Origin of the sequence: Tabrizicola oligotrophica (assembly GCF_011008935.1) — a bacterium.
Classification (GTDB): Bacteria; Pseudomonadota; Alphaproteobacteria; order Rhodobacterales; family Rhodobacteraceae; genus Tabrizicola_A; species Tabrizicola_A oligotrophica.
On sequence record NZ_JAAIVJ010000002.1, the window covers coordinates 279,608 to 389,045 of the forward strand.

115 protein-coding genes and 1 pseudogene (2 of these 116 cut by a window edge) are annotated in these 109,438 nt (G+C 64.7%); 56 read left to right on the forward strand and 60 right to left on the reverse strand.

Annotated features, from left to right (window positions below):
- The 11 genes from G4Z14_RS05400 to G4Z14_RS05450 form a co-directional block, all read right to left on the reverse strand.
- Positions 1–458: the 5' end (the start) of a 3-hydroxyacyl-CoA dehydrogenase NAD-binding domain-containing protein gene (locus G4Z14_RS05400; protein WP_164623764.1), read on the reverse strand. Its footprint begins 1,726 nt before the window's first position; 458 of the gene's 2,184 nt are visible here — the first part of the coding sequence; it begins with the start codon at positions 456–458; the stop codon falls past the left edge of the window.
- Positions 455–925, reverse strand: a complete 471-nt coding sequence (locus G4Z14_RS05405) for a cupin domain-containing protein (protein ID WP_164623765.1) — start codon at positions 923–925, stop codon at positions 455–457. The genes G4Z14_RS05400 and G4Z14_RS05405 overlap by 4 nt, the downstream gene beginning before the upstream one ends.
- Positions 925–1,395: a cupin domain-containing protein gene (locus tag G4Z14_RS05410; RefSeq protein WP_164623766.1), complete on the reverse strand. Its 471-nt coding sequence runs from the start codon at positions 1,393–1,395 to the stop codon at positions 925–927. The genes G4Z14_RS05405 and G4Z14_RS05410 overlap by 1 nt, the downstream gene beginning before the upstream one ends.
- Before the next feature lie 9 nt (positions 1,396–1,404).
- The gene (locus tag G4Z14_RS05415) at positions 1,405–1,842 is read right to left on the reverse strand and encodes a hypothetical protein (RefSeq protein ID WP_164623767.1); all 438 of its coding nucleotides are present in this window, start codon (positions 1,840–1,842) and stop codon (positions 1,405–1,407) included.
- A gap of 3 nt (positions 1,843–1,845) precedes the next feature.
- Positions 1,846–3,057 carry an acetyl-CoA C-acetyltransferase gene (locus tag G4Z14_RS05420; RefSeq protein ID WP_164623768.1) on the reverse strand — a complete coding sequence of 404 codons (1,212 nt, stop codon included), beginning with the start codon at positions 3,055–3,057 and terminating at the stop codon, positions 1,846–1,848.
- 61 nt (positions 3,058–3,118) lie between these two features.
- Positions 3,119–3,346, reverse strand: coding sequence for a thioredoxin domain-containing protein (locus G4Z14_RS05425; RefSeq protein WP_164623769.1), 228 nt, complete (start codon positions 3,344–3,346; stop codon positions 3,119–3,121).
- A gap of 163 nt (positions 3,347–3,509) precedes the next feature.
- On the reverse strand, positions 3,510–3,722 hold the full coding sequence (locus tag G4Z14_RS05430; RefSeq protein WP_164623770.1) for a hypothetical protein: 213 nt from the start codon (positions 3,720–3,722) through the stop codon (positions 3,510–3,512).
- A gap of 59 nt (positions 3,723–3,781) precedes the next feature.
- A complete protein-coding gene (locus tag G4Z14_RS05435) occupies positions 3,782–5,557 on the reverse strand; it encodes an acyl-CoA dehydrogenase C-terminal domain-containing protein (RefSeq protein ID WP_164623771.1) in 1,776 nt (591 codons plus the stop codon).
- Entirely contained in the window at positions 5,557–5,970 is a 414-nt protein-coding gene (locus tag G4Z14_RS05440; protein WP_164623772.1) for a MerR family transcriptional regulator, read from the reverse strand. Before G4Z14_RS05440 ends, G4Z14_RS05435 begins: the two co-directional genes overlap by 1 nt.
- A gap of 191 nt (positions 5,971–6,161) precedes the next feature.
- Entirely contained in the window at positions 6,162–7,343 is a 1,182-nt protein-coding gene (locus G4Z14_RS05445) for a ZIP family metal transporter (RefSeq protein WP_164623773.1), read from the reverse strand.
- On the reverse strand, positions 7,340–8,482 hold the full coding sequence (locus G4Z14_RS05450) for a multicopper oxidase domain-containing protein (RefSeq protein ID WP_164623774.1): 1,143 nt from the start codon (positions 8,480–8,482) through the stop codon (positions 7,340–7,342). The genes G4Z14_RS05445 and G4Z14_RS05450 overlap by 4 nt, the downstream gene beginning before the upstream one ends.
- 109 nt (positions 8,483–8,591) lie before the next feature.
- On the opposite strand from G4Z14_RS05450, the gene mntR reads away from it, so the two are divergent.
- Positions 8,592–9,038 carry a manganese-binding transcriptional regulator MntR gene (gene mntR / locus G4Z14_RS05455; RefSeq protein WP_164623775.1) on the forward strand — a complete coding sequence of 149 codons (447 nt, stop codon included), beginning with the start codon at positions 8,592–8,594 and terminating at the stop codon, positions 9,036–9,038.
- Positions 9,039–9,149: 111 nt separating this feature from the next.
- Entirely contained in the window at positions 9,150–10,226 is a 1,077-nt protein-coding gene (locus tag G4Z14_RS05460) for an NAD(P)H-dependent flavin oxidoreductase (RefSeq protein WP_164623776.1), read from the forward strand.
- Here G4Z14_RS05460 and G4Z14_RS05465 read toward each other — a convergent pair.
- On the reverse strand, positions 10,223–11,023 hold the full coding sequence (locus tag G4Z14_RS05465) for a LuxR C-terminal-related transcriptional regulator (protein ID WP_164623777.1): 801 nt from the start codon (positions 11,021–11,023) through the stop codon (positions 10,223–10,225). The two genes, G4Z14_RS05460 and G4Z14_RS05465, sit on opposite strands and share 4 nt — an antisense overlap.
- Positions 11,024–11,108: 85 nt before the next feature.
- Here G4Z14_RS05465 and G4Z14_RS05470 point away from each other — a divergent pair, with 85 nt between their 5' ends.
- Genes G4Z14_RS05470 through G4Z14_RS05495 form a run of 6 tightly spaced genes read left to right on the forward strand, consistent with a single transcriptional unit; the run spans position 11,109 to position 17,844 of the window.
- Positions 11,109–12,167, forward strand: coding sequence for an ABC transporter ATP-binding protein (locus G4Z14_RS05470; protein ID WP_164623778.1), 1,059 nt, complete (start codon positions 11,109–11,111; stop codon positions 12,165–12,167).
- Entirely contained in the window at positions 12,167–13,093 is a 927-nt protein-coding gene (locus tag G4Z14_RS05475; protein WP_164623779.1) for an ABC transporter permease, read from the forward strand. The genes G4Z14_RS05470 and G4Z14_RS05475 overlap by 1 nt, the downstream gene beginning before the upstream one ends.
- Positions 13,090–13,890: an ABC transporter permease gene (locus G4Z14_RS05480; protein ID WP_164623780.1), complete on the forward strand. Its 801-nt coding sequence runs from the start codon at positions 13,090–13,092 to the stop codon at positions 13,888–13,890. The genes G4Z14_RS05475 and G4Z14_RS05480 overlap by 4 nt, the downstream gene beginning before the upstream one ends.
- Before the next feature lie 19 nt (positions 13,891–13,909).
- Positions 13,910–14,932, forward strand: coding sequence for an extracellular solute-binding protein (locus G4Z14_RS05485; protein WP_164623781.1), 1,023 nt, complete (start codon positions 13,910–13,912; stop codon positions 14,930–14,932).
- A 53-nt stretch (positions 14,933–14,985) separates the two neighbouring features.
- Positions 14,986–15,741, forward strand: a complete 756-nt coding sequence (locus G4Z14_RS05490) for a nitrilase-related carbon-nitrogen hydrolase (RefSeq protein WP_164623782.1) — start codon at positions 14,986–14,988, stop codon at positions 15,739–15,741.
- Positions 15,742–15,744: 3 nt separating this feature from the next.
- A complete protein-coding gene (locus G4Z14_RS05495) occupies positions 15,745–17,844 on the forward strand; it encodes an oxidoreductase (protein ID WP_164623783.1) in 2,100 nt (699 codons plus the stop codon).
- Between the two features lie 88 nt (positions 17,845–17,932).
- On the opposite strand, the gene G4Z14_RS05500 is transcribed toward G4Z14_RS05495, so the two are convergent.
- Positions 17,933–18,307: a MerR family transcriptional regulator gene (locus G4Z14_RS05500; RefSeq protein WP_164623784.1), complete on the reverse strand. Its 375-nt coding sequence runs from the start codon at positions 18,305–18,307 to the stop codon at positions 17,933–17,935.
- 148 nt (positions 18,308–18,455) lie between these two features.
- On the opposite strand from G4Z14_RS05500, the gene G4Z14_RS05505 reads away from it, so the two are divergent.
- The 3 genes from G4Z14_RS05505 to G4Z14_RS05515 are packed head-to-tail and all read left to right on the forward strand — an operon-like array spanning position 18,456 to position 20,688.
- Positions 18,456–18,917 carry a PaaI family thioesterase gene (locus G4Z14_RS05505; protein WP_164623785.1) on the forward strand — a complete coding sequence of 154 codons (462 nt, stop codon included), beginning with the start codon at positions 18,456–18,458 and terminating at the stop codon, positions 18,915–18,917.
- Positions 18,914–19,393 (forward strand): PaaI family thioesterase, encoded by a 480-nt coding sequence (locus G4Z14_RS05510; protein WP_164623786.1) that lies wholly within the window; start codon positions 18,914–18,916, stop codon positions 19,391–19,393. The genes G4Z14_RS05505 and G4Z14_RS05510 overlap by 4 nt, the downstream gene beginning before the upstream one ends.
- Positions 19,390–20,688, forward strand: coding sequence for an MATE family efflux transporter (locus G4Z14_RS05515; RefSeq protein ID WP_164623787.1), 1,299 nt, complete (start codon positions 19,390–19,392; stop codon positions 20,686–20,688). Before G4Z14_RS05510 ends, G4Z14_RS05515 begins: the two co-directional genes overlap by 4 nt.
- Before the next feature lie 33 nt (positions 20,689–20,721).
- Here G4Z14_RS05515 and G4Z14_RS05520 read toward each other — a convergent pair whose 3' ends face one another.
- The 3 genes from G4Z14_RS05520 to G4Z14_RS05530 form a co-directional block, all read right to left on the reverse strand.
- On the reverse strand, positions 20,722–21,483 hold the full coding sequence (locus G4Z14_RS05520) for a TIGR02186 family protein (protein WP_164623788.1): 762 nt from the start codon (positions 21,481–21,483) through the stop codon (positions 20,722–20,724).
- Complete coding sequence (locus G4Z14_RS05525; RefSeq protein WP_164623789.1) at positions 21,480–22,409, reverse strand: sulfite exporter TauE/SafE family protein; 930 nt, start codon at positions 22,407–22,409, stop codon at positions 21,480–21,482. Before G4Z14_RS05525 ends, G4Z14_RS05520 begins: the two co-directional genes overlap by 4 nt.
- Before the next feature lie 114 nt (positions 22,410–22,523).
- Positions 22,524–23,447: a DMT family transporter gene (locus tag G4Z14_RS05530; RefSeq protein ID WP_164623790.1), complete on the reverse strand. Its 924-nt coding sequence runs from the start codon at positions 23,445–23,447 to the stop codon at positions 22,524–22,526.
- 282 nt (positions 23,448–23,729) lie between these two features.
- Between G4Z14_RS05530 and G4Z14_RS05535 the strand changes: the two genes are divergently transcribed.
- The 3 genes and pseudogenes from G4Z14_RS05535 to G4Z14_RS19210 all read left to right on the forward strand — a co-directional run.
- Positions 23,730–23,888, forward strand: coding sequence for a hypothetical protein (locus G4Z14_RS05535; protein WP_164623791.1), 159 nt, complete (start codon positions 23,730–23,732; stop codon positions 23,886–23,888).
- Entirely contained in the window at positions 23,885–24,043 is a 159-nt protein-coding gene (locus G4Z14_RS05540) for a hypothetical protein (protein WP_164623792.1), read from the forward strand. The genes G4Z14_RS05535 and G4Z14_RS05540 overlap by 4 nt, the downstream gene beginning before the upstream one ends.
- A 139-nt stretch (positions 24,044–24,182) precedes the next feature.
- Positions 24,183–24,359 (forward strand): annotated as a pseudogene (locus tag G4Z14_RS19210) (aldehyde dehydrogenase family protein); the annotation flags it as partial.
- Positions 24,360–24,378: 19 nt separating this feature from the next.
- Here the strand turns inward: G4Z14_RS19210 and G4Z14_RS05550 are convergent.
- Positions 24,379–25,167 (reverse strand): class I SAM-dependent methyltransferase, encoded by a 789-nt coding sequence (locus G4Z14_RS05550; protein WP_164623793.1) that lies wholly within the window; start codon positions 25,165–25,167, stop codon positions 24,379–24,381.
- A gap of 141 nt (positions 25,168–25,308) precedes the next feature.
- Between G4Z14_RS05550 and G4Z14_RS05555 the strand changes: the two genes are divergently transcribed.
- The 4 genes from G4Z14_RS05555 (at position 25,309) to ade (ending at position 30,172) form a co-directional block, all read left to right on the forward strand.
- Positions 25,309–26,433 (forward strand): ABC transporter substrate-binding protein, encoded by a 1,125-nt coding sequence (locus G4Z14_RS05555; protein ID WP_164623794.1) that lies wholly within the window; start codon positions 25,309–25,311, stop codon positions 26,431–26,433.
- A gap of 52 nt (positions 26,434–26,485) precedes the next feature.
- The gene (locus tag G4Z14_RS05560; RefSeq protein WP_164623795.1) at positions 26,486–27,556 is read left to right on the forward strand and encodes a FecCD family ABC transporter permease; all 1,071 of its coding nucleotides are present in this window, start codon (positions 26,486–26,488) and stop codon (positions 27,554–27,556) included.
- Positions 27,550–28,305 carry an ABC transporter ATP-binding protein gene (locus G4Z14_RS05565; RefSeq protein WP_164623796.1) on the forward strand — a complete coding sequence of 252 codons (756 nt, stop codon included), beginning with the start codon at positions 27,550–27,552 and terminating at the stop codon, positions 28,303–28,305. The genes G4Z14_RS05560 and G4Z14_RS05565 overlap by 7 nt, the downstream gene beginning before the upstream one ends.
- 166 nt (positions 28,306–28,471) lie before the next feature.
- Positions 28,472–30,172 (forward strand): adenine deaminase, encoded by a 1,701-nt coding sequence (gene ade / locus G4Z14_RS05570; RefSeq protein WP_164623797.1) that lies wholly within the window; start codon positions 28,472–28,474, stop codon positions 30,170–30,172.
- A 98-nt stretch (positions 30,173–30,270) separates the two neighbouring features.
- Here the strand turns inward: ade and G4Z14_RS05575 are convergent, their stop codons facing one another.
- Positions 30,271–30,846: a GNAT family N-acetyltransferase gene (locus tag G4Z14_RS05575; protein WP_164623798.1), complete on the reverse strand. Its 576-nt coding sequence runs from the start codon at positions 30,844–30,846 to the stop codon at positions 30,271–30,273.
- Positions 30,847–30,956: 110 nt separating this feature from the next.
- On the opposite strand from G4Z14_RS05575, the gene G4Z14_RS05580 reads away from it, so the two are divergent.
- From G4Z14_RS05580 to G4Z14_RS05605, 6 genes are all read left to right on the forward strand, one after another.
- A complete protein-coding gene (locus tag G4Z14_RS05580) occupies positions 30,957–31,310 on the forward strand; it encodes a cupin domain-containing protein (protein WP_164623799.1) in 354 nt (117 codons plus the stop codon).
- 178 nt (positions 31,311–31,488) lie between these two features.
- A complete protein-coding gene (locus tag G4Z14_RS05585; protein ID WP_164623800.1) occupies positions 31,489–31,884 on the forward strand; it encodes a nuclear transport factor 2 family protein in 396 nt (131 codons plus the stop codon).
- A 202-nt stretch (positions 31,885–32,086) separates the two neighbouring features.
- The gene (locus G4Z14_RS05590; protein WP_164623801.1) at positions 32,087–33,337 is read left to right on the forward strand and encodes a sarcosine oxidase subunit beta family protein; all 1,251 of its coding nucleotides are present in this window, start codon (positions 32,087–32,089) and stop codon (positions 33,335–33,337) included.
- A 9-nt stretch (positions 33,338–33,346) separates the two neighbouring features.
- Positions 33,347–33,631 carry a sarcosine oxidase subunit delta gene (locus tag G4Z14_RS05595; protein WP_164623802.1) on the forward strand — a complete coding sequence of 95 codons (285 nt, stop codon included), beginning with the start codon at positions 33,347–33,349 and terminating at the stop codon, positions 33,629–33,631.
- Entirely contained in the window at positions 33,628–36,576 is a 2,949-nt protein-coding gene (locus tag G4Z14_RS05600; RefSeq protein ID WP_164623803.1) for a sarcosine oxidase subunit alpha family protein, read from the forward strand. The genes G4Z14_RS05595 and G4Z14_RS05600 overlap by 4 nt, the downstream gene beginning before the upstream one ends.
- Complete coding sequence (locus G4Z14_RS05605; RefSeq protein WP_164623804.1) at positions 36,569–37,132, forward strand: sarcosine oxidase subunit gamma; 564 nt, start codon at positions 36,569–36,571, stop codon at positions 37,130–37,132. The genes G4Z14_RS05600 and G4Z14_RS05605 overlap by 8 nt, the downstream gene beginning before the upstream one ends.
- Before the next feature lie 67 nt (positions 37,133–37,199).
- Here the strand turns inward: G4Z14_RS05605 and G4Z14_RS05610 are convergent, their stop codons facing one another.
- The 4 genes from G4Z14_RS05610 to G4Z14_RS05625 form a co-directional block, all read right to left on the reverse strand.
- Complete coding sequence (locus G4Z14_RS05610) at positions 37,200–37,808, reverse strand: nucleoside triphosphate hydrolase (RefSeq protein ID WP_164623805.1); 609 nt, start codon at positions 37,806–37,808, stop codon at positions 37,200–37,202.
- The gene (locus G4Z14_RS05615; protein ID WP_164623806.1) at positions 37,805–38,587 is read right to left on the reverse strand and encodes an ATP-binding cassette domain-containing protein; all 783 of its coding nucleotides are present in this window, start codon (positions 38,585–38,587) and stop codon (positions 37,805–37,807) included. The genes G4Z14_RS05610 and G4Z14_RS05615 overlap by 4 nt, the downstream gene beginning before the upstream one ends.
- Positions 38,584–39,663 (reverse strand): ABC transporter permease, encoded by a 1,080-nt coding sequence (locus G4Z14_RS05620; protein ID WP_164623807.1) that lies wholly within the window; start codon positions 39,661–39,663, stop codon positions 38,584–38,586. The genes G4Z14_RS05615 and G4Z14_RS05620 overlap by 4 nt, the downstream gene beginning before the upstream one ends.
- 112 nt (positions 39,664–39,775) lie before the next feature.
- On the reverse strand, positions 39,776–40,789 hold the full coding sequence (locus G4Z14_RS05625; protein WP_164623808.1) for a substrate-binding domain-containing protein: 1,014 nt from the start codon (positions 40,787–40,789) through the stop codon (positions 39,776–39,778).
- A gap of 240 nt (positions 40,790–41,029) precedes the next feature.
- On the opposite strand from G4Z14_RS05625, the gene G4Z14_RS05630 reads away from it, so the two are divergent.
- From G4Z14_RS05630 to mscL, 5 genes are all read left to right on the forward strand, one after another.
- Positions 41,030–41,446, forward strand: coding sequence for an RbsD/FucU family protein (locus G4Z14_RS05630; RefSeq protein WP_164623809.1), 417 nt, complete (start codon positions 41,030–41,032; stop codon positions 41,444–41,446).
- Positions 41,447–41,452: 6 nt separating this feature from the next.
- Positions 41,453–42,679, forward strand: coding sequence for an ROK family transcriptional regulator (locus tag G4Z14_RS05635; protein WP_227751547.1), 1,227 nt, complete (start codon positions 41,453–41,455; stop codon positions 42,677–42,679).
- A gap of 161 nt (positions 42,680–42,840) precedes the next feature.
- Positions 42,841–43,833 carry a deoxyribose-phosphate aldolase gene (gene deoC / locus G4Z14_RS05640; protein ID WP_164623810.1) on the forward strand — a complete coding sequence of 331 codons (993 nt, stop codon included), beginning with the start codon at positions 42,841–42,843 and terminating at the stop codon, positions 43,831–43,833.
- A gap of 179 nt (positions 43,834–44,012) precedes the next feature.
- Positions 44,013–46,355 carry an aldehyde dehydrogenase family protein gene (locus G4Z14_RS05645; protein ID WP_164623811.1) on the forward strand — a complete coding sequence of 781 codons (2,343 nt, stop codon included), beginning with the start codon at positions 44,013–44,015 and terminating at the stop codon, positions 46,353–46,355.
- Between the two features lie 140 nt (positions 46,356–46,495).
- Positions 46,496–46,906, forward strand: coding sequence for a large conductance mechanosensitive channel protein MscL (mscL, locus tag G4Z14_RS05650; protein WP_164623812.1), 411 nt, complete (start codon positions 46,496–46,498; stop codon positions 46,904–46,906).
- 118 nt (positions 46,907–47,024) lie between these two features.
- Here mscL and ald read toward each other — a convergent pair whose 3' ends face one another.
- The gene (ald, locus tag G4Z14_RS05655) at positions 47,025–48,143 is read right to left on the reverse strand and encodes an alanine dehydrogenase (RefSeq protein ID WP_164623813.1); all 1,119 of its coding nucleotides are present in this window, start codon (positions 48,141–48,143) and stop codon (positions 47,025–47,027) included.
- Between the two features lie 152 nt (positions 48,144–48,295).
- On the opposite strand from ald, the gene G4Z14_RS05660 reads away from it, so the two are divergent.
- Together G4Z14_RS05660 and G4Z14_RS05665 are read left to right on the forward strand one after the other, a co-directional pair.
- On the forward strand, positions 48,296–48,760 hold the full coding sequence (locus G4Z14_RS05660) for an Lrp/AsnC family transcriptional regulator (RefSeq protein WP_164623814.1): 465 nt from the start codon (positions 48,296–48,298) through the stop codon (positions 48,758–48,760).
- 97 nt (positions 48,761–48,857) lie between these two features.
- Positions 48,858–49,529 (forward strand): aquaporin, encoded by a 672-nt coding sequence (locus tag G4Z14_RS05665; protein WP_227751548.1) that lies wholly within the window; start codon positions 48,858–48,860, stop codon positions 49,527–49,529.
- A 54-nt stretch (positions 49,530–49,583) separates the two neighbouring features.
- Here the strand turns inward: G4Z14_RS05665 and rpsU are convergent, their stop codons facing one another.
- Positions 49,584–49,790, reverse strand: coding sequence for a 30S ribosomal protein S21 (rpsU, locus tag G4Z14_RS05670; protein ID WP_164623815.1), 207 nt, complete (start codon positions 49,788–49,790; stop codon positions 49,584–49,586).
- A 107-nt stretch (positions 49,791–49,897) separates the two neighbouring features.
- Between rpsU and G4Z14_RS05675 the strand changes: the two genes are divergently transcribed.
- Together G4Z14_RS05675 and G4Z14_RS05680 are read left to right on the forward strand one after the other, a co-directional pair.
- Complete coding sequence (locus G4Z14_RS05675; RefSeq protein ID WP_164623816.1) at positions 49,898–50,584, forward strand: COQ9 family protein; 687 nt, start codon at positions 49,898–49,900, stop codon at positions 50,582–50,584.
- Positions 50,585–50,591: 7 nt separating this feature from the next.
- Positions 50,592–51,587, forward strand: a complete 996-nt coding sequence (locus G4Z14_RS05680; RefSeq protein ID WP_227751549.1) for an NAD(P)H-quinone oxidoreductase — start codon at positions 50,592–50,594, stop codon at positions 51,585–51,587.
- Between the two features lie 209 nt (positions 51,588–51,796).
- On the opposite strand, the gene G4Z14_RS05685 is transcribed toward G4Z14_RS05680, so the two are convergent.
- Positions 51,797–52,615, reverse strand: a complete 819-nt coding sequence (locus G4Z14_RS05685; protein WP_164623817.1) for a sulfotransferase family protein — start codon at positions 52,613–52,615, stop codon at positions 51,797–51,799.
- 139 nt (positions 52,616–52,754) lie between these two features.
- On the opposite strand from G4Z14_RS05685, the gene G4Z14_RS05690 reads away from it, so the two are divergent.
- The 3 genes from G4Z14_RS05690 to G4Z14_RS05700 all read left to right on the forward strand — a co-directional run bounded on the left by G4Z14_RS05690 (position 52,755) and on the right by G4Z14_RS05700 (position 55,245).
- Complete coding sequence (locus tag G4Z14_RS05690; protein WP_164623818.1) at positions 52,755–54,332, forward strand: DUF5928 domain-containing protein; 1,578 nt, start codon at positions 52,755–52,757, stop codon at positions 54,330–54,332.
- 4 nt (positions 54,333–54,336) lie between these two features.
- Entirely contained in the window at positions 54,337–54,705 is a 369-nt protein-coding gene (locus G4Z14_RS05695) for an HIT domain-containing protein (protein ID WP_164623819.1), read from the forward strand.
- Between the two features lie 78 nt (positions 54,706–54,783).
- Positions 54,784–55,245 (forward strand): DUF1203 domain-containing protein, encoded by a 462-nt coding sequence (locus G4Z14_RS05700; RefSeq protein WP_164623820.1) that lies wholly within the window; start codon positions 54,784–54,786, stop codon positions 55,243–55,245.
- A gap of 60 nt (positions 55,246–55,305) precedes the next feature.
- On the opposite strand, the gene polA is transcribed toward G4Z14_RS05700, so the two are convergent.
- The 4 genes from polA to G4Z14_RS05720 all read right to left on the reverse strand — a co-directional run bounded on the left by polA (position 55,306) and on the right by G4Z14_RS05720 (position 60,018).
- On the reverse strand, positions 55,306–58,131 hold the full coding sequence (polA, locus tag G4Z14_RS05705; RefSeq protein WP_164623821.1) for a DNA polymerase I: 2,826 nt from the start codon (positions 58,129–58,131) through the stop codon (positions 55,306–55,308).
- A 191-nt stretch (positions 58,132–58,322) separates the two neighbouring features.
- On the reverse strand, positions 58,323–58,508 hold the full coding sequence (locus G4Z14_RS05710; protein WP_164623822.1) for a zinc-finger domain-containing protein: 186 nt from the start codon (positions 58,506–58,508) through the stop codon (positions 58,323–58,325).
- A gap of 133 nt (positions 58,509–58,641) precedes the next feature.
- Complete coding sequence (locus tag G4Z14_RS05715) at positions 58,642–59,418, reverse strand: hydroxypyruvate isomerase family protein (protein WP_164623823.1); 777 nt, start codon at positions 59,416–59,418, stop codon at positions 58,642–58,644.
- Positions 59,419–60,018, reverse strand: coding sequence for a DUF1285 domain-containing protein (locus tag G4Z14_RS05720; RefSeq protein ID WP_164623824.1), 600 nt, complete (start codon positions 60,016–60,018; stop codon positions 59,419–59,421).
- Positions 60,019–60,076: 58 nt separating this feature from the next.
- Here G4Z14_RS05720 and G4Z14_RS05725 point away from each other — a divergent pair, with 58 nt between their 5' ends.
- Genes G4Z14_RS05725 through G4Z14_RS05740 form a run of 4 tightly spaced genes read left to right on the forward strand, consistent with a single transcriptional unit; the run spans position 60,077 to position 66,799 of the window.
- Entirely contained in the window at positions 60,077–61,081 is a 1,005-nt protein-coding gene (locus G4Z14_RS05725; protein ID WP_164623825.1) for an AAA family ATPase, read from the forward strand.
- On the forward strand, positions 61,078–61,953 hold the full coding sequence (locus G4Z14_RS05730; protein ID WP_227751550.1) for a DUF58 domain-containing protein: 876 nt from the start codon (positions 61,078–61,080) through the stop codon (positions 61,951–61,953). Before G4Z14_RS05725 ends, G4Z14_RS05730 begins: the two co-directional genes overlap by 4 nt.
- The gene (locus tag G4Z14_RS05735) at positions 61,950–64,718 is read left to right on the forward strand and encodes a DUF4159 domain-containing protein (RefSeq protein ID WP_164623826.1); all 2,769 of its coding nucleotides are present in this window, start codon (positions 61,950–61,952) and stop codon (positions 64,716–64,718) included. Before G4Z14_RS05730 ends, G4Z14_RS05735 begins: the two co-directional genes overlap by 4 nt.
- Positions 64,715–66,799 carry a hypothetical protein gene (locus G4Z14_RS05740; RefSeq protein ID WP_164623827.1) on the forward strand — a complete coding sequence of 695 codons (2,085 nt, stop codon included), beginning with the start codon at positions 64,715–64,717 and terminating at the stop codon, positions 66,797–66,799. Before G4Z14_RS05735 ends, G4Z14_RS05740 begins: the two co-directional genes overlap by 4 nt.
- A gap of 24 nt (positions 66,800–66,823) precedes the next feature.
- Here the strand turns inward: G4Z14_RS05740 and G4Z14_RS05745 are convergent, their stop codons facing one another.
- The 8 genes from G4Z14_RS05745 to G4Z14_RS05780 form a co-directional block, all read right to left on the reverse strand.
- Positions 66,824–67,453, reverse strand: coding sequence for a hypothetical protein (locus G4Z14_RS05745; RefSeq protein WP_164623828.1), 630 nt, complete (start codon positions 67,451–67,453; stop codon positions 66,824–66,826).
- Positions 67,454–67,645: 192 nt separating this feature from the next.
- A complete protein-coding gene (locus tag G4Z14_RS05750; protein ID WP_164623829.1) occupies positions 67,646–68,314 on the reverse strand; it encodes a sulfotransferase family 2 domain-containing protein in 669 nt (222 codons plus the stop codon).
- An 84-nt stretch (positions 68,315–68,398) separates the two neighbouring features.
- Positions 68,399–69,343, reverse strand: a complete 945-nt coding sequence (locus G4Z14_RS05755) for a 2-hydroxyacid dehydrogenase (RefSeq protein ID WP_164623830.1) — start codon at positions 69,341–69,343, stop codon at positions 68,399–68,401.
- The gene (locus G4Z14_RS05760) at positions 69,343–69,708 is read right to left on the reverse strand and encodes a tRNA-binding protein (protein ID WP_164623831.1); all 366 of its coding nucleotides are present in this window, start codon (positions 69,706–69,708) and stop codon (positions 69,343–69,345) included. Before G4Z14_RS05760 ends, G4Z14_RS05755 begins: the two co-directional genes overlap by 1 nt.
- Positions 69,705–70,517, reverse strand: a complete 813-nt coding sequence (proC, locus tag G4Z14_RS05765; RefSeq protein WP_164623832.1) for a pyrroline-5-carboxylate reductase — start codon at positions 70,515–70,517, stop codon at positions 69,705–69,707. Before proC ends, G4Z14_RS05760 begins: the two co-directional genes overlap by 4 nt.
- A gap of 27 nt (positions 70,518–70,544) precedes the next feature.
- The gene (locus G4Z14_RS05770; protein ID WP_164623833.1) at positions 70,545–71,048 is read right to left on the reverse strand and encodes a type III secretion system chaperone family protein; all 504 of its coding nucleotides are present in this window, start codon (positions 71,046–71,048) and stop codon (positions 70,545–70,547) included.
- A gap of 203 nt (positions 71,049–71,251) precedes the next feature.
- Positions 71,252–72,016: a pyrroline-5-carboxylate reductase dimerization domain-containing protein gene (locus G4Z14_RS19150; protein ID WP_164623834.1), complete on the reverse strand. Its 765-nt coding sequence runs from the start codon at positions 72,014–72,016 to the stop codon at positions 71,252–71,254.
- A complete protein-coding gene (locus G4Z14_RS05780) occupies positions 72,013–73,332 on the reverse strand; it encodes an aspartate aminotransferase family protein (RefSeq protein WP_164623835.1) in 1,320 nt (439 codons plus the stop codon). Before G4Z14_RS05780 ends, G4Z14_RS19150 begins: the two co-directional genes overlap by 4 nt.
- Before the next feature lie 76 nt (positions 73,333–73,408).
- Between G4Z14_RS05780 and G4Z14_RS05785 the strand changes: the two genes are divergently transcribed.
- The gene (locus G4Z14_RS05785; RefSeq protein WP_164623836.1) at positions 73,409–73,999 is read left to right on the forward strand and encodes a helix-turn-helix domain-containing protein; all 591 of its coding nucleotides are present in this window, start codon (positions 73,409–73,411) and stop codon (positions 73,997–73,999) included.
- Positions 74,000–74,024: 25 nt separating this feature from the next.
- On the opposite strand, the gene G4Z14_RS05790 is transcribed toward G4Z14_RS05785, so the two are convergent.
- Together G4Z14_RS05790 and G4Z14_RS05795 are read right to left on the reverse strand one after the other, a co-directional pair.
- Positions 74,025–74,399, reverse strand: a complete 375-nt coding sequence (locus tag G4Z14_RS05790) for a group II truncated hemoglobin (protein WP_227751551.1) — start codon at positions 74,397–74,399, stop codon at positions 74,025–74,027.
- An 18-nt stretch (positions 74,400–74,417) separates the two neighbouring features.
- Complete coding sequence (locus tag G4Z14_RS05795) at positions 74,418–76,796, reverse strand: DUF1989 domain-containing protein (RefSeq protein ID WP_164623838.1); 2,379 nt, start codon at positions 76,794–76,796, stop codon at positions 74,418–74,420.
- Between the two features lie 105 nt (positions 76,797–76,901).
- Between G4Z14_RS05795 and G4Z14_RS05800 the strand changes: the two genes are divergently transcribed.
- Entirely contained in the window at positions 76,902–77,753 is an 852-nt protein-coding gene (locus G4Z14_RS05800) for a DMT family transporter (RefSeq protein ID WP_164623839.1), read from the forward strand.
- A gap of 162 nt (positions 77,754–77,915) precedes the next feature.
- The gene (locus G4Z14_RS05805; RefSeq protein WP_164623840.1) at positions 77,916–78,575 is read left to right on the forward strand and encodes a helix-turn-helix domain-containing protein; all 660 of its coding nucleotides are present in this window, start codon (positions 77,916–77,918) and stop codon (positions 78,573–78,575) included.
- A gap of 137 nt (positions 78,576–78,712) precedes the next feature.
- Here the strand turns inward: G4Z14_RS05805 and G4Z14_RS05810 are convergent, their stop codons facing one another.
- From G4Z14_RS05810 to G4Z14_RS05835, 6 genes are all read right to left on the reverse strand, one after another.
- Complete coding sequence (locus G4Z14_RS05810) at positions 78,713–78,985, reverse strand: hypothetical protein (protein WP_164623841.1); 273 nt, start codon at positions 78,983–78,985, stop codon at positions 78,713–78,715.
- Positions 78,982–79,647, reverse strand: coding sequence for a hypothetical protein (locus G4Z14_RS05815; RefSeq protein ID WP_164623842.1), 666 nt, complete (start codon positions 79,645–79,647; stop codon positions 78,982–78,984). Before G4Z14_RS05815 ends, G4Z14_RS05810 begins: the two co-directional genes overlap by 4 nt.
- A 66-nt stretch (positions 79,648–79,713) precedes the next feature.
- The gene (locus G4Z14_RS05820; RefSeq protein ID WP_227751552.1) at positions 79,714–81,150 is read right to left on the reverse strand and encodes an APC family permease; all 1,437 of its coding nucleotides are present in this window, start codon (positions 81,148–81,150) and stop codon (positions 79,714–79,716) included.
- 9 nt (positions 81,151–81,159) lie between these two features.
- A complete protein-coding gene (locus G4Z14_RS05825; RefSeq protein ID WP_164623843.1) occupies positions 81,160–81,330 on the reverse strand; it encodes a hypothetical protein in 171 nt (56 codons plus the stop codon).
- A 9-nt stretch (positions 81,331–81,339) separates the two neighbouring features.
- The gene (locus G4Z14_RS05830) at positions 81,340–81,720 is read right to left on the reverse strand and encodes a hypothetical protein (protein WP_164623844.1); all 381 of its coding nucleotides are present in this window, start codon (positions 81,718–81,720) and stop codon (positions 81,340–81,342) included.
- Positions 81,720–81,974, reverse strand: coding sequence for a hypothetical protein (locus G4Z14_RS05835; RefSeq protein WP_227751553.1), 255 nt, complete (start codon positions 81,972–81,974; stop codon positions 81,720–81,722). The genes G4Z14_RS05830 and G4Z14_RS05835 overlap by 1 nt, the downstream gene beginning before the upstream one ends.
- A gap of 269 nt (positions 81,975–82,243) precedes the next feature.
- Between G4Z14_RS05835 and G4Z14_RS05840 the strand changes: the two genes are divergently transcribed.
- Genes G4Z14_RS05840 through glnT form a run of 4 tightly spaced genes read left to right on the forward strand, consistent with a single transcriptional unit; the run spans position 82,244 to position 86,523 of the window.
- On the forward strand, positions 82,244–83,140 hold the full coding sequence (locus tag G4Z14_RS05840) for a class II glutamine amidotransferase (RefSeq protein ID WP_164623846.1): 897 nt from the start codon (positions 82,244–82,246) through the stop codon (positions 83,138–83,140).
- Between the two features lie 3 nt (positions 83,141–83,143).
- The gene (locus tag G4Z14_RS05845; protein ID WP_164623847.1) at positions 83,144–83,833 is read left to right on the forward strand and encodes a GltB/FmdC/FwdC-like GXGXG domain-containing protein; all 690 of its coding nucleotides are present in this window, start codon (positions 83,144–83,146) and stop codon (positions 83,831–83,833) included.
- Between the two features lie 8 nt (positions 83,834–83,841).
- A complete protein-coding gene (locus tag G4Z14_RS05850) occupies positions 83,842–85,170 on the forward strand; it encodes an FMN-binding glutamate synthase family protein (RefSeq protein ID WP_164623848.1) in 1,329 nt (442 codons plus the stop codon).
- Between the two features lie 45 nt (positions 85,171–85,215).
- A complete protein-coding gene (gene glnT / locus G4Z14_RS05855) occupies positions 85,216–86,523 on the forward strand; it encodes a type III glutamate--ammonia ligase (RefSeq protein WP_164623849.1) in 1,308 nt (435 codons plus the stop codon).
- 54 nt (positions 86,524–86,577) lie between these two features.
- On the opposite strand, the gene G4Z14_RS05860 is transcribed toward glnT, so the two are convergent.
- On the reverse strand, positions 86,578–86,859 hold the full coding sequence (locus G4Z14_RS05860) for a hypothetical protein (RefSeq protein ID WP_164623850.1): 282 nt from the start codon (positions 86,857–86,859) through the stop codon (positions 86,578–86,580).
- Positions 86,860–86,922: 63 nt separating this feature from the next.
- Here G4Z14_RS05860 and G4Z14_RS05865 point away from each other — a divergent pair, with 63 nt between their 5' ends.
- From G4Z14_RS05865 to G4Z14_RS05900, 8 genes are all read left to right on the forward strand, one after another.
- Positions 86,923–87,336, forward strand: a complete 414-nt coding sequence (locus tag G4Z14_RS05865; protein WP_164623851.1) for a universal stress protein — start codon at positions 86,923–86,925, stop codon at positions 87,334–87,336.
- Positions 87,337–87,529: 193 nt separating this feature from the next.
- Positions 87,530–88,873 carry an NAD(P)-binding domain-containing protein gene (locus G4Z14_RS05870; RefSeq protein ID WP_164623852.1) on the forward strand — a complete coding sequence of 448 codons (1,344 nt, stop codon included), beginning with the start codon at positions 87,530–87,532 and terminating at the stop codon, positions 88,871–88,873.
- 317 nt (positions 88,874–89,190) lie between these two features.
- Positions 89,191–90,954, forward strand: a complete 1,764-nt coding sequence (locus G4Z14_RS05875) for an APC family permease (protein WP_164623853.1) — start codon at positions 89,191–89,193, stop codon at positions 90,952–90,954.
- A gap of 159 nt (positions 90,955–91,113) precedes the next feature.
- Complete coding sequence (locus G4Z14_RS05880) at positions 91,114–92,253, forward strand: aminomethyltransferase family protein (protein WP_164623854.1); 1,140 nt, start codon at positions 91,114–91,116, stop codon at positions 92,251–92,253.
- Between the two features lie 84 nt (positions 92,254–92,337).
- On the forward strand, positions 92,338–92,955 hold the full coding sequence (locus tag G4Z14_RS05885; protein ID WP_164623855.1) for a dimethylamine monooxygenase subunit DmmA family protein: 618 nt from the start codon (positions 92,338–92,340) through the stop codon (positions 92,953–92,955).
- The gene (locus G4Z14_RS05890; RefSeq protein ID WP_164623856.1) at positions 92,952–93,914 is read left to right on the forward strand and encodes a PDR/VanB family oxidoreductase; all 963 of its coding nucleotides are present in this window, start codon (positions 92,952–92,954) and stop codon (positions 93,912–93,914) included. Before G4Z14_RS05885 ends, G4Z14_RS05890 begins: the two co-directional genes overlap by 4 nt.
- A 9-nt stretch (positions 93,915–93,923) precedes the next feature.
- The gene (locus G4Z14_RS05895; protein ID WP_164623857.1) at positions 93,924–94,991 is read left to right on the forward strand and encodes a heme-dependent oxidative N-demethylase subunit alpha family protein; all 1,068 of its coding nucleotides are present in this window, start codon (positions 93,924–93,926) and stop codon (positions 94,989–94,991) included.
- Positions 94,992–95,059: 68 nt separating this feature from the next.
- Positions 95,060–96,001, forward strand: coding sequence for a GlxA family transcriptional regulator (locus G4Z14_RS05900; RefSeq protein WP_227751554.1), 942 nt, complete (start codon positions 95,060–95,062; stop codon positions 95,999–96,001).
- A 3-nt stretch (positions 96,002–96,004) separates the two neighbouring features.
- Here G4Z14_RS05900 and G4Z14_RS05905 read toward each other — a convergent pair whose 3' ends face one another.
- The 12 genes from G4Z14_RS05905 to trpS form a co-directional block, all read right to left on the reverse strand.
- A complete protein-coding gene (locus G4Z14_RS05905; protein ID WP_164623859.1) occupies positions 96,005–96,799 on the reverse strand; it encodes a purine-nucleoside phosphorylase in 795 nt (264 codons plus the stop codon).
- 120 nt (positions 96,800–96,919) lie between these two features.
- Entirely contained in the window at positions 96,920–97,888 is a 969-nt protein-coding gene (locus G4Z14_RS05910; protein ID WP_164623860.1) for an ABC transporter permease, read from the reverse strand.
- A 1-nt stretch (position 97,889) separates the two neighbouring features.
- The gene (locus G4Z14_RS05915) at positions 97,890–99,044 is read right to left on the reverse strand and encodes an ABC transporter permease (RefSeq protein ID WP_164623861.1); all 1,155 of its coding nucleotides are present in this window, start codon (positions 99,042–99,044) and stop codon (positions 97,890–97,892) included.
- Between the two features lies 1 nt (position 99,045).
- On the reverse strand, positions 99,046–100,584 hold the full coding sequence (locus G4Z14_RS05920) for an ABC transporter ATP-binding protein (RefSeq protein WP_164623862.1): 1,539 nt from the start codon (positions 100,582–100,584) through the stop codon (positions 99,046–99,048).
- Between the two features lie 131 nt (positions 100,585–100,715).
- Positions 100,716–101,711 carry a BMP family lipoprotein gene (locus tag G4Z14_RS05925; protein ID WP_164623863.1) on the reverse strand — a complete coding sequence of 332 codons (996 nt, stop codon included), beginning with the start codon at positions 101,709–101,711 and terminating at the stop codon, positions 100,716–100,718.
- A gap of 178 nt (positions 101,712–101,889) precedes the next feature.
- Positions 101,890–102,297: a ribosomal protein S18-alanine N-acetyltransferase gene (gene rimI / locus G4Z14_RS05930; RefSeq protein ID WP_265331848.1), complete on the reverse strand. Its 408-nt coding sequence runs from the start codon at positions 102,295–102,297 to the stop codon at positions 101,890–101,892.
- A gap of 23 nt (positions 102,298–102,320) precedes the next feature.
- Positions 102,321–102,944 (reverse strand): tRNA (adenosine(37)-N6)-threonylcarbamoyltransferase complex dimerization subunit type 1 TsaB, encoded by a 624-nt coding sequence (gene tsaB / locus G4Z14_RS05935; protein ID WP_164623865.1) that lies wholly within the window; start codon positions 102,942–102,944, stop codon positions 102,321–102,323.
- A complete protein-coding gene (locus tag G4Z14_RS05940; protein WP_164623866.1) occupies positions 102,934–103,491 on the reverse strand; it encodes a NifU family protein in 558 nt (185 codons plus the stop codon). The genes tsaB and G4Z14_RS05940 overlap by 11 nt, the downstream gene beginning before the upstream one ends.
- A gap of 78 nt (positions 103,492–103,569) precedes the next feature.
- On the reverse strand, positions 103,570–103,758 hold the full coding sequence (locus tag G4Z14_RS05945) for a hypothetical protein (RefSeq protein WP_164623867.1): 189 nt from the start codon (positions 103,756–103,758) through the stop codon (positions 103,570–103,572).
- A gap of 141 nt (positions 103,759–103,899) precedes the next feature.
- The gene (locus tag G4Z14_RS05950) at positions 103,900–104,355 is read right to left on the reverse strand and encodes a universal stress protein (RefSeq protein ID WP_164623868.1); all 456 of its coding nucleotides are present in this window, start codon (positions 104,353–104,355) and stop codon (positions 103,900–103,902) included.
- Between the two features lie 151 nt (positions 104,356–104,506).
- Complete coding sequence (locus tag G4Z14_RS05955) at positions 104,507–105,370, reverse strand: branched-chain amino acid aminotransferase (protein WP_164623869.1); 864 nt, start codon at positions 105,368–105,370, stop codon at positions 104,507–104,509.
- A 488-nt stretch (positions 105,371–105,858) separates the two neighbouring features.
- Positions 105,859–106,902, reverse strand: a complete 1,044-nt coding sequence (gene trpS / locus G4Z14_RS05960; protein WP_164623870.1) for a tryptophan--tRNA ligase — start codon at positions 106,900–106,902, stop codon at positions 105,859–105,861.
- A gap of 82 nt (positions 106,903–106,984) precedes the next feature.
- Here trpS and G4Z14_RS05965 point away from each other — a divergent pair, with 82 nt between their 5' ends.
- Positions 106,985–107,662 (forward strand): rhomboid family intramembrane serine protease, encoded by a 678-nt coding sequence (locus tag G4Z14_RS05965; protein WP_164623871.1) that lies wholly within the window; start codon positions 106,985–106,987, stop codon positions 107,660–107,662.
- On the opposite strand, the gene murJ is transcribed toward G4Z14_RS05965, so the two are convergent.
- Positions 107,653–109,197 (reverse strand): murein biosynthesis integral membrane protein MurJ, encoded by a 1,545-nt coding sequence (gene murJ / locus G4Z14_RS05970; RefSeq protein ID WP_164623872.1) that lies wholly within the window; start codon positions 109,195–109,197, stop codon positions 107,653–107,655. The genes G4Z14_RS05965 and murJ overlap by 10 nt on opposite strands.
- Positions 109,194–109,438: the final stretch of a [protein-PII] uridylyltransferase gene (locus G4Z14_RS05975; RefSeq protein ID WP_164623873.1), read on the reverse strand. It continues 2,524 nt past the right edge of the window; only the last 245 of its 2,769 coding nucleotides appear in the window; the start codon falls outside the window, past its right edge — the gene reads right to left on this strand; the stop codon is at positions 109,194–109,196. The genes murJ and G4Z14_RS05975 overlap by 4 nt, the downstream gene beginning before the upstream one ends.

Below are 109,438 nucleotides of genomic sequence, written 5' to 3' on the forward strand. Positions count from 1 at the left end.
AAGATGCCGACGAGAATCTCCGGCAGGCCGATCTTGGCGCGGGCATTGTCGGCGGCGATGATGCGATGGCAGGCCAAGGGCAGCTCCAGCCCGATGCCCAGCGCCGTGCCGGGCAGGGCGGCGACAATCGGCTTGCCGCCCTTCTTGGTCTTGGGGTCCATGCCCGCCAGTTCGATCTTGCGCAGGACGTGGTGCATGCCCATCACCCCGTCAAAGATCGCCTGCGCCCCGCCCGCCCGCATCGCGGCGATGACGTTCAGGTCCATCCCGCCGGCAAAATCCTTCTTGCCGGAGGTGAGGATGATGCCCTTCGCCGCGGGATCGGCCAGCGCACGGTCCACCATGCCGGACAGAAGCTGGAACGCTTCGGTCGACATGACGTTCATCGACTTGGTCTTCACGTCCCAGGTCAGAGTGACGACACCATCGGCGTCCATGGCATAGGTGAAATCGGTCATCGGGCGTCTTCCTTGGGTCGGGGGCGGCCGTCGGCATGGGTATAGCGCCGGTTCGGGCCGTCTTTGTGGGTGATCAGGTCATGATCGGGATAGTGGATGGTGTCCGTCTGCCGGCGCGTGCCGACGACAAGGTAAAGCGCAGGCGCATCGCCGCGGTTTTCAAGGCAATGTCCGACCGGCTGGCCCGCTGGCCAGACGGCGCATTCCCCCGGTGCAAGGGGCGTCTCCTGATCCTCGATCAGCACCAGCTGGCCCGAAAGCAGATAGACGAATTCATCCTCGGCTTCATGCCAGTGCCGGAAGGACGACCGCGCGCCGGGCGGCAGCTCTTCCAGATGCACGCCGAATTGCGTCAAGCCGCCGGGCTCTCCCAGGATGCGATAGCGGTAGTCGCCCAAGCCACCGCCCAGCACGGGGTGGGTGTAGCCGGCTGCGGTCATCATCGGGGTTTCGGCGAGCTTGGGCATCAGCGCGACCCGGCCCAATCGGTGTCGTCGCGGTAGGTGAAGCGCGGCTTGCCGCGGTTCATGTGGATCTTCATGTCCACGTCGGAATAGCTTGCCACCTCCTCAGGGTCTTTCGAGCCGACCACCAGAAACCGCGCCGGGTGGTCCGAGCGGTTGACGAAGCGGTGGCCATTGGCGACCCCGGCCTTCCAGGCGGCACAATCGCCCGGCCGCATTGGCGTTTCCCCCTCGTCCTCCACAAGGATCAGATCGCCTTCCAGCACGATGGCAAACTCGTCCTCCTTCAGATGCCAGTGCCGCAGGCTCGCCACTGCACCCGGCTCCAGCGTGACCAGATTGACGCCAAACTGCGTCAACCCGCCCGCGTCGCCCAGGCGCAAGGAAGATCGCCCGACCATCATCTCGGCATAGGGCGCAGGATAGATCGAGCCGGTCTTGACCGGCACCGTGGCAAGATTGATCTTCGGCATGGCTCCCCCCTAGCGTTTCAGAAAATCCTGACCCGAGCCGTTTCCGCCCAGCGTCCAGTCGATATGCGCGGCAAGGCTGCGAATCTCGAGAATGCGCCACTGGCCGTCCCGTGACCGGATCCGCATTTCCGACAGGAAGGGATCGGCGATCCGGTTGGCCCGGGCCATGATATGTACCCGGCAGAGAATGCGGTGAACGCCGCCGCCCTCGTCGGACACGCCCCGCACCTCGCGGAAGATGTCGGTGACGCCATGCAGCTTCAGCACGTTGTGGTAGAGGTCGAAGTCACGACGCAGACTGGCCTCGTCGCTCAGGACATAGGGTGCTTCGCCCACAGGAATGATGGTCAGGGGCAACTCCATCACCTGCTGATAAAGCTCGAAATCGCCCGAGACCAAGGCCTCGGTCAGCCGGTCGCCGATGCTTGAAAACCCTGAAACGGGCATGGCTCAGACCCTTTCGATGATGGTGGCCGCCCCCATGCCGCTGGCGATGCACAGCGTGGCGAGCCCGGTGGATTTGCCCGTGCGTTCCAGCTCGTCAAGGAGCGTGCCGATGATGATCGCCCCTGTCGCCCCCAAGGGATGCCCCATGGCGATCGAGCCGCCGTTGACGTTGACGCGGGCGGGGTCAATGTCAAAGGCCTGTTGAAAGCGCAGCACGACCGAGGCGAAGGCCTCGTTCACCTCGAACAGGTCGATGTCTTTGATGCCCATGCCGCTGTCGCGCAGGATCTTTTCCGTCACCGGCACCGGGCCGGTCAGCATGATCGTCGGATCGGTGCCGATCTTCGCCGTCGCCCGGATGCGCGCGCGCGGCTTCAGCCCATGGGCGCGGCCGAACTCGGCACTGCCGATCAGCACCGCCGCCGCCCCATCGACGATGCCGCTGGAGTTGCCGGCATGGTGGATATGCTCGATCCGCTCCAGATGCGGATATTTCATCAGCGCGATCTTGTCGAAACCGGGCATGGCCTCGCCGATGTCCTTGAAGGCAGGCTTCAGTGCCGCCAGCGTGGCCATGTCGGTGCCGGGCCGCATGTATTCGTCCTTGGCCAGAATGGTCAGGCCGTTTCGGTCGGTCACCGGCACGATGGATCTCTCAAACCGGTTTTCGGCCCAGGCCGCCGCGGCGCGACGCTGGCTTTCCACCGCCAGGGCATCAGCCATCTCGCGGGTGAAACCGTATTCGGTGGCGATGATATCGGCCGAAATCCCCTGCGGCACGAAATAGGTCTTCATCGCCAAAGACGGGTCCACCGCAATCGCCGCCCCGTCGCTGCCCATGGCAACGCGCCCCATCATCTCGACCCCGCCGGCAATATAGGCCTGCCCCGCGCCGCCCTTCACCTGATTGGCGGCAAGGTTCACTGCCTCCATGCCAGAGGCGCAGAACCGGTTGATCGCCAGACCGGGGATCGACTGGTCAAGATCGGACAGCAGGACCGCCGAGCGCGCAAGACAACCGCCCTGCTCGCCCACCTGCGTGACATTGCCCCAGATCACATCCTCGACGGCGTGGCCGGCAAGCCCGTTGCGATCCTTCACCGCGTTCAGGATACCCGCCGACAGGGCGACGGAAGACACCTCATGCAAGGCCCCGTCCGGGCGACCCTTGCCGCGCGGGGTGCGGACGGCGTCGTAGATGAAAGCGTCAGACATGGGGTCAACTCCTTGGTCGGGTCAGGGGCGGCAGCCGGGTGTCGTCACGATCGGGGACCGATCACAGCCACCATGTTCCGCTTTGCGTCGCCCGCGCGCAATTCTTTCGCTGCGTCACGACAGGGGCAGCGCCTTGAGGGGCCACCCCGCGGGCGGGCAAGCGCCACTCATCCGCCCCCCGGAAGAAATCGACGAAGCGCAATTGCAAGGGCATGCCCGTCGCCTGCAGCATCAAGGCAGCCTTGCAGGCATTGCCGCTTGCGCCAAAACCGTGAAGCGTGACCGTCATCGCGTGTCTCCCTGCCGCTCCGCCCGTTGCTACCCCCGGGGGGGTTCCACCCCCGGACCCCGGGAGGATATTTTCTCCAGTATGAAAGACCTTTCCCCGGGCTTTCATACTGGTCCAAATATCCCCGCCGGAGGCTCCGACCGGGACCGCGGGGCGGGGCGCGTCAGGATTTCCGCGCCTCCAGCTCCGCGTTGAACAGCCTGAGCCGATGGGTCAGGTTTTCCTTGTCGGTCACCGAGTCGAAATGCTCGAACAGGAACGACAGGGCCTCGCCCTCGTCCAGTCCCGCCTCGGTCGAGAACCGTTTCAGGCGGCGGTAACCGTCCTCGGTCATGGCAACCGGAAAGCGGCGGGTCAGGCGGAAGCGTTTGGGCATCTGGAACCTCGGGTTGGGCTGGGCCCGGAATTCGGGCGGAATTCCGGTTTCCCGTCAGATTAGAACGCCTCTGCCGCCAAGGCCATAACCGGATCGGCGCCGCTTTCGATCCGCGCCAGATGCAGGGCACAGGCCGGGAGCTGGCGGGTCATGTAATAGCGGCCGGTGGTGATCTTGGCGGTGAGGAAGGCCGCGTCGCCGCCACCGGCGTCAAGCGCGGTGAGGGCGGCTTTGGCCATGCGCGTCCACATCAGGCCAAGGCAGACATGGCCCATCAGCAGCATGAAATCATAGCTGCCCGCCAGCGCTGCATTGGGGTTTTTCATGCCGTTCTGCATGAAGAACATCCCCGCCGCCTGCATCGCCTTGGACGCCTGTTTCAACGGATCGGTGAAGGCGGTCATGCGGGGCTCAGGGTCATGCGCCTTGCATTCGGCCTTCACCATTTCAAAGAAGGCCATCACGTGCTTGCCGCCATCGGCGGTCAGCTTTCGGCCGACCAGATCCAGCGCCTGCACGCCGTTCGCGCCTTCGTAGATCTGCGCGATGCGGGCGTCGCGGACGAACTGGCTCATGCCATTGTCCTCGATATAGCCATGCCCGCCCCAGATCTGCTGGGCCTGCACCGCCATTTCGAAGCCGCGGTCGGTCTGGAAGCCCTTGATGACCGGGATCAACAGCGATGCCAGCCCGTCGGCGGCCGCATCCGCTTTGCGGTGGGTTTGGTCGATCAGGCTGGCGGCCCAGAAGGTCAGCGCCCGCGCGCCTTCGACAAAGCTTTTCTGGTCCATCAGGTTGCGGCGGATGTCGGGATGCACGATCAGCGGGTCCGCCGGGCCGGAGGGGTTTTCCGTGCCGGTGATGGCGCGGCCCTGCAGGCGGTCTTTGGCATAGGCCAACGCGTTCTGATAGGCGGCTTCGGCCACGGCATAGCCCTGCAGCCCGACGCCCAGCCGCGCCTCGTTCATCATGGTGAACATTGCCTTCATGCCCTTGTGCAGATCGCCCAAGAGCCAGCCCGTTGCCTCGTCATAGTTCATCACGCAGGTCGCGTTGCCATGGATGCCCATCTTGTGTTCCACCTTGCCGACCGCAAGGCTGTTGCGCGCGCCAAGGCTGCCGTCGGCATTCACCAGAAACTTCGGCACGATGAAAAGCGAGATGCCCTTGGTGCCCTCGCCGCCGCCGGGCGCCTTGGCCAGCACGAGGTGAATGATGTTCTCGGCCATGTCATGCTCGCCGGCCGAGATGAAGATCTTGGTCCCGGTGATCTTGTAGCTGCCATCGGCCTGCGGCTCGGCCCGGGTGCGCATCAGGCCCAGATCGGTGCCGCAATGCGGCTCGGTCAGGTTCATGGTGCCAGTCCACTGGCAGGACACCATCTTCGGCAGATACGTCGCCCTCTGTTCGGCGCTGCCATGGGCATGGATCGCCGAATAGGCTCCATGGGTCAGGCCCTGATACATGTTGAAGGCCATGTTGGCCGAGACCATCACCTCGCCCACTGCGGTGCCCATCAGATAGGGCAGGCCCTGACCGCCATATTCCGGATCGCAGTCGAGCGCCGTCCAGCCGCCTGCGCGCAGCGCGTCAAACGCCGCCTTGAACCCTTTGGGCGTGCGCACCACGCCGTTTTCCAGCACGCATCCTTCGTGGTCGCCCGTCGCGTTCAGCGGCGCCAGCACTTCTGAGGCGAGTCTTCCGGCCTCTTCCAGCACAGCCCCGGTGAAGCTGCGGTCAAGATCGCCGTAGCCCGGAATGTCCCGTTCCGAAACCTTCAGGACATCATGCAGCAGGAACTCCATGTCCTTCAGGGGGGCGGTGTAGGTGGTCATCAGGGTCTCCCTTGTTCGACGGCAGGGGCGCGGAAGGCGGCGATCATCTTCTCGCCCTCGGCCAACTGGGTTTTCAATTCGGCAATCGCCACATCAAGCTCGGCGCGCTGGGCTTCCATCTGCGCCAGCCGGTCCCGGGCGATCTCAAAGGTGCGCTGCATCTGCGTCAGATTGGAGCCATCGGGCTCATACATGGCGAGAAGCTGGCGGATGTCTTCCAGCGAGAAGCCAAACCGCTTGCCGCGCAGGATCAGGGTCAGGCGGGCGCGGTCGGCCCTGGTGAACAGCCGCCGCGTGCCGAGGCGGATCGGGAACAGCAGTTCCTTCGCCTCATAGAAGCGCAAGGTGCGGGGGGTGACGTCAAAGGCGTCACACATCTCGCGGATGGTCAGGGTGTCGGTGGTATCGGTCATGGTCACGCGTTGGCCGGGTTGCTGCCGGATTGGGGCTTCGGACCATGATAATAGCGTGCTTGACGTTAACGTAAATGTAACGTCACGTCAGATCGCGGCGTGACGTGGGGTAGGAGGGCCTGAGCGACAAATCACGATGTCCCACAGGCCCGCAGATCTGTCCGGAACAGCCGCGAGGGCCGATCCAGATCTCAGATCTTGATGATCGCCGCCGTCGCATACATGAACGCGATCCCGCCGAGGAAGCCCGCCAGAACAGCCGGCGAGAAAAGGGCGGCCTGTCGATCCTCGTTCTGGCGCATCAGGTAGGCGGATACCTCAACGATCACCTGCAGGATCGCCCCGGCCCCGATGGCAAGCGCAAGGGCGGTCCATTGCGGGGCATAGGCCAGGCTGCCCATCCACATGCCAAGGATCGCAGGGCCGCCGGCCAGAAGGGTCAGGGCCGGGAACGTCCAGAGCGGTGGCCTTGCCCGCAGCATCGGCGCCGCGATGCCGATGCCTTCGGTGACATTGTGCAAGGCGAAGCCAAGGACAAGGAAGGTGCCCAGGCCCGCCGATCCGGCGGCGAAGGCCGCGCCGATCGCCAGCCCTTCGCCGAAATTGTGCAATCCGATGCCAAGGGCAATGTAGAAGGCGAGCGCAATGCCAGAGGGTGTGCCACGCCAGCGGCCAATGGCCATCAGCAGCAGGAAGCTTGCGAGGGCGGCCAGCCAGACCAGTGCCGAGCCCTGAAACAGCGCGGCGGACTCGGCCGCCAGGTCCAGGGCCTCGTCGGTCATGTCGATCAGCAGGAAGGCCAGAAGCCCAACTGTCAGCGCCAGAAGGAAATTCATCCCCCCCCGACCGACCCCGCGCATCGCCGGAAAGAACATCAGGCCAAGCGCAACCGGCAACAGCCCGACGATGGCGCCGACCACGGCCTGCTGCCGCAATTGGCCAGCGGTTGCCTTGGGAGTCGGCAAGGCAACGGCGATTTCGTGTTCAAAGGCCGTGCCGGTGTTCGACAGCATGTTGACGAGATGTGCCTCACCCGCGACCCATGGGTAGGGGATATGGACCCAGGCCGTGTCGCCGCGGGCAATCGGGCCGGCGGGCGTCTGCGAGAAGGTCCAATAGGCATCGTCGACCATGACCTGCGCAATCTGCATCGGTGCAGACCCGCCGGCGCGGACCAGCAGGCCAATGCCGGTTTCGTCCAGAATGCTGCGCTCCACGGTCAGCACCTCGACTGGCGGGGCGGATTTGCCGAAGTCGCGCAGCGGATCGAGGGATGCGATCCAGACGAAGGCCCCCAGCATCAGGACCAGCGGGGCGAGGACAAAGACGAGCCGGGACAGCGGCGTGCGGGAGGGGCGGGACTGTTCGCTCATGCGCCCGGCCCCCGCACGTCAAAATGGCCGACCCAGCCAAGCTCGGTAAACTCGGACTGGTGGGCGTGGAACATGTACATGCCGTCCTCATGCTCTGCGAAGCTGAATTCCAGAATCCCGCGCTGCGCCTGGCATTGCATGATCAGGTCAACGGTCTGCAGGGTTGGTGTCAGGGTGGTGCCGGTGTCGAAGTAGTTGAAGAAATTGGCGTGCAGGTGGAACGAGTTGATCGGGTCGAATTCGGTCACGTTCACCAGATAGATCCGCACCGGGCGCGTCTTGTCGATGCGGATCGGGGCGTTCATGTAGGCGTGGGCAATGCTGTTGACCGCATAGACCTCGTTCCCGCCGTCGAAATTGGTGTCAAACGCGTTCATCACCATCGCCAGTTCCTGCCATTCGGCATTCTCCGGGGTTCCCAGCAGGCGCGATCGTGCCACGGCTTCCTGCGCTGGGTGGCGGGCCGGATCGGGGTCGATCACGAAAAGCCCGTACATGCCCTTGTGCATGTGCCGCTTCAGCGGCAGCGCGTGGCAGTGATAGAGGTGGCAGCCGAAGGGCCTGGCATCGAACTCATAGGTGAATTCCTCGCCGGGACCGATCAGCCCGGCCCCCGGCACGCCGTCCATGCGTGCGGAATGCAGGCCGTGGAAGTGCATCGAATGCGGGTGCGACCCGTTGTTGCGGAAGGTGATGCGCAACCGCTCGCCTTCCTTGGCGCGCAGGGCCGGGCCGGGAACGCGGCCGTTGAAAGTCCAGGCGGGAAAGAAGATGCCGGGGGCGATCTCGATTTCCTGATCGATGGCCGTGACTTCGAATCTGCGCAGGGTGCGGCCGTCCGCCATGAGTTCGGTGGTGCCGGTTTCCCAGTCGGTCAGCAACAGGGTGGGATCAAAGCCGTTGCGGGCATGATCCACCCGGCCCACCGTCATCATGTTGCCATGCGCCATGCCCGGCATCGGCGCGGCATAGGGGTCGGCCTGCATATGCGCCACGTCATGCCCGGCCGTTGACCCTGCGGAAGGTGCCGTCTGCGCGGGCGTGCCTTTGGCCAGCGCAACCGCACCACCTGCCGCGACCAGCCCGCCAACCAGCAGCGCGCGCCGTCCAGGGTTCCCCAGATCATTGTGGTCGGTCATTCAGGCAGTCTCCGATGCGCAAAAGGAAGCTAAGGCACATTAAGTTAGACACAGCTAACTTGTAATGTCGATAGATTTCGTGTCAAGACTGGCTGAGCGGAGACAACCGATGACTGAAATACGAACCAATGACGAAAACGGCCCCCGCCCCGCAGAAGCGCGGGCCGAACGCTTTCAGGCCGTGCGGGAGGCGCATCGCAACGAACTGGCCGAAGACTATGTCGAGCTGATCGCCGAGTTGATCGCGCAATTCGGCGAAGCCCGCCCCGTCGACCTTGCCGCGCGCATGGGCGTGACGGCGCCGACTGTTGCGAAAACGCTGGATCGTCTGGCGCGCGAAGGTCTGGTCGCGCGGGCGCCCTATCGGTCGGTCTTCCTGACTCCGGACGGGGCGAGGCTGGCCGAATCCTGCCTGCGGCGCCACGAAATCGTGGTGCGCTTTCTGATCCGGCTCGGTCTCGATCCCGAGACCGCAGAAAAGGATGCCGAAGGGATCGAGCATCACGTCAGCGACCGGACGCTGGAACTGTTTCGCAGCTTCGCGGAGTGCAGCTGAACCGCCGGCTGCCGACGCACTCTTGGCAGAACCTGTGGCGGATGCCATCATTCGCGAACCTGATTTCTGATCATTGGCGCTGCAATCTTCGGTCCCTGTCGAGGGAGTCCCATGCCAAATTGGCCCGACACACGCCTTGTCGACCTTCTCGGGCTCAGACACCCGATCATTCAGGCGCCCATGGCCGGAGCTTCAAACCCGTCGCTGGCTGCGGCGGTCAGCAATGCCGGCGGTCTCGGCTCCGAGGGTCTGGGAGAGGCGACGCCGCAGCGGGTCGCAGAGGCGATCGAGGCAATCCGGGCGCGCACCAACGCCGCGTTCAACATCAATCTGTTCGTGAACCCCGGGGCCCCTCCGCTGGTTGGCCACAAGCTGCGGGCCTGGCGCGATGCCCTGATGCCGCATTATCGGGCGGCTGGATTGGGCGATGTTCCCGCCGCGGATCGTGGAGCCCCGGTAACTCCGTCCGCCGAGATGATCGAGGTCCTGCTGCAGCTGCGCCCGCCTGTGGTGAGCTTTCATTTCGGCTTGCCAGAAGCGGCCATCGTCGCGCGGCTGAAGGCTGCCGGGACGATCATCATCAGCACAGCGACGACGGTGGCAGAGGCGATCGCGCTCGAGGCTGGAGGCGTTGATGGGATCATCGCCCAAGGCTGGGAGGCAGGCGGACACCGCGGGTCGCACCGGCCGACAAAACCGGGCGATGGGGTTGGAGCCCTCGCGTTGGTGCCGCAGGTTGTCGATGCCGTCCGCGTGCCGGTGATTGCCGCGGGAGGCATCTGTGACGGTCGCGGCATTGCCGCGGCCATGGCCCTGGGAGCCGCCGGGGTGCAACTCGGGACCGCATTCCTGCGCTGTCCGGAAGCCTCCACCGAGCCTGCCCACCGCGCGCTGCTTGAAACGGCGACCGAGATCGACACGATGGTGACCGATGCCATATCGGGCCGCGCCGCCCGAGCGGTGCGCAGCGCCTTTACCGAGGCCATGACAGGGCGAGACGTGGCAAAGCCCGCGTTTCCGGCCCTTTACGATTTCACCTGGCCCCTTGTCGAAACGGGTGAGGCGTCGTTCCATCTCTACGGCCAGGCGGCCCCGCTGGCGCGTACGCTGCCGGCGGCCGAACTTGTCGAAACTCTTGCGCAAGAGGCGCTCGAGCGGATGGGGGCGCTGTCTGGCCGGCGGGGCTAGGGGCTGGCCTGATCTTGCAGAAGCGGCAACATCAGGGCGAAAAGCTCGGCCTGCGAGCTGATGGTGCAGCGGTTGTACAACTGCTTGCGGAACACCTTCACCGTCTGCGGCGACAGGCCAAGGCGCAGGCCGATCGACATGGTGGAATGGCCGCGCAGGATCAGCAGCGCCACCTCGGCCTGCCGCGCGGAAAGCTGGATGCCGTGCTGGCGCCGTGTCGCCCTGGCCAGCAGAACGGCGGTGTCCTCGGCCGGTCCCGGCGCGCGTGACAGATCGGCCCAGTGCGATTCTGCCAGCGCGGCCACCACCGGCGCAAGACGCTGGCAGGCTTCGACCTCGCGCTGGGAGAACACCCGGTTTGAGGAAACATCCCGGCCAAGGCAGAGGTTCAGCGTCACGCCCGGAGCGGGATAGGCGACGAAGGTGATCTCGTCCACAAGGGTGGTCTGCTCGTAATATTCGCTGAAGTAGCGGCTGCGGTGAAAGGCGTCCGGGGCGATGTCGGTCAGCCGGTAGGCCCCGGCGGCGACGCGGTTCAGGTGCAGGTCGAAGAACGGGTCAAGCCGATAGGCGCCGGGCAGATAAGTGCTTTCCAGCTCGGCAAAAACCGTGGGGTCAAGGGTCTGGCGATACAGAACCTGCGGCGCCCCCGCGTCGCGGTAGGCCAAGTAGATCAGGTTGTCCGGCGCAGCAACGGCGTGGAACAGACCGGCCAGAGCGGCCTCGAATCCGGGCTGGCGAAGGGTGCGGATCGCCTCGGCAATCCGGGCCTCGGACAGGTTCGGCAGGGGCGGCATGGCGATACCTCTCTGGGGGTATATACCCCCTCTTTTCCGGTAACCTATGCTGATCTGACAGAAACCGGGGGTATGATCCAGCCAAATGAGCGACGCCATCGACATTCGCCGCGTGGTCAAGCGCTACGGCACCTTCACCGCCTTGCATGGCGTGTCCCTGACTATCCGGGACAACGAGTTCTTCACCCTGCTTGGGCCGTCGGGCTGCGGCAAGACCACTTTGTTGCGGATGATCGCGGGGTTCGAAGACGTGACCCAGGGCGAGATCCTGCTCTTTGGCCAGAACATTGCCGGGCTGGAACCGGACCACCGCCCGGTCAACACGGTGTTTCAGAACTACGCGCTGTTTCCCCATATGTCGGTTCTCGACAATGTGGCCTTCGGGCTGAAGATGAAGGGCATGGCTGCCGGGCCAAGACGGGCGCGGGCGGGCAAGATGCTGGAGATGGTGCATCTGTCGGCCTTTGCCGACCGGCTGCCGGCGCAGCTGTCGGGCGGCCAGCAACAGCGGGTGGCCCTGGCCCGCGCCCTGGCGCCGGAACCGCGCGTCCTGCTTCTGGATGAACCCTTGTCGGCGCTGGATCTGAAGCTGCGGCAGGCGATGCGGGTCGAGTTGAAGCAATTGCAGGAAGACACCGGCATCACCTTCATCTTCGTGACCCACGACCAGGAAGAGGCGCTGACCATGTCCGACCGCATCGCGGTGATGAGCGCGGGCCACGTCCAGCAGATCGGCAGCGCCCGCGACATCTACGAGGCGCCGGTCAACCGGTTCGTTGCCGATTTCATCGGTGAGACCAACCTTCTGGAGGTGGAGGTCGCCTCGGTGCAGGCGGGCATGGCGCGCGTGGTGCTGCCGGGTGGACAACAGGTGACCTGCCCCTCCGCCACTGACACGCTGGGCAGGCACGCCCTGTCGATCCGGCCCGAGCGGCTGTCGCTGATCGCGGCAGAGGGCGACATGACGGCCACAGTGGAACGGGTGGTCTATCTGGGCACCGACCTGCAATTGCTGATGCGTCTGGACGGCGGGGCCGACATGCAGGTGCGCATCCAGAACTCGGCCCGGACCGACGTGCCGCAGATCGGCGCCCGGCTGGGTCTGCGGATCGAGGAAGGCGCAGCACGCCTTTTGGCAGACTGATGGCGGGGATGGTGCCAGACCAGACCCCGGCCACCAGCGGCGACGGCTATCGCCGCGTCGTCGGACCGCTGCTTTTGCCGACATGGGCGATGATCGGCATCTTCCTTGTGGTGCCGGTCGCACTGATGGCGGTCTATTCTTTCTTGACCAAGGAATTCCGCGGCGGAGTCGACTGGCAGTTCTCGCTCGCGGCCTATGACCAGTTCTTCCTGAACCGGGGCCTGTTTGGCGACGAGCCGCCGGTCATGGAATGGACCTATATCACGATCTTCTGGCGGTCGATCTGGCAGGCGGCGGTGGCCACCGCGCTGTGCCTTGCCATCGGATTTCCGACCGCCTGGTTCATCGCCACACGGCCCGCCAACACGCGCGGTATCTGGCTGTTCCTCATCACCATTCCCTATTGGGTCAATCTGTTGATCCGCACCGTCAGCCTGAAATTCCTGATCCGCGACAACGGCCCCCTGAACGAGGCGCTGATGGGCGCGGGCCTGATCGACGGCCCCTTGCCCTTGGTCAACACCAACCTTGCCGTGCAACTGGGGCTTTTCTACAGCTACCTGCCCTTCATGGTGCTGCCGGTCTATGCCGCGGTCGAGCGCTACAACTTCGCCTATTCCGAGGCGGCGGCGGATCTTTACGCCTCGCGCTGGGTCACGCTGCGCGAAATCGTGCTGCCCATCGTCAAGCCCGGCATCGTTGCGGGCTGCCTTCTGGTCTTCATCCCCTCGCTGGGCGCCTTCCTTGCGCCCGACCTGCTGGGCGGGGCCAAGACCTTCATGATCGGCTCGCTGATTGATGAGCAGTTCAAGGGCAGCCTTGGCAACTGGCCCTTTGGCGCGGCGGTGTCGATGATCCTGATGACACTGGTGATGATTGCGCTGCTGGTCTATGCGCGCTCTACCGCCAAGGGAGGTGCCGCATGAAAGGTGTGCGGCATTATCCCGGCTTTCTGGCCATCACCGTGCTGTGCCTTGTGGTGCTTTACGCGCCGCTTCTGGTCATCATGGCCTATTCCTTCAACGGATCGACCTCGATCACCACATGGGGTGGCCTTTCGCTGCATTGGTATGTTGATGTCTTTACCGGGGCCGAGGCGGCACGGTTCGGGCAAGCGGCATGGAATTCGCTGACCATCGCCGTCATTGCCGCCACGGCATCGACCGCCATCGCCACGGCGGCGGCGGTGGCGATGATCCGGGGCGGGACATTCCGCGGCAAGCGGGCGACGTTTGCGCTGATCAACATGCCGCTGATGGTGCCGGAAATCGTGACCGCCGTGGCGACGCTGATCTTCTTTGCCATGATCGGGCTGACCACCGGTTATCTGACGATCCTGATCGCCCATGTCACCTTCTGCATCCCCTTTGCCTACCTGCCCATCGCGGCGCGGTTGCAGGGGATCGAGGGGCATTACGAACAGGCCGCGCGCGATCTCTATGCCAGCCGCTGGCAGGCCTTCCGGCTGATCCTCTTGCCCTTGATGGCGCCGGGGGTGGTGTCGGGCTATCTCCTGGCCTTCATCATCTCGCTGGATGATTTCATCATCACCAACTTCGTCAAAGGCGCGGGCATGGAAACCCTGCCGACCGCGATTTTCGGATCGGTCAAGCAGGGCATCAAGCCGAACATCATGGCGATTTCCACCCTGATGCTGGTGGTGTCGATCCTGTTCGTGGCGCTGTCCTACCTCATCAACCGCAAGGGCCGCAGAAGCCCGTAACCCCGACAAGGAGATCCGCATGAAGTTCCGTCTGTCCGCCTTGGCCCTTCTCATGGCCAGCCCAGCCTTCGCCGAGGGCGAGCTGAAGGTCTACCACTGGTTCGAATACATCCCGCAGGAGCTGGTGGACAAGTTCACCGCCGAGACCGGCATTACGGTGACGATTGATACCTATGACAGCAACGAATCCATGCTCGCCTCGCTGAAGGCCGGCAAGCTCGGCCAATATGACGTCGCCGTGCCGGGCGATTACATGGTGCAGATCATGGGCGCCGAGGGGCTTTTGGACAGCTTCACCCCGGAGGAGCTGCCGAACTTCGGCAACATTGATCCGAAATGGATCGATGTTCCGTTTGATCCGGGCCGCAAATCCTCGATCCCCTATCAGTGGGGCTCCACCGCGTTCAGCGTGAACCGCGATGTCTACACCGGCGACATCAACACCCTTGCGATGATCTTCAACCCGCCGGAGGAGCTGAAGGGCAAGATCAACGTACTGGACAGCCAGGGCGAGGTTCTGGCGCTGGGGTCGATCTACATGGGCATCCCGCAATGTTCGACCGACAAGGAGCAGCTGAAGGCGCTGTCGGACATGCTGGTGGCCGCCAAGGCGAACTGGGCCAGCTTTGGCTCGGATACCGCCAAGGATGTGCTGGTGTCGGGCGATGCTGCGGCGGGGATGATCTATAACGGCTTTTCCGCCAAGGCGCGTGCCGAAGGGGCGAATGTCGAGTATGCCTATCCCAAGGAAGGCTATGTTGTCTGGATGGACAACATGGTGCTGCTGAAAGACGCGCCGAACCGCGACAACGCGCTGAAGTTCATGAACTTCCTGTTGCAGCCGGAAAACGCCGCCGCCGTCACCAACTATGCCGCCTATACCTCGGGCGTGATGGGGGTGGAACCGTTCCTGGACGAGGCGATCAAGTCCAGCCCGGAAAACAACCCCCCGGCGACGGCGCCGGCCGGCAGCTTCATTCAGGTCTGCGATGAAGAGGCGCAGAAGCTTTATGATGCGATCTGGATCAATCTGAAGAAGTAAGCAATTCGGCCCCGTGCCTGTCTTGGCGCGGGGCCATGAACCCCGGTGGTCCCATGCGCCTTTCTGTTCTGCAATCTCCCTCGCCCGCGGGCGATATCGATGCCGCCTGTGCCGCGCTTGAAGCGGCCCTGCGCGCAGCAGCGGCGGCCGGGGCCGATGTGCTGGTCGCGCCGGAGGTCTTTTTGCCCGGCTACAATCAATCCCGCATCGCCGATCTGGCGCTTGCGCGCGACGGGGCCGTGCTGGCCCGATTGTCCGCGGCGGCAAAGGCCGGGCAAACCGCGCTGGTCTTTGGTTATGCCGAAGCCTTGGAGGGGCGGGTCTACAATTCGGCACTTTGCTTTGGTCCCGATGGCCAGACGCTGGCGCAGTACCGCAAGATCCAGCTTTATGGCCCGCGCGAAAAGGCGATCTATTTTCCCGGTGACGCCTTCGTGACCTTCGATCTGGCCGGGCGCAAACTGGCGCTGCTGATCTGTTATGACATCGAGTTCGCCCCGCATGTCGCCGCTCTGGCTGCGCGGGGTGTCGAGGCGATTCTGGTGCCGACCGCCAACATGATGCCTTTCACCCATGTCGTGCGTCACACCGTCCCAGCGATGGCCGCCAATCACGGTCTGGCCATTGCATACGCCAATTACTGCGGCAGCGAGGGCGATCTGACCTATGTCGGCGGCAGCCTGATTGCCGGCCCCCATGGCGAGGTTCTGGCGCAGGCGGGCGAACACCCGGCGCTGCTGATTGCCGATGTGCCCGCGGTCGATACCGCCCGCGTCTCTACCCAACGCCTTGATTTCCGGAAGATCTGAGCCATGCCAAAAGACAGCCGCGACAGCCGCTACGACATTCTGTTTGAACCCCTGCAAATCGGGCCGAAGCTGGCGAAGAACCGCTTCTATCAGGTGCCGCATTGCAATGGTGGCGGCTACCGTGACCCATCCGCCGCCGCCGAGATGCGCCGCACCAAGGCCGAGGGCGGCTGGGGCGTGATCTTTACCGAACAGACCGAGATTCACCCCTCCTCCGAAATCACGCCTTTCATCGAACAGCACCTGTGGGAGGACAAGGATATACCCGCGCTGGCCGCCATGGCCGAGGCGATGAAAAGCCACGGTGCGCTGGCGGGCATCCAGCTGGCCTATTCCGGCATCAATGGGCCGAACCTTTATTCGCGCGATGTACCCTTGGCGGTGACCGGCGGGCCGATCCTGACCTTCACCTCCGATCCGGTGCAGGCCCGCACCATGGACCGCGAGGATATCCGCGACCTGCGCCGCTGGTTCAGGAATGCCTTCCGGCGCAGCCAGCAGGCGGGGTTTGACCTGATCTGCCTTTATGGCGCCCATGGCTTTGGCATCTTCCAGCACTTCCTTTCGCGCGCCACCAATCACCGCGCCGACGAATACGGCGGCAGCCTTGAAAACCGCGGCCGGTTCCTGCGCGAGGTGATCGAGGATGCGCGCGAGGTCACGAAGGGCGAGCTTGGTATCACCTATCGCATGTCGCTGCATGAGGCCGGGACCTACGGTTTTTCCAACGCCGAGGTGCGCGACTTCATCGAAATGCACGGTGATCTGCCCGACCTGTGGGATCTGGCGCAAGGCACTTGGGAGGCCTGCTCTGGCACCTCGCGGTTCAAGCCGGAAGGCGCGCAGGAAGATCTGGTGCGCGGCATCAAGGCGCTGACCTCAAAACCCGTCGTCGGCGTGGGCCGCTTTACCAGCGCGGACGCCATGGTGCGGCAGATCCGGTCGGGGATACTGGATTTCATCGGTGCGGCGCGGCCGTCGATCGCCGATCCCTTCCTGCCAAAGAAGATCGAAGAAGCCCGGTTCGACGACATCCGCGAATGTATCGGCTGCAATATTTGCGTTTCGGGTGACATGACCGGCGGCATCAGCCGCTGCACCCAGAACACCGCCTTCATGGAAGAATGGCGCAAGGGCTGGCACCCGGAGCGGGCGCGGCCCAAGGGGCCGTCGTCCAGCGTGCTGGTGGTGGGCGCCGGGCCAACGGGGCTGGAGGCCGCGCTGCAATCGGCACGGCGCGGCTATCAGGTGACGCTGGCCGAGGCGACCACCGTGCTTGGCGGTCGCGTCGCGCGCGAACGCACCCTGCCGGGCCTGTCGGCCTGGGGTCGGGTGGCCGATTATCGCACCGGCCAGCTTCAGCCTTTGACCAATGCGGAAGTCTACCGCGACAGCCGCCTGACCGCTGACGACGTGCTGGCGATGGGGGCCGAACATGTGGCGATTGCCACGGGCGCCAGCTGGCGCCGCGATGCGGTGGCCCGCCTGCATCTGCTGCCGATCCCGACCGACCCGGCCATGCCGGTCTTTTCGCCCGATGACCTGATGGCGGGGCAGGGGCCGACGGGCGGCCGCGTCACGGTCTATGACGACGACCATTTCTACATGGGCTCGCTCATGGCCGAGGTTCTGGTGGCGCGCGGCTGCACGGTGGATTTCGTGACACCCGCCACCAAGGTTGCCGAATGGGCGGAAAACACGCTGGAGCAGGCGATCATCATGCGCCGGTTGCTAGAGCTTGGCGTGCAGGTGCATCTGTCGAAGGCGCCCGAGACCATTGGCCCGAGCGAGGTCAACCTTGGCTGCACCTGGAGCGGGGCGATCACCACGCTGCCCGCCGATGCCGTGGTCATGGTGACATCGCGCATTCCGCACGACGGCCTCTACCACGACCTTGCGGCGCGGCAGGGCGAATGGGAGGCCGCGGGCCTGCGTTCGGTCAAGCTGATCGGCGATGCGGCAGCTCCCGGACCAATCGCCTGGGCCACCTACGCCGGACGCCGCTATGCCGAGGAGTTGGATATGCCCGACGACCGCGGCGACACTCCGCGCTTCCGTCGCGAAGTCGCAAGACTGGAACCGGGGCCGTCGCGGCTGCCGTGATGCTTGGGCGCTCAGACTGCCGATGACATGGCACACAGCCATGCCGTCGGCGCCCCCCCGCTGCGCCAAGAATGGGCGCGCAGGCCCCTCATCCTTTGCCGATCTCCTCGACGGCGGTGGCGCGCAGCGCCTTGAGGTCGGCGATGGTGATCTCCAGTTCGGTCCGCTGCTTTTCCAGCTCCACCAGCTGCCGGTCGGCAAGCCCCAGCCAATGTTGCAGCTGGTCCTTTTCGCCCTTCTTGCCGTAGATCAGCAGCCATTGGCGGATTTCCTCCAGAGAAAAACCGAAACGGCGGCCGCGCAGGATCAGCTTCATCCGCGCCACCTCGCGCGGGCCGTAGAACCGCGCGCGGCCCTCTTTCTCCGGGGCGAGAAGCTCGATGTATTCGTAATAGCGCAGCGTCCGGGGCGTGACCTCGAACTTGGCGCACATCTCCTTGAAGCTCAGGCGGGTGTCGGTCATGGGCTCTCCTCCGGTGGACAGGTTAGGAGAAAGTCCGCCCTCGGTGCAAGAATTGCGCTGCGGCATTTGCGCGGGCAGGGGTTGCACCGGCGGCACGGGCAGGGGAAGGTTGGCGCAACGTCGAAGCCCGCCCCGGAAAGGTCTGCCCATGCCAGACGCCAATCCCGATACCCTTGCGGTTGCCCGCCAATTCATGGCGGCGCTGCCCCATGCCCGCGAACTGGGACTGACGATCATCCGGTTGGGGAACGGCCATGCGACGATCACCATGCCCTATGATCCCCGCCTTGTCGGCGATCCGGCGACGGGGGTGCTGCATGGCGGAGCAATCTCGGCCTTGATGGACACCGCCTCGGGCGCGGCGGTCCTGAGCCATCCGGCCGCGCCGGTTTCCACCGCCACGCTTGATCTGCGGATCGACTATTTCCGCCCGGCGACCCCCGGTCAGGCCATCACCGCACGGGCCGACTGCCACCACGTCACCCGCTCGGTCGCCTTCATCCGGGTCATCGCCACCGATCAGGACGAAACCCGCCCCGTTGCCATGGGCACCGGGGCCTTCACGCTGGACCGGCCGCGACCGGCCGCAACCGGGAAGGCGCCGGCATGACCGCCTATCAGAACCGCGACGAGGCTTTGGCCTGGCTGGTGGGGGCCGTGCCCTATATCCGGTTTCTCGGCATCCGTTTTGACCGGCAGGGCGACGAGATCACCGCCCATCTGCCGTTTCAGCCGATGCTGATCGGCAATCCGGTGATCCCGGCGCTGCATGGCGGGGTGACGGCGGCATTCCTTGAGGTGGCGGCGATCATCGAACTCAGCTGGACGACGCTTTGGGAAGACCTGTCGGCAGGCCGGCTTGGCCCCGATGCCGTAACGCCCGGGCATCTTCCGCCCTTGCCCAAGACCATCGACTTTACCGTGGATTACCTGCGCTCAGGTCAGGCCAGGGATTGCTTCGCCAAGGCGCGGATCAACCGGTCGGGGCGGCGCTATGCCTCGGTGCATGTCGACGCCTGGCAGGATGCGCGCGACAAACCCTTTGCCAGCGCGGTCGTGCATTTCCTGATGCCCGAGGCGCCATGAGCGCCATCACCCACGCCCGGGTTGCCCGCATCGCGGTGCCGGTGGTGCTGTCGAATGCCACGGTGCCGCTGCTGGGCGCGGTGGATACCGCCGTGATCGGGCAACTCGGGCAGGCGGCGCCCTTGGGGGCAGTGGGCATGGGGGCGGTGGTGCTGGCCACGCTCTACTGGGCCTTCGGGTTTCTGCGCATGTCCACCTCGGGCCTTGCCGCGCAGGCGGCAGGGGCGGGGGATCGGCCCGAGCGCACGGCCGTTCTGCTGCGGGCGCTGATGGTGGCCGCGCTGGCGGGGGCGGCATTGATCGTCCTGCAAGTGCCGCTTTTCGCTGCCGCCTTCGCCATCGCGCCTGCCAGTGCCGAGGTCGAAGGCCTTGCCCGGACCTATCTTGCCATCCGGATCTGGGGCGCTCCGGCCACCATCGCGCTTTACGCGCTGACCGGCTGGCTGGTGGGGGTGGAGCGGACAAGGGGCGTCCTCCTGCTCCAGCTCTGGCAGAACGGGTTGAACATCCTGCTCGACCTCTGGTTCGTGCTGGGGTTGGGCTGGGGGATCGAAGGCGTTGCCGCCGCCACCCTGATCGCCGAGGTGACCGGCCTGATGCTGGCACTCTGGCTTGCGCGCGATGCGCTTGGCCGCCTGATGCTGCGGGCGGCCCTGACCCGGCTTTCCGACCGTGCCGCGCTGTCGCGCATGTTCACCGCCAGCCGCGACATCATGGGCCGTACGATCCTGCTGCAATTGTCCTTCACCAGTTTTGTCTTTCTGGGCGCGCGCTTTGGCGATGTGACGCTGGCGGCCAATCAGGTGCTGATGCAGTTTCTCGAGATCACCGCCTATGCGCTGGACGGCTTTGCCATCGCGGCCGAAACCCTGGTGGGACAGGCGATCGGCGCCCGCGCCATGGGAGATGTGCGCCGGGCGGGTCGCATTGCGATGCAATGGGGGTTTGGCGGTGCGGCGCTGCTGGCTCTGGTCTTTGCCGCGCTTGGCGGGCCGATCATCGACGTGATGACCACGGCGCCGGAGGTTCGAGCCGCGGCGCGGGATTACCTCGCGTGGCTGGCCCTTGCACCGTTGATCGGCGTGGCAAGCTGGATCTATGACGGTATCTTCATCGGGGCGCTGCAAACCCGCGCCATGCTGGTCGCCATGACCCTGTCGGTCGCGGTCTATGGGGCAGCGCTCGTGGCGCTGATCCCGCTCTTGGGCAACCACGGCCTCTGGGCCGCGCTGATGGTACTGAACGCCACAAGAGGTGTGACGATGTGGCGGGCCTATCCGAAGGTACTTGCGTAGCGCGGGTTTGCCCCGCGCGCAGTGCCGGCGGTCCTACCGCCGGAGCAACCGGAACCCCGCCGAGGCCGCCCAGCCGGCCACCGCTGCCAGCGCAAGCGAGATCAGGCCGTAAAGGAAGGGCTGCTCGTGCGCCATGACGTAAAGTGTCCGCTCCAGCCCTGCCTTCCGCACCCCGATCACCCGCTCCATATGGTCGATCACCCGGCCGCCGCGGGTGATGAACATGCGCACCTTGTAATCGCCTTCGGTCAGGTTGGCAGGAAGTACGACATCGGTGCGGAACAGCGTTTCCTCCACCAGTTGCACCTGATTTTCCAGCAACCGATAGCTTTCGTCCGTGCTGCGGATACGCTCCAGCGCGGTGATGAACTCCTCCGAGCCCTCGGCCTCCGATGCGCTCCCGACGGCGCGGATGGCATGGGGCAGGGTGATCTTGTAGCGCAGGTCGTCGGTGCCGGACAGGATCTTTTCCACCGGCCCGGTGGTGGCCACGGCGTAGAACGAAGGTGCCGCATCGACGGTAATGGCCGAGGTGTTCACCCAGATGCCCGCCCGGCGTTCCTTGCGGCGGATCACCAGCGGGGTCGAGGGGCCTTCGACGGTGATGACGACTTCCAGCGGGGCGCCGGCCGGCGCCGGGGCCTCGCGCTTGACCGCGCCATAGATCAGGATTTCCGAGCCGTCGAAATTCGCCGTGATCGCCACCCGGTTCTGCGACAGGCCCGAGACGATCTCCTCGCCTTCGGCCAGCACGGCGGTCGGCAGCCAGAGTGCCAGAAGCGCCGCGCGGATCATGGCAGCACCAGGCGCGTGACCGAGAACAATTCGGCCGGGCGCAGCAGCAGGTCAAAGGCAATCTTGATCGCCACCGCCAGCACCAGCGCGGCCAGCAGGATGCGCAGCTGCTCTGCTTTCAGCTTCACCCCGACGATGGTGCCGAACTGCGCGCCCACCACCCCACCAAGGATCAGCAGCAACGCCAGCAGCATGTCGACGGTCTGACTGTTGACCGCATGGACGACTGTGGTGAAGCCGGTGACGAAGATGATCTGGAACAGCGAGGTGCCGATCACCACCTTGGTCGGCATGCCAAGGATATAGATCATTGCAGGTACAAGGATGAACCCGCCGCCGACCCCCATGATGCCGGCCAGAAAGCCCACCAGCGCGCCGACGCCCAAGGGCGGCAGCACCGAGATATAAAGGCCCGAGGCGCGGAACTTCATCTTGAAGGGCAGGCCATGCACCCATGTATGGATATGGGCGCGGCGCACCGGAGCGGCCCCGCCATGCCGCCGGGCGCGCAACAGCGCACGGGCGCTTTCGACAAACATCATGGCGCCGATCAGACCCAGAAACAGCACATAGGAAAGCTGCACGAACAGATCGACCTGCCCCAGCGAGGACATGTAGGAAAACACCCGCACCCCCGACCATGACCCTAGGAGACCGCCCGCCAGCAGCACCGCCCCCATGCGGAAGTCCACCGCCTTGCGCTTCAGCTGCGCCAGAACGCCGGAAATCGACGAGGCCACCACCTGATTGGCACCCGTCGCCACCGCCACGCCGGGCGGCACGCCAATGAACAAGAGGAACGGAGTTATCAGAAACCCGCCGCCCACCCCGAACATGCCCGACAGAAAGCCGACGATCCCGCCGATCCCCAGAAGAAGGATGGCGTTGACCGAGACCTCGGCGATGGGGAGGTACAGTTGGAACATCGGGTTGTGGGGTTGGGAAGGGCCTGTTTCCCCAAGACTTGCGCCTGTTTCCGGGCCTTGTCAAATCCAGTTTGCACCGATGGCTCAGGCCAGATTCCAGGTCCGCCCTGTCGCTCAGCCTTGCGGCGTCATCGCCTTGCGCCCCTTCGCGCGTTCCAGCCCCAGCCGCCGCTCGCGCCAGATGATGAGAATGCCCGCCGCAATCACCAGCGCCGCACCGCCCAGCATGGTCCAGGTCGGCACCTCGGCAAAGACGAAATAGCCGATCAGCAGCGCGAACAGCATCGAGGCATAGTCGAAGGGCGCCACCAGCGAGGCATCGGCCTCGCGGTAGCTCGAGGTCAGCAGGATCTGCCCGACGCCGCCAAGAAGCCCCGCGCCGATCAGGATCATCGCCTCGCGCGCCGTGGGGATCACCCAGCCGAACGGCACGGTCACCAGCGACAACAGCGTTGCGGTCAGGGAAAACCAGAACACGATGGCCGAGGTATTTTCGGTGTTCACCAGCTTGCGCACGAAGACCTGCGCCAAGGCGGCAAAGAGCGCCCCACCCAGCACCAGCATTGCCCCGAACGCCTCGCGGTGGCCTGCGGCTGCGCCGGTCAGCACCGTCAGGCGCGGCGACAGCACGATCAGCACCCCGGTCAGCCCCAGCGCGACCGAGGCCAGACGGAAAAGCCGGACCTCCTCGCCAAGAAACATCGCGGCGAAGACCACCACCAGCAGCGGCGCGGCATAACCGATGGCGGTGACTTCGGGCAACGGCAGATAGCCAAGGCCGGCAAAACCCAGGCCCATGGCCAGCGTTCCCATCAACCCGCGCCAGACATGGCCGATGGGGTTCTTCGCCTTGAACCCGGTCGCCAGCTCGCGCCGCATGGCCAGCCAGACCACGATCACCGGAATGGCAAAGGCCGAGCGGAAGAACACCGTCTGCCCGGCGGGCACATGCGCCGCCGTCGTCTTGATCATCGCCGCCATGACGATGAACACCAGAACCGAAGCCAGTTTCAGGCCAATGCCGCGCAAGGGTCGCATGGGGGTCTCCTTGGGTCATGTGAAGCACTGAATGGCATGGGGCGCAAGGCCGGGTCGGGCAAGAGTTCGGGCAGGAGTTGACCCGTTGCCTTTGCCCTGCGCTCCTGACCCGAGCGCAAGGCGGAAAACGGCCTCGGATGCGCCCTGACGGAGACGGGCGGCGCACCGGCCACGGTCTCTGAAGGCCCTTGGGCTAACCCGCCAAGGCCCGGTCCTGATCGCGGGCGCGTCTCGCGGCAGCTTCTGCGCGGCATCAAACAGACCATTGTGGCCGCAATATCCATGCTGGTCATTGCGGCCCTGGTGGGAACGCGGGATCTCGGCCAGCAGGTCTTTGTCGCGCTTGGCAGGGCCGATCTTGGGCTGGTCGCCGGCTTCTCCATTGCCCTTCTGGCGCTCATCGCCGACCGCCTGCTTCGAGACGGAACGAGGAAGACATGAGCCAGCTTCAGGAGGTCTACCTTGATGGCGCGTGGATTTCTCTCGCGCCCGGGTGTCAGGGGATGTCGGTTGAAAACCCGACAAGCGAAGAGGTGATCGGGCATTTCGCCTTGGTCAGGCGTCGGATGCGGATCAGGATGCCAGAGCGGCGCTGACATCCCTTGACCGGGTGGTGTTTGATCGGGCGGCCTTTCCCGTGGTCGAACGGAGCGCCCGAATGGAGGAGATCCCTGCCGAATGTGACCGCCGAGCCTATGCCGCCGCCAGCACCTTCGCCTCGGACAAGCGGCCGCCAGCAGCCTTTTGCTCCGCAAAGGCATCGGGGTCTGCGCGCTGATGACGGCGTGGACCTGGCCGACCAACCAGATTGCCTGCAAGATCGGCCCAGCTTTGGTTTCGGATTGCACTATGGTGGTGAAACAGTCCGGTCTTGCCGTCGTCTCGGCGATCCTCATGGCCCAGATCTGCCAAGGGGGCGGCGTCGCGCGGGTCAGGACGGCTTTGTTGCCGAAATGGCGTAGCGATGTTCGCTGCGCCTCAGCAGCGTCTTGCGGAAGCCAAGGCCGCGCGCTTGCGCGCGGTGGATCGGGGCGAAGCGGGTGTCGAGGCGGATGTCTCCGAAACCCGCGGCGACCAGCAGCGCGGCCACGGCCTCGCCCCTTGCCCCGCCCGAGAAATGCACCCGCGACAGGATCGACGCGTGGCGTGCGGCCAGATCCGCACCGGGGCCGCGGTGGGCAGGGGCGGCGAGGCGGGCCATCAGGCGGCCCAGAAGGCTGCGGTTCACGAAATCCCCGTCCACGATCAAAAGCCTGCCACCGGGGGCAAGCACCCGGAACCATTCGGCAAAGGCGGCGGTCGGGTCGACCAGCGTCCAGACCAGATGGCGCGTCACGATCACATCCTGACTGGCGGTGGGCAACGTGGTCCGTTCGGCATCGGCCTGCAGGAAGGCGACGGTGTCACCCGCCTTGCCGCGGGCGCGCGCCAGCATCGGCTCGGACCAGTCAAGCCCGGTGACGCGGAACCCCAGGTCGCGGCACAGAAGCGCGATCTCGCCGGTGCCAGAGGCCAGATCCAGCAGCCGGCGGCCCGCGGCCGGGCCAAGGTGGCGGGTGAACAGGGCGGCCCAGGCGGCGCGCTCGGCCCCGTCCGTGATCCGGTGACCGGGATCCTGATCGAAGGTGGCGGCCCGCTCGGACCAGTAATCGCGGATTTCATCCCGCAGGTCGCGGTTGGACGCGGCGTGATCGGGCGGCGCGGGAATGGCGTCAGGCATGAGATTTCTCGGCAGATTTCGCGGCAAATTCAGGGGTTCGTCTCTATCGGATAATTTCCGATAAAACAAGTCAACTTTTGTAGTTGACAAAATAACTCGACAATTTTACCTCGCCAATGCGAAACCAACCAAGAGAGACACATGTCCTGCCTCCGCAACATCCTCGGCGCTTCGGTGCTGAGCCTGATCGCAGCCAGCCAAGCGCTCGCCGACAAAGTCACCCTCACCGATATTGCCGGACGGCAAGTCGAGGTCGAGACGCCCGTGCAGCGCGTGATCCTGGGCGAGGGGCGGCAATCGTTCTTCACCGCGGTCCTGGACACGGACAACCCCTTTGCCCGCGTGGTGGGCTGGCGTGACGACTTCATGAAGGCCGACCCCGACAGCTATGCCGCCTATCTGGAGAAATTCCCCGAAATCGCCAGCATCCCGAATTTCGGCGGCTTCAAGGAAGGTACGTTCGACATCGAACAGGCGGTCTCGCTGAAGCCCGACGTGATGATCCTGAACCTTGAAGCCAAGGCCGCGACGGACGAGGCGGGCTACGAGGCGAAGCTGGCGGAAGTGGGTATTCCGATCGTCTATGTCGACTTCCGTGAAAAGCCCTTCGAGCACACGGCAAAGTCGATGGAGATCATCGGCGAGCTTTACGGCAAGCAAGACCGCGCAGCGGAATACAACGCCTTCTTCGCCGCCGAGATGGCGAAAGTGACCGACGTGATCGCCGCGCATCCCGATCTGGTCCGCCCCTTGGTCTTCGTCGAACGCGCGGGGGGGTATTCGGAAGATTGCTGCATGTCCTTCGGCAACGAGAACTTCGGCCGCATGGTCGAAGAAGCCGGGGGCACCAACATGGCCAGGGATGTCATCCCGGGCACTTTCGGCACAGTGAATGCCGAGCAGATCATCGCATCGAACCCCGATGTGGCGATTGTGACCGGCGGCAACTGGGAGGCCTTCGTTCCGGGCGGGGCCTGGGTCGGCGTCGGGCCGGGGGCCGATCTTGATGTCGCGCGGCAGAAGCTTGCCGCCCTGACCGAGCGTTCTGCCTTCACCGGCATCAAGGCGGTCGAGACTGGCAGCGTCCATGCCATCTGGCACCAGTTCTACAACAACCCCTACAGCTTCGTGGCTTTGCAGCAGATCGCCAAATGGCTGCACCCCGAGGTCTTTGCCGACCTCGATCCGGAAGCGGCGCTGAAGACCCTGCACGAACGCTTCCTGCCGGTTGACTATCGTCCCGGCTACTGGGTGTCGCTGAACTGAGCGCGGACGGGGCGGCATGACCAGCCGCCCCGCATTTTCAGGAATCCTGCCCATGTCACTTCTACCCATATCGCTTCTGACGGCCGAAGCCGCTGCCCATCCCTATCGTCGCCTCGTCGCGCGGCGCATCCTGCTGGTTCTGGGATTGGGCGGGCTTCTGGTGTTGTCGGTGGCAATCGACATCTCGCTTGGCCCGGCCCGCTATCCGCTGGCCGATGTGGTCCGCACCATTCTGTGGCCCGCCGACAGCGATGTGCAGATGCGGGTCGTCATCTGGGATATCCGCATGCCGATGGCGCTGATGGCGGTGACGGTCGGCGGCTGCCTGTCACTGGCCGGGGCGCAGATGCAGACCATCCTTGCCAACCCGCTGGCCAGCCCCTTCACGCTTGGCCTGTCCGCAGCCGCCAGCTTTGGCGCGGCGCTTGCCATGGTGCTGGGCGTGGCGCTGTTTCCCGGCGCGCTGGCGCTGATGGTTCCGATCAACGCCTTTGTCATGGCGATGCTGGCGGCCCTGCTGATCTTCGGCTTGTCGACCCTGCGCGGGGTCACGGTCGAAACCATCGTTCTGCTTGGCATTGCCCTGGTGTTCACCTTCAACGCCGCGCTGGCGCTTCTGGAGTATTTCGCCTCGGAACAGGCGTTGGCCGCGGTCGTGTTCTGGACCATGGGCAGCCTGACCAAGGCCAGTTGGACCAAGGTCGCCGTGACCGCCGCCATCCTGCTGATCTGCACGCCGCTTTTCGCCCGCCGCGCCTGGGCGCTGACCGCCATCCGTCTGGGCGAGACGCGCGCCGCGGCCATGGGCGTGCCGGTCCGCCGCCTGCGGCTTGAGACACTGCTGCTTGTCGCGCTTCTGGCGGCCGTGCCGGTGTCATTCGTCGGAACGATCGGCTTCATCGGCATCGTTGGCCCCCATATCGCGCGGTTGCTTCTGGGCGAGGATCAGCGCTTCTTCCTGCCCGGTTCGATTCTGGCGGGGGCGCTGATCCTGTCCGCGACATCCGTGCTGTCCAAGGCGATCCTGCCCGGTGCCGTCCTGCCCATTGGCATCATCACTGCCCTGGTCGGCGTTCCCTTCTTTGCAACACTGATCTTTACCCACGGCAGGCGGTCATGGTGACTCTGGAACTGAAAAGCGTCGAGGCCTGCTATGGCCGCAAGGCGGTCTTTGCCGCGGCGACGACCCCGGAAATCCGCGGTGGCAGCCTGACAGCGCTGATCGGTCCGAACGCGGCGGGCAAGTCGACGCTCTTTCGCCGCATCGCCGGGCAATTGCGCGGGGCGGGACAGGTTCGGCTGCGCGGGGCAGAGCCGGCGGCTTTGCGCTACATGCCACAGGATACCGCGATGACCGCTGCGCTCACGGTCTATGAAGCGGTGATCCTGGCGGTGAAGCAGGGTCAGGCCGGCTGGCAGCTGTCGGCCCGTGACCTTGCGGCGGTGGATGCGGTGCTGGCCCGCCTGAAGATCGGCGCGCTGGCCGAGCTGCATCTGGCGGAGCTGTCCGGCGGCCAGCGCCAGCTGGTCTCGATCGCGCAGACGCTGGTCACCCGCCCGGCCGTCTTGCTGATGGACGAACCGACCTCGGCGCTGGATCTTTACCGGCAATACGAGGTTCTGGACCTGCTGCGGGACTATGCCGCCGAAACCGGGGCGGTGGCTGTGCTGGCGCTGCACGACCTCAATCAGGTCATGCGCAGCTGCGCCACCACCATCGCCGTCGCAAACGGCCGCGTCGAGGCCGTCGGCCCCTCGCGGGAAGTCCTGACCCCGACCCTGATCCGCCGCCTGTACGGTATCGATGCCCGGATCGAAGCCTGCTCGCGCGGCTATCCGATGATGATCGTTGACGGGCCGGGACGCGCATGAGCTGCTGCGGGAACGTCGGGGTTCGTGTCATGGCGGACGGCGCCATCGCGCCCCAAGATGCCGTTCCTGCCGGCCGCGCCCCGAAGGCCTGTGCCCCGCTTTCCCGCGTCCCACCTTGCGCGCGCCGAAGTGTTGATGTTCCCTGAGCCAAAAGGGAGTACGACCCATGACCACTGCCACTCTCGCCGATCGTATCGACCAGGGCCGCGGGATTGCGCCGGCCGATCTGGTGCTGAAGGGCGCGAGGGTGTTTGACCTTGTGACCGGCGAGCTGGTGGAAACAGATGTGGCGATCTGCGGCGATACCATCGTGGGGGTCTTTGGCAGCTATAGCGGCAAGCGCGAGATTGACCTGTCGGGCAAGGTTCTGGTGCCGGGGTTCATCGACACCCATCTGCACATCGAATCCTCGCTGGTCACGCCATTCGAGTTCGACCGTTGCGTCACCCCGCGGGGGGTGACAACCGCCATCTGTGACCCGCACGAGATCGCCAATGTCTGTGGGCTGACCGGAATTCACTACTTCCTTGAGGCGTCATCCCTGACCCTGATGGACATCCGGGTGCAGCTTTCGTCCTGCGTGCCCTCGACGCATATGGAGACGACCGGTGCGCGGTTGATGGCCGAAGATCTGGTGCCGCTGATGGATCATCCCCGCGTGATCGGGCTGGCGGAATTCATGAACTATCCCGGTGTGCTGATGAAGGACCCCGGCTGCATGGCCAAGCTTGAGGCGTTCAAGGGCCGCCACATCGACGGCCATTCGCCCTTGCTGCGCGGGCGCGACCTCAACGGCTATATCGCCGCCGGCATCCGCACCGAGCATGAGGCGACCACCCACGAAGAAGGGCTGGAAAAGCTGCGCAAGGGCATGCGGGTGCTGATCCGCGAAGGGTCTGTGTCAAAGGACTTGCATGCGCTGGTCGGGCTTTTGACCGAACGCCATTCGCCCTATCTGTGCCTTTGCACCGACGACCGCAATCCGCTGGATATTGCCGAACACGGGCATCTTGACTGGATCATCCGCACCGCGATTGCGCTGGGGGCGGACCCCTTGGCGACCTATCGCGCCGCCAGCCTGTCGGCGGCAGAGGCCTTTGGCCTGAAAGACCGGGGCCTGATCGCGCCGGGCAAGCGGGCCGATATCGCGGTGATCGACAGCCTTCAGGGCTGCCATGTCAGCGCGGTCTTTGCCGGGGGCGTGGAGGTGAGCGACGCGGCCTTCGCGGCGCGCAGGACCATCCCCCCGGTCGCGCGCCAGTCGGTCAAGGCGCCGCGGGTTGAGCCGCATCACTTCCGCGCCGGTGGCAACCGGGTCGAGACGCCGGTCATCGGCATCGTGCCGGGCAAGATCATCACGCCGCACCTGACCTTCGACATCGCGCCCGAGGATGGCGACAAGAAACCCGATCTGGAGCGCGACCTGATCCGCATTGCGGTGATCGAACGCCACGGGGTGAACGGCAACCGGGCAACCGGCTTTGTGCAGGGGTTCGGGCTGAAGCGCGGGGCGATTGCCTCGACCGTCTGCCATGACCATCACAACATCGCCGTCGTGGGGGCGGATTATGCCGACATGGCGCTTGCCGCGAACCGGCTGTCAGAGATCGAGGGCGGATTCGTGGTGGTCGAGGGCGGCCGCGTTCTGGCCGAACTGGCGCTGCCGGTAGCAGGGCTGATGAGCCTGAACTCGTTCGAAGAGGTCCACCGTGACCTGACCGCCCTGCGAGCGGCGGCGAAAGGCCTTGGCGTGGTGCTGGAGGAACCCTTCCTGCAGCTTGCCTTCCTTGCCCTGCCGGTGATCCCGCATCTGAAGATCACCGATCATGGCATGGTCGATGTGGACCGGTTCGAAGTGATCCCTTAAAGCGTGTCTGGTTCATGTGGAATTGATAAGCACTGCCTCTGGCATACGCTCGAACGCGCTTATCAATCCGCCTTGGTTCAAAGTGAACCAGACAAGCCCTAGGCCAGCGTCTTGGTCATCAGGATCCACTCTGACGCATCCACCTGCCAATCGCCTTTCACCACCGGACGGCGGGCGACTTCGGTATAGCCTTTGGCCGCGTAAAGCCGCTGGGCATCAAGATGGCTGTCGGCGGTGATCAGGCTGATGGTCTGGCGGCCCTGCGCACGAGTGACTTCCTCGGCCTTGGCCAGAAGCGCGCTGCCGCAGCCCTTGCCGCGAAACCCGTCATAGGTCGCAAGGACGTTCAGATACCACGATCCCGGCGCCATGGCCTCAAGTTCCAGCAGCGGCACGAAGATCGGTGGCGTGTCGGCGGCAATCGGGCTGGGCTCATCTTCGGCCGGATAGCCCAGAAGGCAGGCGGCGACTTTGCCCTCCACCTCTGCCAACCAGGCGTTGCGGAAGGAAAAACTCCCCGCCTCGCGGGCGGCGCGCTCCATGCCATAGGCCAGCGCATCGCCGCCCTCACCGACCGATTTCTGCCAGAAATGCAGGGGCAGATCATCCGCCGCCATGTTGATGAAGCGCACCAGATGCGCGGCGTCAGACGCCTTGGCTTCGCGGATCAGCATGAAATCCCCCTTTGGTTCCCGCGCCCCAGAAACCAAAATCCCGCAGCGCTTGCAACCTCTGGCGTCGCCGCCTACCACTGAGGCAAATTCCAACCCGCATGAGGACCGACATGACCGACATGGTTTTCCGCTTCCCCGCCCCCGGCCCCGAGCCGATGACCACCGATCTTGAAGGCTGGACCAAGACCGAAGGCACGCCCACGATGAAGACATGGGTGCAGCACACCTCGATTGACGGCTCTGTCATCAGCGGCACCTGGGAAGCGACGCCGGGCACCTGGCACGCCGTCTACAAATTCTACGAATTTGTCCACCTGATCGACGGCCAGATCACCATCACCCCCGATGGCGGCGAGACCGTCACCCTGCGGCCGGGCGATGGCTTTGTGGTGGAGCCGGGCTTCAAAGGGACGTGGACGATCGAGAAGCCGGTGAAGAAGCATTTCTGCATCAAGCTGAAGTAACACGAGAAAAACCAGTTCTCGCAACCGGCGTATTGGCGCCCGTCTTGGCCCGGTTTTGGCGTGCAGGAAGGTTGCCGCGCTGAGTGGCAAACCTGATCTGCGCGCCGAAACCATGAGGAGTGGCCGCCGAACCGTGCTATGGTCTTCCCTTGGTTCTCTTGATGGGGGGCGAACGATCATGTCGTTAGGCGTCGAAACCATTAGGAATATCGCGGAAACCTACACTCTTGCGTGGAACTCTGGTGATCCGGAGCGGGTGGCGGGCTGTTATGCCCGCGACGGAGACATCGTCATCAATCGCGGAACCCCATGGCAGGGGCGGGCAAGGATCGCAGAAATGGCGGCCGGATTTTATGCCGACGTGAACAACATGCGAGTGATCCTCGACGACTTGCGCATCGCGGGCGATCATGTCGCCTTCATCTGGACCTTTACCGGCCAACATGCCGGAACGGGGCACTCTCTGGACGTTCAGGGCTGGGAAGAGTGGGATCTTGGGCCGGACGGCTCCATCGCGGCGTCAAGGGGATGGTATGACGCCGAGGACTATGCCCGGCAAGTCGCCGGTCCTTGACCCACCCGTCATGGGCCCATGCGTTTGGGGGCGGTCGCGTCGCGCGGCGGTGCGTCGTGGTTGAACAACCTTGCAGGCAGGCTGGCCCCTGCCGCTGCAGGTCTGGTGCCCACATGGCGAAAATCGCATCACTCGTGGCGGAAACGACGCGGGTTTTCACGAGCGCCCGGCCTAGGTTCGGATCAGAACAGGAGGGCCGCCCATGCGCTATTCGGGGTTTCGCGTCATTGCCGAGGCATTGACCGGGCATAAGGGCTGGAAGCCCGTCTGGCGCGATCCGGCGCCCAAGGCCGAGTATGACTACATCATCGTCGGCGGCGGCGGGCATGGGCTGGCGACGGCCTATTATCTGGCCAAGGAATTCCGGCAGGCCCGCATCGCGGTGCTGGAAAAGGGTTATCTCGGTGGCGGCAACGTCGGGCGGAATACCACGATCATCCGGTCGAACTACCTTTTGGATGGCAACGAGCCGTTCTACGAATTCTCGCTGAAGCTCTGGGAAGGGCTGGAGCAGGACTTCAACTACAACGCCATGGTCAGCCAGCGCGGGATCATCAACCTGATCCACACCGACGCGCAGCGCGACGCTTTTACCCGGCGCGGCAATGGCATGATCCTGAACGGCGCGGATGCGGAGTTGTTGAGCCGCGATCAGGTGCGGTCAATGTATCCGTGGCTGAATTTCGACAATGCCCGTTTCCCGATCAAGGGCGCGCTGATGCAGCGCCGCGGCGGCACGGTACGCCATGATGCGGTGGCTTGGGGCTATGCCCGCGGGGCCGACCTGCGGGGGGTCGATCTGATCCAGAACTGCGAAGTCACCGGGATGCGGATTGAAGGCGGCCGGATCAAGGGGGTGGAAACCACCCGCGGTTTCATTGGCGCAAAGAAGGTCGGCGTTGCGGTGGCTGGATCGTCCTCGAAGGTGATGGCGCATGCCGGCATGCGGCTGCCCATCGAAAGCCATGTGCTGCAAGCCTTCGTTTCGGAAGGCTTGAAGCCGCTGATTGATGGCGTGATGACCTTTGGCGCGGGGCACTTCTATGTCAGCCAGTCCGACAAGGGCGGTCTGGTGTTCGGCGGCGACATCGACGGCTACAACTCCTACGCCCAACGCGGTAACCTGCCGGTGATCGAGGATGTGGCCGAGGGCGGCATGGCGCTGATGCCAGCCATCGGCCGGGCGCGGCTGCTGCGCACCTGGGGCGGGATCATGGACATGTCGATGGATGGCTCGCCCATCATCGACAAGACGCATGTCGAAGGGCTCTATTTCAACGGCGGCTGGTGCTATGGCGGGTTCAAGGCGACGCCGGCCTCGGGCTGGTGCTTTGCGCATCTTCTGGCCAAGGACGAGCCGCACAAGACCGCCACCGCCTATCGCTTCGATCGCTTCCTCAAGGGGTTGATGATCGACGAAAAGGGCCAGGGCGCCCAGCCGAACCTGCACTAGGAGCTTGAAATGATTATCAATCATCCCATCCTGGGGCCGCGTGACGCGCAGGAATTCGTCTATCTGGGGGACGCCAACCTCATCAACCGGCCCGACGGCATGTCGGCGGGGATCGAGGCGTTCCACGATTACCTCTACAACCGCGACAACCCGGCCGGGGAACATCGGGAACTCTGGTATCACGAACAGGGCGACCGCAGTTGGCTCGTGGTGACGCGCAACACCGTGACGCATGAGATCACCAAGGTGGAACTGGCCCGCGATGTGGCCCGCGCTGGGGGGCGTTCGAAATGAGCCAGTCAAACCGGATCGCAGGCGGCCAGATCGACCGCAGCCAGACCTTCCGCTTCACCTTCGACGGGCAGGCCTATGCCGGCCACCCCGGCGATACGCTGGCCTCTGCATTGCTCGCCAATGGCGTGCGGCTGATGGGGCGCAGCTTCAAGTATCATCGCCCGCGCGGGCCGATCTCGGCCGGGTCCGAGGAGCCGAACGCGCTGGTGCAGTTGCGCAGTGGCGCGCGGCAGGAGCCGAACACCCGGGCGACGGTGGCAGAACTGTTTGACGGGCTGGAGGCCACCAGCCAGAACGCCTGGCCCAGCCTGAAGTTCGACGCCATGGCGATCAACGACAAGCTGAACACCTTCTTCACGGCGGGGTTCTACTACAAGACCTTCATGTGGCCCGCCGCTTTCTGGGAAAAGGTCTATGAGCCGATCATCCGCCGCGCGGCGGGTCTGGGCGCGCTGACGAAGGCGGAAGACCCGGATGAATATGACAAGGGCTTTGCTCATTGCGATCTTCTGGTGATCGGCGCGGGACCGGCGGGTCTGATGGCGGCGCTGACCGCAGGTCGGGCCGGGGCGCGGGTCATTCTGGCGGATGAAGATTTCCGCATGGGCGGGCGGCTGAATGCCGAGACCTTCGAGATCGGGGCCATGGCCGGGGCCGATTGGGCGGCGGGTATCGTGGCAGAACTTGCCGCGCTGCCGAACGTCCGGCTGATGAACCGCACCACCATCGTTGGGGCCTTCGACCACGGCATCTATGGCGCGGTGGAGCGGGTCAGCGACCATCTTGCAGTGCCGGCGGCGGGCAAGCCGCGCCAGACGCTGTGGCGCATCTATTCCCGGCGCGCGATTCTGGCGGGCGGCGCGACCGAGCGTCCGATTGCCTTTGAGAACAACGACCGGCCCGGCGTGATGCTGGCAGGCGCGCTGCGGGCCTATGCCAACCGCTGGGGCGTGGCGGCGGGCGACCGGGTGGCAGTGTTCACCAACAACGATGATGGCTTGCGCACCGCGCGCGACTTGCAGGCCAAGGGCGTGAACGTGGCGGCGGTGATCGACTCGCGCCAAGGCGGCGATCTCTTGCCCGGCATCCGTCATCTGCAGGGCGCGCAGGTGGTGGATTCCGCCGGCCGGCTGGGTCTGGCATCGGTCACGGTGCGGCTGGCGAATGGCCGGACGGACACCATCGCCTGCACGGCTTTGGGCGTCTCGGGTGGCTGGAATCCCAACGTCAACATCACCTCGCACCATCGCTCGCGCCCGGAATGGCGCGAGGAGATTGCGGCCTTCGTGCCGGGTGCGGGCGGGCCTGCCAATCTGGCGGCCGCCGGCGCCGCCGGGGGAGACTTGTCGACCCATGGCGCGCTGGCCAGTGGCCAGGCGCAGGCGCTGGCGGCGCTGGAAAGCCTTGGCATCAGCGCCAAGGCCAGCGACCTGCCGCAGGCCGAGGATGCGCCGATTGCGATCAGCCCGCTGTGGTTTGTGCATGAGGGCAAGGGCCGGGCGTGGATCGACCCGCAGAACGACGTGACGGTCAAGGATGTGAAGCTGGCCCATAAGGAGAACTTCACCTCGGTCGAGCATCTGAAACGCTACACCACGCTCGGGATGGCGACCGACCAAGGCAAGACCGGCAACGTGCTGGGCCTTGCGGTGATGGCCGAACTGACCGGCCAGTCGATCCCGGCGACCGGAACCACCATCTACCGCCCGCCCTATACGCCGGTGGCCATGGGCACCTTGGCAGGCCGGTCGCGCGGCAAGGAGTTCAAGCCCTTCCGCCTGACGCCCAGCCACAAATGGGCCTCCGAGCAGGGCGCGGTCTTTGTCGAGGTCGGCAACTGGCTGCGCACGCAATGGGTGCCGAAACTCGGCGAGACCACCTGGCGCGAGAGCGTGGACCGCGAGGTTCTGGCAACGCGGAAATCGGTCGGCATCTGTGATGTGACGACGCTTGGCAAGATCGACATTCAGGGTACCGACGCCGGGGCGTTTCTGGATCGGGTCTATTGCAACACCTTCTCGACGCTGGCGGTCGGCAAGTGCCGCTATGGCCTGATGCTGCGCGAGGATGGCATGGTGTTCGACGACGGCACCACGGCCCGGATGGGGCAGAACGAATTCGTGATGACCACCACCACCGCCAATGCGGTGACGGTGTTCCGGCATCTGGAATACTGCCGGCAGTGCCTCTGGCCCGACATGGACGTGCAGTTGATTTCCACCACCGAGGCCTGGGCGCAATATTCCGTCGCAGGTCCGAATGCGCGGAAGCTGCTGCAAAAGCTGGTGGATCAGGATATCTCCGACGCCGCCTTCCCCTATATGGGCGCGGGCAACATCACCATTCAGGGCCAGCGCGGGCGGCTGTTCCGCATCTCGTTCTCGGGGGAACTCGCCTATGAAATCGCCGTTCCGACGCGCTATGGCGATGCGCTGATCCGCAAGCTGGTGGAGGCCGGCAAGGAGTTCGACGCGGTGGTCTATGGCACCGAAGCCCTTGGCGTCATGCGCATCGAGAAGGGCCACGTGGCGGGGGGGGAGTTGAACGGCCAGTCCACCGCGCTGAACATGGGCCTTGGCAAGATGGTGTCGAAGAAGAAGGACGCCATCGGCATGGTGCTGTCGAGCCGCGAGGGCATGAACCAGCCGGGCGGCTATCGTTTGGTCGGCGTGAAGCCGGTCGATCCGAAGGGTTCCATTTCGGCCGGCAGCCATTTCATGGAAATCGGCGCGCCGGTGGAACTGGCGTCGGATGGCGGCTGGCTGACCGCGAAAGTCTACAGCCCGCACCTCGGTTGCGACATCGCGCTGGGCTACCTGAAAGCCGGGGATCAGAAGATCGGCCGCAAGATGCGGGCGGTGAACTTCCTGACCAAGACCGACACCGAGGTTGAGATCGTCAGCCCGCATTTCTTTGATCCTGAGGGGGAGCGTCTTCGTGGCTAATCAATGGAACGCCCTGACCGCCTTGGGGCATGACACGGCGGAAGTGGTTGAGATCGGCCCGTACCGGATTGCCGAGCGGTCCGATGTCGCCTTGGCCTCGCTGGCGCTGCGGCGCGGGCAGGACAAGGACTTTGCCGCCGCCGCCAAGACGGCGGGGGTGCCGTTGCCGGCAGCGTCGACCCATGCGGGGGGGCAGGTGTTCAGCGCCTTCTGGACGACGCCCGAAATGTGGTTCGTCGAAGCCGACTTCGCCACGCATGAGGACATTGTTGCGGCCCTGAAACCCGCTTTTGGCGAAACTGCCTCGATCACCGAACAGACCGACGCCTGGGTGCGGTTCGATGTGTCGGGCGCGGGGCTGGTGGCCTTGTTCGAGCGGCTGTCGAACCTTGATCTTGCGACGTTGCCCGACGGCTACGCCAGCCGGACGGTGATTGAACATCTGGGCGTCTATCTGATCCGCCATTCGGCGGCATCGGTCACGCTTTACGGCCCGCGGTCCTCGGCGCAGGGGCTGTTGCATGCGCTGGAAGTCACTGCGAAATCGGTGATCTGAGGGGGCCACGCGGGCGGTGGGTGAACCCGCGCAGGGCGCGCGGAACCACCCACCCTGCATGGCCCACTTAGTCTTGGTGGATCAGCAGATCGGCAGGGCGCGAGCCTTGTACCACGCGGCGGATGTTCGGCAGGTCATTGCCGTCGATCCAGGCGCGGGCTTCGGCGGGGGTCTTGCCGTGCTGCGCCCAGCGGGCCAGAAGACGGCGCTCCAGTTCGGCTTCGGGGACGTCGATCCAGACCGTCAGGTCGAAAAGCGGGGCAAGGTCCGGCCAGGGCGGCTCGTTCAGCAAAAGGTAGTTGCCCTCGACGATCAGAAGCCGGTCGCCGGGACCGACGATGTCGGCCCCGGCGCGAGAAATCTCCAGATCGCGGTCAAAGAGCGGGATAGCCACCTCGGCCTCGGTCCTTAGGCGGGTGAGCAGGTGGCGGAAGCCCTGTACGTCGAAGGTGTCCGGCGCGCCCTTGCGGTTCCGCGCGCCGCGCGCGATCAGCACCGCGTCGTCATAGTGGAACCCGTCCATCGGCACCGCCTTGGCCCCGGCCCCAAGCGCGGCGACCAGTTCGGCGGCGAGGGTGGATTTGCCCGCCCCCGGAGGGCCGGCAAGGGCGGTCAGAAACCGCCCTTGCGCAGGGGCTTTCGCCCGGATCACCTGTGCCAGTTCGGCCGGCGTCATGCCGCTTCCGTCACGCCTTCGGGCAGTTTGGCGCCGGTCATGAAGGCCACGGCATCGGACATCGAATAGTCCTGCGGGCGGATCACGCACAGCCGGCGGCCGAGGCGGTGAATGTGGATGCGGTCGGCCACTTCGAACACATGCGGCATGTTGTGGCTGATCAGGATGATCGGAATCCCCCGCGCCCGCACATCGCGGATCAGCTCCAGCACCCGGCGGGATTCCTTCACGCCCAAGGCGGCAGTGGGTTCGTCGAGGATCACCACCTTGGAGCCGAAGGCCGCCGCGCGGGCCACCGCCACGCCCTGACGCTGGCCGCCCGAGAGGGTTTCAACGGCCTGCGAAATGTCCTGAATGGTCATCAGGCCAAGTTCGGACAGTTTCTGGCGGGCGAAGGCCTCCATCCGGGGGCGGTCCATCTGGCGGAAGACCGACCCCATGATGCCCGGCTTGCGCCACTCGCGCCCCAGAAACATGTTGTCGGCAATCGACAGCGCCGGTGACATGGCGAGGTTCTGGTAAACCGTCTCGATGCCCATGGCGCGGGCATCGTCCGGGCTGCGGAAATGCACTGGCTGGCCGTCGAGCAGGATCTCGCCGTGGTCGGGGGTCACGGCCCCCGACAGCGCCTTGATCAGCGTCGACTTGCCCGCGCCGTTGTCGCCGATCACCGCGCAGATCTCGCCCGGCATCAGGTCAAAATCGGCCCCGTTCATGGCGACAACCGTGCCATAACGCTTCATCAGGCCCCGTGCTTCAAGGATGGGTTTGACGGTCATTGCGAAGCCCTCCGCAGCCATTGATCCAGTGCAACCGCGACGATCACCAAGCAACCTGCCGCGAACATCTGCCAGTAGTCATCCACCCCGGCCAGCGACAGGCCGGTGTTGAACACGCCCACGATGAAGGCCCCGAGAACCGAGCCGATGATCGAGCCGCGCCCGCCGAACAGGGACGTACCGCCGATCACCACGGCGGTGATGGAGCCGAGGTTCACGGTGTCGAAGGCGATGGGCGAGACCGAGCCGACGCGGCCAATCGCGATCCAGGCGGCAAAGCCGCAGATCAGGCCGGCGACGGTGTAGACCGAGATCAGCGTCCGGTCGACGTTGATGCCCGAGAGCATCGCGGCATCCGGGTCATCGCCGATGGCATGGACATGGCGGCCCCAGGCGGTGTGGTTCAGCACATACCACAGCGCGGCGGCCAGGAGGATCAGGGTAATGCCGCCATAGGACAGCGAAGCGCCGCTGAAGTTGAAGCCCTGCCCGAACCACAACAGGCCCGAGGCATTGGCCTCGATATCGGCGTTGCGGATGGATTCGGACTGCGAATACCACAGCTTCAGGGCGTTGAAGATCGACAGCGTCCCAAGGGTCACGATGAAGGGCGGCAGCTTGATCTTGGCGACCAGCACGCCGTTCACAAAGCCCATCAACCCGCCGAAGCCAAAGCCGATCAGCACCGCGAGGAACACCGGCAGGCCAGAGATCACCGCCAGATTGCCCATGATGAGCGAGGAGATCACCAGAATGGCGCCGACCGACAGGTCGATGCCGGCGGTCAGGATCACCAGCGTCTGCGCCAGCGCGATGAAGCCGGTCACCGTGGTCTGCTTCAGCACGGTCGACAGCGCGCCCATGCCGAAGAAACGCGGGGCGACGATGGAAAAGGCGATGATCGAGACCAGCAGGACCAGCGCCGGGATCAGGGTCGGGTTCTTGCGCAGCTGGGCGCGCAGGACATGGGTCAGGGTCTTGTCGTCTTTTTCAAAAGTGGCAACGGCGGTATCCGCCTTGTTCAGCGTCGCCTCGAAATCGGAAATGGTCTTGGTGGGTTCATCTACTGTGCTCATCGCTTCGGTCTCCCCCCGTGATGGCTGGGCGAAACCCGCCCGGGGCTTCGCTTATGAAGAAGGGCGACTGTAAAGCCGCCCCCCTGTTAATCAAGTCACTCGTACTGCGCTATCAGCCCCAGCAGAGTTCGGTGCCCTTGGCCGAGTCGATCGACTCGACGCCATCGACCGGCTGGTCGGTCACCAGGTTCACGCCGGTGTTGAAGAAGGTCAGGCCTTCCGACGCGGCCGGCTTGGTGCCGTCCTTGGCGTAGGTGACGATCGCTTCGATGCCCTTCGAGGCCATCAGCAGCGGGTATTGCTGCGAGGTGGCGCCGATGATGCCTTCCTTCACGCTCTTGACGCCGGGGCAGCCGCCGTCGACCGAAACCACCAGAACGCCTTCCTTGCCGGCCGCTTTCAGCGCCTGATAGGCGCCCTCGGCGGCGGGTTCGTTGATGGTGTAGACCACGTTGATGTCGGGGTCCTTGGCCAGCAGGGTTTCCATGGCGCGCAGGCCGCCTTCGTTGTTGGCGTCCGACGATTCATGGCCGATGACGCGGGCATCGGTTTCCGAACCCATCACGGTCAGATCCGGCACTTCGATGCCGAAGCCGACGAGGAAGCCGGTGTCGCGGGCGACGTCGACCGAGATGTTGTCCTTGTTGATGTCGAGCATGGCGATCTTGGCGCTGGCCACGCCCTCGGCACCCAGCTTGCCCGCCGCCCATTTGCCGATGCGCAGGCCGGCTTCGAAGTTGTCGGTGGCGAAGGTCATGTCCTGGGCTTCCGGGTCGGAAATCGCGGTGTCGAGCGCGATGACCAGAATGCCGGCGGCGCGGGCTTCTTTCAGCGCCGGAACGACCGAGTCATTCGAGGCGGTGATCAGGATGCCCTTGGCCCCGGCGGCGATGCAGTTTTCAATCGCGGTGATCTGCGGCGCGGCGTCGCCGTCCTTTTCGCCGGCATAGGCCTGGAAATCCAGCCCGGCGGCGGCGGCGGCAGCCTCGGCACCCTCTTTCATTTTCACGAAGAAGGGGTTGGTGTTATTCTTGGTGATCAGGCAGGCCAGATCGGCGGCCGAGGCGGAGCCCGCCATCAACGCCAGAGCGGCTGCGCCCATCAGTGCGGTGGTCTTGAGTTTCATCGTGTCTTCCTCCCAAGGAATGAAGGGGATTTCCCCATTCAGATGCCGTCCGCCATGGGCCTTTGCGCCCGGCGACAAGGGGAAGATGACCTGATTCCCCCGTCTGCGTCAAGATAAATAAATCAGAGTGAATTATTATTGACAGCCGCACCCCAAAGCCGCAGTCTCGCTGCCTGAGACATATCACCTCGGGCCGGGAATCGGCCGGGGATCACCGCGGCGAGCAACGGGGCGACCAACATGCTGATCGGAATTTCTCCGCTTCTGGGACCGGACCTCCTGCACGCGCTGCGCGCCATGGGCCATGGCGACGAGATTGCCTTCGTGGATGGCAATTATCCGGCCGCCGAACATGCCCGCCGCCTGATCCGCGCCGATGGCATCCCGCTTCTGCCGATCTTGCAGGCGGTGCTGGCAGTTCTGCCGGTCGAGCAGGCCTTCCGCGCGGCGCTGAACAACGACCCGGCGCAGGTGGGAGAGATTCATCACCACATCGACGCGCTCATGCGCGAAAACCGGATGGTCGCGACGGCGCTGCCGGGCGATCAGCTTTACCCGCGCATCCGTTCGGCCTATGCCATTGTAGCCACCTCCGAACCCGCGCTTTTCGCCAATGTCATCCTGCGCAAGGCCGCGCTTTGCCCGCCCACACTCTGAGACGCCATGCCAATCGCCCCCGACCTTGTGACCGACCGCCAGACCGCCGACGATCTTGGCTTGCGCGGGTCGAACCAGTCCGGGATGCGCGACCATAACGAACGGCTGGTGCTGTCACTGGTGCGCCAGCAAGGGGCGCTGGCGAAATCCGACATCGCCCGGATCACCGGGCTTTCGGCGCAAACCGTCAGCGTCATCATGCGCGCGCTGGAGCAGGACGGCCTGCTGCTGCGCGGCGAGCCGGTGCGGGGCCGGATCGGGCAGCCCTCGGTTCCGATGCACCTGAACCCGGAAGGCGCGCTGTTTCTGGGGTTGAAGATCGGGCGGCGGTCGACCGATCTGGTGCTGGTCGATTTCCTCGGTCAGGTGCGCGATACCCGCCGCCGCACCTACCGCTATCCGACGCCCGCCGGCATCGTGGCCTTTGTCGCCGATGCCCTGCCCGATCTGATGGCCTCGCTTGCTCCGGCGTTGCGTGCGCGTGTCAGCGGCATGGGGGTCGCAATGCCCTTCCAGCTCTGGAGCTGGGTGCAGGCGCTGGGGGCGCCGCAATCCGAGATGGACGCCTGGCGCGACCACGACATTCAGGCCGATCTGGCGGCGCTCACCGATATTCCGGTCTATGTGCAGAACGACGCCACCTCGGCCTGTGGGGCGGAACTGGTGTTCGGAACCGGGGAAAAGCCGCGCGATTTCCTGTATTTCTACTTCGGCACCTTCATCGGTGGCGGGCTGGTGCTGAACGGCCAGCTGTTTCTGGGACGCACCGGCAACGCGGCGGGGGTCGGTCCCATTCCGGTGCCGGGGCCGGATGGCCGGATGCGCCGGCTGTTTGACGCGGCTTCGCTGGCGGTCCTGGCGGACAGGATGCAGGCCGCCGGGGAAAGCGCCGATCACCTCTGGGAACAGCCGGTCTACTGGCAGGTCTCGGCCCCGGTTCTGGATGCCTGGCTTGACGAGGCCTGCGAAGGGCTCGCTTCGGCCATCCTCTCTGCCGCGACACTGCTGGAGCTGGAGGCCGTGCTGATCGACGGCTGGATGCCGGCCGCGATCCGGGCCGAGATCACCAGCCGCACCGCCGCCGCTCTGGCCCGGCTGGACCTGTCGGGGATCACCCCGCCCGCGGTGCGCGAAGGCACAGTCGGGGCGCAGGCGCGCTCGCTCGGGGCGGCAGCGATTCCGCTGTCGCAGCGCTATCTCCTGGACCAGAACGCCGCCCAACGCGGCGCCTGAGACCTTTGGTCCCATTCTGGTATGCACGGGGTCCGTTGCAGGTCCGACGCCTGTTTCTACCCCCGTGCCGCATTCGCCTTTTGCAGGGCCACACCGCTGGACAGGCCAAGCGGCCCCGTGGCAGGCTTGCCGCCAGCCGCAGCCGCCAAGGGCCCGCCCCGATGCAGACCGACATCCGAACTCCGACGCCCAACCTCCTGCCGCAACTGACCCATGCCCGCAATCCGGGGATGGTGCTCGACCTCGACTGGGTGGCAAGCGTGCAGGCCAACACCTCGGCGATCGAACGCCGCGCGGCAACGCTGGGCGGGCGGCGATCGGTGAAGAAGGAATATCAGGCGGCCTGGCTTCTGAAGGCCATTTCGCTGATCGACCTGACCACGCTGTCGGGCGATGACACCCCGGGCCGGGTGCAACGACTTTGCGCCAAGGCCCGCCAGCCGGTGCGGGCCGAGATGCTTCAGACGCTTGGAGTGCCGAACCTGACGGTCGGCGCGGTCTGCGTCTATCACGACATGGTGGAAACCGCCGTCCGGGCGCTGGAGGGCAGCACTATCCCCGTCGCCGCCGTCTCGACCGGATTTCCGGCCGGCCTGTCGCCCTGGCATCTGCGCCTCGCCGAGATCGGCGAAAGCGTGAAGGTCGGCGCGAAGGAAATCGACATCGTGATCTCGCGCCGCCATGTGCTGACGGGCAACTGGCAGGCGCTGTACGACGAAATGCGCGAGATGCGGGCGGCCTGCGGCGCGGCGCATGTCAAGGCAATCCTCGCCACGGGCGAGTTGCAGACCCTGCGCAACGTCGCCCGCGCCTCGCTGGTCTGCATGATGGCCGGGGCCGATTTCATCAAGACCTCGACCGGAAAAGAGGCGGTGAACGCCACCCTGCCCGTCTCGCTGACCATGATCCGCGCCATCCGCGACTACGAGGCGCGCACCGGGTTCAAGGTCGGCTACAAACCGGCAGGCGGGATTTCCAAGGCCAAGGACGCGCTGCTCTATCTCGCGCTGATGAAGGACGAGTTGGGCCACCCCTGGCTGCAACCCGAGCTGTTCCGCTTTGGCGCCTCCAGCCTGCTGGGCGACATCGAGCGCCAGCTCGAACATTACCTGACCGGCCACTATTCCGCGGCGAACCGTCATGCGATGGGCTGAATGACCGCCCGCGCAAAGGACGGGGCGCCGCCCCTCGCCGCCAAGGGGCGGCTCACCCCGGGATATTTGCACCAGTATGAAAGACACCCCGGCTTTCATACTGGTGCAAATATCCCCGCCGGAGGCGCACGGCCGGTCCGGGCGTTCCCGTTTGCCGCTTTTGCCGAAAGGACCCCCCGATGAGCACCGTCCGAGAGATCTTCGACAGCATGGCTTACGGCCCGGCGCCCGAGGGCCATGCCGAGGCGCTGGCCTGGATTGCGGCGCATCAGGGGCGGTTCGGGCATTGGATTGGCGGCGCCTTTACTGCGCCGGCGGCCACATTCGAAACCCGCAATCCGGCGACCGGCAAGGTCTTGGCGGAGGTCAGCCAAGGCAGTGGCGAAGATGTGGCGGCGGCCGTGGCGACGGCGCGGGCGGCGCAGGGCAGATGGGCGCGCATCGGCGGCGCGGGCCGGGCGCGGGTGCTTTATGCGCTGGCGCGGCTGGTGCAGAAGCATGCGCGGCTGTTCGCTGTTCTGGAAACCATGGACAACGGCAAGCCGATCCGCGAGAGCCGCGACATCGACATTCCACTGGTGGCGCGGCATTTCTACTATCACGCCGGTCTGGCGCAGCTTCTGGACAGCGAGAAGCCGGGCTTCGTGCCGATGGGAGTCTGCGGGGCGGTGATCCCGTGGAACTTCCCGCTCCTGATGCTGGCCTGGAAAGTGGCCCCGGCGCTGGCGGCGGGCAATACGGTGGTGTTGAAGCCCGCCGAATACACGCCCTTGACCGCGCTTCTGTTCGCCGAGATCAGCCGCGAGGCCGGCCTGCCGAAGGGCGTTCTGAACATCGTCACCGGCGATGGCGACACCGGGGCGGCGGTTGTGGCGCATCCCGGCGTCGACAAGATCGCCTTCACTGGCTCCACCAGCGTCGGGCGCAAGATCCGCACCGCCACGGCGGGCAGCGGCAAGGCGCTGACGCTGGAGCTGGGCGGCAAGTCGCCCTACATCGTGTTCGACGATGCCGACATCGACAGCGCCATCGAAGGGCTGGTCGATGCGATCTGGTTCAACGGGGGCCAGGTCTGCTGTGCGGGCAGTCGCCTTCTGGTGCAGGAGGGGATTGCCGAGCGGTTTCACGCCAAGCTGAAGCGCCGGATGGACGGGCTTCGCATGGGCGATCCCCTGGACAAGTGCATCGACGTCGGCGCCATTGTCGATCCGGTGCAGCTTGAAACCATCAAGGGGCTGGTCGCGGGCACCGAGGGCGAGGTCTATCACGCCGCCTGCGCCGTGCCGGAAGGCTGTTTCTACCCGCCGACGCTGATATCCGGGCTGCACGCGGCCTCGAAGCTGATGCAGGAAGAGATTTTCGGGCCGGTTCTGGTCAGCACGACGTTCCGCACGCCGGGCGAGGCGGTGGACCTGGCGAACAACAGCCGCTACGGGCTGGCCGCCAGCATCTGGACCGAGAACGTCAATCTGGCGCTCGACATGGCGCCGAAGGTCAAGGCGGGGGTGGTCTGGGTCAACTCGACCAACCTTTTCGACGCGGCGGCGGGCTTTGGCGGTGTGCGCGAGAGCGGGTTCGGGCGCGAAGGCGGCTGGGAAGGGCTGATGGCTTATCTGAAGCCTGCCGCAAAGGTGAAACCGCTTGCGGCGCCGAAGCCGGTTCCGGCACCCGCCGAAGCGGTGGTCGAAGGCATCGACCGCACCGCGAAACTCTATATCGGCGGCAAGCAGGCCCGGCCGGACGGAGGGTATTCGCAGGCGATCTGGTCGGCCAAGGGCAAGCTTCTGGGGCATGTCGGGCTTGGCAACCGCAAGGACATCCGCAACGCGGTCGAGGCCGCCCATGCGGCCAAGGGCTGGGGCAAGGCCACAGGGCATAACAAGGCGCAGATCCTGTACTATATCGGCGAGAACCTTTCCGCCCGCGCCGCCGAATTTGCCGCCCGGATCAAGGACCAGACCGGCAAGGATGGCAGCGCCGAGGTGGAGGCGGCGATCAACCGTCTGTTCACCTATGCCGCCTGGGCCGACAAGTATGACGGGCAGGTCAAGCAGGTGCCGATGCGCGCCGTGGCGCTGGCGATGAACGAACCCGTGGGCGTCATCGGCGCGCTTTGCCCCGATGAGTCGCCGCTTCTGGGCCTGATCTCGGTCATGGCGCCGGCGATTGCCATGGGCAACGCCTGCGTGCTGGTGCCGTCCGAAGTCGCGCCGCTGCCCGCGACCGATTTCTATCAGGTGCTGGAGACCTCGGACCTGCCAGCGGGCGTGGTGAACATCGTGACCGGCAGTCACAAGGAATTGGCCAAGCCGCTCGCCGGGCATCTCGATGTCGACGCGCTGTGGTCGTTTTCGTCCGCGCGGCTTTCGGGTCTGATCGAGGCCGAGGCGGCGGGCAACCTGAAGCGGACCTGGGTGAACCATGGCCTTGCCCGCGACTGGATGGGCGCGGCGGGCGAGGGCCGGGCGTTTCTGGCGCAGGCGACCGAAATCAAGACCATCTGGGTGCCCTATGGCGAGTGAGGCGCGGCTTTTGTCAGAAACTCTGACAAATTCCCCGTGAAATCCTGACCATTTCGTGCATTATTCAGGCGTCCCCGGTGGGGCGTGTGTGTAACAAGCCGCCAGACAAAAGGCGGCAGGCAGGAAAGGGATCAACAGAAATGATTCAGGAATTCAAGGCCTTCCTCATGAAGGGCAATGTGATGGACCTCGCCGTGGGGATCATCATCGGCGCGGCCTTCACCGCCATCGTCAACAGCCTTGTCGGCGATCTCATCAATCCGATCATCGGCTTGATCCTTGGCGGGATCAACTTCTCGGACATGTTCCTTGACCTCAGCGGCACCAACCCGGCCTCGCTGGCGGCGGCCAAGGAAACGGGCGCGGCGGTCTTTGCCTATGGCGCCTTCATCACTGCCGTGATCAACTTTGTCATCATCGGCTGGGTGGTGTTCATGCTGGTGAAGGCGATGAACAAGCTGATGCCGAAAAAGCCCGAGGCCCCGGCGGCGCCGGCTGGCCCGTCGGAGGTGGACCTGTTGAAGGACATTCTGGCGGCGCTGAAGAAATAAGCCGCGACGCAGGCTTGGAAGGCCCCCGCTTGCCGGGGGCCTTTTGCATTTCCGGCGATGAAAAAAGGGCCGCCCCGGCTGGGAACCGCCCTTCCGGGGAAGGGGGAGGAGCCCTTCCTCAGATCTTCAGTGCCTCGGCCGCCGCAATGGTCGGCAGACCAAGGGCCACGCCGACGGCGGCGTAAGTCAGCTTGCCGGCATGGACGTTGAGGCCATTGAGCAGGTGCTTGTCCTCGGCGCAGGCCTGTTTCCAGCCCTTGTTGGCCAAGGCCAGCATGAAGGGCATGGTGGCGTTTCCGAGGGCAAGGGTCGAGGTGCGGGCGACCGCACCCGGCATGTTGGCCACGCAGTAGTGCATGATGCCGTCGACCTCATAGATCGGGTCCTGATGGGTAGTCGCGCGGCTGGTTTCAAAGCAGCCGCCCTGGTCGATCGCCACGTCCACCAGCGCCGCACCGGGCTTCAGCTCCTTGAGCTGGGCCTTCGACAGCAGCTTCGGCGCGGCCGCGCCGGGGATCAGCACCGCGCCGATGATCATGTCGGCTTGCCGCGCCAGCTCGATGGTGGTGGCAGCGTCGGAATAGGCGCATTTGAACTGGCCGCCGAACACGTCATCGAGATAGCGCAGGCGGTTCACCGACCGGTCCAGCACCGTGACATCCGCGCCCATCCCGGCGCTGATCTTGGCCGCATGGGTGCCGACAACGCCGCCGCCGATCACCAGCACCTTGGCCGGCAGCACGCCCGGCACACCGCCCATCAGCACGCCGCGCCCGCCATTGGCCTTTTGCAGCGTCCAGGCACCGACCTGCGGCGCCAGACGGCCCGCAACTTCGGACATCGGCGCCAGAAGCGGCAAGCCGCCCCGGTCATCGGTCACGGTTTCATAGGCGATGCAGGTCGCACCCGAGGCCAGCAAATCCTTGGTCTGTTCCGGATCGGGGGCAAGGTGCAGGTAGGTGAACAGGATCTGGCCTTCGCGCAGCATCTTGCGCTCCACCGCCTGCGGCTCCTTGACCTTCACGATCATGTCGGCGCTGGCGAAAATCTCCTTCGCAGTGCCGATGATCTTCGCGCCCGCCGCCACATAGTCGGCATCCGAGAACCCTGCGCCCGAGCCGGCATGGGTTTCCACCAGCACCTCATGGCCAGCATTCACCGCCTCGCGCGCCGCGTTCGGCGTCATGCCGACGCGGAATTCCTGCGGCTTGATTTCCTTGGGGCATCCGATTTTCATGGTTTTCTCCCTGATGGGCGGTCCTCTCTGGGCCGCCCCTGTGGGGCAAGCTTGCGCCTGAATCGTTGCAAGTGTTTTGAAACTTTTCTGGCGTCAGGGCGCAAGCGTGATAGATTTCCTCCAAATCCACAGCTTCAGCGAAAGATTCCACCATGAGCCTTGTTCTTGACGCAACCGATCGGCGCATTCTATCGGTGTTGCAAAAGGATGGTCGGATCACCAACGCCGAATTGTCGGAGCGGGTGAACCTGTCGCCCTCGGCCTGCCACCGCCGGGTGCAGCAACTGGAGGAGGCCGGGTTCATCGACAAGTATGTGGCGCTGCTGAACACCCGCAAGATGGGCAAACCCACCACGGTCTTTGTCGAGATCACCTTGCAGAGCCAGGCCGAAGACCTGCTCGATGCCTTTGAGCGCGAGGTCGCCCGTGTGCCCGACATTCTGGAGTGCCACCTGATGGCGGGGACGGCGGATTACCTCATCAAGATCATGGCCGAGGACACCGAGGATTTCGCCCGCATTCACCGACAGCACCTTTCCCGCCTGCCCGGTGTTCGGCAGATGCAATCCTCCTTCGCGCTGCGTACCGTCGTGCAGACCACGGCGCTTGCAGTCTGATTATCAACTCCGGCAAGCAGGTAATTGCGCCATTCCGCCGCTTGCGCGCGCCGTCTTTCGTTGAAAGAACAGAGGCATGAGACAGATGGGGGCAGGCATGCTGCGAAAACTGGTGGCCGAAGCATTGGGCACTGCCGGTCTGATGGCGGCGGTCACCGGCAGCACGCTCATGGGCGAGCGTCTGGCGGCGGGTGCTGCGACTGGTTTGCTGGTGTCGTCGCTGGTGACAGGGGGCGCGCTGGTCGTGCTGCTGACGCTTTTGATCCCGGTTTCGGGCGGTCATCTGAACCCTGCCGTCACGCTGATGGCCGGCCTGCGACGCGAGATCGCAGTGCCGGCGGCCCTTGCCTATGGCGCAGCGCAGGTGCTGGGGGCGGTGGCGGGCGTCGCAACCGCCCATCTGATGTTCGACCTGCCCGCCTTCACCCTCTCGACGCTGCCGCGCGATCTGCCCTCGCTCTGGCTGTCCGAGGCCATCGCGACCGCCGGGCTGATCTTCGTCATCCTTGGCGGAAGCGCCGCGCGCGGCCCGGTGCCGGCGCTGGTGGGTGCCTATATCGCGGCTGCGTTCTGGTTCACGGCCTCCACCGGCTTTGCCAACCCGGCAATGACCATTGCGCGCACTCTGACCGACAGTGCCGCCGGCCTGCGCCCACAGGACCTGCCGGCCTATCTGCTGGCGCAGGTCGCCGGGGCGCTGGCGGGCTATGCCTTGGGCCACTGGCTGTTCGGCAAAGAAAAACCCCCGGGCCTTGCGGACGGGGGTTGATCTGACCTTGGGCCTTTCGGCGGAACCGAGTGGCCCCAGTGTCGCGGAAACGTCTTAGAGACCGCCTTCGCGTTGAGCCTTCTTCCGCGCGAGTTTGCGCGAACGGCGAACGGCTTCGGCTTGCTCACGGGCTTTCTTGACGGACGGCTTCTCGAAATGCTGCTTGAGCTTCATTTCGCGGAACACGCCTTCGCGCTGGAGCTTTTTCTTGAGGGCCCGGAGGGCTTGCTCGACGTTATTGTCGCGGACGCTGACCTGCATGTGGTTGTCACCACCTTCCTAAGTTAGAGTTGCACAAGATGTGCAGGCCGGGCGCGCATAGCAAAACCCGGGGCGCTTGTCTACACAGGGCGGGAACGGAGGCCGGAATGGAGCGTGAAAACAGCATGGAGCGGGCAAAAGCACAGGTTTTGCAGGCCGCCGTGCCGCATGTCGCGTTCGACGGCTGGTCCGACATCAGCCTTGAGGCCGCCATCACCGATTCGGGCGTGACCCCGGCGCTGGCCCACGCGCTCTATCCGCGCGGCGGTGTCGATCTGGCGGTGGCGTATCACCGGAAGGGCGACGCAGCGATGGTCGAGGCTTTGGCCGCGCGTGATCTGACCGCCCTGCGCTTTCGCGACAAGGTGGCGTTGGCGATCCGCTTGCGGCTTGAGGGCTCCGACAAGGAACTCGTCCGCCGCGGCTCGGCGCTTTTTGCCTTGCCACAACATGCGATCGAAGGCGCGGGGCTGATATGGGCCACGGCGGATGCGATGTTGACGGCGCTTGGCGACGCTTCGCGCGATCTGAACTGGTATTCCAAACGCACCAGCCTCTCGGCGGTCTATGGCGCGACGGTGCTTTACTGGCTCGGCGATACCTCGGACGGTCACGAGGCGACCTGGGCCTTCCTTGACCGACGCATCGAAAACGTGATGCAATTCGAAAAGGTGAAGGCCGGGATGCAGAAAAATCAGGGACTTCAGGCGCTTCTGAAGGGGCCGCTGAAGGTTCTGGAAAGGATTTCCGCACCAAAAGGGGCGGCGGACTTGCCCGGCAAGATGAAAGGCTGAACGATCCATGACGATTTCCGATTCGATGCTGGCCATGGCCATTCACCAGCCGGGCGGCCCGGACGTGTTGCAGCCGGTCTCGGTGCCGGTGCCGATGCCGGCGCATGGCCAGATCATCGTTCGCCTTGCCTATGCCGGGGTGAACCGACCCGACGCGCTGCAGCGCGCAGGGTCTTATGCCCCACCCCCCAGCGCCTCGCCTCTGCCGGGGCTTGAGGGGTCGGGAACGGTGGTGGCCACGGGGCCGGGGGTGACGCGCTGGCAGATCGGCGACAAGGTCTGTGCCCTGCTGCCCGGCGGCGGCTATGCCGAATATGCCGCCTGCCACGAACACCACGCCCTGCCGATCCCCGCCGGGATGAGCCTGCGCGACGCCGCGGGCCTGCCAGAGACCTGCTTCACGGTCTGGTCCAATGTGGTGATGCGCGGGCAACTCAAGGCGGGCGAGCGGTTTTTGGTGCATGGCGGCTCCTCCGGCATCGGCACGACAGCGATCCAGATCGCCCGCGCCATGGGGGCGCGGGTCTTTGCCACGGCCGGGACCGACAAGAAATGCCGGGCCTGCGAGGAGTTGGGCGCAGAGCGCTGTTTCAACTACCGGGACGAGGATTTTCTGGCCGAGGCGAAGAAACTTGGTGGCTTCGACCTGATCCTCGACATGGTCGGCGGCAGCTATCTGCCGAAGAACATCAAGGCCTTGGCCGATGACGGCCGGCTGGTGCAGATCGCCTTCCTGCAAGGGCCCAAGGTCGAAGTGAACTTCGCCGAGGTGATGACCCGGCGGCTGACCATCACCGGCTCCACCCTGCGCCCGCAATCCGACCAGGCCAAGGCCCGCATCGCCACGCAGGTCGAGGCGCATGTCTGGCCGCTGATCGCCAAAGGCGCCTTCAAGGTGGTCGTGGACAGCGAATATCCGCTGGATCAGGCGCCGGCCGCGCATTGGCGGCTGGAAAGCTCGGGCCACGTCGGCAAGATCCTTCTCAAGGTCGAAGGGATCTGACGGGGTTGCGGCCTTGGCGCAGCCAAAGCCGCAACAAGCCCAAAACTCGCCCGCGCGGGCAAGGCCCGCTTGGCTCCAGGAGCCTCCGGCGGGGATACTTGGACCACATTGAAGGCCTTCAACGTGGGTGAAATATCCTCGGGGGGTGAGGCGCTTCTGCGCCGAGGGGGGCAGACAGCCCCCCTATGCTTGCCCGAAGCGCTGCCAGATCAGTCGCCGAGCTTGGCGTGGACCTCGTCGAGGTCAATCTCGCCAATCGGCATCTTGTTGCCCGGATTGTCGAAATCATATTTGAACAGCTGGAAATCGCGCTTGTAGATTTCCCAGACCAGATGGCGCGACAGGTCGTCGAAATAGTCCTCGACCGGATGCGCCCGTTTCGGCCCGTGGCCCTCGCTTTCGTTGAACTTCGGGATCGCCTTCAGGTCAACCTTGTGCCGGGTCTTGATCTTCTTCAGCACCGCGCCCATGCCTTCATCGAATTTCTCGGTGAAGAAGATCTGATCATAGCGCCCGCCGTTGACGATGAAGGTCGAGACATGGCCCGACATCGCCGACCAGTGGATGTCCGGCTCCATCGGCTTTTTCCAGCGGATGGTGTCGCGGGCGAACAGGAGGAAACGGCGGAACGAGGCGATCTGGTCGAACTCCTGCTTGCCGTCGTCGCCCCCCACCTCGATGCCGTATTTCTGGATCAGGAGCGGGACGAGATTGCCGCGATAGCGTTTGCCGTTCCGTTGAATGCCGCAGATCTTGTCGAAGAAGGAGGACAGGATGCGGGTATAGGGGTTGCGGACGCAGGTGAAGGCCTGAACCTTGTGTCCCTTGACCGCCTTTTCGATCTTCGGCTGGCTCGCCTCCATCGCCCATTTGTGCAGGCCGGCGCTGGCGTCATGAATGTCGCCCTCAAAGAATTCGCCATGGTCCGAGTAATACATGATCTGGCCAATGGTCGAGCAAGCGCATTTCGGCACCACGCGATAGACCACGCTTTCGCTTTCCGTCATCCAGGTTCCGGGAAAACCCAACGCGCAAACCTCCTTTTGCTGTCCGGAGTGTCCCGGCGGCTGCAACAGGGCACAAAAAAGCAAAGAAACGCTGTTATTTCAACGGTCATTGAATTTATTTAGGAAACAACGACAGATCCGTGCGCTAAATGCTTATGAAATGGCCAGAATCGCCTACATCCTTCTTTGTCACAAGGATCCCGAAGGGATCATCGCCCAGGCGCGTCGCCTGACGGCGGCAGGGGATTTTGTCTCGATCCATTTCGACGGACGGGCGAAGCAGGCCGATTTCGACAGGATCCGCGAAAGCCTGTCGACGAACCCGTCGGTAACGTTCACGACCCGCCGCGCCAAATGCGGTTGGGGCGAGTGGAGCCTTGTCGAGGCGACGCTTCTTGCCGTGGAAGCCGCGGTCGAGGCCTTTCCGCGCGCCACGCATTTCTACATGCTTTCGGGCGACTGCATGCCGATCAAGACGGCGGAGTTCGCCCATGCCTTCCTTGACCGCGAGGAGGTCGATTACATCGAAAGCTTCGATTTCTTCAACTCGGACTGGATCAAGACCGGGATCAAGGATGAACGGCTGATCTACCGGCACTGGTTCAATGAGCGCACGCACAAGACGCTGTTTTACGCGTCGATGACCTGGCAGAAGAAACTTGGGCTGCAACGCAAGGTGCCGGCCGACATCCAGATGCAGATCGGCAGCCAGTGGTGGTGTCTGCGTCGCCGCACGGTGGAGTGGATTCTGGAATTCGTGCGTCGCCGCAAGGATGTGATGCGGTTCTTCCGCACCACCTGGATCCCCGACGAGACGTTCTTTCAAACCCTTGTGCGCCATCTGGTGCCCGAGCATGAGATCCGCACCCGGACGCTGACCTTCCTGATGTTCACCGATTACGGCATACCGGTGACCTTCTATAACGACCATTACGACCTGCTTCTGAGCCAGGATTATCTTTTCGCCCGCAAGATCAGCCCGGATGCCAAGGATCTGAAGGACCGGTTGGGCAAGCTTTATGTCGCCCGAAATGTCCGCTTCTCGATCTCGAACGAGGGGCGGAGCCTGTACAAGTTCCTTGCCGGGCGGGGCCGGATTGGCCGTCGCTTCGCGCCGCGGTTCTGGGAAAACGAGGGGTCCTTGGGGCGCGAGCGCACCTTGATGATGGTGACGTGCAAGAAATGGCACGTCGCCAAGCGCATGGTCGAGCGGGTGCGCAAGGTGACGAACCTGCCGGCGCTGGATTATCTGTTCAACGAAGGCTCCACGCCTTTGCCCGATCTGGGCGGCATCCAGTCGAATCTCGAAAAGCGCACGCGGCACCGGCGGGCCTTGGTGCGGATGCTGTTTGACTACTGGCAGACCGACAAGCTGATCTTCTGCATCGACCCGGCCAACGTCGATCTGATGCAGGATTTCTACAACGACAAGGCCAAGGTCCGGCTTCTGGAGATCGAATGCGATTTCACTGATGACTATCTCATCGGCCATGCCACCCGGGTCGGGCTGGCGGGCGAACAGACGCCACAGGAAACCATCGACCGGCTGTTGCCCACCATCCGCTATGACGTGAAGTTCGAAAGCGACCGCATTCGCGATGCCGGCTTCCCGAATTTCCACCGCATCCGGCAAAGCGGCAGTGTCGACGAAAACACCGTGGCTTTGGCGGATTTCCTTGATATCCCGGTCGAGAAGGCGCGCGAGATTGCCGCCACCGAATACCTTTATGTGGACTGACGCCATGGCCTATTCCTACGACCCGCAGAACATCTTTGCCCGCATCCTGCGCGGCGAGATTCCGAACAAGACGGTGCTGGAGACAGCGCATACGCTCGCCTTCCATGACATCCGCCCGCATGCCCCGGTGCATGTGCTGGTGATCCCGAAGGGGGCCTATGTGTCCTTCGACCATTTCGCCGCCGAGGCCAGCGCCGAGGAGATCGTCGATTTCCATCGCGCCTGCGCCAAGGTCTGCGAGCTGGTGGGGGTGGCGCCGGGCGACGGCTTCCGCGCCATCACCAATACCGGCGCGCACGGGATGCAGGAGGTGCCGCATTACCACCTGCACATTCTGGGCGGGCGAACCATGGGGCCGCTGGTGATCCGCTAGGCCCCGGCGAACCCGCAGGTTCCGGGTCGTCTCCGAGGGGTGTTTGCGCCAATCATCGGGCAAACACCGGAGGCCAGCATGATCCGTTTTACGCCTATCCCGACCGAAATCGTCCGCGCCTATCAGGCGGGCGGGCCAGACGCCAACGGGCAGGCGCCTGAACGCCATGTCTCGCAGGGCGGCGGCAATCCCTGCCGGCACTGCCTGCGGATGGTTCCCGAAGGCGCGGGGCTGCTGGTTCTTGCCCACCGGCCCTTTCCCGCGCCGCAGCCCTATGCCGAACTGGGGCCGATCTTCCTGTGCGCCGCGCCTTGCGAGCCGGGCGGCGGCACGGATCTGCCCGCGATTCTCGCCAGCCCAGAGTATATCGTCCGCGGCTATGGTGCGGATGACCGGATCGTCTACGGCACTGGCGCGGTGACGCCGACCGGCCAGATCACCGCCCGCGCCGCCGACCTGTTCACCGATGCGCGGGTCGCCTATGTGCATGTGCGCTCGGCCCGCAACAATTGCTTCCAGTGCCGGATCGACAAGGCCTGAAAGTGCCGGGACCATGGCCGCAAAAGGTGTGCGCCCGTGGTCTCGCCCCGTCGCCCGCTGTCAATGCGCCTCGGCCCAGTTGCGGCCCGTGCCGGCCTCGACGGTCAGCGGCACTTTCAGGTCGACGGCGGGCAAGTTGGCGCCCTCCATGGTCGCCTTGGCAGCCGCAATCAGCGCCGGCTCGGCTCCGGCCTCGACTTCGAACAAGAGTTCGTCATGCACCTGCAACAGCATCCGCGCCGGCAGGTCCGCGATGGCGGCAGGCATGCGGATCATCGCCCGGCGGATCACGTCGGCCGCCGTGCCCTGAATCGGCGCGTTGATCGCCGCCCGCTTGGCGAAACCCGCGCCCGGCCCCTTGGCGTTGATTTCGGGCGTATGGATCTTGCGGCCGAACAGCGTCTGCACAAAGCCGTTCGCCTGCGCAAATTTCACCGTCTCGGCCATGTATTCCTTGATGCCGGGGAAGCGTTCGAAATAGCGGTCGATGAAGCCCTGCGCCTCGGCACGCGGGATGCGCAGGTTGCGCGCCAGACCAAAGCCGGAAATCCCGTAGATCACGCCGAAGTTGATCGCCTTGGCCTTGCGGCGAATGTCGCTGGTCATCTGGTCCAGCGGCACGTTGAACATCTCGCTCGCCGTCATGGCGTGAATGTCGATGCCGTCCCTGAACGCCTGTTGCAGCGCCGGAATGTCGGCGACATGGGCCAGAATCCGCAGTTCGATCTGGGAATAGTCGAGCGACACCAGAACCTTGCCCTTGGGCGCCACAAAGGCTTCGCGGATGCGGCGGCCTTCCTCGGTCCGCACCGGGATGTTCTGCAGGTTCGGATCGGTCGAGGCCAGCCGCCCGGTGTTCGCCCCGGCAATCGAATAGCTGGTGTGGACGCGGCCGGTTTCCGGGTTGATCGCCTCTTGAAGCGCGTCGGTATAGGTCGATTTCAGCTTGGAGATCTGCCGCCAGTCCAGCACCTTGGCGGCCAGCCGCGCCGCTTTCGGCTGGCTGTCCTCGAGGGTGGTGATGTCTTCCAGAATGTCGGCCCCGGTGGCATAGGCCCCGGTCTTGCCCTTCTCGCCGCCCGGCACGCCCATACGGTCGAACAGCACCTCGCCCAGCTGCTTGGGGCTGCCGACGTTGAACTTCTCGCCGGCAATCTCCTGAATCTCATCCTCGTATTGCGCCAGTTTCTGGGCAAAGGCGTTGGACATCCGCGACAGCACCGCCTTGTCCACCTCGATCCCGGCCATCTCCATCTCGGCCAGCACCGGCACCAGTGGGCGCTCCAGCGTCTCATAGACTGTCGTCACCTGCGCCCGGTGAAGCTGCGGCTTGAACAACTCCCACAGCCGCAGCGTGACATCGGCATCCTCGGCGGCGTATTTCACCGCGTCGTCAATCGCCACCCGGTCAAAGGTGATCTGCGATTTGCCCGAGCCCAGCAGCGATTTGATCGGGATCGGCGGATGGCCCAGATACTGCTCTGACAGCGCATCCATCCCATGCCCGTTCAGGCCTGCATGCATGGCGTAAGACATCAGCATCGTGTCATCGAAAGGCGAAATCCGCACCCCGTGGCGGGCAAAGATCTTCCAGTCATATTTCATGTTCTGGCCGATCTTCAGAACCGAAGGATCTTCCAGCACCGGTTTCAAGGCTGCCAAGGCTGCCTCCAGCTCGATCTGGCTTTCGACCAGCGCGGTCGAACCGAACAGATCGCCCCCGCCCTGCTTGTGGCCCAAGGGGATATAGGCCGCCTTTCCAGCGTCGACGCAGAGCGAAATGCCCACCAGCTCGGCCCGCATTTCATCAAGCGAGGTGGTTTCGGTGTCCACCGCCACATGACCAACGGCGTCGATCCGGGCAATCCAGCGCTCCAGCGCCGCCATGTCGCGGATGCATTCGTAAGCGCCATGGTCGAAGGGCAGTTGAACGGCCACGGGCGCGGCCTCATGCGCGCCTTGCACATGCATGCCCTTGGCCTCTTCCAGCGTCGGGGCCTCGATCTTCAGCCGTTCCGCCACCCGCTTGGTCAGGGTGCGGAATTCCATTTCGTTCAGGAACCCCATTACCACCTCCGGCTCGGGGTCTTTCAGCTCCAGCGTGTCCAGCGCCACCTCAAGCGGCATGTTGGCCTCAAGTTGCACCAGCCGGCGCGAGATGCGGATCTGTTCGGCGTTCTCGACCAAAGCCTCGCGCCGCTTGGGCTGCTTGATCTCGCCAGCCCGCGCCAGCAGCGTGTCGAGATCGCCATATTCCTGAATGAGAAGGGCGGCGGTTTTCAACCCGATCCCCGGCGCGCCCGGCACGTTGTCCACCGAATCTCCCGCCAGGGATTGCACATCCACCACCCGGTTGGGGGCAACGCCGAATTTCTCGAACACTTCGTCCAGCCCGATCCGCTTGTTCTTCATCGGGTCCAGCATGTCGACGCCGTCGCCAACCAACTGCATCAGGTCCTTGTCCGACGAGATGATCGTCACCGTCCCTCCGGCCTCGGTCGCCCGGCGGGAAAGCGTGGCGATGATGTCGTCGGCCTCATAGCCCTCGACTTCGATGCAGGGCACGTTGAAGGCGCGCGTGGCCGCCCGGGTAAAGGCGAACTGCGGGCGCAGATCCTCGGGCAATTCCGGGCGATTGGCCTTGTAGGCAGGGTAGATTTCATTGCGAAAAGTCTTGGACCCGGCATCGAAGATCACCGCGATATGGGTTGGTGCCTCCTTGCGGGCATGGGTCAACTCGCCCCAGAGAAGGTTGCAGAACCCCGCCACCGCCCCCACCGGCAGGCCATCCGACTTGCGCGTGAGCGGCGGCAGCGCATGATAGGCGCGGAAGATGAAGGCCGAGCCGTCGATCAGATGCAGGTGATTGCCCTTGCCGAATGCCATGCCGTTCCCCCACTTCTGACCCGTTCGCAGCAGGTGTTTCATGACACGATCCGCGCGCGCCTGCTACCCTGACCAAAAGACCGGGAGGCGGGATGATCCTGTTTCCGCGGGCAACGGACGGCCTGCTCTGCGCGATATCCTGGAAGGCCCGGCAGGGCCCGCCCGATCGCGGCCAGCCGCCGTGGAAAGGCTCAGTGATCGTCGTGGGCGTGGGCGCGGTCGATCTCGAACCGCTTGTCGCAGTAGCCGCATTCGACAAAGCCGGTATCCGCCGGGATGCTCAGCCAGACGCGGGGATGGCCCAAGGCACCCTCGCCGCCATCACAGGCCACTTTCCAGCTGGTGACAATCTGGGTTTCCGGGGCTTTCAGCGACATGACAAGACCTTCATTTCCGTTTGCCCCAGTCTAACCGGTCTGCCCAGCGGGGGACAAGCCACCCAAGGGCGTTCGTGCTGGCAAAAATGTCTCAGGCCGGGGTCCGGCAGCATCAAGGCGCTGGTCGCAGGGGTCACGCCCCGATCAGCGCCGCCCGCGCCTTCAGCGCCTGCAACCAGGCCAGCCCATGCACGGTGGCGCGTGCCGGGCGGTATTCGCCGGCGATCCAGCCGTCATAGCCCATGGCATCGACTTCGGTGCAAAGCCCGGTCAGGTCAAACCCGCCGCCGCCCGGTTCGTTGCGCGCCGGGAAGCCTGCGATCTGGATATGGCCGACGCGTGCCTTGTGCCGATCCCAGACCGCCTGGGCCTGACCTTCGATCCGTGCGGCGTGCCAGAGGTCGAACTGGATCTGCACCTGCGGCAAGCCCAGATCGTCCAGAATGCGCGCTGCCTGATCAAAATCGTTCAGGAAATAGCCCGGCATGTCATCGGGGTTGATCGGCTCGATCACCAACCGCTGGTCGGGCGCCTGCGCAGCCGCCCAGCCCAGATTCTCGACAAAGACCTGTTCGGCCTCGACGCCCTTGGCCACGCCCGCCATGACGTGCAGCCGGTCCACCCCCAGCCGCGCCGCAAGATCGGCCCCACGCAGGAAGCTGTCGCGAAACCGCAACTCCTCGCCCGGCACTGCGGCAAAGCCGCGATCGCCGGCCAGCCAGTCGCCCGGCGGCGTGTTGATCAGGGCCAGCGGCAACCCGGCAAGGGCGGCCAGCCAATCGCTGGAGGAATGGTCGTAGGGAAACAGCACCTCCACCCCGTCAAAGCCCGCCTGTGCGGCCAGACCTGGCCGGTCCAGCATCGGCACCTCGGTAAAGAGCATGGTCAGATTGGCGGCAAAACGGGGCATTCAGGCAAGGTCCTGAGAAGGGATCACCGGAAAGAATCGGCCCATGGACCAGAGGCCAAACCAGCCCGTGCCGTCAACCGTTTCATGGCTTCCAAGCTCGATCAGCCGGTAGAACGACTTGCGGTCGATGCGCGCCCAAAGCCCGCGGCGGACGTGGACATAGGGCGACGGTTCGCCGGTTTCCGGGTCGCGCTCGACCCTGATGGCATTCTCCGGCCCGGCGGCGACGCTGTCTTCGGTCTTGGTGACAAAGGTCAGGATCTGGTCGGCCCCGGTGCCTTCCGCGTCGAAATCCACGGCGTGCAGCGGGGCGTCCTCGACCACGATGCCGACCTTTTCCACGGGGGTAACAAGGAAATATTTGCCATCTTCCAGCTTCAGGATGCCGGAAAACAGTTTCACCATCGGCGCCCGCCCGATCGGCGTGCCCAGATAGAACCAGGTCCCGTCCCGTGCGATCCGCATGTCGATGTCGCCGCAGAACTCGGGGTTCCACAGGTGAACCGGCGGCGGCCCCTTTTTCGAGGCCCCGGTGACAGCAGACATCAGCCCATCCGCCGAAGGTTTCACGATCTTTTGTGCATCGTCGGCTTTTGCCATTTGTGCCGGGCCCCAAGTTTCGGTCATATGCAGATATAGACTGTTGCGGAGGAATGTCATGACTGATGCCGAAACTCTCGTGGCCGAAATCGAGGCGCTCGGACATCGGCTGGGGCAGGCGCGCGCCTCGGTGGCGCGGCGGTTCATTGGACAGGAAAAGGTGGTGGATCAAGTGCTTGCCGCCCTGCTGTGCGGTGGGCATGCGCTGTTGGTGGGCCTTCCGGGCCTTGGCAAGACCATGCTTGTTGACACTTTGTCGACCGTCATGGGCCTGAAATCCAACCGCATCCAGTTCACGCCCGATCTGATGCCGGCCGATATTCTGGGCTCCGAAGTTCTGGAAACCGCGACCGACGGCAGCCGCGCGTTCCGCTTTCTCGAAGGTCCAGTGTTCTGCCAGCTTCTGATGGCCGACGAGATCAACCGCGCCAGCCCGCGCACGCAGGCAGCGCTGTTGCAGGCGATGCAGGAAAAGGAAGTCACCATCGCCGGCCAGCATCGCCCGCTTGGCCGGCCGTTCCATGTGCTGGCCACGCAGAACCCGATTGAACAGGAAGGCACCTATCCGCTGCCCGAGGCGCAGCTTGACCGCTTTCTGTTGCAGGTCGATGTCGAATACCCGACCCGCGCGGCGGAACGCGATATCCTTCTGGCCACCACCGGCGCAGTCGAGGCGCAGTCGCATGCGGTGTTTGACGCCGCCAGCCTGATCGCGGCACAGGCCGTCATCCGGCGGATGCCGGTTGGCGACGCGGTGGTCGAGGCAATCCTTGATCTTGTGCGCGCCTGCCGTCCGGGGGAGCCCGAGGGTGCCGATCTGGCAGGCTCGCTCGCCTGGGGACCGGGGCCGCGCGCGGCGCAGGCGCTGATGCTGACGGTGCGGGCGCGGGCCCTGCTCGAGGGCCGTCTGGCGCCCTCCATTGCCGATGTTGCCGCCATGGCGCGGCCGGTTCTCGAACACCGCATGGCGCTGTCATTCGCCGCAAGGGCGCGGGGCGAAACGCTGACCGGTCTGATCGACCGCGTCACCGGCCGCACGTTGGGCCTCGAGGCTGCTGCTTGAGCCTTGCCGCCGATCCCCGCGCCTCGTTGCGCGCCGAGGCCGAGCTTCTCGGCCAATCCCTGCCCGCGCTGCTGGCCGAGGCGGAGATGCTGGCGCAGACGGTGATGCTGGGGGAACACGGCCGCAAGCGGGCGGGGCAGGGGGATGAATTCTGGCAGTACCGCGCCGCGCATGCCGGGGATTCGGCCCGCGCGATCGACTGGCGGCGTTCGGCGCGCGCCGACACGCCTTTCGTGCGGGAACGGGAATGGCAGGCGGCGCAATCGGTGACGCTTTGGGTTGATCCTTCGCGCTCCATGGCGTTCAGCGGCGAGAAATCCCGCCCCACCAAGGCCGACCGCGCCAGGTTGCTGGCGCTGGCCTTGGGCGTCCTGATGCTGAAGGGGGGCGAGCGGGTGGGGCTTGCGGGCCAACCGCCGCGCCCCGGGCGGGCACAGGTGGTGACGCTGGCCAACGGACTTGCCGACGGGGCAGAAGACTACGGGGTTCCCGATGCCACCGGCCTTGTGCCGCTTGGCCGAGCGGTCTTTTTGTCGGATTTTCTCGGGCCGCTGGAAGGCATCGAAACCGCGCTGGCCTATGCCGCCGATCGCGGTGTGCGGGGTGTGCTGGTGCAGCTTCTCGACCCGGCCGAGGAGGAGTTTCCGTTCTCCGGCCGCACGGTCTTTGAATCGATGGGCGGCAGTCTGCGCCACGAGACGCAAAGCGCCAACGCCCTGCGCGACCGCTATCTGGCACGGCTGGCCGAACGGAAGGACCGGCTGGCGACGCTCGCCCGTGCGGTGGGGTGGCACTATGCCTGTCACCACACCGGGCAGCCCGCGCAATCGGCGCTCTTGTGGGCCTATCAGGCGCTGGAGGGCGGCAGATGACATTCGGTCCGCTTGCCTTTGCCGCGCCGGGGCTGCTGTTGGCGCTGATTGCCCTGCCGATCCTGTGGCTTCTCTTGCGCGCCATTCCGCCGGCACCGATCCGCCGCCGCTTCCCGGCGGTGGCGCTGATGCTGGGCCTCACGGACGAGGACCGTCAGGCCGACAAGACTCCGTGGTGGCTTTTGCTGCTGCGCGCTCTGGCGATTGCGGCGGCGATCATCGGCTTTGCCGGGCCGGTGCTAAACCCGGATCCGCGCGACCCCGGAACCGGCCCGCTCTTGATCCTGCTCGACGGCGGCTGGGCCGATGCCCGCGACTGGCCGCGCACCCAGGCCCGCGCGCAGGCCGCGCTGGAGGAAGCTGCCCGCATGGGGCGCCCTGTCGCCGTGGCCCGGCTGACCGACGCGGCCCAGCCGATCACCTTCTCCAACCCGGCCGACTGGGCCGGGCGCCTCGCGGCGATGCAGCCCGCGCCCTATGCCCCTGCCTATGCGGGATGGGAAATGGCGCTGCCCGAGGGCGGGTTTGAAACGCTCTGGCTTGCGGACGGGCTGGACCACAAGGGCCGCGCCGATCTCGCCGCCGCCCTCGCTGCGCGGGGCCGCCTGACTGCCGCGCTCTCGCCGCGCCCGGCCTATGGCTTGCGCCCCGCCACGCTGGCCGAGGGCAAGATCACTCTCACCACCCTGCGCCTGGGCGTCCCTGAAAGCGCCGAACTTGACGTCACCGCCCATGGTCCCGACCCCGCCGGCATTGACCGCGAGTTGGGCCGGGCGCGCATGGTCTTTGCCCCCGGCGCGGATCAGGCGCAGGCGGTGCTGGAGGTTCCGCCGGAATTGCGCAACCGGATCAACCGCTTCTCGCTTCTGGGCCAGCGCACGGCGGGGGCGGTGGCCTTGACCGATGACAGCCTGAAGCGCCGCAAGATCGCGGTGATCGACAGTGGCGCCGACCGTGAGGGCCTGCAATTGCTTGCCCCAGGCCACTATCTGCGGCAGGCGCTTGTGCCGGTCGCCGACCTGCTCGATGGCACTCTGACCGACATTCTGCCCGCCAAGCCCGATGTCATCATCCTTGCCGATGTAGCGAAGCTGACGCAGGCCGAACAGGACGGCGTGCTGGACTGGCTCGACAGTGGTGGATTGTTGCTGCGCTTTGCCGGCCCCAGGCTGGCGGCAAGCGATGTGGCGCGCAGCGAGGAAGACCCGCTCTTGCCGGTGCGGTTGCGCGAAGGCGGGCGCTCGGTCGGCGGCACGATGAGCTGGGGCGAACCGAAACCGCTGGCGCCTTTTGCCGAAGGCAGCCCGTTTCATGGTCTGGTCATTCCGTCGGACGTGACCGTGACCGAACAGGTTCTGGCCCAGCCCGACCCCGATCTGGCCAGCCGCACCATCGCCGCCCTGGCCGATGGTACGCCCCTGGTCACCCGCAAGCCGGTTGGCGCCGGGCAAGTGGTGCTGGTGCATGTCACCGCCAATGCCGAATGGTCCTCGCTGCCGCTGTCGGGGCTTTTCATGCAGATGCTGGAACGGCTGGCCGTTTCGGCCCGGGTCGGTGGCGGCCTGGAAGGCGCGGTCGAGGGGCTGATCTGGTCGCCTGAGCGGATGGTTGACGGTTACGGCGATCTGGTCGAACCGGGCGATCTGGCCGGGGTGGAAGGCGAGGCGCTGGCCCTGGCGCTGCAAGACGGTCCCAGCGCGAAATCGCCGCCCGGCCTTTATCGGCATGAGGAGCGGCTGGTGGCGCTGAACACCCTGCCGCCGTCGGCCAGCTTCCGCCCGGCCATCTGGCCGGCGGGCACGCTGGTCGAGGGTTTGGGCGCGGCCCGGTCGCAGGCGCTGGGGGGCTGGCTTCTGGCGGCGGCGCTGGCCCTTCTGGCGCTGGACATCCTTGCCTCGGTGGTGGTCTCGGGCCGGATGCCGCGCCTGGGGCGGGCCGCGCTGGTGGTTCTGGCGTTGGCGCTGCCCACGCCCGAAGCGCAGGCCCAGACCCCCGACCCGGCAGCCGACGCGCGCGGGATCGAGGCGACGCGCGGGGTCGTGCTCGCTCATGTGCTGACCGGAAATGCCGAGATTGACGACACCGCCGCCGCAGGTCTGCGCGGACTGGGTGACCAGCTCTGGCTGCGCACCTCGGTCGAACCGGAGCCGCCGATGGGCGTCGATCTGGAGGAGGACGAACTGGCCTTCTTTCCCTTCCTTTACTGGCCGATCACCCCCGACCAGCCCGTCCCTTCGACGCGGGCCTATGCGAAGTTGAACGCCTTTCTGCGCACCGGCGGGATGATCCTGTTCGACACCCGCGATGCCGATATCGCCGGGATGGGGGGCGCCACGGCCGAGGGCGAGATGCTGCAACTTCTGGCATCCGGGCTGGACGTGCCGCCCCTTGACCTGATCCCCGAGGACCATGTGCTGACCCGCAGCTTTTACCTGCTGCAAGACTTTCCCGGTCGCCACAGATCAGCCGATCTCTGGGTCGAGGCCCCGCCGCCCGATGCGGGCGAATTGGAAGAGGGCATGGCGTTCCGCAACCTCAACGATGGCGTGACGCCGGTCATCATCGGCGGCAATGACTGGGCTTCGGCCTGGGCGATCGACGGCACGGGGGCGCCGCTTTATCCGGTCGGTCGGGGTCTTGCGGGTGAGGATCAGCGCGAGATGGCCTACCGGTTCGGCATCAACGTGGTGATGCATGTGCTGACCGGCAATTACAAATCCGATCAGGTGCATGTGCCGGCGCTTCTGGAAAGGCTGGGGCAATGAGCCGGAGCGTGATCTTCGATCCCCTCGTGCCGCTGCCGGTGCTGTGGGTTCTGGCGGCTGTCGCGGCGCTGATGCTGGGCTTTGCGATCTGGCGCGGCTTGCGCGGCTGGCCGTTGCGGGCGCTGGCCATGGCCGCGCTTGGGGTGGCGGTCCTGAACCCCTCGTTGCAGGAGGAAACCCGCAAGCCGTTGTCCGACATCATTCTGGCCGTCGTCGATGACAGCGCCAGCCAGCGCCTGTCGGACCGCCCGGCACAGACCGAGGCTGCCTTGGCCGAGCTGTCCCGGGCGGTCACGACGCTGGACAATACCGAACTTCGCGTCATCCGCTTTGCCGATGGCGAAAAGGACGCCGGATCGCTGGCGCTGACCGCGCTGGCCGAGGCGATGGCCGCCGAACCGCGGGCGCGCATCGCCGGGGCGGTGATTGTCACCGATGGGCAGGTGCATGATGCGGGCCTTGCCCCAAGCCTGCCTGCGCCGCTGCATGTGCTGCTGACCGGGCGCAAGACCGACTGGGACCGGCGTCTGGCCATCACCGATGCCCCGGCCTTTGCCATCATCGGCGAGGAATTCACCCTGAAACTGCGGATCGAGGATCAGGGCGCGGTGCCCCCCCTCGGGGCGGAGGCTGAGATCACCATCGCAGTTGACGCCGATGCGCCGGTCACTTTCTCGGTGCCGGTGAACACCGATCTGGAATTGCCGGTCACGCTGCCACATGGCGGGCAGAATGTGCTGCATTTCTCGGTCGCGTCGGTGGCAGGCGAGTTGACCGACCGCAACAACGCCTCCGTGGTGCAGATCAACGGCGTGCGGGACCGGCTGCGGGTTCTGTTGGTTTCGGGCGAGCCGCACGCGGGCGAGCGGGTCTGGCGCAATTTGCTGAAGTCGGATGCGGCGGTGGATCTGGTGCATTTCACCATCCTGCGCCCACCGGAAAAGCAGGATGGCGTGCCGGTGGACGAACTGGCGCTGATCGCCTTTCCGACCCGCGAGTTGTTCGTCGAGAAGATCGAGGAATTCGACCTCATCATCTTTGACCGCTACCGGATGCGCGGCATCCTGCCGCTGGAGTATCTCGACAATGTGGTGGCCTATGTCCGGGGCGGCGGCACGGTGCTGGTCGCCGCCGGGCCGGAATTCGGCGCGGTGGACAGTCTCTGGCGTTCGCCTTTGGCCGAAATCCTGCCGGTGTCGCCGACAGCGCAGGTGATCGAGGAGCCGTTCCGCCCGGCCCTGACCGATCTTGGCCGCCGCCATCCGGTGACGGAAGGCCTGGAGGCCATGGCCCCCGAAGGCGGTTGGGGCCGCTGGTTCCGGTTGGCCGAGGTGGAGCTTCTGCGCGGTCAGGTGGCGATGTCCGGCCCCGGCGACCGCCCCCTGCTGGTACTGGACCGGGTCGATCAGGGTCGGATTGCGGTGCTGGCCTCGGATCAGGCCTGGCTTTGGGGTCGGGGGTTCGAAGGCGGCGGGCCGCAGCTGGAACTGCTGAAGCGGCTGGCACACTGGATGCTGAAGGAACCGGAGCTGGAGGAAGAGGCGCTGATGGCGGGTGTCACCGGCGACGTGCTGCGCCTGACCCGCCGCACCATCAAGCCTGAGCCGCCGGGAGAGGTGACGATCACCGCGCCGGATGGGGCGGTGACGAAGCTGACCTTGCCCGAAGTTTCGCCCGGCCGGTTCCAGACCGACTGGCAGGCACCGATGGTCGGGCTTTATCGGCTGGCGCAGGATGACCTGACGCGGGTGGTGGCCGTCGGCCCCGCCGCCCCGCGCGAGTTTGTCGAGACGCTGGCCTCGCCCGTGCCCCTGCAACCGGTGGTCGATACCGTTCAGGGCGGCATTCTGCGGCTGGAGGACGGCTTCCCGGCCTTGCGCCCGGTGCGCGAAGGCCGCCCCGCTGCAGGGCGCGGCTGGCTGGGGTACACCCCGCGCGGGGCTTATGTGACCGAAGACCTGCGGGTGTCACCGCTGGTGCCGGCCTGGCTGCTGCTGGCGCTGGCGGCAGGGCTGGCCGTCGCCGCCTGGCTGGCTGAAGGGCGACGGAAGGCCTCCGTCACTTCGGCAAAGGCGGCCTGACGACCGCCCTTGCCGCGCACCTGTTCAGACGAATTCCGCGACGTCCATCTCGTCTTCTTCCGGCAGGGGGGCGTCCTCCGGGGCTTCGCCGATCAGCGTTGCGAATTGGCGGTAGAACTCGGCATCGTCGAGCTCGTCATCCGCGCTGTCTTCCTGCGGAACCGGGGTATTGGCCGCCGCTCCTGCGGCAGATGCCGCGTCATCGGTATCTTCGGCATGCCTTTCGTCAGCGTCATCGTCATCATCGTGGTCGTGATCGTCGTCATGCTCTTCGTTGATCGGCGTAAGCTCGCACTTGATCGAGCCTTCGGCGGTGCTGGTCGAGGTGGCACGCACCCCGATTTCCTCAAGCTCGTCAAGGCTGTCGATGTCCAGGGCAAAGGTGAAGGATTCGCCTTGCGACAGGAAGGTCGGCTTGTCAGCCCCCATCTTGCCCAGACCCGGCCGCGACAGTTCGACCGCCTGATCCCAATCAGTGTCGCTGCCGCCGTTCATGTTGAGCGAGCCGCCAAGGCTGGGGCTGCTGCCATCGTCAGTGCCGTCGCCGAAATAGATCGCGTTGAAATCGGCCGAGCCTTCATAGACGGTAAACTTGCCTTCGAAGGTGCCGTTCGGCAGTTCATAGGCCTTGAAGGTGAAGGTAAGTCCGTCCATCTGGCAATAGTACTCGGTGAAACAAGACGGCGGCGGTGGCGGAACATTTGTCATTGCGGGTCTCCTGAGAAAGGGTCTCCACGGCCCGGAGCGCCTGGCAGGCTGGCGATGCAAATGGGCCTGGATTGCGGCCAAGCTACCGTATTTTTGCCGTATTTTCGCCGTCTTGCGCCGAAACAGACTGTTTCCCGTTCAACCGGGACTGGTATCCGGATCAAAGCGATAGCCGAACCGCGCGATGTCCTCGGCGCAATCCTCGGCGATCAGGGCGGCGTCGCGATCGGAATAGAACAGCCGCCAGTCGCGCCCGCGTTCGCTTTCGTTGGAGCGCTTCAGGGGGGTGAGGCGAAAACCGAGATGGGTCTCCAGCGGCGCCAGATCGCTGTCGAGATGCTCCAGCCGCGCGAAAAGCCGGCAGCGGTCCTGCCCCGTGCGGTCGCGCAGATAGGCGGCGGCCGGCCAGAGGCGAAAGGCGGTGCGCGTCTGGGCGTGGTTGAGAAAACAGCTGAAATCCAAGGCCTTCGCCAGACCCACGGCAGGGTGGGCAAAGCCCTGGTCGCGCAGCCAGTGATAATAGCTGACCGCCCGGTCCCAGGGGTTGCGCACAAGGGTAAAGCAGAACATCGCGGCCAGATCGTCGGGGCCGAGAAGCCCGTCGATATCGGCCAGCGTCGAATGTTTCCACAGCCGCCCCGCAGCCTTCAGCCCCTTCACCCGCCCCCGCCGCGCCCGCGCCTTGGGGGTGTCGCCGATCAGGATATCGTCCTTCATCGCCCGGGCCTCCAGCGCCAGCGTCAGCGCGGTGCCGCCGGTCTTGGGGATGTGGACAAAGACGAACCGGCGGCCGGGGGAAATGATCATGTGCAGACCTGCGACGGAGTGTCGGGGGCCAGGGGGGCAGCCACCGGCGAGGGTGTCCGCGCCCGATTGACTGGCAGGGGCATGTCAAACGGCATTGGGCAGCGGCAGGCCGGCCGCGTGGGCGACAAGGTTCTCGACCGCCATCATCCCCATGGCGGTCCGTACCTCCAGCGCCGCCGTGCCGAGATGGGGCAGCAGTGTGACGTTCTCCATGGTCAGAAGGGCGGGGTGAATGTGCGGTTCGTGTTCGTAGACATCCAGCCCCGCACCTGCGATGCGTCCGTGTTGCAGCACATGGGCCAGGGCGGCCTCGTCCACCACGTCGCCGCGCGAGATGTTGATGAAGAGGCCGCCCGGTTTCATTTCGGCCAGACGCTCGGCGTTGATGAGGTGGCGGGTGCTGGCGCCCCCCGGTACTGCCGCCACCACGACATCGGCGGCCATGGCCTCGGTCAGGGAAACCGCGCGGGCGGGCAGGCCGGGTTCGGCGGGCGAGCGGTTGTAATAGGTGATCTCCATGCCAAAGCCGTGATGCGCGCGCCGGGCAATCGCCTTGCCGATCCGGCCCATGCCGATGATGCCAAGGGTCTTGCCGCTGACATGCAGGCCCAGCATTTGCGTCGGATGCCAGCCCTGCCATTTGCCGGCGCGCACCAGACGCTCGCCCTCACCCGCCCGCCGCGCGGTCATCAGGATCAGCGTCAGGGCGATGTCGGCGGTGGCGTCGGTCACGGCGCCGGGGGTATTGGTCACCTGCACCCCGGCGGCGCGGGCGGCCGCCACGTCGATGTGGTTGAAGCCGACGCCGAAATTTGCCAGCAGGCTGGCGCGGGGTTTCGGCACATCGGCAAAGACCTGCGCGGAATAGAGATCGCCCAGCGTCGGCAGCACGGCGTCGAAGTCGCGTAGGCTCGCGCGCAGGTCTTCCGCGGTCAGGGGCAGAGTGCTTTGCCGCGCGGTCACGTCAAACTGGCGGTGGGCGGCCTGCATCACGGCATCGGGCAGCGGGCGGGTGATGAGGAGTTTCATCAGAACAGCTTGCCTCCCAAGGGCACGTCATGGCCAGGGCCGATCAGAACCACCTCGCCGTGCTCATCCGGCAGGCCGAGGACCAGAACCTCGGACTTCACCTTGCCGATCTGGCGCGGCGGGAAGTTGACGACCGCCAGCACCTGCCGGCCGATCAGAGCCTCAAGCGCGTAGTGCCGGGTGATCTGCGCCGAGGAGCGTTTTTCGCCGATCCCGGGGCCGAAATCGACCCAGAGCTTGTAGGCCGGTTTGCGCGCTTCAGGGAAGGGCTCGGCGCGGGTGATGCGGCCGACGCGGATGTCCACCTTGGCGAAATCATCGTAGGTGATGGTTGCCGGGGTGGTGGTTTCGGCGGCGTCGGTCATTTGCCAAGCTCCCGTCCCCGGTCGGCGGCGGCCTTGATGGCGCGCTCAAGGAGTGGCGGGAAGCCCGTTTCGCCGTCCATCAGCACGGCCAGCGCGGCCGCCGTGGTGCCGCCCGGCGAGGTGACGTTGATGCGCAGCTGGCTGGCCGGTTCCGCCGAGCGGTGGGCCAGTTCCCCCGCGCCGCAGACCGTGGCGCGCGCAAGTTTCATGGCGACCTCGGGCGAAAGGCCCTCAGCCACGCCGCCCGCCGCCATCGCCTCGATCAGGTGAAAGACATAGGCCGGACCAGAGCCCGAAACCGCCGTCACCGCGTCGATCTGATGTTCGCCGTCCAGTTCCACCACCTCGCCCACCGCAGCCATCAGTTCGGCCGCCAAGGCGAGGCCCGCCGCGCCGGCATGGGCGTTGGCGCAGATCCCGGTGATGCCGCGCCCGACCATGGCCGGGGTGTTCGGCATGGTGCGCACGATCGGGGTGCGGTCGCCGAAGGCCGCTTCGAAACTGGCGATCGAGGTGCCGGCGGCGATGGAGACCATCAGCGTCGTGCCATTGCCAAGCGCCTGCAGTGCCGGCAGGGCGGCGCCCATCATCTGCGGCTTGACCGCCAGCAACGCCACCGCCGGGGCCGGCGGCAGGCCCGCGTTCAGATGCACACCGGTCGATTTCAGCCAGTCGGTCGGGTTCGGCTCCAAGACCCAGATCGACCCGGCAGGCAGACCGGCGTCCAGCCAGCCCGCCAGCAGCGCCGAGCCCATCTTGCCGCAGCCCAAAAGCACCAGCCCACGCTGGGCAACCTCATCCAATGCCATGGAATTCCCCCTGTTACGGGGCGCAGGTTAGGCCCGACCGTAAGCCTCGGCAATGGCGACTTTCATTGCGTCGGCCGGGCTGCGGTCGCCCCAGGCGGCAAGCTGGAACGCCGGGTAGAAGCGTTCGGCGGCCAGAACGGCCGAGGAAATCAGCCGGTCGATCTGTTCGGCCCCAACCAGCTGGCCCCCGGCAAGGCAGAGCCCGTAGCGCCAGACCATCAGTTTCTGCTCGGTCCAATAGGTGAAGGCGCCGGTCCAGACCATGTCGTTGCAGCGGTTCAGAACGTCATAGATCATCGGCAGACGGGCCTCGGGCGGCTCCATCTCGAAGGTGCAGATCAACCGCAGGGTTTCATCCTGTGCCGACCAGGCCAGTGTCAGCGAATAGGTCCGCCACTGGCCTTCGACCGCCATGGCGATCTGGTCATCGGTGACGCGGTCGAATTCCCAGTCGTGATGGGCGGCAAGATCCTCGACGATGTCGATCGGATGCAGATCATCCAGCGTGAGGAAATCTTCAGAAACCGACATGCCTGCCTCATCATGAAGCCCGGTTGGGGCGCACATCCCCTAGGGGCTGAGTGTCCGGCAAGGATCAGCGTTCGCCTGACATGACCCTTACTAGATATAGTGGGCGCAAGGCGGAAGCCTGTAAAGCAAATTCTGGCCAAATCTTCTGTGGATAAGGGAATTGCCCTGTGGATGGCTTGAAACCGGCAGGTCCGGGGGCTGGATCAGCGCTTTCGCGCCGGCGCCATGCGGTGCAGGATGCGGGTCATGCCGCGATGCCATGCCTCAAGCGCGCCGTCGCGGTCAAGGTCGGACAGCAGCTGTTCGGTGATGCCGCCCGGCGTGGTGACGCCCGCGTAGATGGTGTCAAGCGGCGCTTCGGATTGCAGCAGCACCTCGGCATTGCCGCGGAAGGTCTCGGCGACCAGGCGGCGCGCGGTTGTCGGGTCAAGCCCCTCGGCCTCGTACCAGGCCGCGAGGTGGCGCAGGAAATGCAGGCTCGCCCCCGACATCGCGCCGAACACCGCAGCGGTTTCGAACTGGTGCGGGTCGGGGATTTCGTGCGCCGGGCCGCAGGCGGTGAAAAAGCCGGCCCAGCCGGAATGGGCGGGATGCAAGAGCGTCGGCCCGGCGGCGAAGGCATTGGCATAGCCCGGCATCATCGAGACGGTGGCGCGGGCCGGGCCGATGGCCGCCTGCACCGCCGCCAGCGCCGCACCTGCCATGGCAGAGCAGACCTCTTGCCCGGCGCGGAAGGTCAGGCCGGCAAGGATTTCCAGCCCCTGCGCGGCGGGCAGGCAGACGAGGATATGGTCGCAGGCATCGACCACGGCCTGATTGCTGGCGGCGACCTCGCAGCCGTAGCGCCGGGCCAGCTCGGCGGCCTTGCCCGGGTTGCGCGGCGACAGCAGGAATTCATGCCCCGCCCCCTGCGCCCCTTGCACCAGATAGGCGGCGAGATGGCCGATGCCAAGAAGGCCGATCTTCACGGCATTTCCTCCAGCACTTCAGCCATGGCCGTTGCGGTGGCGGCAATGTCGGCCTCGGTATGGGCCACCGAGGACAGCGAATGCAGCGTGGCCGAGGGGTTCATGTAGATGCCCTTGTCCATCAGCCGCAGGGCGAAATCGCGGAACTTCACGCGGTCGACATGGGTGCAGAAATCGCGGTAGTCGGTGATCTCGCCCTTTTCGGTGAAGAAGATCTGGAACATCGAATTTACCCCCTGCACCACCAGACCATGGCGGTTCGAGTGTTTGGCAAGTTTGCGGATCTCGTCCGTCATCGCCTTGCCAAGGTTCTTGATCCGGCGGAAGCCGGCCTGATTGTCCTCCAGCATGGTTTCCAGCATCACCTTGGTCAGGTGCAGCGCCAGCCGCCCGGCGTTGTGGGTGCCGAAATGCAAGACCTTTCCCCATTCGAGACCGGCCATGATCTCGGCCCGCCCGCCGATCATCGCCATCGGCAGGCCGCCGCCCAAGGCCTTGCCATAGGTCACGATGTCGGGGCTGAGGCCGTAAAGCTCGGCCGCGCCGCCCGCCGCCAGCCGGAAGCCGGTGACGGTTTCGTCGAGATAGAACAGCGCGCCATGCTGGCGGCAGAGCTCCTGCATGCGGTTGAGGTAGCCCGGCTTCGGCGGAATGACCCCCATGTTCGACATTACACCTTCGGTCACGACACAGGCCGCCTCAGGCCCGTGCAGCGCCATCGCCCGCTCCAGCGCGTCGAAGTCGTTCCAGCGCACGACGATGGTGTCCTTCCACGCCTCCTCGGGGATGCCCGAACTGTCGGGAATGCGGATCGGGTCGTTCGGGTGGCCGAGCATGGTGGGCGGCAGCGGGTTGGTGTTGATCAGAACCGCATCCCACCAGCCGTGGTAATGGCCTTCGAACTTGATGATCTTCCTGCGCCCGGTATGGCCGCGGGCAAGGCGGAAGGCGGCCATCGCCGCCTCGGTCCCGGTATTGGCGAAGCGCACCTTGTCGACATGGGGCAGAAGGGCGACCAGCATTTCGGCCACCTCGACCTCGACCTCCAGCGCGGTGGCGAAATGGGTGCCGCGGGCGACCTCACGGGTGATGGTCTCCACCACCTTGGGGTGGGCATGACCAAGGGGCAGCGCGCCGAAGGCCATCATCCAGTCGATGTAGTCGCGCCCGTCCACATCATAAAGCCGGGCGCCCTGCCCGTGGGACATGTAGCGCGGCGCCCCGCCAAAGGTGGCCGGCCCGCGCGAGGCCGAGGAGACGCCCTCGACCAGCACCTTCAGGCCGCGGTCGAACAGGGATTGCGAAGTATTGGCCATGGCTGAAGTCCTGATATGATTGACAACGCAATGTTCGTATAGGAACATCATGCTGTCAATAGTGCAGGATCGGAACATGACTATCGCGGAAAGACCCCGGCAGGAACAGGCCCATGCTGCACTGGCAGGGCGGCTGCGCCGGTGGCGCGATGCGCGTGGCTGGAACCAGCAGGATCTGGCGGATCGTGCGGGGGTGGCCCGGTCGACCCTGTCGAAGATCGAGAACGGCCTGTTGTCGCCGACCTTCGAAGTGCTGCTGAAACTCGCCCGCGGCTTTGGGGTGGAGCTTTCCGATCTGGTGCAAAGCGAGACGCCGGCGCTGTCGGGGCGGATGGTGGTCGAGCGCGCCTCGGCGGGGCGAGAGGACATCAGCTATCCCAACAACCGGCTCTGGCCGCTGGCCGCCACACTGAAGGGCCGCCCGTTCCAGTCGGCGCTGGTGGAGTTCACCCAAACCGACCTTGCCGCCTTCGGGCCGTGGAACAGCCATGCGACCGACGATCTGCTCATGGTGCTGTCGGGCCAGTTGGCCTTTCATTCCGAAGGCTATGAAACCGCCGTCCTGACCCCCGGCGATACAGTGCATTTCGATGGCAACATGCCGCATGCCTGCCTGAGCGCCGGCCCGCAGCCCTGCCGCTGCCTGTATGTCTGGGCCGAGAAATGAAGGAGAGGTGGGCAGATTGCCCACCCTACGCGGTGTTCACCAGCATCAGCGCGGCGCGGCGGAAGGTGGCATTCAACTGGGCGCGGATGGCGTCCTCCACCCCCACATCTCCCATCGCCTTGTCCATCACCGCCAGCCAATCCTCGGCATCAACCTTGCGGATCTCCACATGGGCGTGGATCTCGCGCAGGTTCATGTGGCCGTGGCGTTCGTGGTAGTAGCGCCGCCCGCCGAAGAAGCCGCAAAGGAATTCGAACTGCGCGGGGCGGACATGCGAGAGGCCGTGGCCCTGAAGGTGCATGTTCATGATCGCCTGCCCCTGCGGCAGGGTTTCGATCAGGTCGTAGAAATGGTCCACCAGAAGGTGAACCTTCTCCTCGCCGCCAATGCGTTCGATCATCGGCTCCATCGTGGCACCTCAGCTTTGCGGACGGGTCTTTTTCGGGTCGTAATGCGACAAGGGCACGATCACCGCCGGCAGCCGTTTTTGCTGGCCATCGAGCTTGCCGACTTCCAGCGCGGTTCCGACGGCGGCATGCGCCACATCCACCCGCGCCAGCGCGATGTTCTTGCCCAGAAGCGGCGAGCGCATCGACGAGGTGACAACCCCCACTTGCGCCCGGCCAATGTGCAGGCAGTCGCCATGGCCAACATCGACATTGGCGTCGATGTCCAGTCCGACGAACTTGTGCAGCGGATTGTCCTTGCGCCGGATCAGTGCCTCACGGCCGATGAAATCGTCGGGTTTGGTCTTCAAGGGCACGGTAAAGCCGATGCCGGCCTCGAACGGGTCGGTCTGGTCGGAGAAGTCATAGCCGGCAAAGATCAGCCCGGCCTCGATCCGCACCATGTCCAGCGCGGCAAGGCCCATGGGCCGCAAGCCCTGATCGGCACCGTTCTCCCAGACCGCATCGTAAACCGCCGTGCCGTCCTTGGGGTGGCAGAAGATTTCAAAACCCAGCTCGCCGGTATAGCCGGTGCGCGACACCACCACCGGCGCGCCGTTCGGCCCGCCGATGCGGCCAACCGTCAGGCGGAACCAGCCGAGTTCCTCGATGGTGGGCTGGTGCGGCGCGGTCCAGATCATGCGCTTCATGATCTCGCGCGAATTCGGCCCCTGCACCGCCAGATTGTGCAACTGGTCGGTTGACGAGCGCACCATCACCTTCAGCCCCAGCTTTTCCGCCTGCTCGCGCAGCCAGACGCCGGAATAGTCGTCGCCGCCAATCCAGCGGAACTGGTCCTTGCCCAGACGGAACACCGTGCCGTCGTCGATCATGCCGCCATGTTCGTAGCACATGGCAGAATAGACCACCTGACCGACGCTGAGTTTCTTCATGTCGCGCGTCAGGCACCATTGCAGCAGCGCCTCGGCATCCGGGCCGGTCACCTCGAACTTGCGCAGGGGCGACAGGTCCAGCACCACGGCCTTTTCGCGGCAGGCCCAGTATTCCTCGATCGCGCCGTTCGACGAATAGGTGTTCGGCAGCCAGTAGCCCTTGTATTCGACCATATTGCGGGTCTTGGCCGAAATGGGCGCGTGGAAGGCGGTTTCCTTGGTCATCTTCGGCTCTGACTCCGGCGTGGGGCGATAGGCGATGGAACGGCTGAAGGGCTCAGTGCCCGAATAGGTGCGGACGTGGATATCGCTGAGATACCAGCCATTTGCCGGGCTGGTATCGTCGGGGCAGGCGGAATTGACGCAGACGATATCGGTCAGCGCCCGCATCAGCACATAATCGCCGGGGCGGCTCCAGGGCTCGTCCGAGATCAGCACGCCATGGGCGTCGATGTTGGTGTTGAAAAACAGGTTCACTGCCATCCAGCCGGGCCGGGGATCGACCCCGTGCTTGGCCAAAGCGCCGTTGAAGTTATCCGAGCAGTTGGCATGACCGGGATAGCCGATGTCATCATAGTATTTCGAGGCGCAGGCCATGGCGAAGGCGTCATGGCGACCGACGGTATCCTGCACCACCTCGACCAGCGGCACCCAATCCTGATCATAGTATTTCGAATGCAGGCCGGGCATCGAATAGGCATGGCCCATCAGCGTGCGGCTGGTGGTCACGTCCAGCGCGTGCTGGATGCCGCGGTCCAGCTTGCGGGCGTCAAAGCACTGGAAATCGGTGCATTGCCGGCCTTCGACATCAAGGATCTGGATGTAATCGCCGGCCTTGACGAAATAGCTTTCGGCGGTGGCCGATTTCACCCGCAGGTCAAGGATCGGATCGGCCAGCGGATCGGGCAGGTCGAACTTGCCGATCTCGCGCGGCTTGGCGCGGTGCAGATGCAGCGTGATCGGTGTCGCGGTGTCCTGCGCGTCGGGGCTCATCGGCAGTCCGGGCGCGGCGAGGATCAGCCAGCCGTCGTCCAGCGCTGTCAGCTCGGCGCGCGCGCCGGGGCCGGTGTCGGGCGCAAAAACCCGGATCGCTCCGGCGCGGGTCAGGTCGATTCCCTTGGCCGCGATGCCGCGGCGCAGGCGCGCCAGCCCCTCACCTGCCACGTCGCCAAGGGCGAGCATCGCCTTCAGCCCCTCGGCCCCGGAATTCGAGGCCTGCCCGAGAATGGCCGCGTCGATCCGGCCATCCGAGGCGGTGGCAATCAGTTCGGCGATTTGCCCGCCTTCGTCATTCACCAGGCTCAGCCTGTCGCCCGCGCCGAGCCGCAGCATCAAGGCTGCGCCACCGGGGATCACATGCCGCTCACGTCCGTGGTGGCGTTCCAGATCGCGCGGTGTCAGGATCCGCGAAGGCCGCGGTGGCCCGGGAAAGACATTGGGGTAAGGGGTGTCGAGCATCGGTGTCCCTTGCGATAAGTTTTAATGAGGTTAAAACTTGTTCATTGAGAAGAATAACAACGGAAAATCCATGGCACAAGCAAGACCTTTCTTCAGGGGTGCAAAATGCTGGCGCTGATCTGTGGATTGACGGCGGCTTGCGCCTGGGCGGTGCATGACCTCCTGGTGCGGAAAATCGGGCAGGAAACGGCAGTCTTGCCGATGATGCTGGTGGTTCTGGCGTCGGGAAGCGGGGTGCTGGTCGCTCCGGCGCTGATCTGGGGCGACTGGGAGCTGATGACCGGCCCGGCGCTGTGGAACGCGGTTGGCGCAGGGTTTGCCTATGCACTGGGTATGGGCGGGCTTTATCGCGCCTTCAGCATGGCCCCGGTGCGGCTGGTGGCACCGATTCTCGGCGCCTTTCCGATGATCTCGCTGGGCTTTGCCGCGCTGGGCGGCAAGGTGGTGACGGGGGCGGAAATCGCCGCGGTGCTGGCCATTGTCGGGGGCATCGCCTTTGTCGCGATGACCTCGCGCGAGGGGCATCAGGGGGCGGCCCGCCCGGGACAGGCGATCCTGTGGGCGCTGGTGGGCGCGGTCGGTTTTGCAACCACCTTCTGGTTCGCGCAAGAAGCGGCGCGGCTTGGCGGAGAACTGCCGGCGATTCTCTTGCCGAGGGTGATCGCGGTGGGGCTGATCGGCCTTCTCGCCCTTGCCACCCGCGCACCGGTTCGACTCTTGGGCAGCACAACCCGGACGCTGGTCATGATGGGGTGTCTCGATGCTTTGGCGCTTGGACTGGTCACAGCCGCGGCACGGCTTCCGAACCCGGAATACGCGGCGATTTCGTCGTCGCTGTTCGGGGTGCTGACCATCCTTCTGGCGCGCTGGGTGTTGCAGGAAAAGGTGGCGCCGCTGCAATGGGCCGGGATTGCGACCGTCTTTGGCGGCATCGCGGTGCTTTCCGCGCAAGGCTAGCGGGGGGAGGCAGCCTGCCATCTTGCAGGCCATCCCGGTCTGCGCGTCCGGGCGTGGCAAGCTTGTAACGCAACGGCACTGTCCATGTGCCTTGCTAGAAACCGTGTTTCCTGCTAGTGAAATTTGTCGTAGTATTTTGCCCTATGGTTTCAGAGGCCCGTCATGGAAGATCTCCCCGACTCCGGCACCCTGCCGCGCACCAAGCCTGCCTTCGATCAGGACCCGCACCGCGTTCGCGAAATCACCGAGCGCAATCTTGAGGCAGCGATCGGCCGCGAGGTGCGGAACTTCCGCCGCCAGCAGGGCATGACGGTGGCGGATCTGGCCAATATCACCGGCCTGTCGATCGGTATGCTGTCGAAGATCGAAAACGGCAACACCTCGCCCAGTCTGACGACGTTGCAGGTCTTGTCTCATGCGTTTTCGGTGCCGGTGACGGCGTTCTTCCGCAGCTATGAAGAACGCCGCGAGGCGCAGCATGTGCGGGCGGGCGAGCATATCGAGATCGAGCGCCGCGGCACGCGGTCGGGGCATCAATACAACCTGCTTGGGCATATCGGGTCGAATTCGTCGGGCGTGGTGGTGGAACCCTATATCATCACCCTGACAACCGAGAGCGACACTTTCCCGGCCTTCCAGCATGAGGGGCTGGAGCTGCTTTACATGCTGGAGGGCGAGGTGGATTACCGGCATGGCGACCAGATCTACAGCCTGAAGCCCGGCGACAGCCTGTTCTTCGACGCCGACGCACCGCATGGGCCGGAAGGGCTGGTCAAGCTGCCGGCGCGCTACCTGTCGGTGATTTCCTATCCGCAGGGGTGAGGCGGATCAGAAAACAGTCCAGTGGACTGTTTTCCCGCCGAACGCCCGAGCACGCCTGCGAGGGCCGGCCAACTCCTCGTCGCATTTCATGCCCTCGTCGTGGGGGCGTCCGAGGAGGGTTGAAAACCCGACGAGGATCACTTCGCGCCGTGGTCCCAGACCGCGCGACGGATGCGCGCGGTCTTGTAGGCGTCCAGCATCGCCAAGGCCCAGACGAACAGCCCGCCCGCGACCTTGCCGACGAACGAAACCTCCGGCGCTGCTGTCTTCAGGGTGAAGGCACCCAGAAGCAGGATGAAGAACACGAAGGTCAGCCCGCGCAACGGCTGACGGTTCATGATCTGACCCATGCCAGGCAGGACGGTGGCGATGGCCAGCACGAGGTGCGGGTTTGGGGGGGCTTTGGTCATTTGGCCTCGGTCAGGGTCTGGTGGATCGCGCGCAGGGCATCGAGCAACGGAAGCAGGCGATCTTTTGGCAGCGGGGTCTTGCCGACCTCAAGATCGCGGAAAATCAGGTAGCGCCCGCGCTCGGCCTCATCGGCCAGAATCACCAGCCGCAGGCCTTTGGGCGAAATCACCAGTTCTTTCACCTTGGGGTCGGCGAAGAGGCGCAGATGCGGGGCGATCAGGTCAAGGTCGGGCACGGCGGCGGCATTGTCGCTGCGGATGCCCGTGCCTTCGGGCAGGGTGGCCGGGCAAGGCAGCGCCTGTGGCAGACGGGCAAAATGGGAAAACGGCTCGTTTCCGGTGGGTCGCGCCATGATGTCGAGTGTGGCCTGAACCGGCAGGGGCGTGGGCAATGTCACCATGACCCAGAGCGCGGGCAGCTTGCGAAAGGTCAGGCTGTCGGGAATTGCCTGCAGGTCAAAGGCGTCACTGCCGAGATGCGCGGTCATCCGGGGAAAGCCGGTAGGCTCGACACGCCTGGCAATGTGGTCAAAGGCTGGGGCCAGCGCGTCGAAGTAGCCCGCCCGCGCGGCTTTGCGGGCCTTAGCGGCCTGCCAGGTCGCCCAGGCCAGCCAAAAGGCCGTGGCCCCGAGGGCGGCTACGAAAAGGGAAAGCGGGGTCATCAGGGTCTTTCATGAAACTGGCCCGGCCGAGGATCGGACGGGCCAGCGCTGTTGGTCAAGGGCTGGTCAATAGCCCTGCGGCTTCGGCCAGGGCATGGTGAACTGCGCCCCGCGGTCGACATAGCGATAGCGGCGGAAGTGGAACCACAGGCTGACCACGATGTAGAAGCCGATCATCGCGACGAGCTGCGTGCCATAGCCGAGGAACACCGCGAAGAAGGTGATGCCGCAGAGCGTCAGCAGCACGATGGCCGGCAGCGGGTGGAACGGATGTTCATAGCCGCGCTTGATGCTGCCCATCGGCCACTTCTTGCGGAAGAGGATGATGTTCAGCGGCATGAAGGTGTATTCCAGAAGCCCCGACAGGATCGAGAAGGTGATGACCTGATCCAGGGGGGCGCCAAGGGCGAAGATCAGGGCGATCGGAACAAGGAAGATGATCGCACGGTAGGGGGTGCGGTACTTGGGATGCACGGCGCCGAACCAGGCCGGCAGGTACTTGTCGCGCCCCATGGCGAACCAGGCGCGGGAGGCGTCGTTGATGCAGCCGTTGGCGCTGGCGAGGGTGGCGAACAGCGTGCCGAAGCCAAGGAACCAGATCAGCGCATTCGAGCCGGAGAGCCGGGCGGTGTCGAAGAGCGGCGCGACCGAGCCGTTCACGCCATCACCAAGGAACTCCCACGGCAGCACACCCGAGCAGATATACCAGGTGAGCGTCGCGGCAATGAGCAGGGTCATGATGCCGGCCAGCGTGCCAAAGGGCAGCGCGCGGGCGGGTGAGCGGACCTCTTCGGCGGCCTGGGTGGTGCCCTCGATGCCGAGGTAATACCACAGGCCGAAGTGCATCGAGGCCAGAACCCCGATCCAGCCATAGGGCAGCTCATGGCCTTCGAAGAGCGCCGCGTGCTGCATGATGCCGCCGCCGAGGATGCCGGAGGTCGACAGGAACAGCATGATGATCGCGGCAAAGGCAATGGCGGTGATGACCAGGTTGAAGGTCAGTGTCGCCAGCACCCCCCGGTAGTTCAGCCAGGCCAGGAACATGATGACGAGGATGATGAAGGGTCGCTGGTCCAGCTCGCCTGTGTAGCCTGTCATCGTCGCCACCACCGAGATCAGATAGCCCGCGGTGATGGCGTTGGCCGCCTCGAGCATGGTGTAGGCAAAGACGAGGTAGAGCCCGACGTTGAACGCCATCAGCGGGCCGACGATATGCTTGGCCTGGGTATACTGGCCCCCGGCGGCGGCAACGGTAGAGGTGACCTCCGAATCGATCATGGCCACGCAGGTGTAAAGGATGCCGGCGAACCAGCACGCGATCAGCGCCGCATAGGCCCCGCCTTTGCCGACGGCAAAGTTCCAGCCCATGTATTCGCCGACGAGAACGATGCCGACGCCCAGAGCCCAGACGTGCGCCGGGCCAAGAACGCGCAACAGTCCGACCTTGGTGCCATGTGGCCCCATGCCGTCGCGCTCGCCCGAGGTGATGTCAAAATCTGCCATGATGCCTCCTTATCCCTTGTGGGATTCTTCGGTCATGGCCTCAAGCTCGCCTTCGCGCGAGGAGGTCAGGACATCTTCGGAATAGGTGCTGTCGATCTTGAGCCAGTCCACCACCAGAAAAAGGCCGAACAGGGCGGAAAGCCCCCAGGCCGCGTATTCGATGTAGTTCCAGGTTTCCATCGCAGCCCCCTATTTGCCGCCGAATTTCTCGGAGATCACTTCGCGATATTCGCTCTCCGAGAATTTCAGCATCAGCCAGTAATAGGCGACGATGACCACGATCATCACGATCAGCGCGCCGGCGGTAAAGCTGTAGTCGAACCGCGACAGAATCAGGTCATGCGCGGTTTCCGGGGTATAACCCAGGGCTTCGTACTGGGCGGCCTGCACCGTGTTCTGGCCAAGGGCTTCCCAGGTGGGGGCCTCGACCGGGGTGGCGACCGACTTTGACGATCCGGCAAGGTTGAGCCACAGCGGCACGAAAAGCGCGCCGACGGTCAGCGCGACCAGCACGACCACGTCGATCAGCTGGCTGAACTTGCCCTGTTTCGGGGGGACATAATGCGCCATCACGACCTCCCCTTGGCTTCGTCAAGGAACTTGATGTCGAGGCCATACATGAAGTCGCGGTCCTCGCGGTAATGGCGCAGCATGGCCAGGATGGCGGCGGTGTTGAACAGCAAGACCACCGCGCCCGCAGCCAGCAGCAGCGTGCGGGCCGTGCCCGAAGGCGCGAGGTTCCAGGTGGCAAGTGCGACGAAGATGATTGCGAACCAAAGGCCGATGACGAACGCCCATGCCACCATGACATCGCGTTTGTGCATCGCCTCAATCCGTTGATTAAGGTCTGACACGTTTCCCTCCCTAGGCCCTTTTCCGCTGCCGGATCAGGCGGGGCCACGACGCCGTTTTTCTGTCCGGCAAATTTGTTTTCTCAAAGGAAAACCGGGGGCGACCTTCTGTCAAGGAAAACCTGCCCGCTTTCGGGCGGGGTGATCGATTTTCCGTCACGTGAAAAAAAGTTTCTTCACAGTTGAAATGCAAAATCTTCGGTGCTAGCGTCATCGGTAACGATAACCAAGGAGGCGAATCCATGTGCGGAATCGTTGGGTTGTTCCTGAAGGACCCCAAGCTTGAACCCCAACTCGGGGCAATGCTGACCGATATGCTCATCACCATGACCGACCGCGGCCCTGACTCGGCCGGGATCGCGATCTATTCCTCGGCCGGCAAGGGCCTTGGCAAGATCACGGTGCAGTCGGCCAACCCGGACGCCGATTTCGAGAATCTCGACGGCGATCTGAAAGAGGCCATCGGTGCACCAGTCGCCATGCTGGTGAAATCCACCCATGCCGTGATGGAAGTGCCGCTGGGCCAGCTTGAAGCGGCCCGCTCGGCGCTGACCCATCTGCGGCCCTCGCTCAAGATCATGTCCTCGGGCGAAAACATCGAGATCTTCAAGGAGGTCGGCCTGCCGAAAGACGTGGCGGCCCGCTTTGAGGTGTCGAAGATGGGCGGCACCCACGGCATCGGGCACACCCGCATGGCCACCGAATCTGCCGTGACCACCATGGGCGCGCACCCGTTCTCGACCGGCTCGGACCAGTGCCTTGTCCACAACGGCAGCCTGTCGAACCACAACGGCGTGCGGCGCGAGCTGCGCCGTCTGGGCATGACTTTCGAGACGGAAAACGACACCGAGGTTGGCGCGGCCTTCATCAGCCACAAGCTGCAGACCGGCGAGAGCCTCGGCAACGCGCTGGAAGCGACGCTGACCGATCTCGACGGCTTCTTCACCTTTGTCGTCGGCACCCATAACGGCTTTGGCGTGGTACGGGACCCGATCGCCTGCAAGCCCGCCGTCATGGCCGAAACCGATCAATACGTGGCCTTCGGGTCGGAATACCGCGCGCTGGTCAACCTGCCGGGCATCGAGGACGCCCGCGTCTGGGAGCCGGAGCCCGCCACCGTCTACTTCTGGGAGCGTTGAGGAATGCAGACTTTCGACTTGGGTAAAGAGGGGCTGCGTGCGCTGAACTCGTCCCTTCACGCGCTGAAGGGACAGACCAACATGACCGCCTGGGAGGTGGTGAACCCCAAGGGTGCGCATGCGATCGCCGCCGGGGTGGATGCCGATGTGGACATCACCGTGCGCGGCTCGACCGGCTATTACTGCGCCGGCATGAACAAGCTGGCGACGATCCGCATCAAGGGCTCGGCCGGACCGGGCGTGGCCGAAAACATGATGTCGGGCACCGTCATCATCGACGGCAATGCCAGCCAGTATGCCGGTGCCACCGGGCGCGGCGGTCTCTTGGTGGTCAAGGGCAATGCCTCCAGCCGCTGCGGCGTGTCGATGAAGGGCATCGACATCGTGGTGCATGGCTCCATTGGCCACATGTCGGCCTTCATGGCGCAGTCGGGCAACCTTGTGGTGCTGGGCGACGCTGGCGACGCGCTGGGCGACAGCCTGTATGAAGCGCGCCTCTTTGTGCGCGGTTCGGTGAAAAGCCTGGGCGCCGACTGCATCGAAAAGGAAATGCGCCCCGAACATTACGCCATCCTTGAAGACCTCTTGAAGCGGGGCGAAGCCGATCACCTGGCCAAGCCGCGAGAGTTCAAGCGCTACGGCTCGGCCCGCAAGCTTTACAACTTCAATATCGACAACGCGTCGGCATACTGAGGCAAGACATGAGCGATTTTCCCCATACCCCGCCGCGCTACTCGGCCACTTTCACCCCGGCCATCAACGCGGAAATCCGCCGCGCGGCTGCCTCGGGCATCTATGACATCCGCGGCGGCGGCACCAAGCGCCACCTGCCGCATTTCGATGATCTCCTGTTCCTTGGCGCCTCGATCAGCCGCTATCCGCTGGAAGGCTACCGCGAGAAATGCGCCACCGATGTCTGGCTTGGCACCCGCTTTGCGAAAAAGCCGATCCATCTTGATATCCCGGTGACGATTGCCGGCATGTCCTTTGGCGCGCTTTCCGGCCCGGCGAAAGAGGCCCTGGGCCGTGGCGCAAGTGCCGCCGGCACCTCGACCACCACCGGCGACGGCGGCATGACCGAGGAAGAGCGCGGGCATTCGCAGACACTGGTCTATCAATACCTGCCCAGCCGTTACGGCATGAACCCCGACGACCTGCGCCGCGCGGATGCGATCGAGGTCGTGGTCGGCCAGGGTGCCAAGCCCGGCGGCGGCGGCATGCTTCTGGGTCAGAAAATCTCGGACCGCGTGGCGATGATGCGCAACCTGCCCAAGGGCATCGACCAGCGCTCGGCCTGCCGTCACCCAGACTGGACCGGCCCCGATGATCTGGAAATCAAGATCATGGAGATCCGCGAGATCACCGATTGGGAAAAGCCGATCTACGTCAAGGTCGGCGGCGCGCGTCCCTATTACGACACCGCTCTGGCGGTGAAAGCCGGCGCTGACGTTGTGGTGCTGGATGGCATGCAGGGCGGCACCGCTGCAACGCAGGATGTGTTCATCGAGCATGTCGGCATGCCGATCCTCGCCTGCATCCCGCTGGCGGTGAAGGCGCTACAAGACCTTGGCATGCATCGCAAGGTGCAGCTGATTGTCTCGGGTGGCATCCGCACTGGGGCCGACGTGGCCAAGGCCATGGCGCTGGGCGCTGACGCGGTGGCGATCGGCACGGCGGCGCTGGTGGCGCTGGGCGACAACGACCCGAAATGGGAAGGCGAATACCAGAAGCTGCAAACCACGGCCGACGCCTATGACGACTGGCACGAAGGCAAGGATCCGGCCGGGATCACCACCCAGGACCCGGAGCTGTTCAAGCGCTTCGACCCGATCCTTGGCGGTCGTCGTCTGAAGAACTACCTCAAGGTGATGACGCTGGAGGCGCAGACCATCGCGCGGGCCTGCGGCAAGAACCACCTGCACAATCTGGAGCCGGAAGACCTGTGCTCGCTGACCATCGAGGCGGCGGCCATGGCGGGCGTGCCTCTGGCGGGCACCAGCTGGATCCCGGGGCGGAACGGCGGCTACTAAGCCGCCCCCCCTTTCAAAACCATAAAGACGACAGGGAGTTACACGATGGCGAAAGACCTTGCCAAATGGGCCAAGGATAAGGGCGTCAAGTATTTCATGGTATCCTACACCGACCTGTTCGGTGGGCAGCGCGCCAAGCTGGTGCCGACGGCGGCGATCAACGACATGGCAGTCGACGGGGCCGGGTTTGCCGGGTTTGCGACCTGGCTGGACCTGACGCCGGCCCACCCTGACATGATGGCGGTTCCCGATCCGGAAGCGGCGATTCAGCTGCCATGGAAAAAGGAAGTGGCCTGGGTCGCCTCGAACTGCGTGATGGAGGAAAAGCCTCTGGCGCAGGCCCCGCGCAACGTGCTGCGCCGCCTGATCGACGAAGCGGCCAAGGACGGTCTGCGGGTCAAGACCGGGGTGGAGCCGGAGTTCTTCCTGTTGGCGCCCGAGGGCGACAAGATCGCCGATCCCTACGACAACGCCGAGAAGCCCTGCTACGACCAGCAGGCGATGATGCGCCAGTATGACTGCATCGCCGAGGTTTGCGACTATATGCTGGAGCTGGGCTGGGAAGCCTACCAGAACGACCACGAGGACGCGACCGGCCAGTACGAGATGAACTGGAAATACGACGACGTCCTGCAAACCGCCGACAAGCACAGCTTCTTCAAGTTCATGATGAAGTCGGTGGCCGAAAAGCACGGGCTGCGCGCCACCTTCATGCCGAAACCCTTCAAGGGTCTGACCGGGTCGGGATGCCATGCGCATATCTCGGTCTGGTCGCTGGATGGCAAGACCAACGCCTTTGCCGACAAGAACAAGGAATTGGGCCTGTCGGATCAGGGGCGCCACTTCCTCGGCGGGATCATGAAACACGCCTCGGCGCTGGCCGCGATCTGCAACCCGACGGTCAACAGCTACAAGCGCATCAACGCCCCGCGTACCTCGTCGGGCGCCACCTGGGCGCCGAACACGGTGACCTGGACCGGCAACAACCGCACCCACATGGTGCGCGTCCCCGGCCCCGGCCGGTTCGAGCTGCGCCTGCCCGACGGCGCGGCGAACCCCTATCTGATGCAGGCCGTCATTCTGGCGGCGGGCCTTGATGGGGTGCGCTCCAAGGCCGATCCGGGCCGGCGCTATGACATCGACATGTACCAGAACGGCCATACCGTGAAGGGCGCGCCGAAGCTGCCGCTGAACCTGCTCGACGCGCTGCGGGAATACGACAAGGACAAGACGCTGAAATCCATGATGGGCGCCGATTTCTCGGCCGCCTTCCTGAAGCTGAAGCAGAAGGAATGGGACAGCTACGCCTCGCATTTCTCGAAATGGGAAACCGAGAACACGCTCGATATCTAAGCCCTCTTTCCCCTGTGGCTTAAACCTGACCCCGGAGCGATCCGGGGTCTCTTTTCATTCCAGGACTTGTACGCCGTTCCGCCGCGCCGGAACACCGGCGCGCAGCCCGGTTCCATCGCTTTCGTGCAGGTCGCCCTTGCGGATGCAGGGAAGAAAGCCCGTGTCAGGCGTCGCGTCGCGATCCGCTTGCCCCACACGCCTGCCATTGGGTCGGGCAAAGCGCACGATGGCGTCGTCGTGACTGCGGGCGGTCCGGCGGTTCAGGCGGCGATGGATTTCATGAATGAATCTCTCAACTTTCTTGCCCTCGGGTGAACAAATTTTGATGCAAGTCAAGGCAGTGGGCGGGATTTGTGGCATACTGTTCGCGAGGTTAACACAGCATAAGGGAAGACGGATATGAGCAACAAGATTCTCTGCCCGACCGATGGAAGCGATCACGCCAAAGTGGGATTTGACCGCGCGGTGGAGCTGGCGAAACAAAGCGGCGCCCGGCTGACGGTGTGCGTGGTGAACATCGCGCATGGCGGCGCACGCGGGCCGACCATCAACCACTGGAAGGAAGGCGAAGTGGCCGAACTTCTGGGGGCCGCCGAGGCTGCAGGCAAGGCCGCCGGGCTTGTCGACGTGGGCACGGTGGAACTGGTGGCGCGCGAGGCCGCCCCTGCGATCATCGCCTATGCCGAACAGAATGCCTATGACCACATCGTCATGGGAACCGGCGACAAGCGCGGCGTGAAGCGCCTGGTTCTGGGGTCGGTTGCTGCCGAAGTGGCGGGACAGGCGCCTTGCACGGTTACGGTTGCCCGTTGAAGCGGACGGGGTCCGTCCGGCGCTGATATGATAGGCAGATGCCTGATTTTCCGACTCTCCCGCGGTGGCGGGACGGGTCGGAATTTTTTTCACTTCAGGAAAAAGATTTGACACAGACGCAACTCCGATTCTAGCATTTGGCCTAAGGCAGCGCGCGAAACAATCTGCCAGAATCCATCAGCCGGAGGTGTCAATGAAGAAGAGAGTTGCCGTTATCGGTGCAGGTCCGTCGGGGCTTGCCCAGCTGCGCGCGTTCCAGTCTGCCAAGGCAAAAGGGGCCGAAATTCCTGAAATCGTCTGTTTTGAAAAGCAGGGCGATTGGGGGGGCCTCTGGAACTACACCTGGCGCACCGGGCTGGACGAATACGGCGAGCCCGTGCATTGCTCGATGTATCGCTACCTCTGGACCAACGGTCCGAAAGAGGGTCTGGAATTCGCCGACTACTCGTTCGAAGAGCATTTCGGCAAACAGATCGCCAGCTACCCGCCGCGCGCCGTCATGGTGGATTATATCGAGGGTCGGGTGAAAAAGGCCGGGGTCCGCCCGTGGATCCGCTTCCGTCACCCGGTGCGCTTCGTCAAATACAACGAAGCCAAGGGCAATTTCACCGTCACCGCGCACGATCTGGTGAAGGACAGCATGTATGAGGAAGAATTCGACCATGTGATCTGCGCCTCGGGCCATTTCAGCACGCCGAACGTGCCGGAATACCCCGGCTTCGACAGGTTCAACGGCCGCGTACTGCATGCCCATGATTTCCGCGACGCGCGCGAGTTCAAGGGCAAGGACCTGCTGCTGCTCGGCTCCAGCTATTCGGCCGAGGACATCGGCAGCCAGTGCTGGAAATACGGCGCCAAGTCGATCACCGTTGCCTATCGCAACGCGCCGATGGGCTTTGACTGGCCCGACAACTGGAAAGAGGTTCCGGCGCTGGCGCGGGTGGACGAGGACACCGCCTATTTCACCGACGGCACCTCGAAGAAGGTCGATGCGATCATCCTGTGTACCGGCTACAAGCACCACTTCCCCTTCCTGCCCGACAATCTGCGCCTGAAAACCGCGAACCGCCTGGCGACCGCCGACCTCTACAAGGGCGTGGTCTATGTGCATAATCCGAAGATGTTCTATCTCGGCATGCAGGACCAGTGGTTCACCTTCAACATGTTCGACGCCCAAGCCTGGTGGGTGCGTGATGCCATTCTCGGGCGGATCGCGCTGCCGACCGACAAGGCCACGATGCTGAAGGATGTCGAGGCCCGGGTCGCGGGTGAGGATGCGGGGCAGGATGCCCACGATGCCATCCATTACCAGGGCGACTATGTAAAGGAACTGATCGCCGAGACCGACTATCCGTCCTTTGACGTCGACGGGGCCTGCGAGGCCTTCTTCGAGTGGAAAGACCACAAGAAAGACGACATCATGGCCTTCCGCAACCATGCCTATCGGTCGGTCATCACCGGCACCATGGCGCCCGTCCACCACACGCCCTGGAAGGATGCGCTGGAGGATTCGATGGAAAGCTATCTCAGGAACTGACTTCTCGGTTCCTCAAGGGCCTCCGGACCAGCTGCCGGGGGCCTTTTGCGTTGAAAAATCAGGCAAAGCCTGAGGGGCGCCGAAGCCCCAGGAAACAAATTTTCGCAAAGTTAAAATTCTTCTCGCCATGTGTTCATCCGCGTGCTTTGCTTGCGACATCCGGTCGCGGCACGCAGGGGGCGGCGGCCTGAGGGAAGAAGGAGAGTGAAGGCCCGCCCTTGGGAAAACCCGGGGCGGCAACGAAGACGGGAACGCGCGGAGGGGGAGGAATGGGAGCCGCCCTGAACATCCGCCGGAACAAACAGGAGAACAGGGAAATGACGAAGGAAACGGGTTCGGGCCAGATGGTCCGGGCACTGGATTGGAAGGGCGCTTTCTGGGTTGCGGCAGGGGTGCCGCCCCTTGTGCTGTTCTCGATCGGTGGGATTGCAGGGACGACGGGGAAGCTGGCCTTCCTTGTGTGGATGATCTCGATGGTGATGGGCTTTCTGCAAAGCTTTACCTATGCCGAAATGGCCGGGATGTTCGGCAACAAGTCGGGCGGTACCAGCGTTTACGGCGCGACCGCCTGGCTGCGCTATTCCAAGCTGATCGCGCCCTTGTCGGTGTGGTGCAACTGGTTCGCCTGGTCGCCGGTGCTGTCCTTGGGCTGCGCCATCGCGGCAGGCTACATCCTGAACGCGCTGTTCCCGATCCCCTTGGCCGAAAGCCAGCAGGTGGTGGACTGGGTCGCAGCCAACATCGCCAGCTACACGGCGGAAACCCAGTCGGTGATCGACTACATGGCGGCCAATGCCGGCGTGGCGGCGGAAGACGCCATCAAGGCCGTGGCGGCCGCTGACGGAGTCACCGCGCTGACCCCGTGGTTCCGCGGCTATGAGGCGTTCAACATCGTCGTACCCGGCCTTGGCACGCTGCACTTCAACTCGACCTTCATCATCGGGGTGATCCTGATGCTGATCATCCTGTTCATTCAGGAGCGCGGCATTTCCTCGACCGCAAATGCCCAGAAGTGGCTGGCGATCATCGTGCTGGTGCCGCTTCTGCTGGTGGGTCTGGTGCCGATCTTCACCGGCGCGATCGACAGCATGAACGTCACCAACCTTCTGCCCCCGACGGCGGCCTATTCCGGCGTCGATGGCGACTGGAGCATCGGCGGCTGGACGCTGTTCCTCGGCGGTCTCTACATTGCCGCCTGGTCGACCTACGGTTTTGAAACCGCGGTCTGCTACACGGCAGAACTGAAAGACCCCAAGCGCGACACGTTCCGCGCGATCTTCTACTCGGGCCTTCTCTGCGCCGTGTTCTTCTTCCTGATCCCCTTCTCGTTCCAGGGCGTTCTGGGGATGGAGGGCATGCTGGCCACCGGCATCGTCGATGGCACCGGCGTGGGCGAGGCTTTGGGCAACATGATCGGCGGCGGGCCGGTGCTGACCCAGATCTTCGTGATCCTGATGATTCTGGCGCTGTTCCTGGCGATCATGACCGCGATGGCCGGCTCGTCGCGGACGCTCTATCAGGGCTCGCGCGATGGCTGGCTGCCGAAATACCTCGGCTCGGTGAACAGCCACGGCGCCCCGTCCAAGGCGATGTGGACCGACTTCACCTTCAACGTCATCCTGCTGGCGCTGGCCTCGGACGTGGCGGGCTATTTCTATGTGCTGGCCATTTCGAACGTCGGCTACATCATGTTCAACTTCCTGAACCTGAACGCCGGCTGGATCCACCGCATCGATTCGGCGCATCTTGACCGGCCGTGGAAAGCGCCCGGCTGGCTGATCGGGGTGAACACGATCCTCGCCTTCGTCAACGCGCTGTTCCTTGGCGCCGGCGCGAAAGTCTGGGGCTATGAAAACGCCCTGTGGTCGGGTGTGATTTTCGCCGCCTTCATCATCCCGGTGTTCTGGTATCGCCACTACATGCAGGACGGCGGCCGGTTCCCGAAAGAGGCCTATGACGATCTGGGCCTGAAAGAAGGCGAACTTGGCGAGCGCAAGGCCGGAATGCTGCCTTATCTGGCGCTTGTCGCCGGTGTGGTGGTGGTTCTTTGGGCCAACTGGTTCTTCGTGCTGCCGGCCTGAGCCGACACCGCAACCATACGATCGAAAGGGGCCGCGCGAGCGGCCCCTGTTTTTTTGCATAATGTTTTCTCAGAAGAAAAATACTTGAATTTCATTATTGCTTTTTGTCGGGAACCCCAACAGACTTGGCTAAAATCATACCAACACTGGGAGACTCGCATGACCAATTCCTGGCGTTTTTCGACGCTCGTTGACCGCCACCGGGCCCTTGGCTCCAACCTTGAAGACTGGTCGGGCATGGGCACCGCCTGGTCCTATTCCAAGGGCGACCCGGATGCCGAATACATGGCGATTCGCACCAAGGCCGGCCTGATGGATGTATCAGGGCTGAAGAAGGTGCATATCACCGGCCATGCCGCCAGCCATGTGATCGAGCGTGCCACCACGCGGAACGTGGAAAAGCTGATGCCGGGCAAGGCGGTCTATGCCTGCATGCTGAACGACGCCGGCAAGTTCATCGACGACTGCGTGATCTACCGCATGGGTCCGAACTCGTTCACCGTGGTGCATGGCTCTGGCCAAGGTCACGAGCAGCTGACCATGGCCGCCACCGGGCGCGACGTGTCGATTCGCTTTGACGACAACCTGCACGACCTGTCGCTGCAAGGCCCGCTGGCCGTCGACTATCTGGAAAAGCACATTCCGGGCATCCGCAATCTGGCCTATTTCAGCCATATGGGCGCCAGCCTGTTCGGCAAGCCGATCACCATCAGCCGCACCGGCTATACCGGCGAGCGCGGCTATGAGATCTTCTGCCGCGGTCAGGACGCGGTGATGATCTGGGACCGCATTCTGGAAGAAGGCGCTGCCATGGGCATCATCCCCTGCCGCTTTACCACGCTGGATATGCTGCGGACCGAAAGCTATCTGCTGTTCTTCCCCTTCGACAATTCCGAGATGTACCCGTTCGAAAACGAAGGCCCCGGCGACACGCTGTGGGAGCTTGGCCTTGATTTCACCGTCTCGCCCGGCAAGGTGGGCTTCCGTGGCGCCGAGGAGCATTACCGGCTGAAGGGCCGCGAGCGTTTCAAGATTTCCGGCATGATGCTGGAAGGCAAGAACGTGCCGGGCAACGGCGCGCCGGTGTTCAAGGACGGCAAGCAGGTGGGCGTGGTGACGCAGGCCATGCACTCGCCGCTGAACAACTGGACTGTGGCCATCGCCCGCCTGCCGGTCGCAGACGCCAACAACGGCACGGCGCTTGAGGTTCGTTGCGACACCCATGGCGCGATCAAGGGCAAGTCGGCGGCGCTGCCGTTCTACGACGTCGACAAGAAACGCCGCACGGTTCAGGGCTGATCCCTTCGGTTTCCGGCACGGCCCGTCGGCGCGGACAGGGGCCTTGCCGGAAACGTCTCCCGCCATTCTACAGGTTTGAGGACCATGACAAAGACCGACTTTCCACCCTCGATAAAAAGCCGTCCGGTGTATGGCGTGCTTGAACCGCGCCCGGGGGCCATGCACCTGATCATCGCCGATGGCGAAGGCGCAGAGGCCGTGGCCGAGATGTTCGCCAAGGCCGCCGATGCACCCGCCATGCTGGCGAAAAGCCATATCCTTTACACTGCCGGCCCGAACGGCACCGATGCCTGGGACCGCGTCGCCGCCTTGGGCGCGGCGCAGGCGCAGCACGCGGCCTCGGTTCCGACGCTGCTGTTCCGTCTGGCCCGGGTGCTTCAGAACACCCCGATGGGGGCGCAGATCTACCTGACCGGCAGCGAAGGGCTGATGGGGCAGGCCGAGCGCGACATCATGGTTCTGGGTTTCCCGCATGTCGATATCCAGAAAGAGCATCGCGGCTCGACTGTGCGGCGGGTGCAATGCGTGCATTGCAAGGGCATCACCGAAAACGTGAAGACCGATCCCTTCCAGTGCAGCCATTGCGGGCTGCACCTGTATGTGCGCGACCACTATTCCCGGCGGATCGCGGCCTTTCAGGGGGTGAACATTGATGCGGAAGACAAGGGGCTGATCCCCGCAGCGGTGGAGCGGTTCAAATGAGCGGTGGCGCAAAACTCCATGTCCGCGTGGCCGAAGTGGTCCGCGTCAACGACCTCATCACCCGTTTCCGGTTTGTTCCGCGCGACGGTGGCGAATTGCCGGCGTTTTCCGGCGGCGCGCATACCGTGGTGGAGATGGACGACCACGGCACAAGGCGGCTGAACCCCTATTCGCTGATGTCCGATCCCGAGGACCGCTCGGGCTATGAAATTTCGGTGCGGCGCGACGATCAGGGTCGGGGCGGCTCGCTTTACATGCATACCCATGTCAAGCCGGGCATGGAGATGGTGGTCAGCTATCCGGTCAACCTGTTTCCCTTGGACAATCGGGCGCGCAAGCACCTGTTTCTGGCCGGCGGCATCGGCATCACGCCGTTCCTCGCGATGATGAAGCAACTGACCCGGTTCGGCGGCAAGTTCGAACTGCACTACGCCGCCCGCAACCCGGGCCTTGCGGCCTATGGTGAGGCGTTGAAAGCCGGGCAAGCGGATCGCGTGAACCTTTATTTCGACGATTTCGGCCAACAAATGCCGCTGGCCGAAATCCTCGCTCGTCAACCCATCGGCACGCATCTGTACTGCTGCGGTCCGAAAGGGATGCTGGGATGGGTGCGCAAGACGGCCGAAACCGCTGGCTGGCCGGTTCATGCCGTGCATTTCGAGGAATTTCTCGCCCCCGGCACTGGCGCGCCCTTCTCGGTTGAGCTGGCGCTGTCGAACAAGACCATCACCGTCGGCCCGACCCAGTCGCTGCTGGAGGCGATCGAGGCGGCGGGCGTCGATGCGCCCTATCTCTGCCGCGGCGGGGCCTGCGGGCAATGCGAAACCAATGTGGTGAAATGCGATGGCCATGTCGATCACCGCGACCATTGGCTTTCGCCGGAAGAAATGGCCAGCAACACCAAAATCATGCCCTGCGTCAGCCGCTTCACCGGCAAGACGCTGGTGATCGAACGCTAGGAGACCGCCATGAGCCTTGATTTCAAATACGGGTTTGACGATTTCTTCCGCGACGAAACCTTCGTCGACGATTTCACCTACCGGAATTCGCCGCAGAACATCCGGCGCTTTCCGTTCCCCTTCGACCGTGACGACTACATGTATTCGGTCAACATGGAACCGCATGTACCGGGGCGTAAAGGCTCGGTCTTCGAAAAGACCTTCGACGTTGACGAGCATTACCTGAGCGAGATGCGCGACCGGGCGCGGATTCTGGCCCATGACCCGCTGCGCTGCCAGTCCTTGCCGCACATGACGCTGGCGGGTTGGGACCTTCTGGAACTCATCATGGAAACCAAGGCGCGGGAATATCCGCAGTGGTTTTCGCTGACCAAGGACGGCAACCGCTGGCACTGGATCAACCGCCCGCTGGGCATCGACCACAAGTTCACCTTCCTTGACGAATCGACGCTGCCCTATGGCCCGATGGAATACATCACCCGCCAGACGCAGGGCGATTTCACCTTGCAGGACGAACGCGAGGGCACGCTCTGGGTCGATGCGGGGATGGTGACGACGCAGGCCGACTGGTCGCTGGATTTCGACATCGGCATGAGCTTTCACGAATGGCACGCCCCGGTGCCGCTCGCCCATGAAAAGGGCATCTTCGACCGGGCGCTGAAATTTCTTTTGAAGTTGCAGCACGGTGCCCCGGTGCGGCGGTTCAACTGGACGATGACGGTGAACCCGCTGCTTGACACCGCGCCCGAGACCTACCCCGAATGGGGCCACATGCGCACCCGGCTGACGCAGGAGAACATGGGGTCGATGATGCACCTGCGCGTGGAATTGCAGACGCTTTACCGCCTGCCGCGCTCGAACGCGATCGCCTTCGACATCCGCGCCTATCTCGGCAAGTTCGAGGAGCTGGTGCAGGTGCCGAAATGGGGCCGCCGCCTGCACCGGGTGGTGCGTGACCTGCATCCTGATCTGGCCACCTACAAGGGCTTCATCCGCAACCGCGATGCCATGGCCGAGTGGCTGTCGAAATATGACGACGGCGCGCCGACGTCGCCCGGCTGGTGGCCGGAGGACTGATCGAGAGGACTGGAATGGCAACTGGAGGCCCCTTTCGTCTTGGTTTCCTGATGTTTCCGGGGTTCCCGATGGCTTGCCTGACGTCGGCCATCGAACCGCTGCGGGCAGCCAACGAAATCATGGGGCGGACCGAGTTCGTCTGGCGGCTGGTCGCCGAAAGCCACGCCCCGGTGCGGTCCTCGGCCGAGGTGCGGTTCGAACCCGATGTCACCCTGGCCGAGGCCGATGGACTGGACCAGCTTTACCTGCTGGCCCCCCCGACCGCCGAGTTTGCCGACCCCCGCCACAGCCCGGCCCGCCTGCGTTGGTTGGAACGGACCGGCCTGACGCTGGGCGCGTTTTCGGGCGGGATCTTCCCGCTCGCCCGCGCCGGGTTGATGGAGGGGCGCGGCTGTTCGGTGCATTGGTGCTATGAGGCCGCCTTCAAGGCCGAGTTTCCCGATGTGAAGGCCTCCGAGGCAGTGATCCTGCGCGACAAGCGCCGGGTGACGGCCTCCGGCGCGGGGGCGGTCTTTGACCTGATGCTGCGGCTGATCGAGGAACGGCTGGGCCGGCAATGCATGACCGAAGTCGCCTGCTGGTTCCAGCACCCGTTCGTGCGCGACGAGGACGCCAGCCAGAAAGTGCCAGTGGCCCGCACCGCCGCCACCGCCGACCGCCTGACGCCACCGATCCGCGAGGCGATCCGGCTGTTCGAATCCCATGTCGAAGACCCGCTGCGCATTCCCGATGTGGCGGCGGCAGTCGAGATGTCGGGGCGACACTTCGAACGGTTGTTCAAACGCGAAACCGGGCAAAGCCCGCTGCGCTATTACCGGCATCTCAGGCTGTCGAAGGCGCGGCAGAGGGTGCTTTATTCCAATGACCCGCTGCGCGAGATCGCGGTTTCGGTCGGCTACCCGACGCCGGCACCGATGGCGCGGCATTATCAGGAATTGTTCGGCGTCAGTCCCAAGGACGAGCGACGGCTGGCCAGCGGGTTAAGCCAGCTGTCCTCTGCTGCCGAATAGGCCTTAGCCCAGGCTTCGCAGGTAGCGCCGCAAGAGCTTTTCCAGCTTGGCCGCGCCCAGAGGGGCCATGGCCTTGGTGTGCTCATGGCTGATGTTTTCGTCCGACATGCCGGCGGCCATGTTGGTGATGGTGGATATCGCCGCCACTTTCAGCCCGAGGAAACGGGCTAGGATCACTTCGGGCACGGTCGACATGCCCACCGCATCGCCGCCAAGGATCCTGATCGCGCGGATCTCGGCCGGGGTCTCGAAGGATGGGCCGGAATACCAGGTGTAGACCCCTTCGGGCAGGGCGACATCGACCGCCGCAGCAGCGGCTTTCAGGGCCGCGCGCAGATCGGGGTCGTGCGCGGTGGTCATCGGCACGAAGCGGGCGTCGGTCTTTTCGCCGATCAGCGGGTTCAGCCCGGAGAAGTTGATGTGGTCGTTCAGCAGCATCAGATCACCGGGCCGGATACCGGCCCGCAGCGACCCCGCCGCGTTGGTGGCGATCAGGTGGTCGGCGCCAAGCGCCCGCAACAGCCCCAGCGCCGGACGCATCGCGGCGGGATTGCCGTTCTCATAGTAATGCTCGCGCGCGCCAAAGACGGCGACGCGAACGCCTTCAAGTGTGCCGATATGCAGGTTCGGGTTATGGCCCGAGACACCGGCATGGGGAAAACCGGGCAGATCGGCATAAGGAATGGCCACACCCTCGACCGCATGGGCAAGATGGCCCAGCCCCGAGCCGAGGATAAGGCCGAGGCGGACAGGTTCATGCCCGGCGCGGGCTTGGACGGTTTGGAGAAGATCTGACATTCGTTGGTCCGGCGTTGAGGGTGGATACGGGGGGGGCACACCCCCCAGTCCATTGGTTTCTCGAACCAATGGCGAAACCAATAGACTACCCCGTGGGATATTTGGGCCACATTGAAGGCCCTAGCGTTCCTTGACATAGGGTTCGCCGCCAGCGCGGGGCGGGATGGCCTTGCCGACGAGGCCCGCCAGCACGATGACGGTCAGCATATAGGGCAGGGCGTCCAGGAAGGGCACTGGAACCTTCATGAAGGTCACGGTTTCCACGACGTCGGGCCGCAGCGCCAGCGCCTGGAAGAAACCAAAGAGCAGGCAGGCCCAGAGCGCGTGCCACGGCCGCCATTTGGCGAAGATCAGCGCGGCCAGCGCGATGTAGCCGCGTCCTGCCGTCATGTCCCGACCAAAGCCCGCCTGCAGGGCGCAGGCGAGGTAGACGCCGGCAAGGCCGCACAGCACGCCGGTAATCAGCACAGCGGAATAGCGCAGGTTGCGCACCGAAACCCCGGCGGTATCGACCGAGGCCGGGTTTTCTCCGACTGCACGCAGACGCAGGCCGTAGCGGGTGCGGTAAAGCACAAAGGCGGTTAGCGGCACCAGCAGCGCCGCGGCATAGACCAGAAGCGAGTGGCCCGAGATCACCTCGGCATAGAGAGTGCCGACCACGGGAACACTGGCAAAGGCGCCCGCCAGTGGCAGGTCGATCGGCAGGAAGCGGGCGGCGCCTTCGAGCGAGGGAGTCCGTCCGCCCTGCCCGAACAGGTGTTGCGCGATCAGCACCGTAATCCCCGCCGCCACGAAATTCAGCGCCACGCCGGAGATCAGCTGATTGCCGCGAAAGGTGATCGAGGCGACACCATGGATCAGCGCAAAGGCCATGCTCGCCAGCACCCCGGCGACAAGACCGAGCCAGACCGAGCCGTAAATTGCCGCGACCGAGGCCGAGGTCATGGCGGCGATCAGCATCTTGCCTTCAAGTCCGATGTCGAACACGCCGGCGCGTTCGGAGTAGAGCCCGGCGAGGCAGGCCAGCAGCAGCGGCGTCGCCAGACGGATGGAGGAATCCAGCACTTGCAGGAGCGTTGCGTAATCCATCTCAGGCGCCTCCTTTCCGGGTCTGCGCCCGTGGCCGGAAGAACCAGCCGAGCATCTGTGCCACCATCATGTTGAGCGCCCCGGTGAACAGGATCACCAGCCCCTGCAGCACGGTGCGCAGCTCGACCGGGATGGTGGTGTTCATGCCAAGCGCCGCGCCGCCCTGATAGAGAAAGCCGAACAGCACTGCGGCAAGGATCACCCCGACCGGGTGGTTGCGCCCCATCAGCGCCACCGCGATACCGATGAACCCGGCCCCTTCCGCGCTGTTTTGCAACAGCCGCTCGGACTGGCCCATCACGTTGTTGATCGCCATCAGTCCCGACAGCGCCCCCGAGATCATCATGGCCGTCATGGTGATCTTGAAAGACGAGATTCCGGCGTAATTGGCTGCCTTTTCCTGCTTGCCGAAGGCGCGGATCTCATAGCCCAGCCGGGTGTGCCACATCAGGAGCCAGACAAGGTAGGCGCAGGCGAGCGCGATGAAGAAGGTGATGTTGGCCGGCACACGCTGATATTGCGGCAGGCCGTCCTTGGTCAGCTTGACCGCGCCTTCCGGGTCGTATTTCAGCAGGAAATCCTGCAGGAACGGCATGTCGTGAAACTTGGGCAGGCTGAGTTCGGCGGCGAAGCGGGCCGAAGCCGGGTCCATGCTGCCCGGCGGGCGCAGGAAATCGACCAGAAGGTAGACCATCAGCGCCGCGGCGATGTAGTTGAACATGATCGTCGTGATGACGATGTGGCTGCCACGTTTGGCCTGCAGATAGGCGGGCACCGCCGCCCAGGCGCCGCCAAAGGCCATGCCCAGAACTGCCGCGCCGATCAGGGCAAGGCTCCAATGCGGCCAGGGGATGAACAGGCAGGCCAGCGCCACGCCAAGCCCGCCCAACAGCGCCTGCCCCTCGCCGCCGATGTTGAACAGGCCGCCATGGAAGGCGACTGTCACGGCAAGGCCGGTGAAGATGAAGGAGGTGGCATAGTAAAGCGTGTAACCCCAGCCCGACGCCGAACCCAGCGCGCCGTTCACCATCACCGCGAGCGCGGCCAGCGGGTCCTGGCCGATGGCCAGCAGCACCAGCGCCGCGCAGAGGGCCGCAAGCACAAGGCTGATGATCGGCACCAGCGCCAGATCGGCCCATTTCGGCAGTTTCGTCATCTCAGGCGGCCTCCCCGGTAATGCCGGCCATGAGAAGGCCAAGCTCGCGCTCGTTGGTGCTGGCCGGATCGCGGAAGCCCATGAGCCGGCCGTCAAACATCACCGCGATACGATCGGAGAGCGACATGATCTCGTCCAGTTCGACGGAGACGAGGAGAATGGCCTTGCCGGCGTCGCGCAGCGCGATGATCTGCTTGTGAATGAACTCGATGGCGCCGATGTCGACGCCGCGGGTCGGCTGGCCGATCAGCAGCACATCGGGATCGCTTTCCATCTCGCGCGCGACGACGATCTTTTGCTGGTTGCCGCCGGAGAAGCTTTTTGCCGGCAGCGTCGGGATCGGCGGGCGGACGTCGAAGGTCGCCATCTTGGCCTCGGTGTCGGCGCGGATTGCGGCATTGTCCATGACAAGCGCGTTCTTCTGATACTTCGGCTCGTTGTGATAGCCGAAGGCGATGTTTTCCCAGGCGGTGAAATCCATGATGAGGCCCAGCGTCTGCCGGTCCTCGGGAATATGGCCGATGCCGGCGTCGCGGCGGGCACGCCCGTTGGCGCCGGCCCCCGACAAGGGCAGGTCGGCGCCTTTCAGCGTCACCTTCCCGGTGGCGCGCTGGATGCCACCCAGGGCGGCCAGAAGTTCGGACTGGCCGTTGCCCGCCACGCCGGCAATACCAAGGATTTCCCCGGCGCGGAGTTCAAAGGACACGCCCTTCAGCCGCTCGACCCTGGCATCGTCGCGCACGCGCAGGTCTTCGACCTTCAGCACCGTCTCGCCGGCATGGGCATCGCCCTTGTCGACATGCAAGAGAACCTTGCGCCCGACCATCATCTCGGCCAGCGCCTCGGGGCTGGTTTCGTCGGTCGAGACATGGCCGACCATGGTACCGCGCCGCATGACGCTGACATTGTCGGTCGCCTCCATGATCTCGCGCAGCTTGTGGGTGATGATGATGACGGTCTTGCCCTGCTCTTTCAGGCCGCGCAGGATGCGGAACAGGTGGTCGGCCTCGGCCGGGGTCAGCACGCCGGTCGGCTCGTCCAGGATCAGGATATCGGCCTGGCGATACAGCGCCTTGAGGATCTCCACGCGCTGCTGATGACCGACCGAAAGATCTTCGACCAGGGCATCGGGATCGACGTCCAGTTCATACTCGCGCGACAAATCCGCCAGCGCCTTGCGGGCCTTGGCGAGCGAGGTGTTCAGAAGCGGGCCATCCTCGGCCCCGAGAATGATGTTTTCCAGAACGGTGAAGTTCTGCACCAGCTTGAAATGCTGGAACACCATGCCGATGCCGGCGCGGATGGCCGCCTGGCTGTCGGGGATGGCCGTCAACCGGCCGTTGATGAAGATCTCGCCGGCATCGGCCTTGTAAAAGCCGTAGAGGATCGACATCAGGGTCGACTTTCCGGCGCCGTTCTCGCCGATGATGCCGTGGATCGTGCCTTTGGGCACGGCGATGTTGATGTCCTTGTTGGCCTGAACCGGACCGAAGGCCTTTGAAATGCCCTTCAGCTCGATGGCAAAGGCTGGGTCAGCCATTGCGTGTCCCTCCCCTGTGGGAACTGGCAACCCCTCCGCTTGTGCTGCGGCTTCATGGGGCGTCACTTCGGAAAGCGCCGCGCCCGAGGTGTCGGGCGCGGCTGAGGTTGGTCGTCAGATCGAAGACCGGATCAGAACTCGGCTGCCGGGCAGGTGTTGTCCGCCATGTAGTCGTGGACGACGACTTCGCCCGACTTGATCTTGGCAGCGGCCTCGTCAACGGTGGCCTGCATTTCCGGGGTCACCAGCGCGGCGTTGTGTTCGTCCATGGCATAGCCGACGCCGTCATTGGCCAGACCCATGACGTTGATGCCGGGGGTCAGGTTTTCGCCTTCCTTCAATGCCTCGTAAACGGCATTGTCGACGCGCTTCAGCATCGAGGTCAGCACCGAACCGGGCTGGATGTAGTTCTGATTGGAATCGACGCCGATCGACAGGATGCCCTCGTCCTTGGCCGCCTGCAGCACGCCCATGCCGGTGCCGCCGGCTGCGGCAAACACCACATCCGCGCCCTGGGCCTTCTGTGCCTTGGTCAGTTCGGCGCCCTTCACCGGGTCATTCCAGGCTTCCGGGGTGGTGCCGGTCATGTTCGAGATGAACTTGATGTCGGGGTTCACCGCCTTGGCACCCTGGGCATAACCGCAGCCGAATTTGCGGATCAGCGGAATGTCCATGCCGCCCACAAAGCCGACAGTGCCGGTCTTGGAGGCCAGCGCGGCCATCATGCCGACGAGGTAGGAGCCCTCATGCTCGTTGAACACCACCGATTTGACGTTCGGCGCATCGACGACCATGTCGATGATGGCAAACTTGGTGTCCGGGTATTCCGGGGCGATCTTGCCCAGCACGTCGCCCCACATGAAGCCGACCATGACCACCGGGTTCACGCCCTCTTCGGCGAACTGGCGCAGCACCTGTTCGCGCTGGGCGTTGTCCTTGATCTCGAACTCCTTGTAGGCGGTGCCGGTTTCGGCTTTCCACTTCTCGGCCCCGTTGTAGGCGGCTTCGTTGAAGGACTTGTCGAACTTGCCGCCCATGTCGAAGATCACGGCGGGATCGGCAAAGGCCGCGCCGGCCATCAGGGCCAAGGTCGCGCCTGCGCCGAGCAGGTGTTTCATCAGGGTCATGGATCGCTCTCCCGGTTAAGACTGTTCACGCCCCTCCATCTTGTCCGCAAGGCGCGGGCGCGGAAGGATCGTCGACAGTTTAGGTCGGAAGGCCGTCAAAGGGTCAACAGGAATCTGTGAAGTGCCGCTGCGGCTTTGGTTTTCGCCGCTTTGCTGACCAGTTGGCGGAAAATTGGTCTCAAGATGGTTTGGTCAAGGATCTGACCAAGATCAGTGCATCCTCCGAGCCGCCTGCGGGGCTGTGATAATAGCCGCGCCGGCGCCCGGCCTCGGCAAAGCCCATGGCGTGGTAAAGCGCCTGCGCGGCGAGATTTGACGCGGCAACTTCCAGAAAGGCCGAATCGGCCCCGCGGGCGGCGGCTTCGTCCAGAAAGCCCTGCATCAGCCGTCGGCCAAGCCCGTTGCGGCGCAGCGCCTGCGCGACCGCGATGGTCAGAAGCTCGGCCTCGCCGGCAACGGCGCGGCCCAGCAAAAGCCCGCCGTCCTCGGTCAGCGCGAAGCACAGCGGACTGGACAGCAGGTCGGCGAACTCGGCCTCGGTCCAGGGGCGCGGGGTGGTGAAACAGGCCGCATGCAGCCGGGCCATTTCGGCGGGGGACAGGGGCCGCGTCATCCCGGCAAAAGCACCGGCGGCGGGTCCGACGGCGGGGCGGCATCCGCGCCGCGCAGGTAGAACGGAGCCGGCCGGGGCTGCGGCAGGCTGCGGGCAGCGGCGATCTCGGCAATCGCCTGCGCCAACGGCAGGGCGGGGGGCAAGGCCGCGGGGCCGGCGGCGTCGCCAGTCAGATGGGGCGTACGGGCAGTGGCCGGCACCTGGACCGCATCGAGCAGGCAGGCGTCCGTCGCGTCAGGGCCAAAGACCTGCAGATAGACTGCGCCGCGCCGGGCATCCTCGATCACGGTCAGCGGCCGGGGCAACCCGTGGGCAAGCGCCTCCAGCCGGGTCACGCCCAAAGCCGGAACGCCAAGCGCCAGCGCCAGCCCGCGCGCGGCGGCAACGGAAATCCGCACCCCGGTAAAATTCCCCGGCCCGGTGCCGACTGCGATCCGCGTCAGATCGCCAAAGCCGATCCCCGCCTCGTCCAGCATCTCTTGCAGCAGCGGCATCAGCCGTTCGGCCTGCCCCTTGTCCATGGCTTCAAGCCGGTTCAGCACGCGGCCATCCGGCAAAAGCAAAGCGGCGGCGCAATGCGCCGCCGATGTGTCGAATGCCAGAACCGTCTCAGGCCGCAACAGGGCGTACCTCGGTCACTTCCGGGATGTAGTGGCGCAAAAGGTTCTCGATGCCCATCTTCAGGGTCAGCGTCGAAGAGGGGCAACCAGCGCAAGCGCCCTTCATGTGCAGATAGACCACCCCGCGGTCAAAGCCGTGGAAGGTGATGTCGCCCCCATCCTGCGCCACGGCGGGCCGTACGCGGGTGTCGAGAAGTTCCTTGATCTGCTTGACGATGTCGCTGTCCGGCCCGTCATGGGCCTGATGCGCGGCAGCCTGCTCGCCGGTCATCACCGGCTGGCCGGATTGGTAATGCTCCATGATCGCGCCAAGGATCGCGGGCTTGATATGGCCCCAGTCCACGGCTTCGGCCTTGGTCACCGTCACGAAATCGGTGCCGAAAAACACGCCCGTCACGCCGCCAACCGCGAAGATCCGGGTGGCCAGCGGCGATTTGCCTGCCTGATCGGCGCTAGGAAAATCGGCGGTACCGACATCAAGCACGGCCTGACCGGGCAGGAATTTCAGCGTGGCCGGGTTCGGCGTCGATTCTGTCTGGATGAACATCTGCGTATCTCCGACTGTTCAAGTCGGATATGCGCTCCGGGGGGCGCGGAGTCAAGGTTTGGCCCGGCCAAAGACCAGTCAGTCCTGTGCGACGTAATAGCCGAAATGGGCTTCCAGCGCTTCGATCAAAGGGTTGCCGGGCAGGGTGCCCCGCAAGGGGGGTGTGCGGACCGGCAGATCGGCAGCGAGGGTCGAGAAATAGGCCAGGCCGGGAACTTCAACGGGTTGCGCGGAATTGGCGGGAATGGAGCGGATGTGAAGGGCCATGAAAAGCCTCCTTGAGACGATCTCCCTCGTCCCCAAGATAAGGCAGCAATGCGCTTGCGGCAATGGGAGTTTCGCGCCCGCAGCATTCCGGTGCTGCATGGCCGGCCTGCGCGCTGTGCCGCAGCACTGGTGCGCTGGCGCTCAGGTGATGCTTTCCAGCCGTTCCTTGCTCATCTCGCCCGGTACGATGGTGATCGGAATGGGCAGGCTGCCGGAATTGCGCGACATCTGCGTCACCAATGGGCCGGGACCGGATTTGTCGGTGCCCGCCCCAAGCACCAGAACGCCGATTTCCGGGTCTTCGCGCACTTGGGCCAGAATTTCGGCGGCCGGGTCGCCTTCGCGGATCACAAGCTCGGGGTTGACGCCCTTCTTGTCCCGCATCCATTTGGCGAAAACCTCGAAATGCGCCTCGATCCGCTCGCGCGCTTCGGCCCGCATCAGGTCAGCGACGCCGATCCAGCCCTGAAAGTCTTCAGGCCGCAGGATCGACAGGATCTGCACGCCCCCCCCGGTATGAGAGGCGCGCAATGCGGCAAAGCGCATGGCATTCAGGCATTCGCGACTGTCGTCAAGGACGACGAGAAACTTGCGCATAATCTCTCCCCTTCCAGTCGAGTATTGCCGAAGGGACGGAGTCTGGCAAGTCTTGCCAAAACGGCCATCCCCGCTCCGCGCCGGAGTTTGAAAAACTCCGGACCGGAAAATGCACATTTTCCGGTCCGATTTCTGTGCAGAAATCGGCGCCTCAGCGGTTCGAGGCTGCCCAATCCCAGTAAAGCGCGCGGGCGCGGCTGGCCGTGGCGTGCGATTTGTAATGCACGTCGTCGAACTGGCTCACCCGGCTGACCTTGTTGAAGTTTCCGGTCAGGAACACTTCGTCCGCATCGCGCACCTCGTCAAAGGTGATGACCTTTTCCACCACCTCGACGCCATCGGCCCGCAGGTTCTTGATGTGGCGGGCGCGGGTCAGGCCGGCAAGGAAAGTGCCATTTGCAATGGGTGTGAGGGCCACGCCATCCTTGACGATGAACACATTGGCCGTTGCCGTCTCGGCCACGTTGCCATTGGCGTCGGCCACCAGCGCATTCTGAAAGCCCTTGCGGCGCGCTTCGGCGATCATGCGGTAATTGTTGGGGTAAAGGCAGCCGGCCTTGGCGTTGGTGACGTTGTCAGCCAGCACCGGGCGGCGAAAGCTCGTCGTGGTCAGCGTTGTGGTGTTGTCGAGGGCCGACATCGGGATTTCTTCCAGACACAGCGCAAAGCCGGTGTAGTCCCGGTGCGGGCCAAGGCCATAGCCGTCGTCCTCCTGCCCCCAATACATCGGGCGGACATAAAGCGCGGCGTTCTTGTCATAAAGCTTGAAGCCCTCGCGGGCGATGCCCTCGATCTCTTGTGCGGCCATCGTCGGCGTCAGCAGCATCGCCTCGGCAGAACGGTTCACGCGGGCGCAGTGCAGGTCAAGATCGGGCGCCATGCCGTCGAAATAGCGCGCTCCGTCAAACACGGTCGAGCCAAGCCAGGCCCCGTGGTCTGCGGCGCGCATGACGGGGATGTTGCCCTCATGCCATTTGCCTTCGAAAAACGTGCGAATGTTGGTGCCCGATGCCATGAATGCCTCCTGATCTGGCACGGAGTTAAGCAGGACTGCGGAGCGCGCGAAAGGGGCGGCGGGCAGGATGCCGGAAAGCGGCCCGCTTGCCCGTCAGCCTGCCGGGCAGGCCGCGCATTTTGCCGGCCAAGTCAAAAAGAAGCCCCCGGATTTGCCGGGGGCGAAGAGGGGACAGACGAAGCTCGGGGTGAGCTTCGCCCTGTACTATGCCGGGGATATGACTCGATTCCGTGACAGCCGCCGGACAAGCTGGGCAATTTGCCCACCCTGCACGGACCGACGCCGGCACGCGCTACGCGACACCGCAGGGCGGGCTTCCAGCGCCCCCATCCCCTCACAAAGGAACGCCCCCGGCGGGCGGGGGCGCAAGAGGGGGCAGATGACCTCCGGGGGGGCTTCGGCCCGCAGCTTGAGGCGGGAGCGAAACGATTCCGTGGCAGTCGGGGTCAGGGGCCGGTTGCGACCCGCCCGCTTCGCCACGAAGCCCCTTACCCGCGCGAGCGGATCATGCCCAGAATGTCATAGACCTGATCCACGATCGGACGGGCGATCGCCTCGGCGCGCTCGGCGCCCTTGCCCAGGATGCGGTCAATCTCGGCGGGGTCTTTCATCAGCCGGTTCATCTCGGTGGTAATCGGCGACAGTTTCGCCACCGCCAGATCGGCCAGCGCCGGCTTGAATGTGCCGAATTGCGCACCCGCGAAATCACCGATGACCTGGTCCACCGTATGCCCGGCAAGTGCGGCGTAGATGTTCACAAGGTTCCGCGCCTCGGGGCGATCCTTCAGGCCGTCGACGGTTTCCGGCAGCGGCTCGGGGTCAGTCTTGGCCTTGCGGATCTTGGCGGCGATCTGGTCGGCATCGTCGGTCAGGTTGATGCGGCTTTGATCCGAGGGGTCGGATTTCGACATCTTCTTGGTGCCGTCGCGCAGGGACATCACGCGGGTCGCGGCGCCTTCGATGATCGGTTCCACCACCGGGAAGAAATCGACCTTGAAGTCATTGTTGAACTTGATCGCAATGTCGCGGGTCAGCTCCAGGTGCTGTTTCTGGTCCTCGCCCACCGGAACCATGGTGGCGTGATAGGCCATGATGTCGGCCGCCATCAGCGAGGGATAGGCGAAAAGGCCAAGGCTGGCGGCTTCGGCATGTTTGCCGGCCTTGTCCTTCCACTGAGTCATGCGGCCCATCCAGCCCATGCGGGCGACACAGTTGAAGATCCAACCCAGCTCGGCATGGGCCGTCACCTGCGACTGGTTGAACAGGATCGAGCGCGCGGGGTCGATGCCGGCGGCGATGAAGGCGGCCGCGCCCTCGCGGGTCTGCTGGCGCAGCTTGTCGGGGTCTTGCCAGACGGTGATGGCGTGCAGATCGACGAGGCAATAGATCGTCTCGATCCCCTCATCCTGCTTTTCAACGAACCGCTTCAGCGCTCCGAGATAATTTCCAAGCGTCAAGCCGCCCGAAGGCTGGATGCCGGAAAAAATGCGGGGCTTGAATTGGGTCTGAGGCGTTTGGACCGGCTCGGACATCGGGGACTCCATCTGGAAAATTCTGCCGCTTCGGCTTATCGCTCGGGGCAGGGGGCGTCAATGAACCCCGCTGGAGAGATCGATGCAAGACCACAACGCCCCGCCCCTGAACCCGCTGCCGCCGGTGGTCTGGGCGCTTGCCCTGCCGATGATCGCGCTCGAGATCGTGTTGCAGATCGGCGAGGCGGGGATTGCCGGTGGACCCGAGGCCGTGGGTTGGCGGATCGAGGCGATCACCAAGGCGGCTTTCGTGCCGGATCTCTGGCGCGAGATGTGGTCGCTGGACAGCTTTCCGGCCGAACACATGGCGCGGTTCATCGCCTATCCCTTTGTGCATGGCAATCTGACCCATACTGCCTTTGCGGTGGTGATCCTTCTGGCCCTTGGCAAGTTCGTCGGCGAGGTGCTGCGGTTCTGGGCCGTGCTGGCGGCGTTCTTTGGCGCCGCCGTCGCCGGGGCGCTGGCCTACGGGCTGGTCGCCTCGCGCGTGCCGCTGTTCGGGGCCTATCCGGGGGACTACGGCCTTGTCGGGGCCTTCACCTATCTGATGTGGTTGCGCCTTGCCGGGTCGGGGCGCGAATACCGGGCGTTTTCGATGATCGGGTTGCTGATGGTGGCGCAACTGATCTTCGGGGTGTTCTTCGGAGGCGGCATGGATTGGGTTGCCGACCTTGCCGGGTTCGCGGCGGGGTTTGCCATCACCATTCTTGTGGTGCCCGGCGGCATTCCCCGGCTGATGGACCGCCTGCGTCAGCGCTGACGGCGCAGGCCCTTCACTTCGTCCAGCCTGAAGGCGTCAAGGGCGAAACCGCTGGCGAAATAGCTGACAATGCCAAAGCCGATCAGCCCGGTCAGCGCGAAATAGCGCCAGCCCGGCGATTGCAGCCAAGGTTGAAGCAGCATTGCCCCGGCCCAGATCACCGCGACCATCGCCGCGCAGGCCATAAGGATGCGCGGCAGGCGGATGAGAAGCCGGTCATCGAAGCGCGCCTCCGGCCCCATGGCACGGGCGCCCCACCAAAGCTGTCCGACCATGATCCAGGCCGAAAGCGTGGTGGCCAGCGCGGCGGCGGCAAAGCCGATGAAGGGCAACAGCCCGATGGCAATCGCGGCATTGGTCACCATCGACCAGACGGCATAGCGGAACGGCCGCCGGGTGTCCTCGCGGGCGAAGAACAAGGGTTGCAGCACCTTTTGCAGCACGAAGGCCGGCAGGCCCGCGGCATAGATCGCCAGCGCCAGCGCGGTGTTCGCCGTGGCATGGGCGTCAAAGGCGCCGCGCTGGTAGATCACCTCGATGATCGGATGGGCCAGCACCATCAGCCCCATGGCCGAGGGCAGCGTCAGTGCCAGCGCAAACTCGGCGCCGCGGTTGAAGGCATTCTGACCGCCAACCGCATCGCCTGCGGACAGGCGGCGGGCAAGCTCCGGCAACAGGACAGTGCCGACTGCAATCGCCACTACGCCCAAGGGCAATTGGTAAAGGTGGTCGGCATAGACCAGCCAGGAAATCGCGCCCTCGGTGCCCGAGGCGACCTGCCGCGATACCAGCAGGTTGATCTGCACCACCCCGCCCGCCAGCATCGCCGGCAGCGCGGTAATCATCAGGCGCTTGAGGTCCGGCGTCATGTGCGGCAGGCGGAAATGCGGCACAAACCCGATCCGCACGGCTGCCCGCCATGTGAAGGCCAGTTGTGCGATGCCGGTAACCGGCACGGTCCAGACCAGCGTCGTGCCCATGTCCCAGCCCATCAGTACCGCCAGCCACATCGCGGCAATGAAGACAAGGTTCATCAGCACCGGCACGAAACCGGCCTCGGCAAAGCGGCCATGGGCGTTCAGCACGCCTGCCAGCATGGCGAACAGCGAGATGAAGAAGATGTAGCAAAAGGTGATGCGGCCGAAGCTGACGGCAAGGTCAAAGCGCGCATCGCCCACAAAGCCCGAGGCCATGGCCCACACCAGCCCCGGCATCGCCAGCGTGCCAAGCAGTACCAAGGCCAGCAGCACGGCAGAGAGGCCGGCAAAGGCATCTTGCGCGAAGGTCTCGGCATCCTCGCCCGATTGCAGCTTCTTGGCATAGATCGGCACGAAGGCCTGATTGAAGGCGCCTTCGGCAAAGAAGCGGCGGAACATGTTGGGCAGGCTGAAGGCGACGTTGAAGGCATCGGCCACCACGCCGGCGCCAAGGTAATTGGCCATCATCAGGTCGCGCGCCAGCCCAGCCCCGCGCGACACCAGCGTCCACAGGCCCAAGGTCAGGATATTGCGGATCATCCGTCCCGCGCCGCTCATGCGCTGGCCCTTTCGGCGCCCTCGGTGATGGCCTGTCGCAGCTTCTTTTCCAGGGCTTCCTGCCGCGATTTGGCGTGCAGTTTCAGCCCGAACATGTCCTTGACATAGAAAGTGTCCACCACCTGCGCACCATAGGTGGCGATCACGGCGCTGGAAATCTGCATGTTGTTCACGGCGAGCGTGCGGGTCAGGTCAAACAGCAGGCCGGGACGGTCGCGGGTGTCGACCTCGATGATGGTGT

Excerpts from the sequence above, each read along its gene's own strand:
- G4Z14_RS05405 (WP_164623765.1), bottom strand. The coding sequence starts at position 925 with ATGCCCAAGCTCGCCGAAACCCCGATGATGACCGCAGCCGGCTACACC.
- G4Z14_RS05410 (WP_164623766.1), bottom strand. The coding sequence starts at position 1,395 with ATGCCGAAGATCAATCTTGCCACGGTGCCGGTCAAGACCGGCTCGATC.
- G4Z14_RS05415 (WP_164623767.1), bottom strand. The coding sequence starts at position 1,842 with ATGCCCGTTTCAGGGTTTTCAAGCATCGGCGACCGGCTGACCGAGGCC.
- G4Z14_RS05420 (WP_164623768.1), bottom strand. The coding sequence starts at position 3,057 with ATGTCTGACGCTTTCATCTACGACGCCGTCCGCACCCCGCGCGGCAAG.
- G4Z14_RS05425 (WP_164623769.1), bottom strand. The coding sequence starts at position 3,346 with ATGACGGTCACGCTTCACGGTTTTGGCGCAAGCGGCAATGCCTGCAAG.
- G4Z14_RS05430 (WP_164623770.1), bottom strand. The coding sequence starts at position 3,722 with ATGCCCAAACGCTTCCGCCTGACCCGCCGCTTTCCGGTTGCCATGACC.
- G4Z14_RS05435 (WP_164623771.1), bottom strand. The coding sequence starts at position 5,557 with ATGACCACCTACACCGCCCCCCTGAAGGACATGGAGTTCCTGCTGCAT.
- G4Z14_RS05440 (WP_164623772.1), bottom strand. The coding sequence starts at position 5,970 with ATGACCGATACCACCGACACCCTGACCATCCGCGAGATGTGTGACGCC.
- G4Z14_RS05445 (WP_164623773.1), bottom strand. The coding sequence starts at position 7,343 with ATGAGCGAACAGTCCCGCCCCTCCCGCACGCCGCTGTCCCGGCTCGTC.
- G4Z14_RS05450 (WP_164623774.1), bottom strand. The coding sequence starts at position 8,482 with ATGACCGACCACAATGATCTGGGGAACCCTGGACGGCGCGCGCTGCTG.
- mntR (WP_164623775.1), top strand. The coding sequence starts at position 8,592 with ATGACTGAAATACGAACCAATGACGAAAACGGCCCCCGCCCCGCAGAA.
- G4Z14_RS05460 (WP_164623776.1), top strand. The coding sequence starts at position 9,150 with ATGCCAAATTGGCCCGACACACGCCTTGTCGACCTTCTCGGGCTCAGA.
- G4Z14_RS05465 (WP_164623777.1), bottom strand. The coding sequence starts at position 11,023 with ATGCCGCCCCTGCCGAACCTGTCCGAGGCCCGGATTGCCGAGGCGATC.
- G4Z14_RS05470 (WP_164623778.1), top strand. The coding sequence starts at position 11,109 with ATGAGCGACGCCATCGACATTCGCCGCGTGGTCAAGCGCTACGGCACC.
- G4Z14_RS05475 (WP_164623779.1), top strand. The coding sequence starts at position 12,167 with ATGGCGGGGATGGTGCCAGACCAGACCCCGGCCACCAGCGGCGACGGC.
- G4Z14_RS05480 (WP_164623780.1), top strand. The coding sequence starts at position 13,090 with ATGAAAGGTGTGCGGCATTATCCCGGCTTTCTGGCCATCACCGTGCTG.
- G4Z14_RS05485 (WP_164623781.1), top strand. The coding sequence starts at position 13,910 with ATGAAGTTCCGTCTGTCCGCCTTGGCCCTTCTCATGGCCAGCCCAGCC.
- G4Z14_RS05490 (WP_164623782.1), top strand. The coding sequence starts at position 14,986 with ATGCGCCTTTCTGTTCTGCAATCTCCCTCGCCCGCGGGCGATATCGAT.
- G4Z14_RS05495 (WP_164623783.1), top strand. The coding sequence starts at position 15,745 with ATGCCAAAAGACAGCCGCGACAGCCGCTACGACATTCTGTTTGAACCC.
- G4Z14_RS05500 (WP_164623784.1), bottom strand. The coding sequence starts at position 18,307 with ATGACCGACACCCGCCTGAGCTTCAAGGAGATGTGCGCCAAGTTCGAG.
- G4Z14_RS05505 (WP_164623785.1), top strand. The coding sequence starts at position 18,456 with ATGCCAGACGCCAATCCCGATACCCTTGCGGTTGCCCGCCAATTCATG.
- G4Z14_RS05510 (WP_164623786.1), top strand. The coding sequence starts at position 18,914 with ATGACCGCCTATCAGAACCGCGACGAGGCTTTGGCCTGGCTGGTGGGG.
- G4Z14_RS05515 (WP_164623787.1), top strand. The coding sequence starts at position 19,390 with ATGAGCGCCATCACCCACGCCCGGGTTGCCCGCATCGCGGTGCCGGTG.
- G4Z14_RS05520 (WP_164623788.1), bottom strand. The coding sequence starts at position 21,483 with ATGATCCGCGCGGCGCTTCTGGCACTCTGGCTGCCGACCGCCGTGCTG.
- G4Z14_RS05525 (WP_164623789.1), bottom strand. The coding sequence starts at position 22,409 with ATGTTCCAACTGTACCTCCCCATCGCCGAGGTCTCGGTCAACGCCATC.
- G4Z14_RS05530 (WP_164623790.1), bottom strand. The coding sequence starts at position 23,447 with ATGCGACCCTTGCGCGGCATTGGCCTGAAACTGGCTTCGGTTCTGGTG.
- G4Z14_RS05535 (WP_164623791.1), top strand. The coding sequence starts at position 23,730 with ATGCTGGTCATTGCGGCCCTGGTGGGAACGCGGGATCTCGGCCAGCAG.
- G4Z14_RS05540 (WP_164623792.1), top strand. The coding sequence starts at position 23,885 with ATGAGCCAGCTTCAGGAGGTCTACCTTGATGGCGCGTGGATTTCTCTC.
- G4Z14_RS05550 (WP_164623793.1), bottom strand. The coding sequence starts at position 25,167 with ATGCCTGACGCCATTCCCGCGCCGCCCGATCACGCCGCGTCCAACCGC.
- G4Z14_RS05555 (WP_164623794.1), top strand. The coding sequence starts at position 25,309 with ATGTCCTGCCTCCGCAACATCCTCGGCGCTTCGGTGCTGAGCCTGATC.
- G4Z14_RS05560 (WP_164623795.1), top strand. The coding sequence starts at position 26,486 with ATGTCACTTCTACCCATATCGCTTCTGACGGCCGAAGCCGCTGCCCAT.
- G4Z14_RS05565 (WP_164623796.1), top strand. The coding sequence starts at position 27,550 with ATGGTGACTCTGGAACTGAAAAGCGTCGAGGCCTGCTATGGCCGCAAG.
- ade (WP_164623797.1), top strand. The coding sequence starts at position 28,472 with ATGACCACTGCCACTCTCGCCGATCGTATCGACCAGGGCCGCGGGATT.
- G4Z14_RS05575 (WP_164623798.1), bottom strand. The coding sequence starts at position 30,846 with ATGCTGATCCGCGAAGCCAAGGCGTCTGACGCCGCGCATCTGGTGCGC.
- G4Z14_RS05580 (WP_164623799.1), top strand. The coding sequence starts at position 30,957 with ATGACCGACATGGTTTTCCGCTTCCCCGCCCCCGGCCCCGAGCCGATG.
- G4Z14_RS05585 (WP_164623800.1), top strand. The coding sequence starts at position 31,489 with ATGTCGTTAGGCGTCGAAACCATTAGGAATATCGCGGAAACCTACACT.
- G4Z14_RS05590 (WP_164623801.1), top strand. The coding sequence starts at position 32,087 with ATGCGCTATTCGGGGTTTCGCGTCATTGCCGAGGCATTGACCGGGCAT.
- G4Z14_RS05595 (WP_164623802.1), top strand. The coding sequence starts at position 33,347 with ATGATTATCAATCATCCCATCCTGGGGCCGCGTGACGCGCAGGAATTC.
- G4Z14_RS05600 (WP_164623803.1), top strand. The coding sequence starts at position 33,628 with ATGAGCCAGTCAAACCGGATCGCAGGCGGCCAGATCGACCGCAGCCAG.
- G4Z14_RS05610 (WP_164623805.1), bottom strand. The coding sequence starts at position 37,808 with ATGACGCCGGCCGAACTGGCACAGGTGATCCGGGCGAAAGCCCCTGCG.
- G4Z14_RS05615 (WP_164623806.1), bottom strand. The coding sequence starts at position 38,587 with ATGACCGTCAAACCCATCCTTGAAGCACGGGGCCTGATGAAGCGTTAT.
- G4Z14_RS05620 (WP_164623807.1), bottom strand. The coding sequence starts at position 39,663 with ATGAGCACAGTAGATGAACCCACCAAGACCATTTCCGATTTCGAGGCG.
- G4Z14_RS05625 (WP_164623808.1), bottom strand. The coding sequence starts at position 40,789 with ATGAAACTCAAGACCACCGCACTGATGGGCGCAGCCGCTCTGGCGTTG.
- G4Z14_RS05630 (WP_164623809.1), top strand. The coding sequence starts at position 41,030 with ATGCTGATCGGAATTTCTCCGCTTCTGGGACCGGACCTCCTGCACGCG.
- G4Z14_RS05635 (WP_227751547.1), top strand. The coding sequence starts at position 41,453 with ATGCCAATCGCCCCCGACCTTGTGACCGACCGCCAGACCGCCGACGAT.
- deoC (WP_164623810.1), top strand. The coding sequence starts at position 42,841 with ATGCAGACCGACATCCGAACTCCGACGCCCAACCTCCTGCCGCAACTG.
- G4Z14_RS05645 (WP_164623811.1), top strand. The coding sequence starts at position 44,013 with ATGAGCACCGTCCGAGAGATCTTCGACAGCATGGCTTACGGCCCGGCG.
- mscL (WP_164623812.1), top strand. The coding sequence starts at position 46,496 with ATGATTCAGGAATTCAAGGCCTTCCTCATGAAGGGCAATGTGATGGAC.
- ald (WP_164623813.1), bottom strand. The coding sequence starts at position 48,143 with ATGAAAATCGGATGCCCCAAGGAAATCAAGCCGCAGGAATTCCGCGTC.
- G4Z14_RS05660 (WP_164623814.1), top strand. The coding sequence starts at position 48,296 with ATGAGCCTTGTTCTTGACGCAACCGATCGGCGCATTCTATCGGTGTTG.
- G4Z14_RS05665 (WP_227751548.1), top strand. The coding sequence starts at position 48,858 with ATGCTGCGAAAACTGGTGGCCGAAGCATTGGGCACTGCCGGTCTGATG.
- rpsU (WP_164623815.1), bottom strand. The coding sequence starts at position 49,790 with ATGCAGGTCAGCGTCCGCGACAATAACGTCGAGCAAGCCCTCCGGGCC.
- G4Z14_RS05675 (WP_164623816.1), top strand. The coding sequence starts at position 49,898 with ATGGAGCGTGAAAACAGCATGGAGCGGGCAAAAGCACAGGTTTTGCAG.
- G4Z14_RS05680 (WP_227751549.1), top strand. The coding sequence starts at position 50,592 with ATGACGATTTCCGATTCGATGCTGGCCATGGCCATTCACCAGCCGGGC.
- G4Z14_RS05690 (WP_164623818.1), top strand. The coding sequence starts at position 52,755 with ATGGCCAGAATCGCCTACATCCTTCTTTGTCACAAGGATCCCGAAGGG.
- G4Z14_RS05695 (WP_164623819.1), top strand. The coding sequence starts at position 54,337 with ATGGCCTATTCCTACGACCCGCAGAACATCTTTGCCCGCATCCTGCGC.
- G4Z14_RS05700 (WP_164623820.1), top strand. The coding sequence starts at position 54,784 with ATGATCCGTTTTACGCCTATCCCGACCGAAATCGTCCGCGCCTATCAG.
- polA (WP_164623821.1), bottom strand. The coding sequence starts at position 58,131 with ATGGCATTCGGCAAGGGCAATCACCTGCATCTGATCGACGGCTCGGCC.
- G4Z14_RS05710 (WP_164623822.1), bottom strand. The coding sequence starts at position 58,508 with ATGTCGCTGAAAGCCCCGGAAACCCAGATTGTCACCAGCTGGAAAGTG.
- G4Z14_RS05715 (WP_164623823.1), bottom strand. The coding sequence starts at position 59,418 with ATGCCCCGTTTTGCCGCCAATCTGACCATGCTCTTTACCGAGGTGCCG.
- G4Z14_RS05720 (WP_164623824.1), bottom strand. The coding sequence starts at position 60,018 with ATGGCAAAAGCCGACGATGCACAAAAGATCGTGAAACCTTCGGCGGAT.
- G4Z14_RS05725 (WP_164623825.1), top strand. The coding sequence starts at position 60,077 with ATGACTGATGCCGAAACTCTCGTGGCCGAAATCGAGGCGCTCGGACAT.
- G4Z14_RS05735 (WP_164623826.1), top strand. The coding sequence starts at position 61,950 with ATGACATTCGGTCCGCTTGCCTTTGCCGCGCCGGGGCTGCTGTTGGCG.
- G4Z14_RS05740 (WP_164623827.1), top strand. The coding sequence starts at position 64,715 with ATGAGCCGGAGCGTGATCTTCGATCCCCTCGTGCCGCTGCCGGTGCTG.
- G4Z14_RS05745 (WP_164623828.1), bottom strand. The coding sequence starts at position 67,453 with ATGGACGGACTTACCTTCACCTTCAAGGCCTATGAACTGCCGAACGGC.
- G4Z14_RS05750 (WP_164623829.1), bottom strand. The coding sequence starts at position 68,314 with ATGATCATTTCCCCCGGCCGCCGGTTCGTCTTTGTCCACATCCCCAAG.
- G4Z14_RS05755 (WP_164623830.1), bottom strand. The coding sequence starts at position 69,343 with ATGAAACTCCTCATCACCCGCCCGCTGCCCGATGCCGTGATGCAGGCC.
- G4Z14_RS05760 (WP_164623831.1), bottom strand. The coding sequence starts at position 69,708 with ATGACCGACGCCGCCGAAACCACCACCCCGGCAACCATCACCTACGAT.
- proC (WP_164623832.1), bottom strand. The coding sequence starts at position 70,517 with ATGGCATTGGATGAGGTTGCCCAGCGTGGGCTGGTGCTTTTGGGCTGC.
- G4Z14_RS05770 (WP_164623833.1), bottom strand. The coding sequence starts at position 71,048 with ATGTCGGTTTCTGAAGATTTCCTCACGCTGGATGATCTGCATCCGATC.
- G4Z14_RS05780 (WP_164623835.1), bottom strand. The coding sequence starts at position 73,332 with ATGGCCAATACTTCGCAATCCCTGTTCGACCGCGGCCTGAAGGTGCTG.
- G4Z14_RS05785 (WP_164623836.1), top strand. The coding sequence starts at position 73,409 with ATGACTATCGCGGAAAGACCCCGGCAGGAACAGGCCCATGCTGCACTG.
- G4Z14_RS05790 (WP_227751551.1), bottom strand. The coding sequence starts at position 74,399 with ATGATCGAACGCATTGGCGGCGAGGAGAAGGTTCACCTTCTGGTGGAC.
- G4Z14_RS05795 (WP_164623838.1), bottom strand. The coding sequence starts at position 76,796 with ATGCTCGACACCCCTTACCCCAATGTCTTTCCCGGGCCACCGCGGCCT.
- G4Z14_RS05800 (WP_164623839.1), top strand. The coding sequence starts at position 76,902 with ATGCTGGCGCTGATCTGTGGATTGACGGCGGCTTGCGCCTGGGCGGTG.
- G4Z14_RS05805 (WP_164623840.1), top strand. The coding sequence starts at position 77,916 with ATGGAAGATCTCCCCGACTCCGGCACCCTGCCGCGCACCAAGCCTGCC.
- G4Z14_RS05810 (WP_164623841.1), bottom strand. The coding sequence starts at position 78,985 with ATGACCAAAGCCCCCCCAAACCCGCACCTCGTGCTGGCCATCGCCACC.
- G4Z14_RS05815 (WP_164623842.1), bottom strand. The coding sequence starts at position 79,647 with ATGACCCCGCTTTCCCTTTTCGTAGCCGCCCTCGGGGCCACGGCCTTT.
- G4Z14_RS05820 (WP_227751552.1), bottom strand. The coding sequence starts at position 81,150 with ATGGCAGATTTTGACATCACCTCGGGCGAGCGCGACGGCATGGGGCCA.
- G4Z14_RS05825 (WP_164623843.1), bottom strand. The coding sequence starts at position 81,330 with ATGGAAACCTGGAACTACATCGAATACGCGGCCTGGGGGCTTTCCGCC.
- G4Z14_RS05830 (WP_164623844.1), bottom strand. The coding sequence starts at position 81,720 with ATGGCGCATTATGTCCCCCCGAAACAGGGCAAGTTCAGCCAGCTGATC.
- G4Z14_RS05835 (WP_227751553.1), bottom strand. The coding sequence starts at position 81,974 with ATGCACAAACGCGATGTCATGGTGGCATGGGCGTTCGTCATCGGCCTT.
- G4Z14_RS05840 (WP_164623846.1), top strand. The coding sequence starts at position 82,244 with ATGTGCGGAATCGTTGGGTTGTTCCTGAAGGACCCCAAGCTTGAACCC.
- G4Z14_RS05845 (WP_164623847.1), top strand. The coding sequence starts at position 83,144 with ATGCAGACTTTCGACTTGGGTAAAGAGGGGCTGCGTGCGCTGAACTCG.
- G4Z14_RS05850 (WP_164623848.1), top strand. The coding sequence starts at position 83,842 with ATGAGCGATTTTCCCCATACCCCGCCGCGCTACTCGGCCACTTTCACC.
- glnT (WP_164623849.1), top strand. The coding sequence starts at position 85,216 with ATGGCGAAAGACCTTGCCAAATGGGCCAAGGATAAGGGCGTCAAGTAT.
- G4Z14_RS05865 (WP_164623851.1), top strand. The coding sequence starts at position 86,923 with ATGAGCAACAAGATTCTCTGCCCGACCGATGGAAGCGATCACGCCAAA.
- G4Z14_RS05870 (WP_164623852.1), top strand. The coding sequence starts at position 87,530 with ATGAAGAAGAGAGTTGCCGTTATCGGTGCAGGTCCGTCGGGGCTTGCC.
- G4Z14_RS05875 (WP_164623853.1), top strand. The coding sequence starts at position 89,191 with ATGACGAAGGAAACGGGTTCGGGCCAGATGGTCCGGGCACTGGATTGG.
- G4Z14_RS05880 (WP_164623854.1), top strand. The coding sequence starts at position 91,114 with ATGACCAATTCCTGGCGTTTTTCGACGCTCGTTGACCGCCACCGGGCC.
- G4Z14_RS05885 (WP_164623855.1), top strand. The coding sequence starts at position 92,338 with ATGACAAAGACCGACTTTCCACCCTCGATAAAAAGCCGTCCGGTGTAT.
- G4Z14_RS05890 (WP_164623856.1), top strand. The coding sequence starts at position 92,952 with ATGAGCGGTGGCGCAAAACTCCATGTCCGCGTGGCCGAAGTGGTCCGC.
- G4Z14_RS05895 (WP_164623857.1), top strand. The coding sequence starts at position 93,924 with ATGAGCCTTGATTTCAAATACGGGTTTGACGATTTCTTCCGCGACGAA.
- G4Z14_RS05900 (WP_227751554.1), top strand. The coding sequence starts at position 95,060 with ATGGCTTGCCTGACGTCGGCCATCGAACCGCTGCGGGCAGCCAACGAA.
- G4Z14_RS05905 (WP_164623859.1), bottom strand. The coding sequence starts at position 96,799 with ATGTCAGATCTTCTCCAAACCGTCCAAGCCCGCGCCGGGCATGAACCT.
- G4Z14_RS05910 (WP_164623860.1), bottom strand. The coding sequence starts at position 97,888 with ATGGATTACGCAACGCTCCTGCAAGTGCTGGATTCCTCCATCCGTCTG.
- G4Z14_RS05915 (WP_164623861.1), bottom strand. The coding sequence starts at position 99,044 with ATGACGAAACTGCCGAAATGGGCCGATCTGGCGCTGGTGCCGATCATC.
- G4Z14_RS05920 (WP_164623862.1), bottom strand. The coding sequence starts at position 100,584 with ATGGCTGACCCAGCCTTTGCCATCGAGCTGAAGGGCATTTCAAAGGCC.
- G4Z14_RS05925 (WP_164623863.1), bottom strand. The coding sequence starts at position 101,711 with ATGACCCTGATGAAACACCTGCTCGGCGCAGGCGCGACCTTGGCCCTG.
- rimI (WP_265331848.1), bottom strand. The coding sequence starts at position 102,297 with ATGGCCCGGCTGCATGCGGCCTGTTTCACCACCCCGCGCCCCTGGACC.
- G4Z14_RS05940 (WP_164623866.1), bottom strand. The coding sequence starts at position 103,491 with ATGTTCATCCAGACAGAATCGACGCCGAACCCGGCCACGCTGAAATTC.
- G4Z14_RS05945 (WP_164623867.1), bottom strand. The coding sequence starts at position 103,758 with ATGGCCCTTCACATCCGCTCCATTCCCGCCAATTCCGCGCAACCCGTT.
- G4Z14_RS05950 (WP_164623868.1), bottom strand. The coding sequence starts at position 104,355 with ATGCGCAAGTTTCTCGTCGTCCTTGACGACAGTCGCGAATGCCTGAAT.
- G4Z14_RS05955 (WP_164623869.1), bottom strand. The coding sequence starts at position 105,370 with ATGGCATCGGGCACCAACATTCGCACGTTTTTCGAAGGCAAATGGCAT.
- trpS (WP_164623870.1), bottom strand. The coding sequence starts at position 106,902 with ATGTCCGAGCCGGTCCAAACGCCTCAGACCCAATTCAAGCCCCGCATT.
- G4Z14_RS05965 (WP_164623871.1), top strand. The coding sequence starts at position 106,985 with ATGCAAGACCACAACGCCCCGCCCCTGAACCCGCTGCCGCCGGTGGTC.
- murJ (WP_164623872.1), bottom strand. The coding sequence starts at position 109,197 with ATGAGCGGCGCGGGACGGATGATCCGCAATATCCTGACCTTGGGCCTG.